The sequence below is a fragment of the Flavobacterium sp. GQ95 genome, from assembly GCF_059758655.1.
The window spans coordinates 1-115,343 of sequence record NZ_JCAXEB010000001.1 but is presented as its reverse complement, the minus strand read 5'-3'; the positions used below and the strand labels follow the sequence as shown (position 1 = coordinate 115,343).

At 34.0% G+C, this 115,343-nt stretch carries 90 protein-coding genes and 4 tRNA genes (1 of these 94 running past the window's edge); 54 read left to right on the top strand and 40 right to left on the bottom strand.

What is annotated here, in order from left to right:
- The 3 genes from AC6CH4_RS00470 to AC6CH4_RS00460 form a co-directional block, all read left to right on the top strand.
- Window positions 1–619: the 3' end of a translocation/assembly module TamB domain-containing protein gene (locus tag AC6CH4_RS00470; protein WP_498099194.1), read on the top strand. Its footprint begins 4,472 nt before the window's first position; the window shows 619 of its 5,091 coding nt (coding positions 4,473–5,091); its start codon lies beyond the left edge, outside the window; its stop codon occupies window positions 617–619.
- Window positions 603–2,921: a translocation and assembly module lipoprotein TamL gene (gene tamL / locus AC6CH4_RS00465; RefSeq protein ID WP_498099192.1), complete on the top strand. Its 2,319-nt coding sequence runs from the start codon at window positions 603–605 to the stop codon at window positions 2,919–2,921. Before AC6CH4_RS00470 ends, tamL begins: the two co-directional genes overlap by 17 nt.
- Before the next feature lie 149 nt (window positions 2,922–3,070).
- Window positions 3,071–3,700 (top strand): DUF4230 domain-containing protein, encoded by a 630-nt coding sequence (locus AC6CH4_RS00460; protein ID WP_498099190.1) that lies wholly within the window; start codon window positions 3,071–3,073, stop codon window positions 3,698–3,700.
- Window positions 3,701–3,917: 217 nt separating this feature from the next.
- Here AC6CH4_RS00460 and AC6CH4_RS00455 read toward each other — a convergent pair whose 3' ends face one another.
- The 3 genes from AC6CH4_RS00455 to AC6CH4_RS00445 all read right to left on the bottom strand — a co-directional run bounded on the left by AC6CH4_RS00455 (window position 3,918) and on the right by AC6CH4_RS00445 (window position 6,832).
- Window positions 3,918–5,675 carry an aromatic amino acid hydroxylase gene (locus AC6CH4_RS00455; RefSeq protein WP_498099188.1) on the bottom strand — a complete coding sequence of 586 codons (1,758 nt, stop codon included), beginning with the start codon at window positions 5,673–5,675 and terminating at the stop codon, window positions 3,918–3,920.
- 268 nt (window positions 5,676–5,943) lie between these two features.
- Entirely contained in the window at window positions 5,944–6,384 is a 441-nt protein-coding gene (locus tag AC6CH4_RS00450) for a hypothetical protein (RefSeq protein WP_498099186.1), read from the bottom strand.
- Between the two features lie 61 nt (window positions 6,385–6,445).
- Window positions 6,446–6,832: a group III truncated hemoglobin gene (locus AC6CH4_RS00445; protein ID WP_498099184.1), complete on the bottom strand. Its 387-nt coding sequence runs from the start codon at window positions 6,830–6,832 to the stop codon at window positions 6,446–6,448.
- 395 nt (window positions 6,833–7,227) lie between these two features.
- Here AC6CH4_RS00445 and AC6CH4_RS00440 point away from each other — a divergent pair, with 395 nt between their 5' ends.
- Complete coding sequence (locus AC6CH4_RS00440; protein WP_498099182.1) at window positions 7,228–9,375, top strand: RICIN domain-containing protein; 2,148 nt, start codon at window positions 7,228–7,230, stop codon at window positions 9,373–9,375.
- A 79-nt stretch (window positions 9,376–9,454) separates the two neighbouring features.
- Here AC6CH4_RS00440 and ilvA read toward each other — a convergent pair whose 3' ends face one another.
- The 4 genes from ilvA to AC6CH4_RS00420 all read right to left on the bottom strand — a co-directional run bounded on the left by ilvA (window position 9,455) and on the right by AC6CH4_RS00420 (window position 14,000).
- Entirely contained in the window at window positions 9,455–10,699 is a 1,245-nt protein-coding gene (ilvA, locus tag AC6CH4_RS00435; RefSeq protein ID WP_498099181.1) for a threonine ammonia-lyase IlvA, read from the bottom strand.
- A gap of 327 nt (window positions 10,700–11,026) precedes the next feature.
- Window positions 11,027–11,566 (bottom strand): DUF4136 domain-containing protein, encoded by a 540-nt coding sequence (locus AC6CH4_RS00430; RefSeq protein ID WP_498099179.1) that lies wholly within the window; start codon window positions 11,564–11,566, stop codon window positions 11,027–11,029.
- Window positions 11,567–11,611: 45 nt separating this feature from the next.
- Window positions 11,612–13,588, bottom strand: coding sequence for a urocanate hydratase (gene hutU, locus AC6CH4_RS00425; protein ID WP_498099177.1), 1,977 nt, complete (start codon window positions 13,586–13,588; stop codon window positions 11,612–11,614).
- A 229-nt stretch (window positions 13,589–13,817) separates the two neighbouring features.
- A complete protein-coding gene (locus AC6CH4_RS00420; protein WP_074659918.1) occupies window positions 13,818–14,000 on the bottom strand; it encodes a C1orf53 family protein in 183 nt (60 codons plus the stop codon).
- Between the two features lie 114 nt (window positions 14,001–14,114).
- Here AC6CH4_RS00420 and AC6CH4_RS00415 point away from each other — a divergent pair, with 114 nt between their 5' ends.
- The 6 genes from AC6CH4_RS00415 (at window position 14,115) to AC6CH4_RS00390 (ending at window position 20,493) form a co-directional block, all read left to right on the top strand.
- Window positions 14,115–14,450: a hypothetical protein gene (locus AC6CH4_RS00415; RefSeq protein ID WP_498099175.1), complete on the top strand. Its 336-nt coding sequence runs from the start codon at window positions 14,115–14,117 to the stop codon at window positions 14,448–14,450.
- An 8-nt stretch (window positions 14,451–14,458) separates the two neighbouring features.
- Window positions 14,459–15,355 carry a 1-aminocyclopropane-1-carboxylate deaminase/D-cysteine desulfhydrase gene (locus tag AC6CH4_RS00410; RefSeq protein ID WP_498099173.1) on the top strand — a complete coding sequence of 299 codons (897 nt, stop codon included), beginning with the start codon at window positions 14,459–14,461 and terminating at the stop codon, window positions 15,353–15,355.
- On the top strand, window positions 15,348–16,250 hold the full coding sequence (locus AC6CH4_RS00405) for a glucosaminidase domain-containing protein (protein WP_498099171.1): 903 nt from the start codon (window positions 15,348–15,350) through the stop codon (window positions 16,248–16,250). Before AC6CH4_RS00410 ends, AC6CH4_RS00405 begins: the two co-directional genes overlap by 8 nt.
- 34 nt (window positions 16,251–16,284) lie before the next feature.
- Entirely contained in the window at window positions 16,285–16,536 is a 252-nt protein-coding gene (locus AC6CH4_RS00400; RefSeq protein ID WP_498099169.1) for a hypothetical protein, read from the top strand.
- Between the two features lie 35 nt (window positions 16,537–16,571).
- Window positions 16,572–17,858, top strand: a complete 1,287-nt coding sequence (gene hemL / locus AC6CH4_RS00395) for a glutamate-1-semialdehyde 2,1-aminomutase (RefSeq protein WP_498099167.1) — start codon at window positions 16,572–16,574, stop codon at window positions 17,856–17,858.
- A gap of 157 nt (window positions 17,859–18,015) precedes the next feature.
- On the top strand, window positions 18,016–20,493 hold the full coding sequence (locus tag AC6CH4_RS00390; protein ID WP_498099165.1) for a zinc-dependent metalloprotease: 2,478 nt from the start codon (window positions 18,016–18,018) through the stop codon (window positions 20,491–20,493).
- 57 nt (window positions 20,494–20,550) lie between these two features.
- On the opposite strand, the gene AC6CH4_RS00385 is transcribed toward AC6CH4_RS00390, so the two are convergent.
- Window positions 20,551–21,000, bottom strand: a complete 450-nt coding sequence (locus AC6CH4_RS00385; RefSeq protein WP_498099163.1) for a DUF4890 domain-containing protein — start codon at window positions 20,998–21,000, stop codon at window positions 20,551–20,553.
- Between the two features lie 193 nt (window positions 21,001–21,193).
- Between AC6CH4_RS00385 and AC6CH4_RS00380 the strand changes: the two genes are divergently transcribed.
- Complete coding sequence (locus AC6CH4_RS00380; protein ID WP_498099161.1) at window positions 21,194–22,219, top strand: 2-hydroxyacid dehydrogenase; 1,026 nt, start codon at window positions 21,194–21,196, stop codon at window positions 22,217–22,219.
- A 30-nt stretch (window positions 22,220–22,249) separates the two neighbouring features.
- Window positions 22,250–22,852 carry a hypothetical protein gene (locus AC6CH4_RS00375; RefSeq protein ID WP_498099159.1) on the top strand — a complete coding sequence of 201 codons (603 nt, stop codon included), beginning with the start codon at window positions 22,250–22,252 and terminating at the stop codon, window positions 22,850–22,852.
- 100 nt (window positions 22,853–22,952) lie between these two features.
- On the opposite strand, the gene lysS is transcribed toward AC6CH4_RS00375, so the two are convergent.
- The gene (gene lysS, locus AC6CH4_RS00370) at window positions 22,953–24,656 is read right to left on the bottom strand and encodes a lysine--tRNA ligase (protein WP_498099157.1); all 1,704 of its coding nucleotides are present in this window, start codon (window positions 24,654–24,656) and stop codon (window positions 22,953–22,955) included.
- Between the two features lie 439 nt (window positions 24,657–25,095).
- Here lysS and AC6CH4_RS00365 point away from each other — a divergent pair, with 439 nt between their 5' ends.
- The 6 genes from AC6CH4_RS00365 (at window position 25,096) to AC6CH4_RS00340 (ending at window position 29,944) form a co-directional block, all read left to right on the top strand.
- On the top strand, window positions 25,096–25,821 hold the full coding sequence (locus AC6CH4_RS00365; RefSeq protein WP_498099155.1) for a hypothetical protein: 726 nt from the start codon (window positions 25,096–25,098) through the stop codon (window positions 25,819–25,821).
- Between the two features lie 118 nt (window positions 25,822–25,939).
- Window positions 25,940–26,695, top strand: a complete 756-nt coding sequence (locus AC6CH4_RS00360; RefSeq protein WP_498099153.1) for a hypothetical protein — start codon at window positions 25,940–25,942, stop codon at window positions 26,693–26,695.
- Between the two features lie 5 nt (window positions 26,696–26,700).
- A complete protein-coding gene (gene lipB, locus AC6CH4_RS00355; protein ID WP_498099151.1) occupies window positions 26,701–27,399 on the top strand; it encodes a lipoyl(octanoyl) transferase LipB in 699 nt (232 codons plus the stop codon).
- Between the two features lie 26 nt (window positions 27,400–27,425).
- The gene (locus AC6CH4_RS00350) at window positions 27,426–28,244 is read left to right on the top strand and encodes an AraC family transcriptional regulator (RefSeq protein WP_498099149.1); all 819 of its coding nucleotides are present in this window, start codon (window positions 27,426–27,428) and stop codon (window positions 28,242–28,244) included.
- A gap of 78 nt (window positions 28,245–28,322) precedes the next feature.
- Window positions 28,323–28,922: an NAD(P)H-dependent oxidoreductase gene (locus AC6CH4_RS00345; protein WP_498099147.1), complete on the top strand. Its 600-nt coding sequence runs from the start codon at window positions 28,323–28,325 to the stop codon at window positions 28,920–28,922.
- A gap of 170 nt (window positions 28,923–29,092) precedes the next feature.
- Window positions 29,093–29,944 (top strand): nuclear transport factor 2 family protein, encoded by an 852-nt coding sequence (locus tag AC6CH4_RS00340; RefSeq protein WP_498099145.1) that lies wholly within the window; start codon window positions 29,093–29,095, stop codon window positions 29,942–29,944.
- A 50-nt stretch (window positions 29,945–29,994) separates the two neighbouring features.
- On the opposite strand, the gene rnhB is transcribed toward AC6CH4_RS00340, so the two are convergent.
- The gene (gene rnhB, locus AC6CH4_RS00335) at window positions 29,995–30,663 is read right to left on the bottom strand and encodes a ribonuclease HII (RefSeq protein WP_498099143.1); all 669 of its coding nucleotides are present in this window, start codon (window positions 30,661–30,663) and stop codon (window positions 29,995–29,997) included.
- 560 nt (window positions 30,664–31,223) lie between these two features.
- Here rnhB and AC6CH4_RS00330 point away from each other — a divergent pair.
- The 7 genes from AC6CH4_RS00330 (at window position 31,224) to AC6CH4_RS00300 (ending at window position 41,722) form a co-directional block, all read left to right on the top strand.
- Window positions 31,224–34,346: a SusC/RagA family TonB-linked outer membrane protein gene (locus AC6CH4_RS00330; RefSeq protein WP_498099141.1), complete on the top strand. Its 3,123-nt coding sequence runs from the start codon at window positions 31,224–31,226 to the stop codon at window positions 34,344–34,346.
- A gap of 9 nt (window positions 34,347–34,355) precedes the next feature.
- A complete protein-coding gene (locus AC6CH4_RS00325; RefSeq protein ID WP_498099139.1) occupies window positions 34,356–35,930 on the top strand; it encodes a RagB/SusD family nutrient uptake outer membrane protein in 1,575 nt (524 codons plus the stop codon).
- 173 nt (window positions 35,931–36,103) lie between these two features.
- Window positions 36,104–38,086 carry a putative porin gene (locus AC6CH4_RS00320; RefSeq protein WP_498099137.1) on the top strand — a complete coding sequence of 661 codons (1,983 nt, stop codon included), beginning with the start codon at window positions 36,104–36,106 and terminating at the stop codon, window positions 38,084–38,086.
- A 48-nt stretch (window positions 38,087–38,134) separates the two neighbouring features.
- Window positions 38,135–39,496, top strand: a complete 1,362-nt coding sequence (locus AC6CH4_RS00315; RefSeq protein ID WP_192185711.1) for a pyridoxal-phosphate dependent enzyme — start codon at window positions 38,135–38,137, stop codon at window positions 39,494–39,496.
- A gap of 85 nt (window positions 39,497–39,581) precedes the next feature.
- Complete coding sequence (locus AC6CH4_RS00310) at window positions 39,582–40,064, top strand: 3'-5' exonuclease (RefSeq protein WP_498099135.1); 483 nt, start codon at window positions 39,582–39,584, stop codon at window positions 40,062–40,064.
- Window positions 40,065–40,135: 71 nt separating this feature from the next.
- Window positions 40,136–41,407: a DUF2851 family protein gene (locus AC6CH4_RS00305; RefSeq protein WP_498099133.1), complete on the top strand. Its 1,272-nt coding sequence runs from the start codon at window positions 40,136–40,138 to the stop codon at window positions 41,405–41,407.
- A gap of 87 nt (window positions 41,408–41,494) precedes the next feature.
- The gene (locus AC6CH4_RS00300) at window positions 41,495–41,722 is read left to right on the top strand and encodes a PspC family transcriptional regulator (RefSeq protein ID WP_026985787.1); all 228 of its coding nucleotides are present in this window, start codon (window positions 41,495–41,497) and stop codon (window positions 41,720–41,722) included.
- A 75-nt stretch (window positions 41,723–41,797) separates the two neighbouring features.
- Here the strand turns inward: AC6CH4_RS00300 and AC6CH4_RS00295 are convergent, their stop codons facing one another.
- Entirely contained in the window at window positions 41,798–43,285 is a 1,488-nt protein-coding gene (locus AC6CH4_RS00295; RefSeq protein WP_192185708.1) for an amino acid permease, read from the bottom strand.
- A 272-nt stretch (window positions 43,286–43,557) separates the two neighbouring features.
- Between AC6CH4_RS00295 and AC6CH4_RS00290 the strand changes: the two genes are divergently transcribed.
- From AC6CH4_RS00290 to AC6CH4_RS00200, 19 genes are all read left to right on the top strand, one after another.
- Entirely contained in the window at window positions 43,558–44,445 is an 888-nt protein-coding gene (locus AC6CH4_RS00290) for a ComEA family DNA-binding protein (protein ID WP_498099131.1), read from the top strand.
- A gap of 15 nt (window positions 44,446–44,460) precedes the next feature.
- The gene (locus tag AC6CH4_RS00285) at window positions 44,461–45,603 is read left to right on the top strand and encodes an acyl-CoA dehydrogenase family protein (RefSeq protein WP_498099129.1); all 1,143 of its coding nucleotides are present in this window, start codon (window positions 44,461–44,463) and stop codon (window positions 45,601–45,603) included.
- A 200-nt stretch (window positions 45,604–45,803) separates the two neighbouring features.
- A complete protein-coding gene (gene rpsU / locus AC6CH4_RS00280; protein ID WP_026985791.1) occupies window positions 45,804–45,998 on the top strand; it encodes a 30S ribosomal protein S21 in 195 nt (64 codons plus the stop codon).
- Between the two features lie 117 nt (window positions 45,999–46,115).
- The gene (locus AC6CH4_RS00275) at window positions 46,116–47,009 is read left to right on the top strand and encodes a tyrosine-type recombinase/integrase (protein WP_498099127.1); all 894 of its coding nucleotides are present in this window, start codon (window positions 46,116–46,118) and stop codon (window positions 47,007–47,009) included.
- 34 nt (window positions 47,010–47,043) lie between these two features.
- Window positions 47,044–47,346, top strand: a complete 303-nt coding sequence (gene hpf / locus AC6CH4_RS00270; protein WP_017496722.1) for a ribosome hibernation-promoting factor, HPF/YfiA family — start codon at window positions 47,044–47,046, stop codon at window positions 47,344–47,346.
- A 91-nt stretch (window positions 47,347–47,437) separates the two neighbouring features.
- Window positions 47,438–47,511, top strand: a tRNA-Thr gene (locus tag AC6CH4_RS00265).
- Window positions 47,512–47,564: 53 nt separating this feature from the next.
- Window positions 47,565–47,645: transfer RNA gene (locus AC6CH4_RS00260), tRNA-Tyr, on the top strand.
- A gap of 120 nt (window positions 47,646–47,765) precedes the next feature.
- Window positions 47,766–47,837, top strand: a tRNA-Thr gene (locus AC6CH4_RS00255).
- Window positions 47,838–47,892: 55 nt separating this feature from the next.
- On the top strand, window positions 47,893–49,080 hold the full coding sequence (tuf, locus tag AC6CH4_RS00250) for an elongation factor Tu (RefSeq protein ID WP_056195151.1): 1,188 nt from the start codon (window positions 47,893–47,895) through the stop codon (window positions 49,078–49,080).
- A gap of 62 nt (window positions 49,081–49,142) precedes the next feature.
- Window positions 49,143–49,213 (top strand) — tRNA-Trp (locus AC6CH4_RS00245).
- Between the two features lie 18 nt (window positions 49,214–49,231).
- Window positions 49,232–49,429, top strand: coding sequence for a preprotein translocase subunit SecE (gene secE, locus AC6CH4_RS00240; protein ID WP_008466927.1), 198 nt, complete (start codon window positions 49,232–49,234; stop codon window positions 49,427–49,429).
- Window positions 49,430–49,439: 10 nt separating this feature from the next.
- The gene (nusG, locus tag AC6CH4_RS00235; protein WP_029273444.1) at window positions 49,440–49,991 is read left to right on the top strand and encodes a transcription termination/antitermination protein NusG; all 552 of its coding nucleotides are present in this window, start codon (window positions 49,440–49,442) and stop codon (window positions 49,989–49,991) included.
- Window positions 49,992–50,058: 67 nt separating this feature from the next.
- Entirely contained in the window at window positions 50,059–50,496 is a 438-nt protein-coding gene (rplK, locus tag AC6CH4_RS00230) for a 50S ribosomal protein L11 (protein WP_007807442.1), read from the top strand.
- A 13-nt stretch (window positions 50,497–50,509) separates the two neighbouring features.
- The gene (gene rplA / locus AC6CH4_RS00225; RefSeq protein WP_007807440.1) at window positions 50,510–51,199 is read left to right on the top strand and encodes a 50S ribosomal protein L1; all 690 of its coding nucleotides are present in this window, start codon (window positions 50,510–50,512) and stop codon (window positions 51,197–51,199) included.
- Between the two features lie 22 nt (window positions 51,200–51,221).
- On the top strand, window positions 51,222–51,725 hold the full coding sequence (rplJ, locus tag AC6CH4_RS00220; RefSeq protein ID WP_056195154.1) for a 50S ribosomal protein L10: 504 nt from the start codon (window positions 51,222–51,224) through the stop codon (window positions 51,723–51,725).
- A 91-nt stretch (window positions 51,726–51,816) separates the two neighbouring features.
- A complete protein-coding gene (rplL, locus tag AC6CH4_RS00215) occupies window positions 51,817–52,188 on the top strand; it encodes a 50S ribosomal protein L7/L12 (protein WP_007807437.1) in 372 nt (123 codons plus the stop codon).
- A gap of 265 nt (window positions 52,189–52,453) precedes the next feature.
- Complete coding sequence (rpoB, locus tag AC6CH4_RS00210; RefSeq protein ID WP_192185704.1) at window positions 52,454–56,266, top strand: DNA-directed RNA polymerase subunit beta; 3,813 nt, start codon at window positions 52,454–52,456, stop codon at window positions 56,264–56,266.
- A gap of 262 nt (window positions 56,267–56,528) precedes the next feature.
- A complete protein-coding gene (gene rpoC, locus AC6CH4_RS00205) occupies window positions 56,529–60,839 on the top strand; it encodes a DNA-directed RNA polymerase subunit beta' (protein WP_056195160.1) in 4,311 nt (1,436 codons plus the stop codon).
- 10 nt (window positions 60,840–60,849) lie between these two features.
- Complete coding sequence (locus tag AC6CH4_RS00200) at window positions 60,850–61,161, top strand: DUF3467 domain-containing protein (protein ID WP_026985797.1); 312 nt, start codon at window positions 60,850–60,852, stop codon at window positions 61,159–61,161.
- 252 nt (window positions 61,162–61,413) lie between these two features.
- Here AC6CH4_RS00200 and AC6CH4_RS00195 read toward each other — a convergent pair whose 3' ends face one another.
- Both AC6CH4_RS00195 and AC6CH4_RS00190 read right to left on the bottom strand, forming a co-directional pair.
- Window positions 61,414–63,003 carry a peptide chain release factor 3 gene (locus tag AC6CH4_RS00195; RefSeq protein ID WP_056190737.1) on the bottom strand — a complete coding sequence of 530 codons (1,590 nt, stop codon included), beginning with the start codon at window positions 63,001–63,003 and terminating at the stop codon, window positions 61,414–61,416.
- A gap of 157 nt (window positions 63,004–63,160) precedes the next feature.
- Window positions 63,161–64,600 carry an alpha-amylase gene (locus AC6CH4_RS00190; RefSeq protein ID WP_498099123.1) on the bottom strand — a complete coding sequence of 480 codons (1,440 nt, stop codon included), beginning with the start codon at window positions 64,598–64,600 and terminating at the stop codon, window positions 63,161–63,163.
- Window positions 64,601–65,101: 501 nt separating this feature from the next.
- On the opposite strand from AC6CH4_RS00190, the gene AC6CH4_RS00185 reads away from it, so the two are divergent.
- Complete coding sequence (locus AC6CH4_RS00185) at window positions 65,102–66,532, top strand: peptidylprolyl isomerase (RefSeq protein ID WP_498099121.1); 1,431 nt, start codon at window positions 65,102–65,104, stop codon at window positions 66,530–66,532.
- Window positions 66,533–66,610: 78 nt separating this feature from the next.
- The gene (locus AC6CH4_RS00180; RefSeq protein WP_498099119.1) at window positions 66,611–67,564 is read left to right on the top strand and encodes an AAA family ATPase; all 954 of its coding nucleotides are present in this window, start codon (window positions 66,611–66,613) and stop codon (window positions 67,562–67,564) included.
- Between the two features lie 55 nt (window positions 67,565–67,619).
- Here the strand turns inward: AC6CH4_RS00180 and xrtN are convergent, their stop codons facing one another.
- Window positions 67,620–68,849, bottom strand: a complete 1,230-nt coding sequence (gene xrtN, locus AC6CH4_RS00175; protein ID WP_498099117.1) for an exosortase N — start codon at window positions 68,847–68,849, stop codon at window positions 67,620–67,622.
- The gene (locus tag AC6CH4_RS00170) at window positions 68,850–71,348 is read right to left on the bottom strand and encodes an XrtN-dependent VIT domain-containing protein (protein ID WP_498099115.1); all 2,499 of its coding nucleotides are present in this window, start codon (window positions 71,346–71,348) and stop codon (window positions 68,850–68,852) included. It abuts the gene before it with no gap.
- Window positions 71,349–71,781: 433 nt separating this feature from the next.
- On the opposite strand from AC6CH4_RS00170, the gene AC6CH4_RS00165 reads away from it, so the two are divergent.
- The 3 genes from AC6CH4_RS00165 (at window position 71,782) to AC6CH4_RS00155 (ending at window position 78,433) form a co-directional block, all read left to right on the top strand.
- Window positions 71,782–74,553, top strand: coding sequence for a bifunctional aconitate hydratase 2/2-methylisocitrate dehydratase (locus tag AC6CH4_RS00165; RefSeq protein ID WP_498099113.1), 2,772 nt, complete (start codon window positions 71,782–71,784; stop codon window positions 74,551–74,553).
- Between the two features lie 122 nt (window positions 74,554–74,675).
- Window positions 74,676–76,940: an aconitate hydratase gene (locus AC6CH4_RS00160; RefSeq protein WP_498099111.1), complete on the top strand. Its 2,265-nt coding sequence runs from the start codon at window positions 74,676–74,678 to the stop codon at window positions 76,938–76,940.
- A gap of 350 nt (window positions 76,941–77,290) precedes the next feature.
- Window positions 77,291–78,433, top strand: a complete 1,143-nt coding sequence (locus tag AC6CH4_RS00155; protein ID WP_498099109.1) for a C40 family peptidase — start codon at window positions 77,291–77,293, stop codon at window positions 78,431–78,433.
- Here AC6CH4_RS00155 and AC6CH4_RS00150 read toward each other — a convergent pair.
- The 6 genes from AC6CH4_RS00150 to AC6CH4_RS00125 all read right to left on the bottom strand — a co-directional run bounded on the left by AC6CH4_RS00150 (window position 78,430) and on the right by AC6CH4_RS00125 (window position 82,705).
- On the bottom strand, window positions 78,430–78,825 hold the full coding sequence (locus AC6CH4_RS00150; protein WP_498099107.1) for a response regulator: 396 nt from the start codon (window positions 78,823–78,825) through the stop codon (window positions 78,430–78,432). The two genes, AC6CH4_RS00155 and AC6CH4_RS00150, sit on opposite strands and share 4 nt — an antisense overlap.
- Window positions 78,815–80,239, bottom strand: coding sequence for a sensor histidine kinase (locus AC6CH4_RS00145; RefSeq protein ID WP_498099105.1), 1,425 nt, complete (start codon window positions 80,237–80,239; stop codon window positions 78,815–78,817). Before AC6CH4_RS00145 ends, AC6CH4_RS00150 begins: the two co-directional genes overlap by 11 nt.
- Window positions 80,240–80,731: 492 nt before the next feature.
- The gene (locus AC6CH4_RS00140; RefSeq protein ID WP_498099103.1) at window positions 80,732–81,256 is read right to left on the bottom strand and encodes a hypothetical protein; all 525 of its coding nucleotides are present in this window, start codon (window positions 81,254–81,256) and stop codon (window positions 80,732–80,734) included.
- Between the two features lie 82 nt (window positions 81,257–81,338).
- The gene (locus tag AC6CH4_RS00135) at window positions 81,339–81,677 is read right to left on the bottom strand and encodes a hypothetical protein (RefSeq protein ID WP_498099101.1); all 339 of its coding nucleotides are present in this window, start codon (window positions 81,675–81,677) and stop codon (window positions 81,339–81,341) included.
- A gap of 358 nt (window positions 81,678–82,035) precedes the next feature.
- Window positions 82,036–82,428, bottom strand: a complete 393-nt coding sequence (locus AC6CH4_RS00130; protein WP_498099099.1) for a DUF5958 family protein — start codon at window positions 82,426–82,428, stop codon at window positions 82,036–82,038.
- 49 nt (window positions 82,429–82,477) lie between these two features.
- Complete coding sequence (locus AC6CH4_RS00125) at window positions 82,478–82,705, bottom strand: hypothetical protein (protein WP_498099097.1); 228 nt, start codon at window positions 82,703–82,705, stop codon at window positions 82,478–82,480.
- A gap of 327 nt (window positions 82,706–83,032) precedes the next feature.
- Between AC6CH4_RS00125 and AC6CH4_RS00120 the strand changes: the two genes are divergently transcribed.
- On the top strand, window positions 83,033–84,451 hold the full coding sequence (locus AC6CH4_RS00120; RefSeq protein WP_498099095.1) for an APC family permease: 1,419 nt from the start codon (window positions 83,033–83,035) through the stop codon (window positions 84,449–84,451).
- A gap of 295 nt (window positions 84,452–84,746) precedes the next feature.
- On the opposite strand, the gene AC6CH4_RS00115 is transcribed toward AC6CH4_RS00120, so the two are convergent.
- The 7 genes from AC6CH4_RS00115 to dinB all read right to left on the bottom strand — a co-directional run bounded on the left by AC6CH4_RS00115 (window position 84,747) and on the right by dinB (window position 93,187).
- Window positions 84,747–85,151 carry an MFS transporter gene (locus AC6CH4_RS00115; RefSeq protein ID WP_498099093.1) on the bottom strand — a complete coding sequence of 135 codons (405 nt, stop codon included), beginning with the start codon at window positions 85,149–85,151 and terminating at the stop codon, window positions 84,747–84,749.
- A gap of 269 nt (window positions 85,152–85,420) precedes the next feature.
- Complete coding sequence (locus tag AC6CH4_RS00110; protein WP_498099091.1) at window positions 85,421–85,882, bottom strand: DUF1810 domain-containing protein; 462 nt, start codon at window positions 85,880–85,882, stop codon at window positions 85,421–85,423.
- A gap of 145 nt (window positions 85,883–86,027) precedes the next feature.
- Window positions 86,028–86,654: an alpha-ketoglutarate-dependent dioxygenase AlkB family protein gene (locus AC6CH4_RS00105; RefSeq protein WP_498099089.1), complete on the bottom strand. Its 627-nt coding sequence runs from the start codon at window positions 86,652–86,654 to the stop codon at window positions 86,028–86,030.
- A gap of 10 nt (window positions 86,655–86,664) precedes the next feature.
- On the bottom strand, window positions 86,665–87,441 hold the full coding sequence (gene xth, locus AC6CH4_RS00100) for an exodeoxyribonuclease III (protein WP_498099087.1): 777 nt from the start codon (window positions 87,439–87,441) through the stop codon (window positions 86,665–86,667).
- A gap of 71 nt (window positions 87,442–87,512) precedes the next feature.
- A complete protein-coding gene (locus AC6CH4_RS00095; protein ID WP_498100587.1) occupies window positions 87,513–88,892 on the bottom strand; it encodes an exonuclease domain-containing protein in 1,380 nt (459 codons plus the stop codon).
- Window positions 88,893–88,943: 51 nt separating this feature from the next.
- On the bottom strand, window positions 88,944–92,003 hold the full coding sequence (locus AC6CH4_RS00090) for a DNA polymerase III subunit alpha (protein WP_498099085.1): 3,060 nt from the start codon (window positions 92,001–92,003) through the stop codon (window positions 88,944–88,946).
- Window positions 92,004–92,005: 2 nt separating this feature from the next.
- Window positions 92,006–93,187 carry a DNA polymerase IV gene (dinB, locus tag AC6CH4_RS00085; RefSeq protein WP_498099083.1) on the bottom strand — a complete coding sequence of 394 codons (1,182 nt, stop codon included), beginning with the start codon at window positions 93,185–93,187 and terminating at the stop codon, window positions 92,006–92,008.
- 84 nt (window positions 93,188–93,271) lie between these two features.
- Here dinB and AC6CH4_RS00080 point away from each other — a divergent pair, with 84 nt between their 5' ends.
- Window positions 93,272–94,045 carry an XRE family transcriptional regulator gene (locus AC6CH4_RS00080; protein ID WP_498099081.1) on the top strand — a complete coding sequence of 258 codons (774 nt, stop codon included), beginning with the start codon at window positions 93,272–93,274 and terminating at the stop codon, window positions 94,043–94,045.
- A 246-nt stretch (window positions 94,046–94,291) separates the two neighbouring features.
- Here AC6CH4_RS00080 and AC6CH4_RS00075 read toward each other — a convergent pair whose 3' ends face one another.
- The 11 genes from AC6CH4_RS00075 to AC6CH4_RS00025 form a co-directional block, all read right to left on the bottom strand.
- Window positions 94,292–95,053 carry a phosphatase PAP2 family protein gene (locus AC6CH4_RS00075; protein ID WP_498099079.1) on the bottom strand — a complete coding sequence of 254 codons (762 nt, stop codon included), beginning with the start codon at window positions 95,051–95,053 and terminating at the stop codon, window positions 94,292–94,294.
- A 429-nt stretch (window positions 95,054–95,482) separates the two neighbouring features.
- A complete protein-coding gene (locus AC6CH4_RS00070) occupies window positions 95,483–97,201 on the bottom strand; it encodes an ATP-binding protein (RefSeq protein WP_498099077.1) in 1,719 nt (572 codons plus the stop codon).
- Window positions 97,202–97,398: 197 nt separating this feature from the next.
- The gene (locus AC6CH4_RS00065; RefSeq protein ID WP_498099075.1) at window positions 97,399–98,523 is read right to left on the bottom strand and encodes a sensor protein KdpD; all 1,125 of its coding nucleotides are present in this window, start codon (window positions 98,521–98,523) and stop codon (window positions 97,399–97,401) included.
- Between the two features lie 84 nt (window positions 98,524–98,607).
- Complete coding sequence (locus tag AC6CH4_RS00060) at window positions 98,608–99,684, bottom strand: porin (protein ID WP_498099073.1); 1,077 nt, start codon at window positions 99,682–99,684, stop codon at window positions 98,608–98,610.
- A 388-nt stretch (window positions 99,685–100,072) separates the two neighbouring features.
- Complete coding sequence (locus AC6CH4_RS00055) at window positions 100,073–100,627, bottom strand: K(+)-transporting ATPase subunit C (protein WP_498099071.1); 555 nt, start codon at window positions 100,625–100,627, stop codon at window positions 100,073–100,075.
- Window positions 100,628–100,800: 173 nt separating this feature from the next.
- Window positions 100,801–102,834 carry a potassium-transporting ATPase subunit KdpB gene (gene kdpB / locus AC6CH4_RS00050; protein WP_498099069.1) on the bottom strand — a complete coding sequence of 678 codons (2,034 nt, stop codon included), beginning with the start codon at window positions 102,832–102,834 and terminating at the stop codon, window positions 100,801–100,803.
- A 205-nt stretch (window positions 102,835–103,039) separates the two neighbouring features.
- A complete protein-coding gene (kdpA, locus tag AC6CH4_RS00045; RefSeq protein WP_498099067.1) occupies window positions 103,040–104,761 on the bottom strand; it encodes a potassium-transporting ATPase subunit KdpA in 1,722 nt (573 codons plus the stop codon).
- A 131-nt stretch (window positions 104,762–104,892) separates the two neighbouring features.
- The gene (gene kdpF / locus AC6CH4_RS00040; RefSeq protein ID WP_072975519.1) at window positions 104,893–104,970 is read right to left on the bottom strand and encodes a K(+)-transporting ATPase subunit F; all 78 of its coding nucleotides are present in this window, start codon (window positions 104,968–104,970) and stop codon (window positions 104,893–104,895) included.
- A 179-nt stretch (window positions 104,971–105,149) separates the two neighbouring features.
- Window positions 105,150–105,431 (bottom strand): DUF7674 family protein, encoded by a 282-nt coding sequence (locus AC6CH4_RS00035; RefSeq protein ID WP_026730398.1) that lies wholly within the window; start codon window positions 105,429–105,431, stop codon window positions 105,150–105,152.
- 369 nt (window positions 105,432–105,800) lie between these two features.
- Entirely contained in the window at window positions 105,801–107,144 is a 1,344-nt protein-coding gene (locus AC6CH4_RS00030; protein WP_498099065.1) for a sigma-54-dependent transcriptional regulator, read from the bottom strand.
- Window positions 107,145–107,195: 51 nt separating this feature from the next.
- The gene (locus tag AC6CH4_RS00025) at window positions 107,196–109,634 is read right to left on the bottom strand and encodes a histidine kinase dimerization/phosphoacceptor domain -containing protein (RefSeq protein WP_498099063.1); all 2,439 of its coding nucleotides are present in this window, start codon (window positions 109,632–109,634) and stop codon (window positions 107,196–107,198) included.
- 208 nt (window positions 109,635–109,842) lie between these two features.
- On the opposite strand from AC6CH4_RS00025, the gene AC6CH4_RS00020 reads away from it, so the two are divergent.
- A complete protein-coding gene (locus AC6CH4_RS00020; RefSeq protein WP_498099061.1) occupies window positions 109,843–111,816 on the top strand; it encodes a sigma 54-interacting transcriptional regulator in 1,974 nt (657 codons plus the stop codon).
- On the opposite strand, the gene AC6CH4_RS00015 is transcribed toward AC6CH4_RS00020, so the two are convergent.
- Window positions 111,813–112,598 carry an alpha/beta hydrolase gene (locus AC6CH4_RS00015; protein ID WP_498099059.1) on the bottom strand — a complete coding sequence of 262 codons (786 nt, stop codon included), beginning with the start codon at window positions 112,596–112,598 and terminating at the stop codon, window positions 111,813–111,815. The two genes, AC6CH4_RS00020 and AC6CH4_RS00015, sit on opposite strands and share 4 nt — an antisense overlap.
- Before the next feature lie 220 nt (window positions 112,599–112,818).
- Here AC6CH4_RS00015 and AC6CH4_RS00010 point away from each other — a divergent pair, with 220 nt between their 5' ends.
- Window positions 112,819–114,054, top strand: a complete 1,236-nt coding sequence (locus tag AC6CH4_RS00010; RefSeq protein WP_498099057.1) for a polysaccharide deacetylase family protein — start codon at window positions 112,819–112,821, stop codon at window positions 114,052–114,054.
- A gap of 96 nt (window positions 114,055–114,150) precedes the next feature.
- Window positions 114,151–115,152, top strand: coding sequence for an LLM class flavin-dependent oxidoreductase (locus tag AC6CH4_RS00005; protein WP_498099055.1), 1,002 nt, complete (start codon window positions 114,151–114,153; stop codon window positions 115,150–115,152).
- Window positions 115,153–115,343: the final 191 nt, after the last annotated feature.

Sequence of the window (115,343 nt, the reverse complement as noted above, 5' to 3'; positions counted from 1 at the left end):
CGCTCTTTTATTATTGAACAGATTTATTGGTGAAAATCCGTTTGCGAGCGAAGCTGGGGGAACAAGTGCAGAATCATTGGCCAGACAAAGTGTGAGCAAAATTCTGTCTCAACAATTAAATGATTTAGCCGGAGAATTGATCTCCGGAGTTCAATTAGAATTTGATCTGGAATCTACGGATGATTATACTTCAGGAACCAGAGAAGATAGAACTGATTTAAATGTTGGGATTTCTAAAAAGCTTTTGGACGATAGATTAAAAGTGACTGTTGGAAGCAGTTTTGCAGTCGAGGGCCAAGAGCGAGCGAATGAAGAAAGTACCAATATTGCCGGCGACGTGGCATTGGATTATCAATTAACCAAAGACGGTCGTTATATGCTTCGCGCTTATCGAAAAAATGAATATCAGGTTGCGGTTGAAGGTCAGGTTATTGAAACGGGAGTTGCTTTTATTATTACAATGAGTTATAATAAATTTAGAGAGCTTTTCCATAGAAGTTTAGCAGAAAAAGAAATGATTAAAGAAGAAAAACTACGCAAGGAAAAGAAAAAACTTAAAGATAAAGAGAATAAAGAAAAAGGCGAAAATCAATTAGAAGGAGATGAACAAAAAACATAGCAATATAAAAACGGAATATATCAGGTATTTTATTGCGCTGTCCTTATTTTTTGTTTTTGGATGCAGTAATACGAAATACCTGCCAGAAGGCGAATTATTGTACACAGGAGGTTCTGTGACAGTAAAAGATTCTGTTATTAAAAAGAAAGAAAGAAAAGAACTGGAGAAGGAACTGGAAGATTTGTTACGTCCTAAACCTAACAAACAGTTTTTAGGATTACGTCCTAAATTATGGATTTATAATATCGCAGGCGAACCTAAAAAAGAAAAAGGAATCAGATATTGGTTACGTACAAAAGTAGGCGAGCCGCCTGTTCTTTTTGGTAAAGTCGATTTAGATTACAATGCATCCGTTTTGAGAAGTTTTACTGAAAACCGCGGTTATTTTAAAGCACGTGTCAGTGCCGATTCCACAGCTAAGAATAAAAGAGCTACAGCGGAATATACCGTTATACCGAAAAAGCAATATATCATTAAAAGTGTGACTTTTCCGGATGATTCTCTGGCAATGTCAAGAATAATTGGAAGATCAAGCCGAAGAAGTTTATTGAAAGTAGGAAAACCGTATGATTTGGATATCATTAAAGCAGAAAGAGAAAGGATAGATGCAAGGCTGAAAGAACGAGGTTATTTTTATTTTAATCCGGATTACATTTTAGCTCAGGTCGACAGCAGTAAAGGCGATCATGAAGTAAAAATCAAACTGGTAATAAAAGCCGATGCACCGCCAAAAGCACTTACAGCCTATAAAATTAATAAGATCATAGTATATCCAAATTTCGCTATTTCAAAAGATAGCCTGAAATACAAACCGGAAGATGTTGTTCAGTACAAAGATTTTACCATTATCGACACGGCAAATACTTTTAATCCACGGGTTTTTGATCGTACAATTTACTTTAAAAAGGGAGATTTGTACAATCGAAAAGACCACAATTTAACGCTGAATCGTTTTGTGAATCTGGGAACTTTCAGTTTTGTGAAAAATGAATTCAAACCTTCAGACAGTTTGCCGAAGACTTTAGATTCGTATTATTACTTAACGTTGCTTCCGAAGAAATTTATTCGTGTTGAAGTTTTGGGAAAAACCAATTCGGCGAGTTATACTGGTACAGAACTGAATGTCAATTGGAATAATAGAAACTTGTTTAAAGGAGCCGAATTACTTACCGTTTCTGTTTTTGGCGGAGCCGATTTTCAGCTTTCCGGCACTAATAACGGTAAAAATATTTATAAAGTGGGAACAGAAACCAGTTTAACCTGGCCGAGATTTATTGTTCCGTTTTTTCATGTTGAAGGTTCGAGCGAATATGTGCCAAGAACTAAAGCAACAGTGAGGTATGAATATCAAAACAGGACACAATTGTATTCCTTGAATTCATTCAAAGCGTCTTATGGTTATATGTGGAAAGAGAATGTTAGAAAAGAACATCAACTGAATATAATGGATATTACTTATGTAAGTCCAAATAATGTAACACAAGAATATTTGGATGATATTCAACAAGATGAATCGTTGGGAAAAGTAATCGAAAAACAATTGATTTTTGGCCCGACTTATACATACACGTATACCAATACGATGCAGAAACGTAAAAAGAATACATTCTATTTTAGTGGAGAAGCAGATTTGGCTGGAAATATCACGGGACTGGTAACAGGAGCAAATGTTAAAGAGGGCAATCAGAAAAGTGTTTTTGATGTTCCTTTTAGCCAATATGCAAAATTCAGAGGTGACTTTAGGCATTATTTAAAATTAGGAAAGGAAAGTCAATTGGCCAGTAGAATTATTGTGGGAGCAGGTATTCCTTACGGAAATTCAAGTGCGTTGCCAACATCTAAACAGTTTGTAGTTGGTGGAACGAATAGTATTCGAGCTTTTAGAGCAAGATCAATTGGGCCTGGAAGTTATCTTAATATAGAGACAGAAAACAATTATCTGCCAGATCAATCAGGAGATTTAAAATTGGAGTTTAGTACCGAATACAGGGCAAAACTTTTTAGTATTGTAAAAGGCGCTGCATTTATCGATGCGGGAAATATTTGGCTTATGAATAAAGATCCGAATAAGCCAGGAGGTGAAATTTCTAAGGATTTTATGAAAGAAATCGCCGTTGGCGCCGGAGTCGGATTACGTTTTGATGTCTCTTTCTTTATTTTGAGAACTGATTTGGCTTTTCCATTAAGGAAGCCTTATTTGCCTGATGGCGAAAGATGGGTAATTAAAGATATCGATTTTGGAAGCGGCCCATGGAGAAAAGAAAATCTGATTTTGAATATTGCTATTGGATATCCATTTTAAAAAACAATCGCCACGAATTCACGAATTTTTTCTAATACAAGTTGATAAGCTAAGATCAAATTTTACAAATTTTAAATTCGTGAATTCGTGGCCATCTTTTGATTTGCCTTTTCAAAAAAAGAAGTAAATTGGTCTAATAAAATAAAGTAATGCAAAATACACTCAAAAGAATTTTAGTTTTAGCATCAGTCGTATTCTTAATAATCCTGGCCTTCAAATTTTGTCAGTTTAAAAAAGATGATGATAAGGATATTGAATACAATACCAATTTAATTCAACAGCAAATTCTAAATGTCGGAAAATTGGTTGTCACCGAAGGACATTTCTCAGAAGTGATCACCTATAAAAATCAGCAGAAATATTTTCTGGATATGGTTTCTTTTGAGAAGAAAGCATTAGTTGTCGTAAATGCAAATGTTACTGTTGCCTACGATTTGCATAAAATGAAATACGACATCGACGAAAAAAATAAAACCATTACGATTTTAAATATTCCAAAAGAAGAAATTACCATCAACCCGGATATTAAGTTTTATGATGTCGAGCAAAGTCAGTTGAATCCGTTTACGGGAGATGATTACAATAAAATCAATAAATCGGTTAAAGCAAATCTGGCCAAGAAAATTGAGAATTCATCCCTGAAAACAAACGCTCAAAACAGATTGATTAGTGAATTATCAAAGATTTTGATTTTGACGAATTCTATGGGGTGGAAATTACAATACAATGGTAAAACAATAGAATCTGATAAAGATTTTAATCAGGATTTGAAGTTGTAAAAGAAGGTTCAAAGGGGCAGAGATCCAAAGGTTCAAAGGTATTTTTGCAATTTTGTCATTTCGAGGAACGAGAAATCCTCGCGAGAAGCTCGACAAAGATTAGATCCTCGTTGCGGAGTTACTTGCGAGGATTTCTCGTTCCTCGAAATGACAAACAGTTCTGCTATTCAATTTTGTAAAAAAAATCTTAGCTTATTTACGCCTTCGTGGCAAAACTCTAAACGGCTTCCTTATCGAAAATCAAATCCAGTCCACCAGAAATTAAATGAGCTACTTCAGGACGTTTTTCTTTCAATTGATCCAGATAAACCAATACTTCTTGTAATAATTGTTTCTCTTCTGAATCCTTCAAAAGCTCTGCAATTTCAATAGAAAGCAACCAATCATTAGCATGATTATTTTTTAATTTTTCAAAAACAGTTTGTAGTTCTGATTTTGAATCTTTGTTTTCTCTTATGGAACGAACAGTCTGATAAAGAACTTCTAAATCATCGCGTTCATCTGTATGTTTTGCTTTAATAGTTTGAGAAGCCGGAACAATATTGATCAGATCAAAACTATTTACATCCGCTGGACCGGAAAAAGCAGAAACCACTTTTTTACCAATGGCCATATCGTAATTTCCCCAATCAGGCTGAAACAAAATCGTTTCACCATGCGTTACGGTGCAATTTTTAAAACTGATTAAAATGATTTCTCCGTGTAAGTTTCTGGAACCTGTAATGATTTCTCCTTCTACAATAATATTACCCTCGAATTCTAATTTAACGGTTTCATTTTCAACAATACTATAAGCCTGTAAATCCTTCGGACTCATATCTTCAATTGCTAAATTGAAGCCTTTTAGTTTCCCAATCGGACTACCAAATCCGTGTGGATGTGTCAAAGTTCCGTGACCGACTAATTCTTTTTCACGGTATGATAAAGCGGTTTTTCCGGTAGTCTGAATGTAAACTGGTTTTCCTTCCTCTTCCAGAACATTGGTAAAAACTCCTGAAATTTGTAAACCGGTACTCAATTCAATTGTACCCAAAGCATTCGAATGAATTAATTTCTGAATTCCTGAAAGACCTCCGGTTCTCAACGCCATTTTATTGGCAAATTCCTCCAAAATCAAACTCAAATAAGAAAAAGTAGGAGTTACGTAAAGTTGAGGTTGTAACTGCGTAATATCAAAATTCTGATTCGCAGCCGAAATATCATAAGGGATTTTTTTGACGTTATCCGTCATACACCAGGCGCTTTCTCCTATAGAAGAAAGTAATCCGGCGCCATAAATTTTTGGATCTTCAACAGTTCCAATCAAGCCATATTCTACTGTCCACCAATGTAAGTTACGAATTTGAGCCATTTCAGATAGTTCGCCCATATTGTTTTGCAAATCGGCAACAGCTTTCTCAGCTTTGTCAATTTTTTCCTGTGGTGTATCTTCCGCTTCTTTCAAAATCGAAAGCAAACGAATCGCTTCGTACATTTGATAATCTTTATGAGATGAAATCGCTTTACAGCCAATTTCCCCAAAACGTCTCAAGTATTCTGCGTATTCAGGATTCGCAATAATAGGGGCGTGGCCGGCACCTTCGTGAATAATGTCTGGTGCAGGTGTATATTCAATATGTTCTAATTGTCTGATATCTGAAGCAATAACCAAAACGTTATAAGCCTGGAATTCCATAAATGCATTTGGCGGAATAAAACCATCAACAGCAACGGCAGCCCAGCCAATTTCAGTCAGGATACGGTTCATTCCATACATACTCGGAATAGAATCAACTTCGATTCCCGTTTTCTTCAAACCATCCAAATACGAATGATGAGCAACTTTTGATAAATAATCTACATTCTTGCGCATCACATAACGCCAAACTGCCTGATTAATTGGCGTATAATCGCTATAATCCTGAGGTTTAATAAATTGCTTTAAATGTTTAGGCAAGCGCTCTAATAACGGGTTTGTCTCAATATTTGGATTCATTTCGAAAACGTTGTAGATTAAGAATGTAAAATTACGAATTTAAGGCACTAATTTTTGCTATTCATCACAATTTTTTTGTTCGAAAGTGTTTTTTATTGAGGTTTTAATAGAAATTTTGTTTTGAGAAGTATTATGGTTTTTAGGAGCTATTTCCCGCTGTCCTTCCAAATCTTTTGTGCCGAACCCCGGCACAAAAGGATTTTCCCTCCCATCGGGGCTAGGGGATTCGTTTTCAAAAGAATATTTTCGAATTTAGAAATGCCAGTTACTAGCAGTCATTATTTTCATAATTAACTTTTTCCATTTTGGCTTCGTAAGATTCCGTTTCTTTTTTAGTCATTTTGGCTTCTTTCAGTTCTACTTTCAATTGTTTTTTACTGTCAGAACTTATCCATAAACCACTAAAAGTAGTTTCTTCTTTTTTCAAAATCATAATACCGGTAAATCCATGTTCTACTAACGCAAACTGATTTTCGTTTTTGGTATTTTGAGTAATATCCAATTGAATCCAGCTTCCTGATTTATCATAACGATACATTGCAGTATATTGTAAATCGGCTGTGCAGGGGTTTTCTTCTGTCTTGATAAAAAAAGTAACGGCTATTTTTCCATCAATTGTGCCTTTATATAAATTGCTTTTGGAGGCTTGAGCATTTGCAGCAATACTGATAAAGAGGCAAAATAGAATGGAGAGTAATGCTTTTTTCATGTTTTAATAAAAATTGTTTCAGCCAAATTTAGTTATTTCGGAATGTGATTTGAATTAATTTTTATTGATTCTCTAAATTTCTGAAATAATCAATTTTATGGTTGAACATATACGCCATATTTTCAGCTCTCATTTTGGCTTCTTCAGTAAGAGTTCCCACAAAAAGCCCATCGATTGAAGAATTAAAAAGAAAAACCCAACGGTCAAAATGAGTTTTATCTACAGGTAATTGTTTGTGTGGTGGAAAAGGGGTTCCTGAATAAGCACGAACATCGAATAAAATGGTTTGCCAAAAGCCGTACATTTTTTGTAAATGCATAGGCCAACGGTCTTGTAGTTTATCATTAAAAATTGGACCAAGAAGATCGTCCTTTCGAACTTTATTATAAAATGTGTCGACCATTAATTTTATGTCTTCTATGTTTGAAATATCTTTAAAAGCAGCCATGTTTTTGATATAAAAATTGAATTGCAAAAATACGATTAAACTTTATCTCCTTTATTGATATTTGTCATTTTTACTCCTAATTTATTCTACAAAAATGATTAAAATAACAAGTATTTTTTAGTAAAGCCGTCTTGTTAAATTGTTGTTGTTTAGATATTTGTAAATGGGATATTTTTAAAAGTAAGATTTTTTGCTCTTTTGTTTTGTAAATTGTTTAAAATCAATTGTTTAAAAAGTAATTAGATAAGTTTTTGTTAAGCTAATTTTTAGATTTGATGTGTATTTGTAAAGCTGTTGTTTTGTTAAATTGATGAAATTTAACATAATATTGTTTCGTATTAATAAAATTAATCTTAAAAAATAAGAAAAATTTAATTTTTAAAAACTCAAAAACTATGCGTAAAACTACCCAAAAACGTACAAAAAAGACCAATTTAATTATAATGATGCAAGTCCTTATAATGCTGTTGTTTATTACAACGGTAAAAGCACAAACGGTAACTCCATGGATAACCAGTGGAGATCAAACCAAATTACTACAACAGCAAGCAACTGTTAGTTTCGGAACTAATTCAGGGACTAATCCTTCTACTGTTACCGTAAATACCGGAACAACTTACCAAACTATGGATGGCTTTGGTTATACATTGACCGAAGGGAGTTGTGAAGTAATCAGTGGCATGGCTGCAACTCAGCAAAACCAATTATTAAATGACTTGTATAATCCTACGACAGGTTTAAACGCAAGTGTCATTCGTATTAGTATTGGAGCTTCAGATTTAAGCAGCTCTTCTTATAGTTATAATGAAACTTCGGGAGATACAAATATGAATAATTTTAGTCTTAACGGACCAGATTTGACCTATTTAATTCCAATTATCAAAAAGATAAAAATTATCAATCCAAACATTAAAATATTAGCAACTCCATGGTCAGCTCCACGTTGGATGAAAACTAATAATTCATGGGTTGGAGGAAGTTTGCAAACACAGTATTATGCAGCTTATGCCAAGTATTTTGTAAAATATTTTGATGCTATGGCAGCGCAAGGCATTTCAATTTGGGGAATCACACCTCAAAACGAACCTGAAAATCCAAATAATGAACCAAGTATGCTGATGAATTCAACTGAGCAAAAAAACTTTATTAATAACCAGCTTGGTCCACAAATGGCAGCAGCCGGATATGGTGGAATTAAAATTATCGCTTTTGATCATAATTGTGATAATACAGCTTATCCTATTGATGTTTTGAATAACAGTAGTTATGTGGATGGGGCAGCATTTCATTTGTATTTAGGAAATATTTCAGCGATGTCAACAGTACGAAATGCGACAAATAAAAACGTTTATTTTACAGAACAATATACAGGATCGGGAGGAAGTTTCAGTGGAGATTTTGGCTGGCACATGCAAAATGTAGTTATTGGAAGTACAAATAACTGGTCAAAAACGGTTTTGGAATGGAATGCAGCAAATAATTCAAACTTAGGCCCACGTACGCCCGGCGGATGTAATACCTGCTTAGGCGCTATTACAGTGAACAATAGTACAAGTTATACAAAAAATGTAGCGTATTATATTATTGGTCAAATCTCGAAATTTGTAAAGCCAGGGGCTTTAAGAATTTCTTCTTCAAGTTCTAGTGGAAGTATTTTTTCAGCTGGATTTAAAAACCCTGACGGCTCGATTGCACTTGTGGTTTATAATTCCGGGTCGGCTAATACAATCAAAGTTGTTTCAGGATCATCAGCATTTAATTATTCTGTTCCCGCTTCATCGGCAGTTACTTTTAATTGGGGCGCAGGAACGCCACCTGTTACAGGTCTGCCGGGATACTATAATGTTATTTCAAGAAACAGTAATAAAGGTTTGGATGTAGCGGATAACGCGACAACAAGCGGAAGCCGTATTCAGCAATATGACATTACAAATGGAGGAGGAAATAACCAGCGCTGGAAATTTGTTTCTGACGGAAGTGGTAATTACTACATTATTGTAAAATCAACCGGAATGTATTTAGCGACTGAAAATAACGGTATTGGCGATGGATTAAAAGTACAGCAAAAGACATTTTCAGCCTCTAACGAATTTAAATGGACCGTAACAAGTCTTGGTGGAGGTTACTATAAAATTATAAATGTAAATAGCGGAAAATCATTAGACGTTGAAAATGTTTCAACTGCAAATGGTGCCAATATTCAGGTTTGGACCTATACTGGAGGTTTGAATCAGCAATGGCAATTGGTACAGGTTGAATCTACGGCCAAAAAAGCTTTGACAATCACAGAAAATGAAAGTCCGAATGATATGGCAATTTTTATTAATTCTACAAATGATTATTTAAAAATTGATACCAATCATGAAGGAAACGGAGATGTAGAAGTATTCTCAATCGCAGGACAAAGTATTTTAAAGAAAACAGTGAGTTTTGTAAAAGGGAGTCAACCTGAAATTGAAATTTCGAGACTACCAAAAGGCGTTTATGTTGTAAGAGTGAACGACAGCCAAGGATCTTATTCTAAAAAAGTGCTGAAACAATAATTACAAATTTAGGATTCAATTAGTAATTTTATATTTGATTTGAAGGCTGTCTGATTTATTATCAGGCAGCCTTTTATTTTTAACCAATTAATTGCGTAAATAAATCCTGATTATCATTTAAATATTGAAACTCAAAACCATTTTTGGTCATGTTCAATTTAATATTCATAATATCTTTTTTGTTTTTCAATTCTAATCCAACGACTACAGATCCCACTTCGCGATTGTTTTTTTTGTGAAATTGAAAATAAGTGATGTCATCATCAGGACCTAAAATATTATTTACGAATTCTTTTAAGGCGCCGGGACGTTGCGGGAACTGAATCATAAAATAATGCATTAAACCTTCGTATAGTAAAGAGCGCTCTTTTATTTCGGCCGTCCTTTCAATATCATTATTACTTCCGCTGACAACACACACAACAGTTTTACCTTTGATCTTATCCTTATAAAAATCCAAAGCGGCAATAGTCAATGCTCCGGCTGGTTCTACAACCATTGCTTCTTCGTTGTACAAACGTAAAATAGTGGTGCAGACTTTTCCTTCCGGAACCAGAATTATATCTTCTAAATTATCCTTACAGATTTCAAAAGTCATATCACCAACTTGTTTTACAGCGGCACCGTCAACAAATTTGTCAATTGTTTTTAAGGCTGTATTTTTGTTTTCTGTAATCGAAGTTTTCATGGAAGGAGCACCTTTTGGCTCAACACCAATGATTTTTGTATTTGGACTTAAATGCTTAAAAACCTCGGATAAGCCAGAAGCTAGTCCGCCGCCGCCAATCGGAACAAAAACATAATCGATTGGTTCTTTGTAACTGTCGAGAATTTCTAAACCAACAGTTCCTTGTCCTGCAATCACTTTTTCATCATCAAATGGATGAATGAATATTTTGTGATTTTTGATGGCATCAGCAGTAGCTGAAGCATAAGCGTCATCAAAAGTATCGCCTGTCAGCACAATTTCAACAAATGATTTTCCGAATAATTGAACCTGTTTTACTTTTTGTTTTGGAGTTGTTTTAGGCATGTAAATTTTGCCTTTTATCTGTAAAAGATGACAGGAATAAGCAACGCCTTGCGCGTGGTTTCCGGCACTGGCGCATACAATTCCAGTTGCTTTTTCAGCTTCATTCAACGAAGAAATTTTGTTGTAAGCTCCTCTAATTTTATACGACCGAACAATTTGCAAATCTTCTCTTTTTAATAAAATAGTCGATTTAAATTCTTCTGAAAGATTTAAATTCTGTGTAAGTGGAGTAGCAGCAACTACATTTTCAAGCTGTTTTTTAGCAGCAAGTACTTCGTTAAATAGATTCATATTTTTTGTTTTTGCCACGAATTGCACGAATTAGCACTAATTTTTATTTTCTAAAATTGAAAAACAATTTGTGGAAATTTGTGTAATTTGTGGTTATTAAATAAAAAAACCTCCCGGTTTGGGAGGTTTAATAAATTGTATTTTGATTACTTAATTTATATAACACCTCGCCATTATTGCTGAATTGCAATAATGTTGATAACGATAATAATGTTATTTAAGTTTGTCATTTCTTGTTCTTTGAAAAACAAATGTATTAATTATTTTAAGAAGAATTCAATAACTGTTTTTAGTTTTTTGTGAAAAACTGAAAACTGTCACTCAAAACTATTTTTTAACCGGCGGATATTGTGCTAAAACTTTGTTTACGATTTCAGCCACTTTTGCATCTTTTTTATCGACGTTTTTAGTTAAGGTTGCAACACCTTCGCCCTGCCAGATCATTTCTTTCTTTTTGGCATCAATCAGGTCGATAAATAAAGTTCCTTCTGTAGAAGACGAAACGGTAGTTTGTCCTCCATACATCATATAAGGATTCCATCCCCAACCCCAACCATAGCCCCAACCTGCGCTAAATTGGTTTACACTTACTTGTTCTCTTGATTTAGTAAAAATATTTACTAATAAATCAGGATTTTCACTTTTAGTAAAACCTTTGGCTTGCATTTCTGTATCTATGGCATGTAAAATTCTTCTTTTATCCAAATCAGAAATTTCGACTTTATCAATTCCGGGCTTAAAGAAAGCATACGTTTTATAAGGCGCAAAATCTACGTTTTTATCATAATCAGAATAAACACTTACACTGCTGCAAGAGGCTAGTAGTATTAAAAGCAGAAAAACGGGTACTAATTTGAATGTTTTCATATTTATAAAAATTTATTGTTCTCTATTCTGATAAATAACTTTTAACTAAAATAGCGTTTCGTCAACTATATTAGGCAAAGTTACTTTTAGTAAAGGCTGAACTTCCATTGCTCTTTTTATGGCAAAAATAGCTTCGTCATTTCGGGCCCAGCTTCTTCTTGAAATTCCGTTGTTAACATCCCAAAAAAGCATTGATGCTAAACGTTTTGAAGCTTCTTTAGAACCATCAAGAACCATACCAAATCCACCGTTTATAACCTCTCCCCAGCCAACGCCTCCGCCATTGTGAATAGATACCCAGGTTGCTCCTCTAAAGCTGTCGCCAATTACATTTTGAATCGCCATATCTGCTGTAAAACGAGATCCGTCGTATATATTTGAAGTCTCTCTGTAAGGAGAATCCGTTCCGGAAACGTCATGGTGATCGCGTCCTAAAACTACAGTTCCAATTTTGCCTTTTGCAATTGCCTGATTAAATGCTTCGGCAATTTTAATTCGACCTTCAGCATCTGCATATAAGATTCGGGCTTGTGAACCAACAACTAATTTATTTTCCTGTGCACCTTTGATCCATTTGATATTGTCCTGCATTTGTTGCTGAATTTCATTTGGAGCTGTTTTCGCCATTTCTTCTAAAATCTGACTTGCGATAGTATCTGTTTTTTGTAAATCTTCTGGTTTTCCTGAAGTACAAACCCATCTGAAAGGTCCAAATCCGTAATCAAAACACATTGGTCCCATGATATCCTGAACATAACTCGGATATTTAAAATCGATATTATTTTCAGCCATAACATCGGCTCCGGCGCGTGACGCTTCTAATAAAAAAGCATTTCCGTAATCGAAAAAGTAAGTTCCTTTTGCCGTATGTTTATTGATCGCTTTTGCTTGTCTGCGTAAAGATTCCTGTACTTTTTCTTTGAATAGTTCAGGATTATTGGCCATCATTTCGTTAGCGTCTTCAAAAGAAATTCCGGCAGGATAATAACCGCCGGCCCATGGATTATGGAGAGAAGTCTGATCAGATCCCAAATCAATTTTGATATTTTCCTTGTCGAAACATTCCCAAACATCAACAACATTTCCTAAATAAGCAATCGAAACCACTTCTTTATTGGCTTTCGCCGAATTGACTCTTTTAACCAGTTCATCTGTCGAAGTTACAATTTCATTAATCCATCCTTGCTCATGACGAATTTTTGTGATTTTTGGATTTACTTCGGCGCAGACCGTAATACAACCTGCAATATTTCCAGCTTTTGGCTGAGCACCCGACATTCCGCCAAGACCAGAAGTAACAAATAAATTGCCTTCAGGATTTAGTTTTATTTTTCTGAAACCATTCAAAACCGTAATCGTAGTTCCGTGTACAATCCCTTGTGGGCCAATGTACATATAGCTTCCTGCCGTCATTTGTCCGTATTGCGAAACACCTAAAGCGTTCATTTTTTCCCAATCGTCCGGTTTAGAATAATTCGGGATTACCATTCCATTTGTAACGACAACTCTTGGAGCTTCAGAATGTGAAGGAAATAATCCCATAGGATGTCCGGAATACATGGTTAAAGTCTGCTCGTCTGTCATTTCAGACAAATATTGCATCGTCAATAAATATTGTGCCCAGTTCTGAAAAACAGCTCCATTTCCGCCGTAAGTAATCAATTCATGCGGATGTTGCGCAACAGCATAATCCAGATTGTTCTGAATCATGTGCATAATCGCTTTAGCCTGCAAAGATTTCCCAGGATATTCATCAATAGGTCGTGCATACATTCTATAATCTGGACGCAAGCGGTACATATAAATACGACCGTATTTTTCTAATTCTTCTGAAAATTCAAGAATTAATTCGGCGTGATGTTGAGACTCAAAATAACGCAGTGCATTTTTTAAGGCCAGTTTTTTTTCTTCAGCCGAAAGAATTTCTTTTCGTTTTGGTGCATGATTAATCGCTAAATCGTATTCTTTTTTTGGAGGCAATATAGAGGGGATTCCTTGTTGTATTTGTTCTTTGAAAGTCATTTTTTAAAGGTGCTAAGTTGCTAAGATTCTAAGTTGCTAAGGTTTTTATGGCAACTGATTAATTTTCTATTGGAAAAATGAACTAAGGATAACGAATATCCGACCTATGATAGGATTTGTGGATTGTAATCCTAAATTTTCGAAGCAGAATATCCATTTTATAATTTTAGAGTTTAGATTGTTGATTTTAGATTTTTTGAATTATCTAATTTTCTAATTGACACATTATCTAATTAGATTTCCTAATTCTACCAGTATTTTTATCAAACCCATACGGACAATGACGGCAACCGCTTTTACAGCAATAACCACGTTTTAAATGGTGTTTTTCAGTAAAGCATTTATAACCTTCTGGCGTATAGTAAAAATCTTCGCCTTCGATTAATTTATTTTCATTACTTTGCTCTTTCATAAATCTGCTTTCGGTCGTGTTTGGGTTCTTTAAAAAATCAAAAATAAATAATTGATTGTGATTTTAATGAAATCAAACAATTTTATGTCTACAAATTTATAAATTTTACAGCCAATGTTTCTGATTGTTGCTAAATATTTAATTCCGAAAGGATATCGCGGAATGGCTGTATTTCCGTTTGTTGTGGTTAAATATGGTTTTGATAAAACAAACGGGACTTTTGTCAACCATGAAAAAATACATTTAAGACAGCAGTTAGAAATGCTGATTCTGCCTTTTTTTATCTGGTATTTTTCGGAGTATCTGATTCGGTTGCTTCAATATAAAAACAAAGACTTGGCGTACCGAAATATTAGTTTTGAAAGAGAAGCCTATTCAAATGAAGCGGATCGCAATTATCTAAAAAACCGATCTTTTTTCCAATTTCTAAAATACATCACATTAAAATAAAACCGATTTTGAACCAACAAATTCATATCAATTTTCCGAACAATATTTCTTTGACAATAAAACGCGAAGACTTGATTCATCCGTTTGTTTCCGGGAATAAATTCAGAAAACTAAAATACAATTTACTTCAGGCGAAAGACGAAAAAAAACAAACGATATTGACTTTTGGAGGCGCTTTTTCCAATCATATTGCAGCAGTCGCCTACGCAGGAAAAGAACAAGGATTTAAAACGATTGGAATCATTAGAGGCGACGAACTTTTTGATAAAATTGAAGAGAATCCAACTTTGAAATTTGCTCAGGAAAACGGAATGGAATTTGAATTTGTTTCGAGAGAAGAGTATCGAAATAAAAACGAAAGTTATTTTTTAGAAAAGTTAAAAGAGCAGTTTGGAGACTTTTATTTAGTACCCGAAGGCGGAACAAATGAACTCGCTGTAAAAGGCTGTGAAGAGATTTTGACCGGGGAAGATGTTGTTTTTAATTATGTGTGTTGCGCGGTTGGAACGGGTGGCACGATTTCTGGTTTGATTAATAGTGCATTGCCAAATCAGAAAATTTTAGGGTTTCCGGCACTAAAAGGTGACTTTTTAAACGATGAAATTCGTATTTTTGCAAAAAAAGATAACTGGAATTTAATTTCTGACTATCATTTTGGAGGTTATGGCAAGATAAATTTAGAATTAATTGAATTTATTAATGCGTTTTTTGAAGAAAACAAAGTGCCCTTAGATCCAATTTATACAGGAAAGATGGTTTTTGGCGTTATAGATTTAATCAGCAAAAATTATTTTCCTGCTAATTCAAAAATTTTACTCATTCACACAGGCGGATTACAGGGAATTGATGGAATGAATATCAAATTGAAGCAGAAAAAATTACCAATACTCAAAAACAATGATTAAAAAGATCCTATTGTTCTGTATAGTTGCAGTTCTGGCAAGCTGTTCATCCAGCAAACCGGCTATCGCGACGACTAAAAAACAGGCAGCAGTTCAGAAGCCCCGGACGGTGGCAGCTAAAAAGCAAACTCCTGTTAAGCCAATCGGTAAAAATTATCCTTCTACAAATAATACGACAGAAGTTATTCAGTCGACTTCAAAAACTACCGTTACCAGTAGCTCAATCAACGATTATGTTTTGCAATACAAAGATATTGCGATGGGAAACATGCAGAAATATGGCATTCCTGCCAGTATAATATTGGCTCAGGGAATTTTGGAATCTGGTGCAGGAAAAGGAGATTTGGCCGTTTCTGCCAATAATCATTTCGGAATAAAATGCCATAAAGACTGGCTGGGACAAAGTGTTCGTCATGACGATGATTCTGCGCAGGAGTGCTTCAGGAAATATACAGAAGCAGCAGATTCATATCGCGATCATGCTTTGTTTTTAGTTGGCAAAAACAGATATGCGTCTTTATTCACTTATGAAAAAGACGATTATAAAGCCTGGGCAAAAGGATTAAGAGCTTGTGGTTATGCTACAGATCCTAATTATCCGGATAAATTAATCAGTTATATCGAGCGTTATAATCTGCATCAATATGATTGTCAGATTACGGGAAAAACGTATGTTGCAATTAATAAATCGGCTCCAACAAGAAAACCATCGTATGATGTGGCTTCGGATCCAAAGATAAATATGAACTCAAATGACCCGAATTTATATGAAGTTCAAAAAGGAGATACTTTGTATTCAATTTCGAAAAAATTCAACGTATTGGTTGATGACATAAAACAGAAAAACAATCTTACAGATAATGCACTTTCGATTGGACAGAAGTTGAAGGTTAAATAGTTATGAGTTTTGAATTATAAGTTATGAGTGATTGATGAAGAAGATAATCGCTACTGCAATTTTTATTTTTGCCATTGTTTTCACAATTAGACTTTTTTGCGGGATTTATATACATGATGAATTTGCAGAAAAGCATTTTTTTATAAAACATCGACCAAGTTTGAAATGGACATTTTATTCTCCTATTGGAATGTCAGATAATAAAATAGAGGAGCTTTCAGAAGAAAATCAAATTGAACAAAAATACTTTAATGAGTTTGTAAGAGATCAGGGTTTAAGTAGATAAATCTAAAATCTGAACTCAAAAATCTAAAATAAATAATGATCTATAAAAGAAGTAGTCAGCTTTTTGCTGAAGCAGAAAAAGTAATTCCGGGAGGAGTTAATTCGCCAGTTCGTGCTTTTAAAGCGGTAGGAGGAACTCCAATTTTTGTAAAAAGTGCCAAAGGTGCTTATTTGTATGACGAAGACGGAAATAAATTAATTGATTACATCAATTCATGGGGACCAATGGTTTTGGGTCACGCGTATCAGCCAGTGGTTGACGCTGTAATCGAAAAAGCAAAATTAGGAACTTCATTTGGAATGCCAACAGAATTGGAAACTCAAATCGCTGCGCTGGCTGTTTCTATGGTTCCGAATATCGATAAAATCAGATTTGTAAATTCAGGAACAGAAGCTTGCATGAGTGCCATTCGTTTGGCTCGCGGCTTTACAAAAAGAGATAAAATCATCAAATTTGCAGGTTGTTACCACGGACATTCAGATTCATTTTTGATTCAGGCTGGAAGTGGAGCGGTAACTTTTGGTTCGCCAAACAGTCCTGGCGTTACAGAAGGAACTGCAAAAGATACTTTACTGGCAAAATACAATGATATAGAGAATGTAAAGACTTTAATCGAAGCTAATAAAAACGAAATTGCGGCTATTATTATTGAACCGGTTGCCGGAAATATGGGATGTATTCCGCCTCAAGAAGGCTTCTTGCAAGGTTTAAGAGATTTATGTACCGCAAACGGAATCTTATTGATTTTTGATGAGGTCATGACAGGTTTCCGTTTGGCTCGCGGTGGAGTTCAGGAACTATACAGCGTAAATGCGGATATTGTTACTTTCGGAAAAGTAATTGGCGGCGGTTTACCAGTTGGTGCATTTGCAGCACGTGCAGAAATCATGAATTATTTGGCACCGCTCGGACCAGTTTATCAGGCAGGAACATTGTCTGGAAATCCGTTGGCAATGGCTGCGGGATTAGCAATGCTGCAATCCTTGGATAACGACCGCGCAATTTTTACTCGTTTAGAAGAAAAAACAGCTTATTTAGAAGCAGGAATTAATAAGGTTTTAAAAGCAAACAATGTTGTTTTTACTATTAATAGAGTAGGTTCAATGATATCAGTGCACTTTGATAAAAACCCGGTTGTTGATTTTCAAACTGCTGCAAAAGGAGATAACGAAACTTTTAAAAAGTTCTTCCACGGTTTGCTTAATGAAGGTGTTTATATTGCACCATCAGCGTATGAAACCTGGTTTATTACAGATGCATTAACATACGAAGATTTAGATTTTACTATTAATGCAATTGATAAAGTTTCGAAAACATTTTAGTTTTAAATCAAAACATAAATAATTTTAAGGTTCAGCTTTCTCGAAAAGTTGAACCTTTTTTTATTAGTTAATAAAAAGTTAATGAGAAGATGTTTTCTTGGATTATTGCAATCAAAAATTATTTTTGTTTGTCAAATAACCATTAAACCAAAAATAAATGAAGAAATTTTTCATTTTATCTACTATAGCAGCTTTGATGCTATTTCCTGTTAACCAATTTGCCCAATCCAAAAAGAAAAAGTCCAAAAAAGAAGAAACTGCGACTCCTCCGCCAGAAAAAAAACCAGAGTCAGCCATTAAAGAATACAGCAAAGTAATTACCAAAGATGCTGTTTCTGACGAAGGACTTTTTACAGTTCATAAAGTCGATAAAAAATACTATTTCGAAATCCCAAATAAATATTTAAACAAAGACATGCTGTTGGTAAGCAGATTGTCTAAACTTCCTTCTAATTTAGGTGGAGGTTACGTAAACGCAGGTTCTGAAACCAACGAACAATTGATTGTTTGGCAGCGTTTTCAGGATAAAATTCTCATCAAGTCTAAATCCTATAATGCTGTTGCAAACGATACTTTACCAATTAGTATTTCGGTAAAATCAAATAATTATGAACCAACTTTATTTGCTTTTGACATTGTAGCTTTCAGCAAAGATTCTGCAAATACCGTTATTGATGTGACTAAATTTTATAGCACAGATGTAAAGGCAATCAGCGGAATATCAGCAGAAATGCGAGAAGTATACAAAGTAAAAGCATTGGATGATACGAGAAGCTTTATCAATACAATCAAAAGTTTTCCGATGAATATTGAAGTGATTCAGGACATGACCTATAATGCTTCAAAACCATCCATGTTAGAAGATACTGAATCGATCAGTATTCAGATGAATCAATCTATGGTATTATTGCCAGAAGTTCCGATGAAACCAAGATTAGCAGATCCACGTGTGGGCTGGTTCACGGTTAGTCAATATGATTATGGAAGCAATGAATTAAAATCAGATCTTAAAACATATATACGTCGTTGGAGATTAGAACCAAAAGATCCTGAAGCTTATGCCAGAGGAGAATTGGTTGAACCAATAAAACCAATTGTTTACTATTTAGACCCTGCAACTCCTGAAAAATTGAGAAAATACATCAAACAGGGAATTGAAGAATGGCAAAAACCTTTTGAAACAGCCGGATTTAAAAATGCCATTATAGCAAAAGACGCACCAACAAAAGAACAAGATCCTGATTTTAGCCCGGAAGATGTACGTTACTCCGTAATTCGTTATGTTGCAAGTACAACCCGAAATGCAGTTGGACCAAGTGTTTCAGATCCACGTACTGGAGAGATTATCGAAAGTGATGTTATTTGGTATCATAATCATTTGCGTTCGTACAGAAACCGTTATTTGTTAGAAACCGGAGCTGCAAATCCAAAAGCAAGAACTTTGCAAACCAGCGATGAAGAAATGGGCGAAATGATGCGAATGGTAATTGCTCATGAAGTGGGTCACGCATTAGGTTTTCCTCATAATATGGGAGCCAGTTCTTCTTATGACTGCGAAAGTTACAGAAATGGAACTTTTACACAAGAAAACGGAATTTCAGCTAGTATAATGGATTATGCACGATACAATTATATTGCACAGCCGGGAGATCAAAACATTCGTTTTATTCGTAAAACGGGGGCCTATGACCATTATGCTTTGAATTGGGGATACAGAGTGATTCCGAATGCTAAATCTTCTCAGGATGAAAAAGCAACTTTAGACAAATGGATTTTAGATAAAGCCGGAAATCCAATTTATCATTTTGGAAAACAGAGCAGTGCTTTTGATCCTTCTTCTCAAACAGAGGATATCGGGAATAATTCTATGAAAGCTAGTACGTACGGAATGAAAAATCTGGAATATGTTGCTAATCATTTAAGCGAATGGACGAGTAATGTAACGAATGATTACGGAGATTTAGATGAATTGTACAAAGAAATGTTAGATGTTTGGAGTCGTTATGTTGGTCATGTAGTAACCAACGTTGGAGGAGTTTACGAAAATACTAAAAACCCAAATCAGGCAGGAAATGTTTATGAAGTAGTTCCGAAAGCAAAACAAATTGAAGCAATGAATTGGCTGCAGGCAAATGCTTTTGCATCTCCAACCTGGATTGTGAATGTAAATACCTTAAAAAACACCAATTTTGCAGGTTATACAGAAACATTTAGAAATCTACAGGTTAGACATTTGAATAATTTGTTGAGTCTTGGTCGTATTGGAAGATTAATGGATAATGAAATTCTGGGCGCTGATACGTATAAAGCACTGGATTTGTTTAAAGATACCCGAAAAGGAATTTGGAAAGAAGCTGGTACAGCAACGAATGTTACCATTTACCGTAGAAATCTGCAAAGAGCTTATATTGATAGAATGACCTATTTAATGACCGAAGAAATTAAGCCAACAGACAGATCAACAGTGTATTACAATGTGTCTCAGTCTGATTTAAGAGCTTTAGTGCGCGGTGAGTTAAATGTCCTGAAAAAATCGCTTACAGCAGCAAAAGCTTTAGGTGTAAATACAGAAACAAAATACCATTATGAAGATTGTATCAAAAGAATTGATTTGATATTAAATCCGATTAAATAGATTATAGAAATAAAAAAGAGGCTTTTAAAGCCTCTTTTTTTGTTTTGGGACAAAAAATTAGATTTTTTCTTTTTGATACTCTTTCATTTTTTCTTTAGCCTTGTCTTTGTTTTGCTCCTGAATGGTTTTCCATTTTGTGTATTGGTCCGCATTCAGAATAGCTTTCATTTTAGCATCGTTAGCGTCTTTTTCAGCCATCATTTCTTTTTTAAAAGCTTCTCTTTCAGCTGTTGTAGGTTTTGTGTCACTGTCTTTTGTCGCTTGACGGGCTTCTCTGAATTTTTGAGCTTTTGCACTTCTTTCGGCCAATAATTGTTTTACTTGTGCTTGTTGATTAGCATCCAAGCTTAATTCTGAAGTTAATTTTTTCAACTGCTTCTCATTACGCTGTTCGGGAGTCATTCTTTCTTTGTGCTCTTTATGATCCTGAGTTGGATTATTATCCGTGTCTTGTGCAAAGCTTGCTACTCCAACGAATAACAAAGCTGCGATAAATAATTTTTTCATGAGGTAAGTTTTTTAATTGTTTATATTCTTTAGACTTTATCAAATTCAATAGGTTTAATCTGATTCTCAGAATTGTATTTTATTTAACAAATTGAAAGTTAATTCATTAAAAACGTTTTCATAAGGATAAAATTACAGATTTAATTGCGTATTTTTAAGGTATCAACAAGTTACAAACTTAGAAGAGCTTATTATGAATTTAGAATCATCATCAAACAATAATAAAATTGCCTTTTTTTCGACGCAGCCTTACGATAAAACTTTCTTTAATAAATACAATAAAGATTTTGGTTTTGAGCTGGATTTCTTTGAAACGCAATTGAATCCTCAAACGGTAATTTTAATCGAAAATGCATCAATCGTTTGTGTTTTTGTAAATGATATTGTCAATGAATCTGTGATTAAGCAATTGGCAGAAAAGAACGTGAAAATTATTGCTTTACGCTGTGCCGGTTTTAATAATGTAGATTTAGAAGCAGCCAAAAAATACAATTTAAAAGTTTGCAGAGTTCCTGCTTATTCTCCTCAAGCTGTTGCAGAACATGCTATGGCAATGATTTTGACTTTAAACCGAAAAACACATAAAGCTTATAATAGAGTTCGTGAACAAAATTTCTCCCTTAACGGATTATTAGGTTTTGATTTATTCGGCAAAACAATCGGCATTATCGGAACCGGAAATATCGGAAAAGCTTTTGCTAAAATAGCTCTAGGTTTTGGCTGTAAAGTTTTAGCGTATGATATCGTAACGAATTCAGAAATGGAAAAGGATGGAGTTGAGTTTGTATCCTTAGAAACCATTTTTAAATCAAGCGATATTATTTCACTTCATTGTCCGTTAAACGAGCAAACGAAACATGTTATCAATAAAAAGTCTATAGATGAAATGAAAGACAGCGTCATGATCATCAATACCAGCCGAGGCGGATTAATTGAAACAGCCTGTGTTATTGAAGGTTTAAAAGAAGGTAAAATAGGTTATTTAGGAATCGATGTTTACGAGCAGGAAGAAAAATTGTTTTTCAGGGATCTTTCGGCAGATATTATTCAGGATGATGCCATTCAAAGATTAATGAGTTTTCCGAATGTTTTGGTAACGGCACATCAGGCGTTTTTTACCAATGAAGCCCTGACGCAAATTGCTTTGGTTACTTTTAATAATATCAAAGCATTAGTAACTCAAAATGATATTGAAAATAAGGCAGCTTTATTGGTTTAAAATAGATTTGAGAATTTAAAAACAGAAATTATGAGAAGTAAAATTTTAATTGCATTGACAATATTAGTATTATATTCTTGTCAGAACAAAGAAAAACCAGCATCAAAAAATATCATTAAAACAATTGCTCAGGACACATTATCAAAAACATTAGGAGGTACAGCCAATTTAAGTGACGTACCCGCTAAAGATGATAAAACGGTTGAGCTAATAAGAAAACAACTTATGGTTTTATTGAAAAAAGATTTGCCAGCGATGACAAAAGACGATCGATACTTTTATTATGAAGCTTTCGATTTAAATAACGATAAGAAAAACGAATATTTTGTTGGTTTCTCAAATTCCTATTTCTGTGGAAGCGGAGGTTGTTCGGGTTATATTTTAAATAATGATGGAAGTATAATCAACAAATTTACTGTAACCGATTTTCCGATTTTTATTGGAACAACTTCATCAGGAAATTTTAAAGATTTAATTTTTAAAAGCGGTAATACATTACATTCTCTAAAAATGAAAAACGGAAAATATCCTTCAAATCCATCCGTTCAGGAAAAATGGAAAGGAGATATTCCGAAAGATTCGCCTGTTGTTTTGGATATAAATTCTAAGAAATTGGAAAAGTATTCGTTTTAGTCAGTAGCATAAAAAACCCGACAGGTTTTTAAAACCTGTCGGGTTTGATTATAATATCAATTTTGGAATTTGGAATTTCTAAAATTGGAATTTTTTAAATCTACTCCACCAACTCCACAAATTTAAACTCACCTTCCACAGCAACCTTAGTCAAGCCATGTTTAGATAAGTTTTTCATAGACGCATCCCATTTTTTACCACTTAAATTCGCAGTAATTTTTAATTGCGTTAAATCCATTTTATTTTCATTTCCTTTTAATAGATCTACTATAAATTTTTCTTCATCAGACAATTCAACCTGAGCTTGTTTTTTCTCCGGACGCATTTGCGGGAACAATAAAACTTCCTGAATCGATGCATTATTAGTTAGATACATAATCAAACGATCCATACCAATTCCCATTCCAGATGTTGGAGGCATACCATATTCAAGAGCTCTTAAGAAATCTTCGTCGATAATTCCGTTCGCTTCATCATCACCTTTTTCAGACAAACGCATTTGATCTTCAAAACGCTCACGCTGATCAATCGGGTCATTCAATTCAGAATAAGCATTGGCAATTTCTTTACCACAAACCATCAATTCAAAACGCTCTGTAAGTTCAGGATTGTCGCGGTGTTCTTTACAAAGAGGCGACATTTCTTTAGGATAATCAGTAATGAAAGTAGGCTGAATATAATTTCCTTCACATTTAGCTCCAAAAATTTCATCAATTAGTTTTCCTTTACCCATTGTTTTATCAACGTCGATTCCCATTCCTCTTGCAGCTTCAAACAATTCGTCTTCGCTTTTTCCGGAAATATCAAAACCAGTAAAATGTTTGATAGAATCTGTCATGGTTACACGGGCATAAGGCGCTTTAAAGTTGATTTTATGTTCGCCAAAAGTAACTTCGCTAGTTCCGTTTACGGCAATCGCACAATGCTCAAGCAAACCTTCCGCAAATTCCATCATCCAGTTGTAGTCTTTGTAGGCTACATATATTTCCATAGCGGTAAATTCAGGATTATGCGTTCTGTCCATTCCTTCATTTCTAAAGTTTTTCGAGAACTCGTAAACACCTTCAAAACCACCAACAATTAATCTTTTCAAATACAATTCGTTCGCAATACGCATATAAAGCGGAATATCAAGCGAATTATGGTGTGTAGTAAACGGACGCGCCGCAGCACCACCCGGAATAGGCTGTAAAACCGGAGTTTCAACCTCAAGATAACCAGCATCGTTAAAATAACCACGCATAGCGCTAAACAACTTCGTACGTTTGATAAAAGTATCTTTAACGTGTTGATTCACAGTTAAATCCACATAACGCATTCTGTAACGCAATTCAGGATCGTTAAACGCATCGTGAACGTTTCCGTCTTCATCCGTTTTTGGCAAAGGAAGCGGACGTAAAGTTTTACTCAAGAAAGTAAATCCGTCAACGCGAATACATTGTGCACCCACTTTCGTAGTAAACAATTCTCCTTCAATTCCAATAAAATCTCCTAAATCGGTTAATTTTTTAAAAACCGTATTGTATAAAGTTTTATCATCACTTGTACACAAAACATCGCGATTCACGTACAATTGCAAACGTCCTTCGCTATCCTGCAATTCAGCAAAACAAGCTTTTCCCTGATCACGAACACTCATCAAACGTCCCGCAACGATTACCTTTTTACCTTCTTCAAACGATTCCTTCACTTGCTTTGAAGTATGATTTACTGGAAAAAGATTAGCCGGATAAGGATTGATTCCTAAGTTGCGTAAGTTTTGAAGTTTTTCTCTTCTAATGATTTCTTGTTCTGATAATGCCATTTTGTGCTCTTTTTTTAAGTGTGCAAAGATAAAGAAAAGAATGTAGATATCAGAATGCAGATTTTAGATTTTTTGAAGCAGAAGTTTATCGTATTTCAATCACGTTCAGTCCCGCTATCCACTTGTATCTTTTTTGTCTCGTTCTCCAAACGAGACAAAAAAGGATACCGCTGCTATCGGGGCTAGATTAGAAGTTATAGTTTTCAAAAGACGTTTTAGTTGGGGTGTTTAATCGGTTTGTGCGTTTTTTTGTCAGGCTGAGCGGAGTCGAAGCCCCGCAGGCAGTTCGACAAAGATTGGCGATTTTGATTGTAGAGTTTCTTGCGGGGATTCCTCGTCCCTCGGAATGACAAACTAAGCGATGAAAAACATTTCTGCAAGAAATTAAACAAAAAAACCTCAGTATCTTAGCAACTCAGAACCTTAGTATCTTAAAAAAATGAACTCCATAAAAGCCCTTTTACTCTTACTTCTAGTCTCAAGCTGTCAAATTACCGAAACCATAAAAATCAATCCGGACGGAAGCGGAAGTATTGAAGTTTTTCAATTACGAGACGAAAACAGTTATTTACAAGTAGGACGTCCCCATTCTGATTCTGAAAAATTTACAGATACACTATTTGTTTTTCAGGATTATATCACAAAGTATGCAGCAACGTTTGTGAAATTTAATAAAGCAGATCAGGCACTTTTTCAGGAACATTCCAATGTCAAAATGCATGTAAAACTAGATCCCATTCAAATGGAAAATTTTAATGTAATTTCTTCCGACTTTAAAAAAATAGAAGAATTACCAAATGTTTACGAAAGCCTTAGTTTGGCAAATTCTTTAAAAGAGAATTATCCGGTTTCAAAAGAATCTTTTAAAATAAAATATACTTTCGACGGATCTGTTTTTAAAAGGTATTTAGTAATTGTTGATCAGCAAAAATTTGATCAGGATAAAAAAATGCTTGAAGAAAGAAAAAAAACGTATGCTAAATATAAATTGGCGCAATCCTACACTTTAAAATATCATTTTCCAGGAAAAATAAAATCAGTTTCAAACGAAAAGGCAATTCTCAGTCCTGATAAAAAATCATTTACCTTAGAATTCCAGCTTTCAGATTGTTTACAAAATCCAGAAATAACGAATCTAGAAGTTGTTTTGGAACAAAGCAACTAAATAAAAGGATTAAAAAGAGATTTGAGGTCACTACAATAAAACTCAGCACCTTAGAATCTCAGTACCTTAGAACCTTTAAAAATAAAATAGAGTTCGTATCTTTGATAAAAAATTAACCATGATGAAATTATATAAATTACTTAGTTTTTCTTTTTTATTGGCAACACTTACAAGTTGCACTTTTACCGAAAACATGTATATTAATGATAACGGAACAGGAAAATTTTCTGTAGACATAGACGGCTCAGCTTTAATGGAAATGGCCGGCGATCAACTCGGAAATCAAATGGGAGCCGATGCAAAGAAAAATGTCGATTCTACTTTTACTTTCAAACAGTTAATTGCTGAAAAGCAGGATAGTATTTCAAAATTATCACCGGAAGCTCAAAAGGAAATTAAAAAATTAGAAAATTTTGTTTTCAATATCAAAATGAACGGAGAGCAAAAACAGTTTTTAATGAACATTTCAACTGATTTTAAAAGTGTAAATGAACTGCAGGATATTTTGCAATCGATGAGTTCTCTTCAAAAACTGGAAGGAGGAAATGCTCCTTCAACTCCGTTTGCAGGTTTGGGAGATAATAAAAGTAAATTGAGCTATACATACGACGGAAAGAAATTTACACGTAAAGCAATCATAGACAAACAAAAAATTACAGAGAAAGCCGCTGATTCTACAGCAGATATGTCTAAAATGATGTTTGCTTCGTCAAATTATATTATTAAATATCACTTTCCTAAACCGGTAAAAAAGGTGTCAAACCCAAATGCATTGTTTAGCGACGACAGAAAAACAATTACAATTCAATACCCTTTCACGGATTATATGGAGAATCCTGACAAACTCAACTTTGATGTAGAGTTTGAAAAATAATAAAAATGAATAAAAAAATTCAACTTCAGGATTTAGGAAGTAAAGATTATAAATCGACCTGGGAATATCAGGAGAAACTTTTTAAGGACATAGTCGACTTAAAAATCAAAAACAGAAGAGAAGAGCTCGAATTAGAGACACCCAATTATTTACTTTTTGTAGAACATCCACACGTTTATACGTTAGGAAAAAGCGGTGATTTCGAAAACCTATTATTAAACGAAAAACAGCTCGAAGCCAAAGGAGCAACCTTCTATAAAATTAATCGTGGCGGTGATATAACGTATCATGGTCCAGGGCAAATTGTAGGTTATCCAATTTTGGATTTAGAGAATTTCTTTACCGATATTCATAAATATTTACGTTTTCTGGAAGAGTCAATTATTCTGACTTTAGAAGAGTATGGTTTAAAATGCGGTAGAAGTGAAGGAGAAACCGGAGTTTGGCTAGATGTTGGAACTCCGTTTGCACGCAAAATTTGTGCGCTTGGCGTACGTGCTTCGCGCTGGGTGACCATGCACGGATTTGCTTTAAATGTAAATGTCGATCTAGGTTATTTTGATAATATAATTCCGTGTGGAATTCGCGGAAAAGGTGTTACTTCACTTCAGGTAGAACTTGGTGTTGAAAAAGTAGATGAAGACGAAGTAAAAGCCAAAATTGTAAAACATTTGACTCAATTGTTTGAAGCTGAATTTGTTTAGAAGATAGCTTTAAAAATATAAATAGTATGAAAAATGCTGAAGAAAATAACAATTATAGAATTGCTGTTCCTTCGGCATTTGAAACTGTATTTTCTCATTTTTACTTCGCAGAAAATAAAACCAATTTTCCTATCACAAAAACCTTGTTGCCAAGTTTTCAAACTATTTTAGTTTTTAATTTCGGAACAAAATCGGCTTTAAAATCAAATCAGAATACTATTCTGGAAGTCGAAAAATGCATTGTTTTAGGGCCTATAAAACAGGCTTTCGATTATACTCTGGAACCTAACTCAGAGATTTTAGTAGCTAATTTTAAAGAAGACGCTTTTTATAGATTTTTCGGGAATGCACTATTTGATGCTTTGCCAATTCATCCGGATGCTTTAATTCATGAAAATTGCTTTAGCCTTTTATGGGAAGCACTTCAAAAGATTCCTGATACTACGGAACGAGTAGATTATATTTTAGATTTCTGCAAACCCTATCTCAGTGAACAAAGCAAAATCACAACACTTTTAACCGATTTTAAAGAAGAAAATCTAAATCCGATAAAAGCAATTGCTTCAAAAGTAAATCAAACAGAAAGAAACATTCAGCTGAATCAGAAAAAGGTTTTTGGCTACACCATTAAAGAAGTTAATCGCTACGAAAGGTTTTTAAAAGCCGTTAATGAAATTGAAAGAAACGTACAAAATCAGTCCAAAACAGATTGGTTAAGTATAGTCGAAGAATGCGGTTATTATGATCAAAGTCAGCTCATTCATGACTTTAAATTTTACATGAATATTTCTCCAACGAAATTCTTAAAATTTCAAAACGATATCTGCAGATCAAAAGCAGAATAAGGAGTATTTCGTTTTCTTACAATTGTTACCAAAGCCTGCGTTTTACATTTGTCATGTTAAATCTTAAAAAATAGAAACATGAAAAATCTAATTATTTATGCGCATCCAAATCCAGCTAGTTTAAATCATTTCTTCAAAGAAACTGTTCTTGAAAGTTTAGAACAATCCGGAGAAGAAGTTATTCTTCGTGATTTAAATGAAATCAATTTTAATCCGGTTTTATCTCTGGAAGATATGCAGGGACAAAGAATGGGAAAAGTGGCTAGTGATGTCAAAACAGAACAGGATTTTATTATCTGGGCAGATCGAATTATCTTTATTTACCCGATTTGGTGGACAGGAATGCCTGCGATTATGAAGGGCTATATTGATCGTGTTTTCAGTTATGGATTCGCTTACAGATATGATCAGGGCATTCAAAAAGGATTGTTATCAGGCAAAAGTACTATCATTATCAATTCGCACGGGAAATCGAATGCAGAATATGCAGAAAGTGGGTTGGATAAGGCTTTAGCCTTAACTTCTGATACCGGAATTTTTAATTATTGCGGTTTAGAAATCAAACAGCATTTTTATTTCGATAAGGCAGACAGAGCTTCCGAAGAAAGTATTTCAGAATGGAAAAATCAGATTATAGCTGTTTTTAAATCCAGTAATGAGCCAGCTGCTTTTGAATAGAAGTTTATTATTAAAGAGAATATTGCAAAAAATGTAAAAATGTGTTGGTAAAAGCCAGGATTTTGAATTGATCGCAAATTATGAAAGGACGGTAATTTTCTAATGTTTTTTATGGTAAATTTGGATTAATACTTTTAGGGATAACCTTAACCAATCTAATTTTGCAGCTTATGAGAAAAATCTACTTTCTTTGTTTCCTTTTTATCTTAAACACTGTTTTTGCTCAAAAGAAGGATAAATTAAATCCCATTGCAGTTTATGAAAAAGTATGGCAGGAGCATAACAGCGATGCCCGACTAAAATTGATAAAAACAATTTGGTTAGACGATAGTACTTTTGAAGATCCTTCAGCGTCAATTAAAGGGGCAGTTGCGTTGAATAATGTGATCAATGAATTTTATAAAAAATTCCCGGACGCTATATTGATTTCAGGTTCAAAAGTAGTAAAAGACAATTATGTAACCTGGGATTGGAAAATTTTAGATTCAAAAAATAAACCTATAATGGCTGGTCGTGATTTTGCCCGATTAAACGGAAAAGGTCAGGTTAGCAAAATTATTGGTTTTTGGGATAGGGAAGTTACTTTGTCAGAGTCTGAAATTCTAAAAAACCTTGAAACGGATAATTTTAAAATTGTAGCAAAATACTATGAATGTCTTTTTAAAACAAGAGATTTTAATACAATGGCAACTATAATTGAAGAAGGCGCTATTTATAATCAGGCAGAGGGCTTGCCTTACGGTGGAACTTACGTCGGTTTTAATGAATGGACAAAAATGCATGCGAAATCAGCAGAGTTTTTTGATTTAGAAATAGAAAAAGAACCTGTTTACTTTAGCGATGCTACCAAAAATGAAGTGATTATTTATTTCACTATAAAATGCAAAGCAAAAAAATCAGGCAAAACACTTTCAATGCCAATTTCTGAGCATTTCGATTTAAAAAACGGAAAAATTACGGCAATCAGACCCTTTTATTTTGATACCAAACAATTTGCAGAATTTTTAAAAAGTAAAAAATAGGGAATATTTATTTTAGATTAATAAAGGCTTATCAAAATTGATAGGCCTTTTTATTGTTCAAAAAAATCAAGTTCTAATTGATCTGGCAAAAGCCTGAAACTCATTCTATGATATTTTGTAGTGCCATGTTCACGAATGGCGTCACGATGTTCTTTGGTTGGATAACCTTTGTTTTGTTTCCAGTTGTACATCGGGAACTCTTCATGAATTTGCTCCATATATAGATCACGATACGTTTTTGCTAATATAGAGGCGGCTGCAATGCTTAAAAATTTTGCATCACCTTTTATGATACTCTGATTCGGAATTGATTTTAGCAAATCTATTTCTTCAACAGAAAATTGTTTTCCAAAGGTATTTCTTAAACCTAATTTTGCATTCAGGGCCCGATTGCCATCTACTATAATAAAGTCTGGCTTTTGGTTTAATTTTAAGATACATTCCTGCATTCCTTTCATTGAAGCATTCAGAATATTTATTTCGTCAATTTCATCCGGAAATAAATGTGTCACAGAATAACAGACCGCATGTTGTTCTATGATTGGTTTTAAAAGAAATCTTTCTTTTTCAGACAATTGTTTACTGTCATTTAAAAATTGATTTTCAAAATCGACAGGCAAGATCACTGCAGCGGCAGTAACTGGTCCAGCCAGGCATCCACGGCCAGCTTCATCAGTTCCGGTTTCTAATATATGTCCTGAATAATTAAGTTGAAGCATGCTTTTATTTTGAATAGCAAATATAAATTTTTCTAAAAAAGGATTCTAAAAAATTCTCCCAAAATTTGAATAGAGAATTGTTTTAGAATTTCTCGTCTAATTATTCTTTAATATGTAGTAACTGATGTATAGTATTGTTGTGTTTTTTATTAAATTTTCTCTTATTATTTTTTGTTGATGCTGCTTTTTTTGAATTATTTTGAAAGAAATCATGACAATACCTTTAAATAAATTACATTATGATGTGAAAAAAGCTTGGAATTATCAAAACCTCAAAATTGATTGTAAAAATCACGATCTTAATAAAAGTTATTCATATTTTTTATGGGTTTAATATTTAAATTTTTCAAATGTTAAAATGTGTTAACTGTTTTTGACTCAAATCTTTAAAATTTTAATTGTTTTCATAGGAATTTATCTACTAAAATAGATATTTAGTTATATTTTTTAGGGAAATATTAGTGTATTGTTAATAATATTGAAAAAAATTAAATTGAATAGTTTGTTATTTTAAGAAATAATTAAGATGTTTGCGCCATACTAATTCAAAATAAATTAAAATGAAATTAAAATTACAATGGATTTGTACGCTTTTGATAGCGTTGTCTATGCAGTTTTCTTTTGCTCAGGAGAGAACTGTATCTGGAAAAGTTTCAGATAAGACAGGAGTAATTCCAGGAGTAAATGTTGCTGTAAAAGGTAGTAAAGCAAATACTCAAACTGACTTTGACGGAAGTTATTCTGTAAAAGCAAAAACAGGAGATGTATTAGTGTTTTCATATGTAGGTATGAATAACAAACAAGTTACTGTAGGAAGTTCAAATACAGTAAACGTTGAGATGGAATCAGAAGCACAACTTATGAATGAGGTTGTGGTTGTTGGTTACGGTGTTCAAAAGAGAAAAGAAGTAACCGGTTCTATTTCTAAAATTGCAGGAAAAGACATTGCTAACTTAGTTACTCCTTCTTTCGAGGGTGTTTTAGCTGGTAGAGCAACAGGGGTTCAGGTACTAACTAATAGTGGTATTATTGGAGGAGCTCCAAAAATTAGAATTAGAGGTGTTTCGTCTATTTCTGGAAGTACAGAACCATTAATCGTTGTAGACGGTGTGCCTATTTATTCTGGTGATATTGGTGGTGTTTCTGCTACAAACGGTTTAGCGGATATTAACCCGGAAGATATCGAATCTTTTGATGTATTAAAAGATGGTGCTGCAACCGCTATTTATGGTTCCAGAGCTGCTAACGGTGTAATCTTGATTACAACAAAAAGTGGAAAAAAAGGTTCTTTGAAAGTTAGTTACTCAAGTGTTTTTGGTGTTGCTAGTGCTGCAAAAACATATGATTTATTAGAAACTCCTGATTTCTTAGTTATTTCTAATGAAAAAAGAACAAACAGAGGACAAGCTCCATGGGCTGTTGGAAATACATATAATACAGACTGGCAAGGTGCAGTTTTAAGAAATGCTCCTCAAACTACACATAATCTTAATTTTAGTGGAGGTTCAGAAAAAACAAAGTATTATTTGTCTTTAGGATTAACAGATTTAGAGGGTATCAATTTAGCTAATGATATGAAAAAATATTCTGTTAGAGCTAATATTGATCAGGATATCAACAAATGGTTAAGTATTGGTACTAATGTAGCTGTAAGTAGAACAGAATACAATGGATTAAATATCAATGCAAATGGTTTGTCAGGTAATATTTTTAACACTACCAGACAGTTACCTAATACGCCAATTTACGATTCAGCTGACCCAACAGGTTATAATCTTTCGCCAAATGGTGCGAATGTTGGTCAATGGGATAATACAGACCCTGCAGGAGATAATATTACAAATATTCTTTATGTTCTTGATCATAATAAATATAAATCAACAACTACGAGAATTTTAGTAAGCGCATTTGCAAATGCAAAAATAACTTCTGACTTAAGTTATAAACTACAAGTAAGTGGGGATAATGCTTCAACAGATGGTTACCAATATTGGAACCCAGTACATGGAGACGGACGTGGAGTAAATGGATCATTATACCAGGATAATACCAATCTTTTAAGATGGAACTGGCAAAATATTTTGAATTACAAGCATACTTTTGCTGAAGATCATAATTTAGGTTTAACAGGTGTTGCTGAGTATCAAAAATCTCGTTCTAAAGTATTATGGGGATCAGGAACTGATATTTTAAGTGACTTCTATGATGAGAACCTAGTTACAGGTACTTATAGTACTAAAGACTCTGGTGGTGGTGTTTCTGAGAAAGGAATTATATCATACCTTGGACGTTTTACATACAACTATAAAGAGAAATATTTTGTACAGGCTTCTCTTAGACGTGATGGAATTTCTCAATTTGAGAAAGATGTTAGATACCACAACTTCCCTGGAGTTTCTGCAGGTTGGACAGTTTCTAAAGAAAGTTTTATGGAAGGAATTAGTAGTACTGTTTCTGATTTGAAATTTAGAGGTTCTTACTCTGAAGTAGGTAACGTTGAAGTATTAAATGGAGCAGCTTATCCTTCAAAAGGGTTAATGATTGGTTCTCCTTATGGTACTTCAAATGGTATTGGTTACTATCAATTTGGTAATGATCAATTACAATGGGAAACAAGTAACAAAATTGATTTTGGTGTAGATTTAGGATTATTCAATAATCGTTTGACTGTTGCATTTGATTATTATAAGAATGATATTGACGGTATAGTTTTAGCAGCTCCTGTGGCTCCTTCATTAGGTGTTCCTAATAGTATTATCAATTCTAACGTTGGTAAAATGTATAATGAAGGATATGAATTTGCTGTAAGTTTCAAAGCAATAAACAATGCTAACTTCACATGGGATGTTTCTTCTAATTTAACCCTTACTAAAAACGTAGTTACTGGTTTAGTTAATGGACAAGATATAGTAGGAGGTTCTTCATCTTTTGGTTCATCTCAGGATATCGTTAACATTGCACCAAATATTATTATTAGAGAAGGTGAATCTCTTAACTCTTTATACGGATTCAAGTATTGGGGTGTAAATAAAGCAAATGGTAACCCGGTTTACTATAAAGCAGATGGTAGTTTAGTACAAGGAAACTTGGCAACGTCTACTTATACTGTTTTTGATCCTGCTAATCCTGGAACAGCTGGAGCAGCTGCAACATTAGCTACTGCTGATAAAGCGATCTTAGGAAATACATTACCAACATATTATGGATCATTCACATCTACTATGAAATATAAAAATCTTGATCTTGGTTTCATGATTAGATTTAGTGGAGGAAATAAAATATTTAACTCTACAAGAAGAGAGTTGATGAACCAAAACCTTAACAACAACAGTACAGAGATTTTAGGAAGATGGCAAAGTGCTGATAATCCTGGAGACGGATGGACGCCAAGATTATGGGCTAGTTCAAATACTTTTACAAACCTTTCGGGAAGTGCTAGTACACGTTTTGTTGAAGATGGTGATTTTATCTCACTTGATAATATAAGCTTAGGTTATACATTGCCTAAAATGTTAATGGATAAAATTGGAGTAGATAACTTTAGAGTTTTTGCTCAGGCACAAAATATCTGGTTAATTTCAGATTACAAAGGTATTAACCCTGAAATGGAAACTAACGGAGTAGACATCAATGGTACTCCACGTTCTAAGGTAATATCAGTTGGAATTAATGTAAGTTTATAAAAAAAACATATGAAAAATATAATTAAAACAATTTTACTTTCTGTAGTTGTACTCGGGATGAGCTCATGTACAGAAGAAAAAATATTGGATTTAAATCCAATAAACAATATTTCGGACGCAGAAGCTTTTACAACTCCTGCTTATATCACTGCTTATATGAATGGTGTGTATAATGCTGCCGGAATTGGACAATATAATGCTGCATCAACTGCCCCGAATGGTGGTAGAGGTTATATCTGGGGAGCTGCATTTGTTGAACAAGGAGAAGCTAGAGGTGAAGATATTGTTAATATGGCTACATTTTATCAATTAACGTACCAAGCAGATTATGATCCAACTACAGCAAATAATGTGTATTACTGGATTGACGGTTATAGATTAATCAACAGATGTAACCTTATGATCGAGGGAACTACTGATGCAGTTGCTAAAGGTATTATAACAAAAGCAGTTGGTGATGATTATATCGGACAAGCTAAATTTTTAAGAGCGATTACTCATTTTGAAATTTTAACAAATTTTTCAAAACCATATAATTTTACAGCTGGTGCAACACATCCTGGAATTATATATAGAGAAGTAGGTGTAAATACTGCTGCTGAAGTAGCATCAGAACAACAAAAACCAAGAAATACTGTTGCCGAATGTTATACAAAAGTTTTGGCAGATTTAGATGATGCTGAAAAGTTGATTACTTCAAATGGTTTTGCTGGTGGTAGAGTAGTTTCTAAAGCAACAAAATCTGCTGCAATCGCATTCAAAACCAGAGTTTATCTTCAAAAAAGAGACTGGGCAAATGTAATTGCTGAAGGAACTAAATTAAATGGTCTTTATACTTTAACAACTGATCCTGCTGCTCCTTTTGTGTTGGCAAATAATTTAAGTAATACAGAGTCTATATTCTCTATTGCACATTCTGCTACATCTAATCCTCAGGTTAATGCTGCTTTAGCAAGTATATTAAAAAACAGAGCTTTAGTTGCAATTAGCCCAATTCTTTGGAGAGATCCACAATGGTTGGCTGATGATAAACGAAGAGAAGATGGAAAAATGATTTACACTGCAGGTGGTATAAAATATACTAACAAGTATACAGATGTTACCAACATGTCAGATGCTGCTCCGGTTATAAGATATGCTGAAGTAGTATTAAATATGGCAGAAGCTCAGGCTCGTCTATCTGCTGCAAACTTACCAACAGCTTTAACTTTATTAAATTCTATTAGAAATAGAGCGTTAGCTAGCCCTGCAACTCAGGCTTACACAATTGCAGGTCTTGGTACACAAAAGCTTATGGTTGATGCTATTCTTAAAGAAAGAAGAATTGAATTTTTGCAAGAAGGTCGTAGATGGGCTGATATTCACAGACTACAAGGTGATGATTTAGCTCCTATTGTTGGAATTCCTGCAAAATATGCTAATGCTACACCTGTTCCTGCTGCATATGTACTAGGAAACGGTTTTGCTGTTACAACTCCTATTGCAGCTATTCCATATACTGACCGTAGATTCTTATGGCCAATACCACAAACTGAAATGAATACTAACCCAGGTTTACAAGGACAAAATAATCCTGGTTGGTAAAAAAAAATATTTTGATTTTTTAAACCCTCAATCTTTTTTGATTGGGGGTTTTTTATTAAAGTTTAGTTCGATATAAAAACTTCTCAATCATAATGATTTGTTTTTTTATACGTTTTTATCTTTTACCTTTGCTTGACAAATTTTGCCGAAATAATTATATATAAAGCTATCAAATGAGAATACTCTTTTTTCTATATCTATTAATTGTACCCACATTATTGTTTTCTCAGGAAAAAACTGGTTCTAAAAACAGTTTAGATATGAATACAAAGTATTCCAGTATAACGGATACAGTAAAAAAGAAAAAGGCCTTAATAGCAAAGATTGATCAATATAAGATTTATACGTTAGAGCACGACACAATATATGCCGATACATCACTAACGTTAAAAAGTGCGTACAAGCAAAACTATTTAAGAAGGGATAATTTTGGACTTTTACCATTTTCTAACATAGGGCAAACATATAATACATTACAGTACAGTTTAACGGATTTTTCTCCTTATCCGGAAATTGGTTTTAAAGGCAAACATTTTGATTATATGGAAGTAAGTGATATTAGATATTTTTCTGTTGCCACACCATTAACCGAACTGTTTTTTAACACTACAATAAACAAAGGACAAAACTTAGATTCATTTATAACACTTAATACTTCAAAGAATCTAAATTTTTCTGCAGCATATAGAGGGTTACGTTCTGAAGGAGATTATATAAATCAGTTAGTAAGTGCCGGAAATTTTAGATTTACAGCAAGTTATTTTACAACCAATAAAAGATATGTTCTAAATTCCCATGTTACATTTCAGGATATTACAAATGAAGAAAATGGTGGAATTACAGCACCTGAAAGCTTCGAAAGCGATGATCCTGATTTTAAAAACCGTCAACGATTACAAGTATTTTTGACGGATGCACAATCATTATTAAAAGGAAGACGTTTCTTTTTTGATCATGCATTCAGAATAAATCCAAATGATGGCAGTAATAATTTGTATGTAACACATCAATTTAATTATGAGTACAAATATTTTCAGTATAAACAGCCAACTGTTCTTTCTACTGTAACGCCAACATCAGGACCAAGTCAACAGGTTGAACGTTTTGGAGAGTCTTATGCTAGTAGTAATATAAATGACGAGACTCGTTTTGAAAGATTATACAATAAAGTTGGACTTGCCTATGAAAATTCACTTCTTGGAAAGTTTAATTTTTTTGTAGACGATTACAGATCAAATTATAAATACGACAGGATTATTATAAATAGCGATAATACATCTATCCCGGATAATTTATTTTTGCAAATTAATAATGTTGGAGGACAATATGAATATCAGAAAAATAAATGGAATGGCCGTTTTTTATATACCAGATCAATTACAAAGCAGTCTCTGTCTGATTTAGATGCAAAATTAAGATATAACTTAAATGAGAAAATTCAATTCGATTTTAGATATAGAAATTTAAATAAGTTGCCTAATAATAACTATAATTTGTACCAAAGCAGTTATGTTGAATATAATTGGTCTAATAATTTTAAAAATGAAAAAATTAACCAACTTGGAGCTAATGTTTTTACGCCTTGGTTAAATGCTGAAGTTCAATATTCTGTTTTAAAAGATCACCTGTATTTTAGAGATGATACCAGCCCTGCAGAAGCTTTAGTATATACCCAAATCATAAAACCGGCGCAATATGGCAATGTAATCAACTATTTGTCAATAAAAGCTAGTAAGGAATTTAAGTTTGGTCCTTTTGGTTTAGATAATACGCTTTTATATCAAAAAGTAGATCAGTCAGATCTGATTTTAAATGTACCTGATTTTGTAACAAGAAATACATTTTATTATTCTAGTTACTTTTTCAAAAAAGCATTATATATGCAGACAGGGGTTGTGTTTAATTATTTTACCAAGTATTACGGCAATGATTATAATCCTGTTATCGGTGAGTTTTTCGTTCAGGATAACAAAAAAATTGGAGGATATCCACTGTTTGATGCTTTCTTAAATTTCAGAATTCGCCAGACTCGATTTTATTTTAAAGCAGAACATATAAATGCTTTATTCTCAAAAAGTGATTATTATTCGGCGCCTAATAATCCTTATCGCGATTTTGTTATCCGATTTGGTTTAGTTTGGAATTTCTTCCAATAGAATTAGGACTATTTAGATTTTTAGAACCACATATTAAATAAATATAAAATGGACTTTTCAAAAAATATTTTAGAAACAATTGGTAATACACCCTTAGTAAAACTCAACAAAATTGTTGCTGAAATCGATGCGTTAGTATTGGCAAAAGTCGAAACCTTTAATCCGGGAAATTCTGTAAAAGACAGAATGGCCGTAAAAATGATTGAAGACGCAGAGGCAGACGGCAGATTAAAACCGGGTGGAACTATTATCGAGGGAACTTCAGGAAATACCGGAATGGGATTGGCACTTGTAGCGATTATCAAAGGATATAAATTGATCTGTGTTATATCAGACAAGCAGTCTAAAGAAAAAATGGATATTTTGCGTGCTGTTGGTGCCAAAGTTGTAGTTTGTCCTACTGATGTTGAGCCAACAGATCCACGTTCTTATTACTCAGTTTCAAAACGTTTAGCAGAAGAAACACCAAATTCCTGGTATGTAAACCAATATGATAATTTATCAAATTCATTAGCACATTATGAGCAGACTGGTCCCGAAATCTGGAAACAGACTGATGGAAAGATTACACACTTTGTTGTTGGAGTAGGAACTGGAGGAACTATTTCTGGAGTTGGAAAATACTTAAAAGAGAAAAATCCGAATATTAAAATTTGGGGAATTGATACTTACGGTTCTGTTTTTAAAAAATACCACGAAACCGGAGTTTTTGATGAGAATGAAATTTATTCTTATATAACCGAAGGAATTGGAGAAGATATTTTGCCTAAAAATGTAGATTTTTCTTTAATCGATGGTTTTACAAAGGTAACAGATAAAGATGCTGCTGTTTATACAAGAAAAATTGCTATGGAAGAAGCGATTTTTGTTGGAAATTCTGCCGGTGCTTGTATTAAGGGACTTTTACAGCTAAAAGAACATTTCAAACCAGAAGATGTTGTTGTAGTTCTTTTTCATGATTCAGGAAGCCGCTATGTAGGTAAAATGTTTAATGATGACTGGATGCGTGAACGTGGATTTTTAGAAGAAAATGTAACGAAAGCAGAAGATGTAATTAAAGATCATATTGATAAAGAATTGATTGTTGTTCGTACCGAAGAATTGGTTTCGCACGCTATTGAACGTATGCGTAAATATAAAATTTCTCAAATTCCGGTAGTAGATATAAACGGATTTGTTGGTTCTGTTGATGAAACAGATTTGTTTAGAAGTTATGTTGCAGATAAAAATGTTGCAGAAAAACCAATTAAGGAAGTAATGGGGAAGCCTTTCCCAATTGTGAAATTAGGAACTACAATTGAAGAAGTTTCTAAGTTATTTACTAAAGAAAATGATGCTGTTTTAGTGGATCTGGGAAATGGAAAACATCATATTATTACAAAATATGACATTATTGGATCAATAAAATAAGACGTTTTTAATAAGATTATAAATCCATAAATCGGAGTTTTAATACCTTGATTTATGGATTTTTTTAGCTAACATATTTTAAAAGATGAACTTCACTGCTATAGATTTTGAAACCGCAACAGGACATCATCCTTGCTCAGTCGGAATAGTTACTGTCCAAAACGGAATTATTGTAGATGAGTTTGTTACTTTAATTAAACCTCCAAATAATATTTATAATCCTTTTACCATTCAGGTTCACGGTATTTATCCACATGATACAGTTAACGCAAAATCTTTTTATCAGGTATTTCCTGAAATTGAAAGAAGATTAAAAAATAGAGTTGTAGTCGCGCACAATGAAAGTTTTGATCGTAATGTGTTGATGAAATCAATGGCGCTTTGTGGTTTGCAGTATGAAGATTTAAATGTTGGACCACGTTGGGAATGTACAGTTAAAATTTACAAAGCAAAAGGGTTAAAGCCGACAAAACTAAGTGATTGCTGTCGTGAAATGAAAATTCAGTTAAATCATCATGAAGCTTTATCCGATGCTCGTGCATGTGCTAAATTATATATGTTAAAGTAAAATTATTTTGTAAGATTAATATTTCTTTTTTTGTTATTTTTAAGCTTTGTAATTTAAATAAAAGCTAAAAAATGAGAGAAGACTTTCTTCACTATATCTGGAAATTCAAGAAGTTTGAAACTCTGAATTTAAGAACAACTCAAAATGATCAAATTGTAATTATTAAAACAGGTGATTATTTAGAACTTTCAGGCCCTGATTTTTTCAACGCTCAGATTAAAATTGGAAATCAGAAATGGGCAGGAAATGTTGAAATCCATTTGAAATCATCGGATTGGTATGTGCATCATCATGAAAAAGACCCCGCTTACGAAAATGTAATTTTGCACGTCGTTTGGGAACACGATACAGAGATCTTCAGTAAAAATAATGCAGAAATTCCTGTTTTAGTCTTGAAAGAATATGTTCCATCAGAAGTAATAAATAATTATAATGCTTTATTGTCACCGAAATCCTGGATTTCATGTGAAAAACAAATTACTGAAATTGATGAGTTTGTTTTTAAAAATTGGCAGGAAAGATTGTTTTTTGATCGGCTTGAAAGAAAATCGAACTTTATTTATGATTTGTTAGAAGAAACAAATGGCGACTGGGAGTCTGTTCTATTCTCTTTGTTAGCAAAAAATTTTGGATTGAATACAAATGGAAATGCTTTTTTGCAAATTGCTAAATCTATTCCGTTTTCTATTATTCGAAAAGAAAGTTTTGAAATTGAAAATCTTGAAGCATTATTTTTTGGAACTTCAGGTTTATTAGATGCAGTAAAAGAGGATTTGTATTTTAATGATTTGAAAATTAGATACTTTTATCTTTTGCACAAATATCAACTAGATAAGGCTTATACAGATCCATTACAATTTTTCAAACATCGTCCTGATAATTTTCCAACAATAAGGCTATCTCAATTAGCTAGCTTATACAATAAACATCAGAATTTATTTTCTAAAGTGATTATGCTAAATTCTGCCAAGGATGCTTATGGGGTATTAAACGTTACAGCAAGTTTATATTGGGAAAATCATTATCAGTTTGATAAGGAAAGCCCCAAGAAGTCAAAACCTTTATCAAGATCATTCATAGATTTATTGATCGTAAATACTATTATTCCGTTACAATTTTCGTATTCAAATAGAATAGGAGAATCTAATATTGAAAACCTTATTGTATTTATGAACGAAGTGTCTCCGGAAAAAAATGCTGTAATTGATAAATTTGAGAGTTTTGGTCTTCTTCCAAAGAATGCATTTCATACTCAAACCTTACTAGAACTTAAAAATGAGTATTGTAATAATAAAGCCTGTCTAAGATGTGCAATTGGAGTCGAATTACTTAAGAGTAATTAGATAATTAGAAAATGGGGCAATTAGATATTTTTGTATTTTTACCTAAAATCTATCCCGATAAATATCGGGTAAAATCTAAAATAAGAAATGTCAGCTATTTTAAAACTTAAATTTTTCTTTGAAAAATATGGATTTCATGTTTCATCACGATTAGCTGATAAACTTGGAATGCGTGTTACAAGTGTACGATTATTTTTTATCTATATTTCCTTTGTAACTGCTGGTTTAGGTTTTGGAATCTATCTAACATTAGCATTCTGGATTCGTCTAAAAGATTTAATTCGGGCTAAACGAACTTCAGTGTTTGATTTGTAAAAATAATTTAGAGATAAAAAAAGGATCATAAAGTTTAAACTTATGATCCTTTTTTAGTTTTTATAATCGGAAATATTATTCCGGGTTGTTTAATTTACTATTTTTCTTGCCATAAGTAAAATAAAAAATTACTCCTAAGGCCATCCATGCAAAAAGTCTTAACCAGTTTGTCCAGCCTAGACCGTACATCATAGCGCAACAAACAAGAACTCCTAAAATAGGTACTAAAGGAACAAATGGTGTTTTGAATTCGCGAACCATATTTGGTTCTTTTTTTCTTAAAATAATAACTGAAATACATACCAGGACGAAAGCGAATAATGTTCCGATACTAGTCATGTCTCCTACAATGTCACCAGGAATAAAAGCGGCAAATGCACCAACAATTACTAAAATAGCAAGATTTGCTTTGTATGGAGTTTTGTATTTTGGATGAACATCGCTAAAAGCTTTTGGTAACAAACCATCTTTACCCATAGCATAAAATACTCTGGATTGTCCTAATAACATCACTAAAATTACAGAAGAAAAACCTGCAAGGATAGCAACAGTTACTAATTGACCAAGCCACTCGTATCCTATCATATATTTATTGATTGCAAAGGCTACAGAAGCTTCTTTACCACCTGTTCTAAAATCTTCAACAGTTGCAACACCTGTTAATACGTGTGCAAAAAGAATGTATAAAAGGGTACATACAGCTAATGAACCTAAGATACCAATTGGCATTGCTTTCTTAGGATTTTTTGTTTCCTGAGCAGCTGTACTTACAGCGTCGAAACCAATAAAAGCAAAGAAAACAGTTCCTGCAGCTCCTAAAATACCCATAATACCACCGTAGCTATGTCCAACTCCATGCTCATCTGTAAAAATTGAGGATGGCGGGATATATGGGGTATGATTTGCTGGATTTACAAAGTTCCATCCAATTACAATGATTAAAATTACAATGGCAACCTTAACGATTACAATAATTCCATTAACGAAAGCAGATTCTTGTATACCTTTAATCAATAATAAACTAATAACACTAACAATAAATAATGCCGGTAAATTGATAATACCGTGAGTTACTTCATTTGTTGCTGGATCAATTATTTTTTGAAAAGGAGAATGCGAATATTCAAACGGAATGGGACTGACGTGAAAGACATTGACCAGAAGATTATTTAGGTATTCGCTCCATGCAATTCCTACTGTTGCAGCACCTACAGCGTATTCTAGTATTAAATCCCAGCCAATTATCCAGGCTAAAAATTCACCCATTGTAGCATAAGTATAAGTATAAGCGCTACCTGAAATTGGAATTGACGATGAAAGCTCTGCATAGCATAAACCAGCTAATGCGCAGCCAATTGCTGCTATAATAAAAGCAATAGTTACAGATGGACCAGCATTTTGTGCGGCAGCGGTAGCAGTTCTAACAAATAATCCTGCACCAATGATGGCGCCAATACCTAAAGCTACTAACGACCAAGCGGTTAAAGTTCTTTTTAATCCTTTTTCAGAATCTGCAGCTTCTGCTAAAAGCTGTGCTAATGGTTTTCTTTTCCAAATTGACATATAATTATATTGGTTTATTGTTATTAAGCTCCAAATGTATCGTTTTTTGTAAAAAATAAAAACAATTATCTTCTTTTAAGTTATAAAATATTTAAATAATTACTAAAACCACCAATAAACCTCTGTAAAGCACCGTTATTCATAAAATAATTCCTATTTAATAATAGAATAGACATTATACAAGGCTGATAAAATTGTATTATTTTTCTTAATAAATTAATATATTTTCTTTTAATTTATATTTTCAAATAAAATTAAAAATGTATTGAATAATGAATTTTAAAGAGATTGCAGTATTTTTTAAATTTACAAATCAGCAACGTACCGGGATTTTTTTACTTTTTGTAATTATTATAATATTGCAATTGGTTTATTTTTATGCTGATTTTAATCCGCCTGAAAAAACGTTTCCTGGAAAAGATGAATGGATGTCTTTGCAGACTGAAATAGATTCTCTTAAATTGATTAAATATAATGAGAAACCAAAGGTTCATCTTTATAATCCAAATTTTATTTCGGACTATAAAGGATATAAACTCGGAATGTCTACACAGGAAATCGATCGATTGCTGGCATTTCGAAAAGAAAATAAATATGTGAATTCTGCTGAAGAATTTCAAAAGGTTACAAAAATTTCAGATTCCTTACTAAAAATTATTTCTCCATTCTTTAAATTTCCGGACTGGATTCAAAAAAAGAATAATTTTAAAACAGAGAAAAAAGAATTTGCTCAAAAAGACTATTTAAAAAAGGAAAAGATTGTAATTTTAAATATTAATGAGGCAACTCACGAAGATTTGATTAAAATATATGGTATCGGTGAAGCTTTGTCTTTACGAATATTAAAACAGAGAGAAGTATTGGGAAGTTTTGTCTCTATGGATCAAATGAATGACATTTGGGGGCTTTCACCTGAAGTTATTGCAGAATTAAATTCTCATTTTAAAGTGATATTGTCTGGAAATTTTAAAAAAATAGCAATAAATGACGCGTCTCTAAAGGAACTATCTCAGTTTTCATATTTCAGATATGCATTAGCTAAACAAATAGTAACGTATAGAAGTATGAATGGGAATTTCAAAAATATTGAGGATTTGTCAAAAATTAAAGGTTTTCCTGTTGAAAAAGCAAAAATAATTAGTTTATATTTGGAGTTCTAAAAAAAACAGCCAACAATGAATTTTGATTATAACGAAACGCAGTCCATGATTGCGCAATCTATTAAAGATTTTGCAGAGAAAAACATTAGACCTAATATAATGGAGTGGGATGAAGCACAGATTTTTCCAATTCCTCTTTTTAAAAAATTGGGAGAAATGGGATTTATGGGGGTTTTAGTGCCTGAGGAATACGGTGGATCTGGTTTAGGATACCATGAATATATTACTGTTGTTGAAGAAATTTCAAAAGTGGATCCTTCAATTGGTTTGTCAGTTGCGGCACATAATTCATTATGTACAAATCATATTTTGACTTTTGGCAACGAAGAGCAAAAGAAAAAATGGTTACCTAAATTAGCGACAGCTGAATATATTGGTGCATGGGGATTAACAGAGCATAATACAGGTTCTGATGCAGGAGGTATGAATACGACTGCAGTTAAAGATGGTGATTTTTGGATTGTAAATGGTGCTAAAAACTTTATTACGCATGCAATTTCTGGTGATATCGCTGTTGTTATAGTTCGTACAGGAGAGAAAGGTGATTCAAAAGGAATGACAACATTTGTTTTTGAAAAAGGGATGCCAGGATTTACTTCAGGAAAAAAAGAAAATAAATTAGGAATGCGTGCCAGTGAAACTGCTGAATTGGTTTTTGATAATTGCCGGGTACCTGATGCAAATAGATTAGGAGAAGTTGGTCAGGGATTTGTTCAGGCAATGAAAATATTAGATGGTGGGCGAATTTCTATTGGAGCTTTATCTTTAGGAATTGCAAAAGGCGCCTATGAAGCGGCTTTAAAATATTCTAAAGAAAGATATCAGTTTGGGCAGCCAATTAGTAGTTTTCAGGGGATATCTTTTAAACTCGCTGATATGGCAACAGAAATAGAAGCTTCAGAATTGTTGCTTCATAAAGCAGCTTTCTTGAAACAACAGCACAAACCAGTGACAACGCTTGGTGCAATGGCAAAAATGTATGCGTCAGAAGCCTGCGTGAAAATTGCTAATGAAGCAGTTCAGATTCATGGTGGCTATGGATATACAAAAGATTTTCCTGTAGAGAAATTCTATAGAGATTCTAAATTATGTACAATTGGAGAAGGAACGACGGAAATTCAGAAATTAGTTATATCTAGAAATTTATTGAAAGAATAAAGAATAAAGAATAAAGAATAAAGAATAAAGAATAAAGAATAAAGAATAAAGAATAAAGAATAAAGAATAAAGAATTTAGGCTAAAATCTATTCTCTTTAATCTAAGTTCTTTTTTCTTTTAAAATAATTCAGAATTCATAACTCATAATTCAAAATTAATATATACTTTTGCAGCCTTAACGAGAGGAGGTGTCTATATTATGTTAATTATACCAATTAAAGACGGAGAAAATATCGATAGAGCATTAAAGCGCTATAAAAGAAAATTTGATAAAACAGGAACTGTTCGTCAATTAAGAGCACGTACTGCTTTTATTAAGCCTTCTGTTATCAAAAGAGCTCAAATTCAAAAAGCGGCTTACATTCAGAACATGAGAGATGGTTTAGAAAGTTAGTATTAGCTTTTCGCAAATAATTACCGTTAGTTATCAAAATTTTGATGCTAACGGTTTTTTTATGCTTAATTTTGAGATAATATATATAGGTATAATCTTGGAGTAAAAAATATTGTAATGAAGTCGAATAAAGATGCATTTCGTGATTATCTTCAGTTAGAAAAAAAATATTCAGCACATACAGTCAATGCTTATTTGAATGATATTGTCTTTTTTGAAGTTTTTAATAAAGAGCATTTTGAACAGGATAATATTGAGAAAGTAAATTACAGTCAAATTAGAAGTTGGATTGTTTCATTGGTGGATCAAAATATTTCAAATGTTTCTGTGAATAGAAAAATGGCTTCGTTGAAAGCTTTTTTTAAGTTTCTTATGAAAACAAAACAAATAGAGTTGAATCCTATGTTGAAGCATAAGGCTTTGAAGACTCCAAAAATTATTCAGATTCCATTTTCTGAAAAAGAACTTTCTGATTTAATGAATCAGGTGGGTAGTCCTGTTGGTTTTGAAGAAATTCGTGACAAGCTTATTGTGGATATGTTTTATACAACTGGAATGAGGCGTGCGGAATTAATACATTTGATGGTGTATAATGTTGACTTGGTGTCAAATGTAATAAAGGTTCTGGGTAAGCGCAATAAGGAGCGTATTATTCCGATTTTGCCTATTGTTGCTGATCAGTTTAAGGCTTATCTTGATGAGCGTGATTCTGTTGAAAATATCACAGATGGTGATTATTTTTTTATTTCAAAAAAAGGGTTAAAATTGAACGAATCTTTTGTGTATCGATTAATAAATTCTTACTTTAGTAGGGTCTCTGAAAAGGTGAAAAAGAGTCCGCATGTGCTTCGTCATACTTTTGCGACTCATTTGCTGAATAATGGGGCAGATTTAAATTCAGTTAAGGAGTTATTAGGACATTCTAGTTTGGCATCTACGCAAGTTTATACTCATAATAGTTTAGCGGAGCTTAAAAAGGTATACGGGGATGCTCATCCGAGGAATAAATAATACTTCTGAAATGTTTAACCCTAAAATTAATATTATGAAGGTAGATGTTCATGCAGTTAACTTTACTGTTGACCGAAAATTGGTAGATTTTATTCAAGAGAGAATGGATAAGTTGGAAAAATATTACGATCGAGTTGTCTCGGCTGATGTTTTTTTAAAAGTTGAAAGAACAAGTGATAAGGAGAATAAAGCTGTTGAGATAAAGATTAATGTTCCGGGAGATGATTTTTTGGTTAAAAAACAGTGTAAGACATTTGAGGAAGCGGTCGAACTTTCGGCAGAATCTTTAGAACGTTTGCTGGTAAAAAGGAAAGAAAAAATAAGAGCACACATATAATTGAAAAATTTTTTCAAAAAATGTTTTGATACAAAGATAAAATAGCTACATTTGCAGTCCGTTAGAAATAGCGGACTTTTTTATTGATATTGCCAGCGTAGCTCAGTTGGCTAGAGCAGCTGATTTGTAATCAGCAGGTCGTGGGTTCGAGTCCCTCCGCCGGCTCTAAATATTTCAAATGCGATTTGAAATTGTTCATGCAATTATTGATAAAAATAGGGGAGATACTCAAGCGGCCAACGAGGGCAGACTGTAAATCTGCTGTGTGAACTTCGCAGGTTCGAATCCTGCTCTCCCCACAATTTTGATTTCGGATTTAATGATTTCAGAATTTAGATTTGTGAAAATAAAGACTTGAATTTGATTCGGCTTTTTTTTAATCTAAAATGAGGAATCTAAAAATTTAAAATTAGGACTCTGCCGGTGTAGCTCAGGGGTAGAGTGCTTCCTTGGTAAGGAAGAGGTCTCGGGTTCAATTCCCGACATTGGCTCAAGTAAGTAGGAAATTGAAAATTAATATATAACTAAGATTAAAAATTAAGTAAAATGGCAAAGGAGAATTTTAATCGTTCCAAACCGCACTTAAACATAGGTACAATTGGACACGTGGATCACGGAAAAACTACATTAACTGCAGCAATTACAAAAGTATTGTCTGATGCTGGTTACTGTCAAGCAAAATCGTTTGATCAAATCGATAACGCTCCAGAGGAGAAAGAAAGAGGTATTACTATTAATACATCACACGTAGAGTATGAAACAGCTAACCGTCACTACGCTCACGTTGACTGTCCAGGTCACGCGGATTACGTAAAGAACATGGTTACTGGTGCTGCTCAAATGGACGGAGCTATCTTAGTAGTTGCTGCTACAGATGGTCCAATGCCACAAACTCGTGAGCACATCCTTTTAGGTCGCCAGGTTGGTATTCCTAGAATGGTAGTTTTCATGAACAAAGTAGATATGGTTGATGACGCTGAGTTGTTAGAGCTTGTTGAAATGGAAATTAGAGATTTATTATCTTTCTACGAATATGATGGAGATAATGGTCCTGTAGTTCAAGGTTCTGCTTTAGGAGGATTGAATAATGATCCTGCTTGGGTTCCTAAAATTATTGAATTGATGGAAGCTGTAGATTCTTGGATCGAAGAGCCAATTCGTGATACTGCAAAACCATTCTTGATGCCAGTTGAGGATGTATTTACAATTACTGGTCGTGGAACTGTTGCGACAGGTCGTATCGAAACTGGTATTGCTAATACAGGTGATGCTGTTGAAATCATTGGTATGGGAGCTGATAAATTAACTTCTACTATTACAGGAGTTGAGATGTTCCGTAAAATCCTTGACAGAGGAGAAGCTGGAGATAACGTAGGTTTATTGTTAAGAGGTGTTGATAAAGAATCTATCAAAAGAGGAATGGTTATCATTAAGCCAGGATCAGTAAAACCACACGCTACTTTCAAAGCTGAGGTTTATATCTTGAAAAAAGAAGAAGGTGGACGTCATACTCCATTCCATAATAACTACCGTCCACAGTTCTACGTACGTACAACTGACGTAACAGGAGTTATTACTTTACCAGAAGGAGTAGAGATGGTAATGCCAGGAGATAACTTAACTATCAATGTTTCTTTGTTAAGCCCAATCGCAATGAGCGTAGGTTTACGTTTCGCTATCCGTGAAGGTGGTAGAACAGTAGGAGCGGGTCAGGTTACTGAAATCGTAGGATAATCCTATAAATATTATAAAAAAAGCCAGTTGATTTTCTTAACTGAAATCACTGGCTTTTAATTACGGGCGTAGTTCAAGGGTAGAATAGCGGTCTCCAAAACCGTTGATGGGGGTTCGAATCCCTCCGCCCGTGCAATATAAAATATATCAAATGACAAAAGTTACTAATTATTTATCAGAGGCTTTCGAGGAGTTAAAGTCAAATGTTACTTGGCCTGCTTGGGCTGAGGTTCAAAAATTGACAATTGTTGTGGCTGTATTTTCGATTCTATTTGCTTTGGCAACTTGGGGAGTAGACGAATTTTTTGCAAAAGCTTTGGCTGGATTTTTTAACTGGTTAAAAGGATAATTTTTTTGTGATGGCAGATAATAATGTGAAAAAATGGTATGTGGTTAGAGCTGTAAGCGGACAAGAAAATAAAGTCAAAGCTTATATCGAAACCGAGATTGCCAGACTAGGTATGGGTGATTATGTTTCCCAAGTTTTAGTACCTACTGAAAAAGTGGTTACTGTAAAAGAAGGAAAGAAAATGTCTAAGGATAAAGTTTACTTCCCTGGATATGTTATGATCGAAGCCAATTTAGTTGGTGAGATACCTCATATTATTAAGTCTATTACAAGTGTAATTGGATTTTTAGGTGAGATTAAAGGAGGAGAACCTGTTCCTTTAAGACTTTCTGAAGTAAATAGAATGTTAGGTAAAGTAGATGAGTTAGCTGTGAATACAGATACTCGTGCTATTCCTTTCAACTTAGGAGAAACTGTTAAAGTGATCGATGGTCCTTTTAATGGATTTAACGGAACGGTTGAAAAAATCAATGAAGAAAAGCGTAAACTTGAAGTAATGGTTAAGATTTTCGGAAGAAAAACACCATTGGAATTAAGTTTTATGCAAGTTGAAAAAGTATAATTTTTGTTACATCTATAATAACCACTACAATTGCTTCCAATAATTGTGGTGTTAAATTTTTTAAAAAATGGCTAAAGAAATTAGTAAGGTAGTTAAACTACAAGTTAAGGGAGGTGCTGCGAATCCGTCGCCACCGGTTGGACCTGCTTTAGGAGCTGCTGGGGTTAATATCATGGAGTTCTGTAAGCAGTTCAATGCTAGAACACAAGATAAACCTGGCAAAATATGCCCAGTACAAATTACTGTGTATAAAGACAAATCATTTGATTTTGTTGTTAAGACTCCTCCAGCTGCTGTCCAATTATTGGAAGCTGCAAAGCTAAAGTCTGGATCAGGTGAACCAAATCGTAAAAAAGTAGCTAGTGTTACTTGGGACGTTATCAAAGCAATTGCTGAAGATAAAATGGTAGATTTAAATGCATTCACAATCGAATCTGCAATGAGCATGATCGCTGGAACTGCTAGATCTATGGGTATAACTGTATCAGGAGATGCTCCTTTTTAATTAAGAGAAAGAAATGGCAAAATTAACAAAAAAGCAAAAAGAGGCTGCTTCAAAAATTGAAAAGAACAAACTATACTCTTTAAAAGATGCAGCTGCATTAATTAAAGTTATAGCTTCTGCAAAATTTGATGAGTCTGTTGATATCGCAGTTCGTTTGGGTGTAGATCCAAGAAAAGCGAATCAAATGGTTAGAGGTGTGGTTACATTACCTCACGGAACAGGTAAAGACGTTAAAGTATTAGCATTGGTAACTCCAGATAAAGAAGCGGAAGCTAAAGAAGCTGGAGCAGACTATGTAGGTCTTGATGATTATTTACAAAAAATTAAAGATGGTTGGACAGATGTTGATGTTATCATCACAATGCCAGCTGTTATGGGTAAATTAGGTCCATTAGGTCGTATTTTAGGACCTAGAGGTTTAATGCCTAACCCTAAAACAGGTACAGTAACTATGGATGTTGCTAAAGCTGTCGCAGAGGTTAAAGCTGGTAAAATCGATTTTAAAGTTGATAAAACTGGTATCGTACATGCAGGAATTGGTAAAGTTTCTTTTGGAGCTGAGCAAATTTATGACAATGCACACGAAATTATTCAAACATTAATCAAACTTAAACCAACTGCTGCTAAAGGTACCTATATTAAAGGTATTCACCTTACAAGCACTATGAGTCCTGCTATTGCATTGGACCCTAAAGCAGTATAATTGGTAGTTAATAATTTTTAGTATGACTAGAGAAGAAAAATCAATCGCGATTGAAGATTTAACTGCACAGTTAGCTGGTACAAATATTATTTATGTATCTGATATTTCTGGATTAAATGCAGAAACTACTTCAAGCTTGAGAAGAGCTTGCTTTAAAGCAGGTATAAAATTAGAGGTTGTAAAAAATACTTTGCTTGCAAAAGCAATGGAAGCTTCTGCTAATGACTATGGTGACTTACCTTCAGTATTGACTGGTAATAGTGCTATATTTATTTCAGATGTTGCAAATGCACCTGGAAAAATAATTAAAGATTTCAGAAAAAAATCAGCAAAACCTGTATTAAAAGGAGCTTATATTAATTCTGAAATTTATATTGGAGATGATCAATTAGATGCATTAGCAACTATTAAATCTAAAGAAGAACTTCTTGGAGAACTTATTGGATTATTGCAATCACCAGCACAAAGAATTATTTCTGCTTTACAAAACAAATTCGCTGGTAGCGAAGAAGAAGCTGAAGCATAATAATTCATGCAAGGAATTCTATTTCCTTGTAGCTTAATTAGCGCACAATAAATAAATTATATTTTACAAATCATTTTAAACGATAGAAAAAATGGCAGATTTGAAACAATTCGCAGAACAATTAGTTAACTTAACAGTTAAAGAAGTTAACGAATTAGCAACAATATTAAAAGACGAGTATGGTATCGAGCCTGCTGCTGCAGCTGTAGTAGTTGCTGCTGGTGGTGGAGAAGGTGCTGCTGAAGAAGCACAAACTGAATTTACAGTTGTATTAAAAGAAGCTGGTGCTTCTAAATTAGCAGTTGTAAAATTAGTTAAAGAACTTACAGGTTTAGGTCTTAAAGAAGCTAAAGATGTAGTTGACGGTGCTCCAAGTAACGTTAAAGAAGGTGTTTCTAAAGAAGAGGCTGAAGGTCTTAAAAAATCATTAGAAGAAGCTGGAGCTGTAGTTGAACTTAAATAAGTTTACTAGGTTTTAAGAACTAGGTTTAGGTCTTGAGTGAACGCTCAATGGCCTAAACCATTTTTCGTATAATAAAATATATCCAATTTTATTATCAAATAGTTTAAAATACGAAAAAGTTTTTGATCAATACGAAGAAAAAAGATTGAGCTGAATTTTACCAGTTTATTTTTAAAGATGTATTGATTATAATAAGAAAGTATAGATTAAACAGTGTGTGTTTACACAAAAAATTACTTTTTTTTAATCAAAATTTTGTCCATTGATGATAACAAATCAGACTGAAAGATTGAATTTTGCCTCTACAAAAAATATCCCTGACTATCCGGATTTCCTAGATGTTCAGGTTAAATCTTTTAAAGATTTCTTTCAATTAGAAACGAAATCTGACGAAAGAGGCAACGAAGGATTGTACAACACCTTCATGGAAAACTTTCCAATCACAGATACAAGAAATAACTTTGTATTGGAATTCCTTGATTATTTTGTAGATCCGCCACGTTATACAATTCAAGAATGTATAGAGAGAGGTCTTACTTATAGTGTGCCTTTAAAAGCCAGGCTAAAACTATATTGTACAGATCCAGAACACGAAGATTTTGAAACTATTGTACAAGATGTTTACCTTGGAACAATACCTTATATGACTCCAAGCGGTACTTTTGTAATCAATGGTGCTGAGCGTGTGGTAGTATCTCAACTACACCGTTCTCCTGGGGTTTTCTTTGGTCAATCATTCCACGCAAATGGAACAAAACTTTATTCTGCCAGAGTAATTCCTTTTAAAGGTTCCTGGATAGAATTTTCTACAGATATCAATAGCGTTATGTATGCTTATATCGATAGAAAGAAAAAATTACCGGTTACAACTTTATTCCGTGCAATTGGGTTCGAAAGAGACAAGGATATCCTTGAGATTTTTGACTTAGCTGAAGAAATTAAAGTTTCTAAAACAGGTATTAAAAAATATATTGGAAGAAGACTTGCTGCACGTGTATTGAACACTTGGCACGAGGATTTCGTTGATGAAGATACCGGAGAGGTAGTTTCTATCGAACGTAACGAAATCATCCTTGATAGAGATACTATTATCGATAAAGATAATGTTGAAGAAATCATCGATTCTAACGTTAAATCTATTTTGTTACATAAAGAGGATAACAATCAGGCAGATTATGCTATTATCCACAACACGTTACAAAAAGATCCAACCAACTCTGAAAAAGAAGCTGTAGAGCATATTTACCGTCAGTTGCGTAACGCTGAACCGCCTGATGAGGAAACTGCTCGAGGTATTATAGATAAATTGTTCTTCTCTGATCAACGTTATAACTTAGGTGAAGTTGGTCGTTACAGAATGAACAAAAAACTTGGTTTAGATATCCCAATGGAAAAGCAAGTGCTTACCAAAGAAGATATCATTACCATTGTAAAATATTTGATCGAATTAATCAACTCTAAAGCTGAGATTGATGATATTGATCACTTATCAAACCGTCGTGTTAGAACAGTTGGAGAACAATTGTCTCAACAATTCGGTGTTGGTTTAGCACGTATGGCCAGAACTATTCGTGAGAGAATGAACGTTAGAGATAACGAGGTGTTTACACCAATTGATTTGATTAATGCTAAAACATTATCATCAGTTATCAACTCTTTCTTTGGTACTAACCAGTTATCTCAATTTATGGATCAAACGAATCCATTAGCGGAGATTACACACAAAAGAAGATTATCTGCACTTGGACCTGGTGGACTTTCGAGAGAGAGAGCTGGTTTCGAGGTTCGTGACGTTCACTATACTCACTATGGTCGTTTATGTCCGATTGAAACTCCTGAGGGACCAAACATTGGTTTGATTTCATCTCTTGGTGTTTATGCAAAAGTAAACGGAATGGGTTTCATCGAAACTCCTTACCGTAAAGTAACTAATGGTGTAGTTGATTTAGAAAGTACTCCAATTTACTTAAGTGCTGAAGAAGAAGAAGGAAAAATGATTGCTCAGGCAAACATTGAAATGGATGCTTCAGGTAAAATTACAGCTAGCAATGTTATTGCTCGTGAGGAAGGTGACTTCCCAGTTGTTGAACCATCTGCAGTACATTATACAGACGTTGCTCCTAACCAGATTGCTTCGATTTCGGCTTCATTGATTCCTTTCCTGGAGCATGATGATGCGAATAGAGCCTTGATGGGATCTAACATGATGCGTCAGGCGGTTCCTTTGATCCGTCCGGAAGCGCCGATTGTTGGTACAGGTTTAGAGCGTCAAGTGGCTTCAGATTCAAGAGTATTGATTAATGCTGAGGGAGATGGAACTGTAGAATACGTTGATGCTAATATCATTACTATCAAATACGACCGTACTGAAGACGAAAGAATGGTAAGTTTTGATACTGATGAAAAAACATACAACTTAATTAAATTTAGAAAAACCAATCAAGGTACAAGTATCAACTTGAAACCAATCGTAAGAAAAGGTGACAGAGTTGTTCTTGGTCAGGTATTATCAGAAGGTTATGCTACTCAAAATGGAGAATTAGCTTTAGGTAGAAACTTAAAAGTTGCGTTCATGCCATGGAAAGGATATAACTTCGAGGATGCGATTGTAATTTCTGAAAAAGTAGTTCGTGATGATATTTTTACTTCTATCCACGTTGATGATTATTCATTAGAGGTTAGAGATACTAAGTTAGGAAATGAGGAGTTAACAAACGATATTCCTAACGTTTCTGAAGAAGCTACTAAAGATTTAGATGAAAACGGTATGATCAGAATTGGAGCAGAGGTTAAACCTGGCGACATTTTGATAGGAAAAATTACACCAAAAGGAGAATCAGATCCTACTCCGGAAGAGAAATTGCTTCGTGCAATCTTTGGAGATAAAGCAGGTGATGTAAAAGATGCTTCATTAAAAGCTTCTCCATCTTTACATGGTGTAGTTCTTGACAAAAAATTATTTGCAAGAGCCGTAAAAGATAAACGTAAACGTACTCAGGATAAAGATGCTTTAGGCGCTTTAGAAATGGAATTTGAAACTAAATTTGTTGAATTAAAAGACAGATTGGTAGAAAAATTATTCCTGATCGTGAACGGAAAAACATCTCAGGGTGTAATGAATGATTTGGGCGAAGAAGTTTTACCAAAAGGTAAAAAATATACTCAAAAAATGCTTTACGCAGTAGAAGATTTTGCTCACTTAAGCAAAGGTCAATGGGTTGCTGATGATGCTACAAATAAAATGGTTAATGATTTAATTCATAACTATAAAATTAAGCTGAACGACTTACAAGGATCTTTAAGAAGAGAAAAATTCACTATTACAGTTGGGGATGAATTACCATCTGGAATCTTGAAATTAGCGAAAATTTATATCGCTAAAAAACGTAAACTGAAAGTAGGGGATAAAATGGCAGGACGTCACGGTAACAAAGGTATTGTTGCAAGAATCGTTCGTCATGAAGACATGCCTTTCCTTGAAGACGGAACACCTGTAGATATCGTATTGAATCCACTTGGGGTACCTTCACGTATGAACATTGGTCAGATTTATGAAACTGTTCTTGGATGGGCTGGACAAAATTTAGGTAGAAAATTTGCTACTCCAATTTTTGATGGTGCTTCTTTGGATCAAATTAATGAATTAACTGATGAGGCTGGAGTACCACGTTTTGGACATACCTATCTTTATGATGGTGGTACTGGAGAGCGTTTCCACCAAGCAGCGACTGTGGGTGTAATTTACATGCTTAAATTAGGACACATGGTTGATGATAAGATGCACGCACGTTCTATCGGACCATACTCGTTGATCACTCAACAACCACTTGGAGGTAAAGCTCAATTTGGAGGTCAGCGTTTTGGAGAGATGGAGGTTTGGGCACTTGAGGCTTATGGAGCATCTAGTACACTTCGTGAAATCTTGACAGTTAAATCGGATGACGTTATTGGTAGAGCTAAAACTTACGAAGCTATCGTTAAGGGTGAGTCTATGCCAGAACCAGGATTACCAGAATCATTCAATGTATTAATGCATGAATTAAAAGGTCTTGGACTTGACATTCGTTTAGAAGAATAATAAGTTTTAAGCAGTTTTCAGTCCCGATTTTTATCGGGCTGATTACTCATTTATAGAAGTTTTTAGGATTTATACCCGTAACCCGTTCCGATTTTTTATATAAGCTCTAAGAGTTTTATAATTAGCACTTCAAAATAATTAGGTTTGAAGTTTAGAGAAGTAACCCGAGGTAGTAGTTTACTGAGTAATTTTCGCTTAAAGCGGAAAAAATCAGAAATCTAAAATCAATTTTTTAATTGCAAATAAATCAATAGTAAAAACTATGATGAATAATAGAAATAATAATAAGGATAAAAATCCAGTTAAAAGATTTAATAAAATCTCAATTGGATTGGCTTCACCAGAATCTATCTTGAAAGAATCAAGAGGAGAGGTGTTGAAACCAGAAACTATCAACTACAGAACTCACAAACCAGAGCGTGACGGACTTTTCTGCGAAAGAATCTTCGGACCTGTTAAGGATTTTGAGTGTGCTTGTGGTAAATATAAAAGAATTCGTTACAAAGGTATTATCTGTGACCGTTGTGGTGTTGAAGTTACTGAGAAAAAAGTACGTCGTGACAGAGTAGGACACATCAATCTTGTTGTGCCTATTGCTCACATTTGGTATTTCCGTTCTCTTCCAAACAAAATTGGTTATATCCTTGGTCTTCCATCTAAGAAATTAGATATGATCATTTACTACGAAAGATACGTAGTAATCCAAGCTGGTATTGCTAAAAATGCAGATGGAGAATCATTACAAAGATTAGATTTCTTAACTGAAGAAGAATATTTGAATATTTTAGATACTCTTCCGCAAGAAAACCAATATTTAGATGATATGGATCCTAATAAATTTGTTGCCAAAATGGGAGCAGAATGTATTATGGATTTATTGGCTCGTATTGACTTAGATGCTTTATCTTATGAATTAAGACACAGCGCTAACAACGAGACATCTAAACAACGTAAAACTGAAGCTTTAAAAAGATTACAAGTTGTTGAGTCTTTCCGTGAGTCTAACTTAAACCGTGAAAATCGTCCTGAGTGGATGATTATGAAAGTGGTTCCTGTTATTCCACCAGAATTACGTCCGCTTGTACCACTTGATGGAGGTCGTTTTGCAACTTCAGATTTAAATGATTTATACCGTCGTGTAATCATCCGTAACAACCGTTTAAAAAGATTAATGGAGATTAAAGCTCCAGAAGTTATCTTAAGAAACGAAAAACGTATGTTACAGGAATCTGTAGATTCATTATTTGATAACACTCGTAAAGCTTCTGCTGTTAAAACAGAATCTAACAGACCATTAAAATCATTATCGGATTCATTAAAAGGTAAACAAGGGCGTTTCCGTCAAAACTTACTTGGAAAACGTGTGGATTATTCTGCTCGTTCGGTAATTGTTGTTGGTCCTGAATTAAAATTATTCGAATGCGGTTTGCCAAAAGATATGGCTTCTGAATTATACAAACCTTTCGTAATCCGTAAATTGATTGAAAGAGGTATTGTTAAAACAGTAAAATCTGCTAAGAAAATAATCGACAAAAAAGAGCCTGTAGTTTGGGATATTCTTGAAAATGTAATTAAAGGACATCCAGTATTACTTAACCGTGCTCCTACATTACACAGACTTGGTATTCAAGCTTTCCAGCCAAAATTAATTGAAGGAAAAGCGATCCAATTGCACCCATTAGTATGTACGGCTTTTAACGCCGATTTTGATGGAGATCAGATGGCAGTTCACTTGCCATTAGGACCAGAGGCTATTTTAGAGGCACAATTATTAATGTTGGCTTCTCATAATATCCTGAATCCTGCAAATGGAGCTCCAATTACTGTACCTTCTCAGGATATGGTCTTGGGTCTATACTATATGACCAAAGAACGTATTTCAACACCAGAACATGTAATTTTAGGTCAAGACTTAACTTTTTATTCTGCTGAAGAAGTAAACATTGCATTAAACGAAGGAAGATTAGAATTGAATGCTCGTGTAAGAATTAGAGCTAAAGATTTTAATGAAGCTGGAGAATTAGTGTTCAAAATTATTCAAACAACAGCAGGACGTGTATTATTTAATGAAGTAGTACCTGAAAAAGCTGGATATATCAATGATGTATTGACTAAGAAAAACCTTAGAGATATTATCGGGCACATTTTAAGTGTGACTGATGTACCTACTACTGCGGCTTTCTTGGATAATATGAAAGATATGGGGTATAAATTTGCATTTAGAGGAGGTTTATCTTTCTCTCTTGGAGATATTAGAATTCCAGAACAAAAAACAAAATTAATTGCAGATGCCAGAGAGCAAGTTGAAGGTATTTCTGTGAATTATAATATGGGTCTTATTACGAATAACGAACGTTACAACCAAGTTATTGACGTATGGACTTCAGCAAATGCTCAGTTGACAGAATTAGCAATGAAAAATATTAGAGAAGACCAACAAGGTTTCAACTCTGTATATATGATGCTTGACTCTGGAGCGAGGGGTTCTAAGGAACAGATTCGTCAGTTAACTGGTATGCGTGGTTTGATGGCTAAGCCTAAAAAATCTACTGCTGGTGGTGGTGAGATTATTGAAAACCCGATTCTTTCTAACTTTAAGGAAGGTCTTTCGATCCTTGAGTACTTTATTTCTACTCACGGTGCTCGTAAAGGTCTTGCGGATACGGCTCTTAAAACTGCCGATGCCGGATACTTGACAAGAAGACTTCATGATGTTTCGCAAGATGTTATTGTTAACATCGAAGATTGTGGAACTTTAAGAGGTGTTGAAGTTTCTGCTTTGAAGAAAAATGAGGAAATCGTTGAATCGTTAGGAGAAAGAATTTTAGGACGTGTTGCATTGCAAGATGTTATAAATCCTCTTACTAATGAAGTAATGGTTCAATCTGGACACCAAATTACTGAAGCAATTATGAGAACTATCGAAGCTTCTCCAATTGAAAAAGTAGAGGTTAGATCTCCATTAACTTGTGAGGCTTTAAAAGGTATTTGTGCTAAATGTTACGGTAGAAACTTAGCTACTGGAAAAATGACACAAAGAGGTGAAGCTGTCGGAGTTATTGCAGCTCAGTCTATTGGAGAACCAGGTACACAGTTGACACTTCGTACGTTCCACGTTGGAGGGGTTGCCGGAGGTATTTCTGAAGAATCTAGTATTGTTACAAGATTCAACGGTAGACTTGAGATTGAAGATTTAAAAACTGTAAAAGGTGAAGACAGTGAAGGTAATGCGACTGATATCGTAGTATCACGTTCAACTGAATTAAAATTAGTTGATGAGAAAACTGGAATCGTTTTAAATACACACAATATTCCTTACGGATCTAGTATTTTTGTTAAGGATGGTGAAGTAGTTACTAAAGGATCTGTGATCTGTAAGTGGGATCCATATAATGGTGTAATTGTTTCTGAATTTACTGGTAAGATTGCTTATGAGGATTTAGAGCAAGGACAATCGTTCATGGTTGAAATCGATGAGCAAACAGGTTTCCAGGAAAAAGTAATTTCTGAAGCCAGAAATAAAAAATTAATTCCAACTTTATTGGTTTACGGTAAAGAAGGTGAATTGATTCGTTCGTATAACTTACCAGTAGGAGCTCACCTTATGGTTGAGAACGGTGAGAAAATTAAAGCAGGTAAAGTATTAGTTAAAATTCCACGTCGTTCTTCTAAAGCGGGCGATATCACAGGAGGTTTACCTAGAATTACTGAGTTGCTTGAGGCTCGTAACCCTTCAAACCCAGCGGTTGTTTCTGAAATTGACGGTGTTGTTTCTTTTGGAAAAATCAAAAGAGGTAACCGTGAAATTGTTATCGAATCTAAATTTGGTGAGATTAAAAAGTATTTAGTTAAACTTTCTAGCCAAATCTTAGTACAAGAAAATGACTTCGTAAGAGCAGGAGTACCATTGTCTGACGGTGCAATTACACCAGATGATATTTTAAGAATTCAAGGACCGGCTGCTGTTCAACAGTATTTGGTAAATGAAATTCAAGAGGTGTACCGTTTACAAGGGGTAAAAATCAATGACAAGCACTTTGAGGTAGTTATTCGTCAAATGATGCGTAAAGTAAGAGTTCAGGATCCAGGGGATACATTATTCCTGGAAGATCAATTAATTCATACTAAAGATTTTATCGTTCAAAATGATAAATTATATGGTATGAAAGTAGTTGAAGATGCTGGAGATTCTGCTGTATTGAAACCAGGTCAGATTATTTCTCCTCGTGATCTACGTGATGAAAACTCATTGCTTAAACGAAATGATAAGAATCTAGTTGTAGCCAGAGATGTAATTACTGCAACTGCAACACCAGTTTTGCAAGGTATTACAAGAGCTTCGTTACAAACTAAATCATTCATCTCTGCTGCTTCTTTCCAGGAAACAACAAAAGTACTTAACGAAGCTGCAGTAGCTGGTAAAGTAGATGATTTAGAAGGATTAAAAGAAAATGTAATTGTTGGTCACAGAATTCCTGCAGGAACTGGTATGAGAGAATATGACAATACTATCGTAGGTTCTAAAGACGATTACAATGAAATGATGGCTAATAAAGAAGAATATATTTATTAATTAGGAAACTATGAGTAATCCGAAACAACAACAAGAGCAAATTAATATCGAGTTGGATGAAACTATTGCAGAAGGAATTTATTCTAATCTTGCAATTATCAACCACTCATCATCAGAGTTTGTTTTAGATTTTGTGAGCATTATGCCAGGTATTCCTAAAGCCAAGGTAAAGTCAAGAATTGTCCTGACACCACAACATGCTAAAAGATTATTAAAAGCAATTGGTGAAAATATTCATCGTTTTGAAGTCGCTCATGGCGAGATCAAAGACACTGAACAAGCACCAATTCCGCTTAATTTTGGTCCGGCAGGACAAGCATAAATTTTAAAGCCCCAGTAATGGGGCTTTTTTTTTACTTGAAATCTAAAATTACATGCACTTTAACCGATTTAAATTTACTTTCGTCGACTAAATTTCCATCTTAAACAGTATTATTTTAACTTGCTCTCTCCTAATGAAGAGATTTAATTTTTTGGAATATAATAACTTAGTAAAGGTTGATTAATTCAAATTAAAAAAAAGCGCTAATTATATAATTAGCGCTTTTTTTATATGTTCTTCAAAAAGAAGAATTTAATCAAATTCAGAAGTGAAAAATAATTTAACACTCGGATATTTGCTTTGAGTCATTTGGATTGTAAAATCAGAATCAGCTAAGAATACCAATTGGCCATACTTATCATGAGCTAAGAACTTTTGTTTAATACGCTTGAATTCTTTAAATTCATCATTTTTTGCATCATCTGGTTTTACCCAACAAGCTTTATGAACAGGGAAGTTTTCATAAGTACATTTTGCTCCGTACTCATGTTCTAAACGGTATTGAATTACTTCATATTGAAGTGCTCCAACGGTTCCAATTACTTTACGATTGTTCATTTCTAGTGTAAAAAGTTGTGCAACACCTTCATCCATTAGCTGATCTACACCTTTGTCCAATTGTTTGGCTTTCATTGGATCAGCATTGTTAATGTACCTAAAATGTTCTGGAGAGAAACTTGGAATTCCTTTGAAACTCATTATTTCTCCTTCTGTTAAAGTATCTCCAATTTTAAAGTTTCCTGTATCATGTAAACCCACAATGTCACCAGGATATGAAATATCTACAATCTCCTTTTTCTCAGCAAAGAATGCATTTGGACTAGAAAATTTTAGATTTTTCTTCTGACGAACATGGTAATAAGGTTTATTTCTTTCAAAAGTTCCGGAAACAATTTTGATAAAAGCTAAACGATCTCGGTGTTTTGGATCCATATTAGCATGGATTTTAAATACAAAACCGGTCATTTTTTCTTCTTTTGGATCAACTAAACGAGTTTCGGAATCTTTTGGTCTTGGAGAAGGAGCGATAGTTACAAAACAATCTAACAATTCACGAACTCCAAAATTATTTAAAGCTGAACCAAAAAATACAGGCTGAATTTTTCCGTCTAAATAATCCTGACGTTCAAATTTTGGATAAACTTCATCAATTAATTCTAATTCTTCACGTAATTTATCTGCAGGTTTTTGACCAATTATTTTTTCTAATTCCGGATTTTGAACGTCTGAAAAAGCAATAGTTTCTTCAATATTTTTACGGCTGTCACCGCTAAAAAGATTGATGTTTTGCTCCCATAAATTGTAAATTCCCTGAAAGTCATAACCCATTCCGATTGGGAAACTCAAAGGAGTAACTGTTAAACCTAATTTCTGTTCCACTTCATCCATTAAGTCAAAAGCATCTTTTCCTTCACGGTCTAATTTGTTGATGAAAACAATCATTGGAATGTTTCTCATTCTACAAACCGCAACCAATTTTTCAGTTTGTTCCTCGACTCCTTTTGCAACGTCAATAACAACAATAACACTGTCTACAGCAGTTAAAGTTCTAAATGTATCTTCGGCAAAATCCTTGTGTCCAGGTGTGTCAAGAATATTGATTTTTTTGTCTTTATAATTAAAAGCAAGTACGGATGTTGAAACCGAAATACCTCTTTGGCGTTCGATTTCCATGAAATCACTCGTTGCTCCTTTTTTTATTTTATTATTTTTTACAGCACCAGCTTCCTGAATTGCGCCTCCAAATAACAGTAATTTTTCAGTTAAAGTTGTTTTACCGGCATCGGGATGCGATATAATTCCGAATGTTCTTCTGCGTTGTATTTCTTTTAAAAAGCTCATATTTTGTATAAATAGGTTTGCAAAAGTACTATTAATTACGGCTTAATAAAAATATTCACTTCTATAATTTAGAAGTCATTACTTTATAAACAGAAACTTTAAAGCAAAAAAAAAGACCGTTTTTTTAGAACAGTCTTTTAATTGTTGTTTTTATGAATTATTGATTAATAGACCAAACCGAATATCCTTTTGGAGGACATTGAATTTTTACCCATTTATCTGCTTGTGTAGTTGGATACCATGTTGAATTCCCTGTAAAATCTTTAATTTGAGTATTAGCCCAATTTGTCTGAATCCATCTTTCCTGCCAAACAGTTGAGTTGTTAATGTAAACAACCAATCCGGGATTTCCATTGTAACCATTTCTTCTTGCTACATATTCGTCATTGTCAGAGTATAAAATAGATGTTGTTCCGGTTGCTTTGTTATTATGAATCCAAATTAGATTATTTAGTTTCGTTTTATCCAACCATTCTTCGTAATCTCTATAGAATATTGTTGGGTATCCTTCATGTGTTAAAATATAAGAATACGCCAATAATTTATTTGAAATCTCATCAGTATCATGATTTGCTACAAATGTTACTGCCTTGTACGGATTTCTTTTCCACATCATATCATCGTTTAAAAGAGCAAGATTATTTCCGTCAAAAGCATCATTCATTTTATAATAACAGGCAAAATCAAAAACAGAACTGTTGGCACTATTAGCCCAGTTATTTAATATGTCTACATTAGAATCCCATAATTCACCAACAGAAAATCCACCAACGTTTGCATTCCAATCGTATACAACCCAGGGAGCAAAACCTTTTACATAATCAAATCGCCATCCATCAAATTTCATCGTGTTTTTATAATATTTACCAACTCCATCAGCTCGTTTCCATAACCAATCCTGCACATAAGGATCTGCATGACATAAATCTGGAAAACCTCCAAAAGAACCTTCGTCGTTATTACCGTAGCTATTTTTATAGAAATTAACATAAGTACGTTTGAACTTTCCGGAAGCAATTCCATTAAAATTAGTCCAGGTATTAGTTCCTGTAAATGGGTTAGCTTCTGATTGTCCTCCGCTGTTATGATTAATTACGATATCGGCATATACTTTCATGTTTTCAGTATGTGCTTTTGTAATCAAACTTACCAATTCAGTTTTAGAACCAAATCTCGTTTCTGTAGTTCCGTTTTGATTGTAATCTCCAAAATCAAAGTAATCTGTTGGATCGTATCCCATTGAAAAGGGGCCATTTTGTGCTTTAGAAGCAGGTGGAAGCCAAATAGAACCAATTCCGGCATTTGACCACGCGGTCACTTTACCATTAACGGTATTCCACCAGGTTCCTCCGGCAGGAACGTCCCAATAAAAGGCTTGCATCATAACTCCGCCACCCGGATTATCAACATATTTTCCAGTTAGTGACGATTTAGCTCCTGTGCTAAAAGGCTTTCCGTCATGATGTGTCACATTAATAATTTCAAATTGCTGACTTTCAGCTCTTGAGTCAACTTCATTTGTTTCATTTGGCGAACACGAACAAAAAAATGCCGCGATTGCAGCGATTACATAAATTTTTGCATTGTGGTTTTTCATAATTAAGATTTGGTTAAAGAGGTTAATAAAGTTTTATAATTATTCTTTTTTAAGTGATAAAACGAGATATTCGTAATTTTACCACTAGAAAATTATTAATTACGCATCTAAAGTATGTGTTTTTTTAGTTGATACGTTTTTATAAGAAAATAGTTATACAACGAAAACGTTGTAGTGTTAAAAACTTTTTTTATTTTATTGAAATTTAGTCCTTTGTGATTACTATGTGTTTTCAATCAAGCTATCTCTGAAAATTTTAGAAGTGAGGTCTTCTTCTCATTTTAGCTAATAATCGTTAGGAAATGGGTTCTATTTATGAAATAGAAATGTTACCCATATAATTTTTTGTTAATAGTATGGCTGATAGTTGTATTATGTGATTGAATTGTTATTTTTGTTCGTTATAACTTAAAAAGAACTAGATCTTAATTATTTAGTGATTTTTACTTTAAAAACGAAGTACGAAGGCAAGATCTTTACATTCAAATTAAATTTAAAATAATGTTATTAAAAAAATTACAGCTAAAAACAATTGATTACAAACTAGTGTTGACAATGTGTTTTTTACTTTTTTTCAACTCAATTGTTTCGGCTCAGGAAATTATTCCAGATGTTGTGGCTCAAAAACCAGTTGAAGTTCCTACTGGACAGAAGCTAAAAGTTGACGGTATCATTGCTACTGTTGGAGATTATATTGTTTTAGATTCAGATATTGATAAAGGATTTTTAGAAATTACTGCTCAGGGAGGAAATGTAAAAGATATTACAAGATGTCAAATGCTTGGTAAACTTTTAGAAGATAAACTATATGCACACCAGGCGATTCAGGACAGTATTATAGTAAGTGATGCAGAAGTAAGAAGCATGATGGACGATCGACTGAATTATATGGTGAAACAAGTTGGTGATATCAATAAAGTAGTTGAGTATTATAAAAAAAGTTCTGTAGAAGAATTTAAAACTTATTTTGCAGATATTTTAAAAGAACAAAAATTATCTTCAGAAATGAGAGATAAAATTGTTGATGGTGTACAAATTACGCCCGAAGAAGTTCGTAATTTCTTTAAAAAAATACCTAAAGAAGAGCTACCAACTTTTGGAGCAGAGATGGAAGTGGCGCAGATTGTGGTAGAACCAAAAGTTTCAAAAGAAGATGAACAAAAAGTAATCGATAGATTAAATGCTATTAGAAAAGATGTTCTTGAGGGCTCAAGTTTTGCTACAAAAGCAGTTTTGTATTCACAAGATCCTGGATCTTCGTCTAACGGAGGTTATTATAAAATGACCAGAAAAACCCCTTTTGTAAAAGAATTTAAAGATGTAGCATTTAGTTTGCAGGAAGGCGAAATTTCAGAACCTTTCAAAACAAATTTCGGATATCATATTATTATGATAGATAAAATTAAAGGACAAGAAGTTGAGTTACGTCATATTTTAATCTCACCAACGGTTTCTGAGGATGCTTTAAAAGAAGCAAAAGAAAGAATTACCAACATTAGAAAAAAGATAGAATCTAAAGAGGTAACTTTTGCAGATGCTGCCAGAACAGAGTCTGACGAGAAAGAAACAAGAGCAAATGGAGGAGTCTTAATAAATCCTAATACACAAGACACCCGTTTTGAGTTGACTAAGATGGACCCGACATTATACGGCCAGGTTTCGAATTTAAAAGATACTGAAGTTTCTCAACCACTTTTAAGTACAGATGATAAAGGAAAAAAAACCTATAAATTAATTACTGTCACTAACAGAATTGATGAGCATGTAGCTGATTATGCTAAGGATTATACAAAAATTAAAGATTTAGCATTGAAAGAAAAACAAATTGAAGCGATTGGAAAATGGTTCGATACTAAGATTAAAGATACTTATATTAAAATTATTGGAGAATACAGAGATTGTGCTTTTGCGAACAATTGGTTGAAAAAATAATTTTTATTAAATAAATAAAAAGAGTTAGTTTTATGAATTCATAGAGCTAACTCTTTTTCAATTTAAAAACATACTTAAATGTCTGACGTAGCAGCAATTCATAATTTAGTTCAAAAACGAAACGAATTAAAATCAGAAATAGCAAAAATCATTGTAGGCCAGGATGCAGTTGTAGATCAAATTTTATTGTGTATATTTTCAGGAGGACACGCTCTTTTAATAGGTGTTCCGGGTTTGGCAAAAACTTTAATGATAAATACGTTGTCACAGGCTTTAGGTTTGGACTTTAAAAGAATTCAGTTTACGCCGGATTTGATGCCTTCAGATATTTTAGGAAGTGAGATTCTGGATGAAAACAGACAGTTTAAATTCATCAAAGGACCAATCTTTTCAAATATTATTTTGGCAGATGAGATCAACAGAACTCCACCAAAAACACAAGCAGCATTACTTGAGGCAATGCAAGAGCGTTCGGTAACTATTGCAGGACAGAATTACAAATTAGATTTACCATACTTTGTATTGGCAACTCAAAATCCAATTGAGCAGGAGGGAACTTATCCGTTACCGGAAGCGCAGTTAGATCGTTTCATGTTTGCCATAAAATTAGAGTATCCAACTTTTGAAGAAGAAGTTCAGGTTGTTAAACGTACAACATCGGATGCTAAAACAACCATTAATCCATTATTCACTTCACAGGAAATTATTGATTTTCAACATTTAATCCGTAGAATTCCTGTAGCTGATAATGTTATTGAGTATGCTGTGACTTTGGTAAGCAAAACTCGTCCGGACAATACTTTGTCTAATGCTTTTGTGAAAAATTATTTAGACTGGGGTGCCGGACCAAGGGCTTCTCAAAACTTGATTTTGGCAGCAAAAGCACATGCAGCTTTTAATGGTAAATTTTCACCAGATATTGAAGATGTAAAAGCAGTTGCAACCGGAATTTTACGCCACAGAATTATTAAAAATTATAAAGCAGATGCTGAGGGAATAACAGAAGATATCATTATTCAGAAGTTGCTTTAGAAATAGATAAAAATTATAGAAAGCCTGACAAAATTATTTGTCAGGCTTTCTTGTTTTAAGCTTTACTTGTCTCATTAATTAGGCGTACAGGTTTGTTGTCGAATAGTTTTATTAAAAGGACTTCAATAAGTGAGGTGTATTTTTTACCATTGCATTCGTACCACCAATAAGAGTAATATAGGATTTGATCTTTCTCTATTTTAACCTGCCAAAATTTTTCATTTCCTTTTTTAACTTCTTTTGATTCAATTATTTTATATCCGGCGCCTGTCCAGCAAACTAACGGGTTGTGATTAGAAGTTTTAATATAAATTAGTTTGTCTGGTGTGACAATTTTAAATACTTCTTTATTTACCCAAACTCCCTTTTGATTTTGATATTCCGGATTTAGATTTTCAAGTAAATTGTAATGTTGTTCTTTTTTAATTTCAAAGCTGGTTCCGAATACTATTAAAGTGCCAATTAATGTAAAAAGGACAGGATAAAGATTCTTCGTTATTTTAATTTCTTCTTTTTTCGGTTTAAAGAATCGGATCAAAAAAAGCATTGGTATAATTTGATAGAAAACAAAACAGAGTATTCCAATAGTATGATGTAGTACATTTTCTTCGGTACAATTAAATAAAACCAACGTGATAATTCTAAAATAATTTGAAATAATGTTCAGGACAATTAAGACACAGCAAAAAAGAAGAATTTGTATAATATTAAAATATTTTCGGTGTTTCTTCTCTTCCGATGTCAATAAAAGTGCTCCCGAAAGCAAGCCGGTTTTAAACATTGACAAACCCATACAAGCGGTATCGATAGTGATTTTGGCATTATTAATATAAAAATTAACACCTTCAATTTTATTTATTGGTATAAAGTTCTTCAATGTCAGATAGACATAATAACAAAGAGATTGTTTTATTTCGGTTGTCAGATATTCGAAAAAAGTGCTGAACAACGAAGAAAACAAAAGAATGCATATAAATGCAATGAATGAAAATTTTTGAGTTATGTTGTAATAGATAAGACAAACAAATAAAGCTAATGCTAAAAAATGTACAGATTTGGTATGAAGGCGGTAGCTTACAAATTCTAATATAAAAATCATTGTAAAAAGAGGGAAGTTTAGATTTGAAGTCGTTTTTCTTCCCCCAATAAAAAATAAGGCAATTGAAAATATAATTCCGAATAAATTACTGTCAAGTCCTGTTATTACAATCTTATAATTAATGATTAAAAGACAGAAAACAGTAAAGAGGCCGATTGCTTTTTTATAGGACAATAAGTGATTCATTTAGATAATTTGTTTTTTGTTCTTTCTGTAATAGAAATATAATGTAGAAATTCCGATAATAATTAATAACCATTCATGAGGCTCAGGAACTGAACCATCGTTGTTTATGGAAGCATTTCCTAATGTGTTGACATTTTTATCGATACCATTCTTTTTGTAATCTTCATCAGTTTCCAGAACGATTAATGAAGAAATTGGAGTTACTATATTAGCATCTTTTGCTAATTCAACATATTGATTACTTGCCAAAGTATCATTGTGAATTTTTACCTGTTCTTCCAGAACTTTTCCAAAGGCATACATTCTGTAAATATGATTTGGACCATTGCTTTTTGAAATGCTGTCCTGTGGTTTTTCCTGAATAGATATATTGGCAGGTTCAATATTTACCAGGTTTTTATCGGTTTTAAATTGTATAAATTGATGTTGTTCAATCATTTTTAAGCTATTCTTCAAACTTGTCTGAAAGTAATCGACATATTTTTGCTCTTTGACAGTCTGCCAAAACGGATTAATATCTGCAGAGATATTAATAACCTTGATGTTTCGTTGTTTCGTTTGAGTTTTAATTTTCTTTAGATAATTTGAGTCTTCCAATTCTTCAAAATTGGCTGAAAATGTTCCGGATTTTGTAATGATCAAACTGTTTTGGGCTAATTTATATAGAGGCAATAAAGAATAATGGAAGTCTTCAAAATCTAGCTGAATCGCTTTGAAATTCTCTTTATTAATTGCTGTTTTTTGACCATTTACAAAAACGTAAATGTTTTTTTTATTCCCGTTTACAAATGACTCAATTTGTTTGGTAGTCCAATTGGTATTTAAATCCAAAATAATTTCAGAAGGTGTAAATGGAATAATTGTTTTCTGAATTTCTTTAATTTCATACACTTTGTTTTTCCATGCAAATGAGTTAGAAAGTACTTTATTTAAAGACATATTTGCTTGCCAATCATCCAGTCCTTTTGATTCATTTATATAAAAACCATTTTTGAGTTCAAAGTCTTTACTGGTTTCAATTTTACTATTTCCCACTATTTGAATTCTTGAAATTGTTTCAGCATTTGAAATATTCGGTCCTTTTATAGAAAGACTTTGATATTTCATTTCATTATCTTCAACTTTTAAAGGGGTTGTAAAACCACATTTAAAGGTGCGTGGAGTTTTATAATTAATGGGAAAAACCCTGACAACAACTTTATTTCCCTCTTTCCACTGCATTAAAGAGGGGTCGCGGTATTCTACACCAACAATTTGATTGTATGCAGCCTTGGCTTTTTCTTTCGTAGTCAAAACTCCTTTTCTTTCAATTCCGTTTACCCATAATGATAATGATGTTGCAACAGAACCTTCCGGTAATTGAAACGAATAAATAGCCTCCTTGTTGTTTCTCCAGGATTCCTGATCGCAGGCAATTTTCATTGTAATTTCAGTATAAGCCAAACGTGTTTCCGGATAAATTTTCACATCTTCTTTAATGCTTTTGGTAAATAAATCGTCGCCACTCCATAATTGTTCCTCGGTTTCTAATCGTTTATCGAAATTCGATTTCAGGATGTTTATTTTATCATCGTTGCTCAGACCAGGATCTTTGCAAAATAAATAAGCAATACTAATAAAAGGGTTATGTGTTTTTCTTTCGTTGAATTGTTGATTGCTAAAAGAATTAAAATTGTCAAATGAAAAGAAATCATCCGGACCAACGTAAACAATATCCTTCTTTAATAGTATTTCGTTGAAAAAATTAGGCTTTAGGTTTTGTGAAACAGCTATGTAATTTGGTAAATCATCATTGTGGTTAAAAGATTTGACCATTGCAGTTTTTGCTATTTTATTGCTTTCGATACTTAATCCGATTGTAAAAACTATTAAGCTGATTATTACAGTTGAAAATCCGGCACTGAAAGAAATAAAATAAATTCGATTTCGTGTTAAATAACGAAGAACAGTAAGTGTATGGATAGTGATAACTAAGGCGGGAACCAGCCCATAAAACCCTAATCCCAATGCAATAATTCCGATAAAAGAATATGGCATAACGGGAATGAGGTAAATTGTGAAGTAGAGAATTATGGTAAAGGAAAAACCATTAATGAAAAAGTAGTAGAAAGTATTAGAGTTTCCTTCTGAGTTGCTATATATGAAAAAGTTTGATATGCAAAATGCAAAAGTTACTATATAAACCCAAACAGGCAAATCCTGAAAAATCGGAATTAAAGTATTAAGACTGAAACATCCAATAAACCAATTCAATATTAAAAATGAAGTTAGATGAATATAGGTTTTTTTATCTCTTAAGATTAAAAAAGAAAGAACGGTTCCGTAGACAAACTCAAATACCAAACTTGGTATAGCAATAGATTCATAGTCGTGAAAATGGAATTCTCTACTTACCAGAGAACTGATCAGGAATATAGTACTAAAGAGTGTGACAATTAAGCTAATTAAGACCCCTGGTTTTTGAGCATAATATTCTAAAATTTCTGTTTTGTATTTCATAGTTGTATTTATTTAAAAGTACTTTGAATTACAAAGTTATAAAAGAATTTGAATTAGAAGTTTTTTATTTCTTTTTTTTTAAAACAGTTTTTAAGTGATTTCTAGTTTGAGGAATTTGTATTTGAAAAGAAGGAAAAAACGCAACTATAACGTTATAATTCTCTATTTAGAAAGATTCTTACTTAAAAACGAGGTAAAATCTCACTTCGTTTATAACAACAAATTTCGACTTTGTTAAAGAAAAGATCTTAAAATACCAATAATTCATTTTTTTAATACAAAATTGATAAATTAACAAAAACAAGCGGTCAAAATCGTTTTTTAGCAATAATAATTTTTGAAAAGGCGAGTTCTATTATATTTTTTTTAATTCTCGGCTTTAATAGCTAAATTTGCGAACAAAAAATAAAAATACCAAGAAATACTTCTATTTATGAACATTTATAAGGATTACATTAAAGAGATTGAAGAACGAAAAGTTCAGGGACTTCATCCAAAACCAATTGATGGTGCTGAATTATTAAGTGACATCATTGAACAAATTAAAGATTTGAATAACGAGTACAGAGAAGATTCTCTAAACTTTTTTATTTATAATGTTGTACCTGGTACTACTAGTGCAGCTGGTCTTAAAGCTAAATTTTTAAAAGAAATTATTCTTGGTCAATTTGAGGTAAAAGAAATAACTCCTGCTTTTGCTTTTGAGTTATTATCACACATGAAAGGTGGACCTTCTATTGAAGTATTGTTGGACTTAGCGCTTGGTAATATTTTTGCTATTGCAAAAGAAGCAGCAAACGTTCTTAAGACACAAGTGTACCTTTATGAGGCAGACACTGATCGTTTAAAGGAGGCGTTTAAAAACGATAACGCAATCGCAAGAGAAATTCTTGAAAGTTATGCCAAAGCAGAATTTTTTACTACACTGCCAGAAGTTGTTGAAGAAATTAAAGTAGTTACTTTTATTGCTGGTGAAGGTGATATTTCGACAGATTTATTATCTCCGGGTAATCAGGCTCACTCCCGTTCTGACCGTGAACTTCATGGTAAATGTATGATTACTCCTCAGGCACAAGAAGAAATCCAGGCATTACAAGCAAAACATCCTGACGCAAGCGTTATGTTGATTGCTGAAAAAGGTACAATGGGTGTGGGGTCATCAAGAATGTCAGGAGTAAATAACGTGGCGCTTTGGACAGGTAAAAAAGCAAGTCCATATGTTCCATTTATCAATATTGCCCCAATTGTTGCAGGAACAAATGGTATTTCTCCAATTTTCCTAACAACTGTAGATGTTACAGGTGGTATTGGTTTGGATCTTAAAAACTGGGTAAAAAAATTAGATGCAGATGGTAATGTTATTCGTAATGAAAACAATGAGCCAATTCTGGAAGAAGCATATTCTGTTGCTACCGGAACTGTACTTACAATAAATACAAAAACAAAGAAACTTTATAACGGCGACCAAGAGCTTATTGATATTTCTAAGGCATTCACGCCTCAGAAAATGGAATTTATAAAAGCTGGCGGATCATACGCAATTGTATTTGGTAAAAAGCTTCAGACATTCGCGGCAAAAGTTTTAGACATCGAAGCTCCTCTTGTATTTGCTCCATCAAAAGAGATTTCTATTGAAGGACAAGGTCTTACAGCAGTAGAAAAAATCTTTAACAGAAATGCTGTTGGTATAACTCCGGGTAAAGTATTACACGCGGGTTCTGATGTTCGTGTAGAAGTTAATATCGTAGGCTCACAAGATACGACTGGTCTTATGACTGCTCAGGAATTGGAATCTATGGCTGCTACGGTAATTTCACCAATCGTTGACGGTGCATACCAATCTGGTTGTCATACAGCATCGGTATGGGACAAAAAAGCTCAGGCTAATATTCCAAAATTGATGAAATTTATGAACGATTTTGGTTTAATCACGGCTCGTGACCCGAAAGGCGTTTATCACTCGATGACCGATGTTATTCACAAAGTTCTAAATGATATTACAATAGACGAGTGGGCTATCATTATTGGTGGTGACTCTCACACAAGAATGTCTAAAGGTGTTGCTTTTGGTGCTGACTCAGGAACAGTTGCTCTTGCACTTGCTACTGGTGAAGCTTCAATGCCAATTCCGGAATCAGTTAAGGTGACGTTTGTAGGGGAAATGAGAGATTATATGGACTTCCGTGATGTGGTTCATGCTACACAATCTCAAATGCTTAAGAAGTTTGGTGGTGAGAACGTATTTCAAGGTCGAATTATTGAGGTTCATCTTGGAACTCTTACGGCTGACCAGGCATTTACTTTTACAGACTGGACTGCAGAAATGAAAGCAAAAGCTTCTATTTGTATTTCTGAGGATGATACTTTGATTGAGTCGCTAGAGATTGCAAAAGGCAGAATCCAGATTATGATCGACAAAGGAATGGATAATCATAAACAAGTTCTTCAGGGGTTGATTAATAAAGCAGATAAGAGAATTTCGGAGATTAAATCAGCTGAGAAACCGGCTTTAACTCCAGACTCAAATGCTAAATATTATGCTGAAGTTGTTGTAGATCTTGATCAGATTATTGAACCAATGATTGCTGATCCGGATGTAAATAATGTTGATGTTTCAAAAAGATATACACACGATACAATCAGACCTTTATCTTTTTATGGAGGAGTGAAAAAAGTAGATCTTGGATTTATTGGATCATGTATGGTTCACAAAGGAGATATGAAAATCCTTGCTCAAATGCTTAAAAATATAGAAAATCTGCACGGGAAGGTTGAGTTTAAAGCGCCGCTTGTAGTGGCGCCGCCAACATATAACATTGTGGATGAACTTAAAGCTGAAGGTGACTGGGAAGTTTTACAGAAATACTCAGGTTTCGAATTCGACGATAATGCTCCTAAAGGTGCTGCACGTACTGAATACGAGAAAATGTTGTATTTAGAGCGTCCAGGATGTAATCTTTGTATGGGGAACCAGGAAAAAGCTGCAAAAGGAGATACCGTAATGGCAACTTCTACTCGTCTTTTCCAAGGAAGAGTTGTAGAAGATACCGAAGGTAAAAAAGGAGAGTCATTGCTTTCTTCTACACCGGTTGTAGTTTTGTCTACAATCCTCGGTAGAACTCCTACTTTGGAGGAGTATACAGCTGCAGTAGATGGTATCAATTTGACCAGATTTGCACCTTCTCATAAATTATTGGTTATGTAATCGTAAGATTAGTTAATTATATGCAAAAGCCCGAGTTATTCTCGGGCTTTTTCTTTTCTGGCTGATCAATTATTTGTAACTTGTCATGTTCAAAAATAAAAAAAACAAAAACAATTATACTTATGGCTTTTGATATTGAAATGATTAAAAAAGTGTATGAGAACATGCCAGGCCGTGTTGACAAAGCACGCGAGATTGTTGGTCGTCCACTTACTTTAACGGAGAAAATTTTGTACAATCACCTTTGGGATGGAAATCCAACGAAGGCTTTTGGAAGAGGAGTTGATTATGTTGATTTTGCACCGGATCGTGTAGCGTGTCAGGATGCAACTGCTCAAATGGCATTATTACAATTTATGCACGCTGGAAAGAAAACAGTTGCTGTTCCGACCACAGTTCACTGTGATCACCTGATTCAGGCAAAAGTAGATGCTGCAACCGATTTGGCCCGTGCAAAAACGCAAAGTAACGAAGTTTTCGATTTCTTATCGTCAGTTTCTAATAAATATGGAATTGGTTTCTGGAAGCCAGGAGCTGGAATTATCCATCAGGTGGTACTTGAAAATTATGCATTTCCAGGCGGAATGATGATTGGTACTGATTCACACACTGTAAATGCAGGTGGTTTAGGAATGGTCGCTATTGGTGTTGGTGGGGCCGATGCCGTAGACGTTATGTCAGGTATGGCTTGGGAACTTAAATTCCCTAAATTAATTGGAGTAAAATTAACTGGTAAATTATCAGGATGGACAGCTCCTAAAGATGTTATCCTTAAAGTTGCTGGTATTCTTACTGTAAAAGGGGGTACGGGTGCAATCGTTGAATATTTTGGTGAAGGTGCAACTTCTATGTCTTGTACTGGTAAAGGAACTATTTGCAACATGGGGGCTGAAATTGGAGCTACAACTTCAACTTTTGGTTATGATGCTTCTATGGGGCGTTACCTGCGTTCTACAAACAGAGCTGATGTTGCTGATGCTGCAGACAAAGTAGCTTCTTATTTAACAGGAGATCCTGAAGTGTACGCTAACCCGGAACAATATTTTGATCAGGTTATCGAAATCAACTTAACTGAATTAGAACCACACTTAAACGGACCTTTTACACCAGATTTAGCTACTCCAATTTCTAAAATGAAAGAAGAAGCAATCAAAAATAACTGGCCATTACAAATTCAGGTAGGTTTAATAGGTTCTTGTACCAACTCTTCTTATGAAGATATTTCTCGTGCAGCTTCTTTAGCCAGACAAGTAAGCGCTAAAAATTTAAAAACTAAATCTCAGTTTACAATTACTCCAGGTTCAGAGGTTGTTCGTTATACAATTGAAAGAGACGGTTTTATAGATACTTTCGAAAAAATTGGTGCTACTGTTTTTGCTAATGCCTGCGGACCATGTATTGGTATGTGGGACAGAGATGGAGCAGAGAAAGAAGAAAGAAACACCATTGTTCACTCTTTTAACCGTAACTTCTCAAAACGTGCAGATGGTAATCCGAATACTTTAGCCTTCGTAGGTTCTCCGGAATTGGTAACCGCTATGGCAATTGCAGGTGATTTAGGGTTCAATCCCTTAACAGATACTTTGATCAACGAAGATGGAGAAGAAGTAAGGCTTGAGGCTCCAACAGGAGACGAATTGCCTCCAAAAGGATTCGATGTTAAAGATCCTGGTTTCCAGGTTCCGGCTGAAGATGGGTCAGGAGTTCAGGTTGTTGTTAGTCCAACATCTGAGCGCTTACAATTATTAGCTCCTTTTGATGCTTGGGATGGTAAAAATATAACAGGTGCTAAATTGCTAATCAAGGCATTCGGAAAATGTACTACAGACCACATTTCTATGGCTGGACCGTGGTTGCGTTTCCGCGGACATTTAGATAATATTTCTAACAACATGTTAATTGGTGCTGTAAATGCATTCAATCAAAAAACAAACTCTGTTAAAAATCAATTAACGGGTAGTTACGATGCGGTTCCTGCTGTAGCCCGTGCATACAAAGCGGCTGGAGTTCCATCTATAGTTGTGGGAGATCATAACTATGGTGAAGGTTCATCTCGTGAGCATGCTGCTATGGAACCTCGTTTCTTAGGAGTTAAAGCGGTATTAGTGAAATCTTTTGCCCGTATCCACGAAACAAACCTTAAAAAACAAGGTCTTTTAGGGTTGACTTTTGCAAAGGAAGCTGATTACGATAAAATTCAGGAGAATGACACTATTAATTTTACTGATTTAACTGAGTTTGCTCCAGGAAAACCATTAACATTAGAGTTTGTTCATGCAGATGGTACAAAAGATATTATTCTGGCAAACCATACTTACAACGCAGGTCAGATTGGCTGGTTCGTTGCCGGTTCAGCATTAAACTTAATTGCTGCTGGAAAAGCTTAATTTTTAAAATTCAATTATATCAAACGCCCTGTGAAACAGGGCGTTTTTTATTTGGAGTTAATCCTGTTATCTAAGTCTATTTCTTATCTCCAGCAGTGAAACAAAAGAATGTTCGTTCTTGCCGAGCAGGGGTATTCAAGTTTTAAATTGAATTCTGTAACTACTTGTAAAACATCGTGTTGTTGTTGAGTTGGTTTTTAATTTGACTATTTAATTGAAATTAGTTGTTAAAAAATGTGCTTTTTTTACTTTAAAAAGTTAAATTCGCCTACCCCCAAAACAAAATTCGTTTTTTTAAGTTTGAAATAAGAAGACTAAGCTTAAGAGAACGAAGATTAAATAGAATAAAAATGGTTTTTAGATTAATAATAGTATTGTTTTTTTTTAGTGTTGGTGCTTTTTCTCAGGAGAAATATATCAAGCATAAAATCTCAAAAGGAGAAAATCTAACTGTAATTGCTAAAAAATATGGAGTAAAAGCCAAGGATATTTCAGAGGCAAATCCAAATGCTCCTAAAATTTTAAAATTAAATTCAATTTTATTAATACCCAATAACAACCAGGCTTATGAAATTAAACTTCAGGAAACTGTTGCAAATACAACTCCGGGTTTACATGAAGTTCAGGCCAAAGAAACACTCTGGGGAATATCAAAAAAATACAATGTCTCGGTTGACGATTTAAAAAAAGCAAACCCTTCATTAGAAACAGAAGGATTGAAAATAGGTCAACAAATAAATATTCCTTCTAATTCCATAGCAGTCGCAGAAAAACCAATTGATGATCTTAAAATTGTAACCGATGTTGAAGTTGTAGTTGAGGTTCAGCCCAAAGAAACAAAATATGCCATTGCAAAAAGATACGGGTTAACAGTTGCAGAATTAGAGAAACAAAATCCATTTATTAAAGGAAAATTACCTGTTGGATATGTTTTAAAAATTCGTACTTCAAAAGAAAAGGCAGATGCTGCTCAGGCATTAGCTCAACCAATAAATACTGTAGTAAAAGATTCTTTGTCAACCCCTAATCAAAATGTTCAGATCGCCGAGAATTCGGAAATCAAAAAAGATTCTTCAACAATCATAAGAGTTAGTAATCATTCGGATTTAGTAAATCAGTTGGTGATGAATGCTACTGAAAATATTGGGGTCAGATATCGGTCTGGCGGAACTACAAAAGCTGGTTTTGATTGCTCTGGTTTAATGATTTGTACTTTTAGTAATTTTGATATTAGATTGCCAAGAAGTTCTATTGAGCAGTCACGAATTGGTGTAAAAATTAATTCAGATGAGGCACAAAAAGGTGATTTAATTTTCTTTAGAACAAACGGAAGACGACAAATTAATCATGTAGGGATGGTAATTGAAGCGGTCGATGGAGAAATTAAATTTGTTCACTCTTCAACTCATGGTGGTGTTATGATTTCCTCAACTAAAGAACCATACTATGAAAGAGCTTTTTCGCAAGTAAACCGCGTTTTAGAAAAGATTTAGGTATTCAGATAAATTTTATTTCTAAATTCTTCAATAGGGAAAGGTTTGCCTAGAAAATCGGTAACATACATACTTTCACTAATTTCTTTAATTTCATCACAATCTAACGTCGATGAAAGTACATAGATTTGATTATCTTTCTTTAGTTCGCTATCTAGTTTGGCGTAAGCATTCAAAAATTCAAAACCATTCATAACAGGCATTTGTACATCGAGAATAATAATAATTGATGGGTAAAGTTTGCCATTAGCCTGAAGCCACTCAATGCCTTCTTTGCCATTGTTGGTTATATGCACTTCGTCTATGCAAAGTACTTTTTTAAGTAACTGTTTGATCACAAGCTGATCTATAAGATTATCTTCAATTAATAGGAATACATTTTTAACTGGCATACGCGTATGGGATTGTTACTATGAATTTACTTCCAATATTACTTTGTGAACTTACTGAGATGTTTCCTTTAATATTTTCTACTGCCTCCTTGACTATATAAAGACCTAATCCCGATCCTTTGTTTTTGTTTGTTCCAAAATACATTTGAAAGATATTGTCTTTGTATTCATCACGAATGCCAATTCCGTTATCAGTCACTTCAATTTTATTAAAACCATCTATGAAATAGGTTTTAATTGAAATCTGCATTTCTTGTTTGTTACTATCAGCATATTTTATAGCATTTGAGATTAAATTAGAAATGATAATTTTTAATCGTAAGTTGTCACTCTGGATTTTATCTACTAATAATTCTTTAGTGAACGTAATTTGGTTTGCATTTTCAATATGCATGAGCTGTGAAATAGCCTCGTCAAATAATTCTTGTAGGCTTACGGCTTCCATAACTACCTCTTTCCGTTTATTTTTAGAATAATCGATAATGTCATTAATAAAGCTATCTTGTTTGGCAAGACTTTGATGCATTAAATTTAGATACCTTTTAATTTGATTTGGATCATCTTCCAGTTGTGTTATTTCTATAAGTCCTTTTAATGAAGTAATAGGAGATCGTAAATCATGCGATGCACTATAAACAAAGCGATCAAGTTCGTGATTAACAAGCATTAAGTTCTCATTTTTGGCTTCGATTTCCTTTTTAGAAACAATAAGACGTTTTACCATTATGGAATAATACAAGCAAACACTACAGACAATGATTAAGATGAAAAAGATATTCGTTATAATGAGTAAGCTTTTTATTTTGCGTGTTCCTTCGCCTAATGTATTCGAAAAATTACGTTCATTAATAGTCAATTTATCGCTAATTACACTTATGTCTTTTAGGAATTGTTCGCGATTATCAGAAGTCAATATGTTCTTTTTAATTTTGGCATTAATTTGTTGTCCGATAATAAATAACTGAAAAATTAATTTGTCACCTTGTTCCCATTCATGAATTGCTTTTTTTAAAAATGAAACTTCTTTAAAATTTTCAAATAGCCAAACAAGATCGTCTAAATCATCCTCATGATTCCGTCCTACAAGAAATCCTTTTCTTGCCACTTCATTGTCTCCTACTTTTAAAAGTGTTATTCTCGCAATTCCATCTCCTTGTGGAACTTTTAATTCTTCTAAATATAATTTCCACTGATTTATATCTTTGGTGTAGAGATACGTTATCAGATGCCTTGAAGCGTCTTTTTGACCTTTAGAATAATGCGATTCTCCATTTACATAAGCTCTGTTTGCAGATAAGGTTTTGATCGTGAAAAAATTGATGCATATTAATAGAGCACAGGAAATAAATACAATCAATAAAAGAATGAAAACATTCGCGAAGCATAATTTCTTAAAAAAATGGAATTTAAGCATAGTTTCGTGTTTATTGGTTAGTAATTCGGTTTACTGGATTCTGATGAACATTTCGAAAATTATTTATTTTGTAATAATTGATTGGGGTTCATTATTATGAAAAAAAATAAACAATTGTTAATGAAATATGCGCGATTTATAACTTTTTACATCTCTTTCAAATTTAATAAAAAAGAATTGATTTTGATTAAATAGTGCGAATTTTCTTTTTTCTTTAAATTTATTATTTTTAATTAGCTAAAAATAAGGTATTTATTGTTTTTGTTTTTATTGAATTTTTAAAAATATGATAATTGGAATACTGAGCCAAGAGCAATGTAAACAAAACAGAATACTAAAAAGCATTCTATTTTGTTTAACTATTGAATATATGAAATTGATAGAAGTAAAAGCAAAAAAAGATCGTTCTGTTTATAAAAGAACGATCTTTTGTGAAATGTGAAGTTGTTTAGATAATAAAATAAGTAACGTTTTATAGCTATACTTTTTTAATTATTTTGGCAAATATTGGCTGGTATCTTCGTTGTCAAATTTATTGGTTATAATTTCTTCTTTAACAAAACTTAATTTGCGCTCTGCATCATTTTTTTGAAATTGAGAATTCGAAATTGTCGAATTTTTAATCTTAAAAAGTGTAATGCTAAAATATACTAAACATGCAATTCCTATCAGAATCAAAAAGATATTCAGATAAAGTTCAGGTCCTTGTTTGTCTAAAGTTTGAGCTAACATAATAAGAGCAAATAAAGGAAATATGATTCCCCAATATTCCATATTAATCCAAAACAGACCATGATTACTTTTAAAATTGATTTCCTTACCAGTCTCTTTATCAATAAAAACCTTTAAAGTTTGATTCCATTTAATTCCGAAAATATAGCTGAAAATTGCAGCAATATAAAGCGGAATAACAAAACTTTGGGTTATATAGGTTTCTGGTAAAATAGGGATGAATAAAAAAATGGCGATAAATAAAATTAGAAGTGAGAGAAATCCTCTTCCTGACCAAACTATCATAATTGCTGAATTAAAATTGATTGCCTACTACTTTTAACGTCTATTTCGGCTTATTTTGACTGAGCTTTAGATTTGTTGAATTCTATGAATTAACATTGATCAGTCCTTTAAAAAACTGAATTCCACCAAATAAAATAGCACCCCAAAAGATGAAGCCAATATCAGCCAAAGTTAAAATGGTGCCGCCACAAAACCACAATGCACCATAAACCATATCTTTTCTGGCTTTTTCGTGTTTTGCTTCTTGTATTTCAATTTCTACGTTTTCTACTATCAGGCCTGCAATATCATTGCTTAATCCTTGTTCCACAAGTCGGGCTTTAGTTTCGTAAGCCGATTTGTTTTCGTTTAAAAGTAAATTTGCCGCATAACTGTAATGATGACTTGAAACGTCTTGCGATTCTACATTGGTGGTTTCCATAATGTGGTTGGTTTTTGGTTGGTTAAGTTTTTTATGTTTTTTTGATTTTCAAATATAAATAGTTGAAATTGTATAATCTTACGGGAAGACGTAAACTGTTAAAATTTTATTTTGAAGTTGATTTAACCTTTTGTTTAAGTAACTTTTGAATATAAAAAAAACTGCAAATTTTTAAATTTGCAGTTTTGTGTCAACTAGATTTTGTTTATTCTATTCTTTTGAATCCGCTACCGATACCGTCGAAATTATTCTCATCAATCGAAAGTTTATTTCTTTGATTAGTTTTAATGATGCCTTGTGTTACAAAATAGCCGCCTTTCAATTAATTGGTTGATTTTTTAAAGTTTTTTTTGGTATTTTAATAAAGCTCATGCCAAAAATGCCCGCAGCCATTTTTGCATTCCGTATTTCTTCTTTCAGTATCTGTTATTTTAAAAATCCAGAGTAATGCTGTTATTGTTTTTATATTTTCACTTTTGGGAAGGAGAGGAAGTTTATTAAATGCAATTTTAGTTGGATAGGTTTTTAAAATTACAATGGGAGTATAAGTTGGTTTTAAGGGAATTGTTGCTAAAGCATTTTGATAAGCTTCTGTATTATAATCTGTTTTATTTGGAATAGAATTGATTATATAATTATTTAGACTCACAAAAAGTTCCTCAAATTCATATTGTAATAATTGTTGAAGACCAATTTTAAAATCAATCTTGTCCTGCGCAATTTTGTTAATTAATTCTTCTGGTTGATTCATATTTGATAAAAGTGTAAATGCTTGAATTTGGGTATAATTTATGTAAAAACTAATCTATTTTCTTAGCATATCTCTTTTTAATAGTTGTACTAATGTAAGTACTTAATCCCTGTCCTTTAATTGCTAATTTTTTCATTCGCTCCACGTGTGATAAACCGGGAATTTGATAATTGTATAAGTAACTTCCATCGTTTATAAATTGGACAATAATAAAATCTGAACCTATTTCATAAGATTGAACTCCCGAATCACCATTCGTGTTTTTATATTCTTCCATGTTTGAATCAATGTTGAGGATTATTTTGTTGATTACGTGTAACTTATCGGAAATGTAATAATTTTATATAAAATATCAATTTGAATTAACAATATCGCCTCATAAAACCTGAATCCGCATGAGGGATAGAGGTGGTATCCTTTTACCAGCGAAGCAAAGTAAAAGATATAGCCGAAAGCCCGACCCGCCTTTTTCGGCGGGACATGCCCAAATTATTATAGTAAAGGTTCTTGTTTTTAATTGGAATTTGGAATTTTCAAAATTTGGAATTTGAAATTACGAGATTTCCAAAAAAAGTATATCTTTAACCAACCCAAAACCAATAAAATGCAAGAAAACGAACAAGACCAGGAACATTTTAAAAGAGAACTCGGATTACTAGACGGAACCATGCTTGTCGTGGGTTCTATGATTGGATCCGGGATATTTATAGTAAGTGCCGATATCGCCAGACAAGTAGGATCTGCGGGCTGGCTGACGCTAATTTGGCTTATCTCCGGATTAATTACTATTATTGCCGCCGTGAGTTATGGCGAGCTAAGCGCAATGTTTCCAAAAGCTGGAGGACAATACGTTTACCTGAAAGAAGCTTACAATAAACTAATTGCCTTTTTGTACGGCTGGAGCTTTTTTGCTGTAATTCAAACCGGAACAATCGCCGCCGTTGGTGTGGCTTTCTCAAAATTTGCTGCTTATATTTATGAACCGTTAAGCGACGAAAATATATTATTCGAATTGGGTTCTTTTAAACTCAATGCAGCACAATTAGTATCGATATTTACGATTATTTTATTAACGTATATTAATAGCCGTGGAGTAAAAAACGGAAAAATTCTGCAAACCGTTTTAACGATTATCAAAATTTTATCATTATTAGGTTTAATCGTTTTCGGATTAACGCTTGCTGCAAAAGCTTCAGTTTGGGATGCGAACTGGGCAGATGCCTGGACAACACGTTCCTATAATGCTGAAACTGGGTCATGGCTTCCAATTAGTGGAACAGCTTTGATTACCGGAATTTCGGCTGCGATGGTGGGATCCTTATTTTCAAGTGATGCCTGGAACGGAGTAACTTTTATTGCGGGAGAGATTAAAAATCCAAAGCGTAATGTGGGTTTCAGTTTGTTTTTAGGAACTTTTATTGTGACGATAATTTATGTTTTAACGAATTTGATGTATTTGGCTGTTATTCCACTTGATGAAATTGCAACAGCAAAATCAGATAGAGTAGCGGTTGTGGCCTCGCAATATATCTTTGGAAATATCGGAACATTGATTATAGCGATTATGATCATGATTTCGACTTTTGCCTGCAACAACGGATTAATTATGGCCGGAGCGAGAGTATATTATACAATGGCTAAAGATGGTTTGTTCTTCAAAAAAGCAGCTGTGTTAAACGAATCTAGCGTTCCTGCATGGGCTTTATGGGCGCAATGTATCTGGGCTTCGGCTTTATGTCTGACAGGAAAATACGGAGATTTATTAGACTTTGTAATCATCATCGTATTGATTTTCTATATTCTGACAATTTATGGAATCTTTATTTTACGTAAAAAAATGCCAGATGCAGAAAGACCGTACAAAGCTTTCGGATATCCATTTTTACCAATGTTGTATATCATTATTGCATCGGCAGTTTCTATTTCATTGTTATGGACTAAATTCTCAACTTGTGGTTGGGGAGTGTTGATTATGTTAGCAGGAATTCCGGTTTATTACCTAACAAAACCGAAGGAGGAGTAAAGTTGTTTCAGGTTTCAAGTTTGAAAAGTTTCAAGTTAGATTAACTTTGAAAATAAATTATAGAAAGCGTCTTGTTATTAGCAAGACGCTTTTTTTTATTGATCTGCTTAATCTGCGTGAGAAAATAATCTCGTAAAGTCGCGAAGCTGCAAAGTTTTTTTTAAGCCTTGTTTTTTTTTAAGCTTTGTTTTTTTGACTTGGCGACCTCGCGACTTTGCGAGCAAAAAAAGCTAGCGAACTTTGCGTAAAATTCTTGCGCCCTTTGCGGTTAAGTCTTCAGCACATTTCAAAAAAATTATACATTTTGAAAATCAGCATTAATCTTTTCTTCAGTTGGTCTTAAAAAAATAAGATAACCTATAACAATTAATCCAAATAGAGCTAAATCAGGTTTCAAAAATAAAATAACAAAAGCCACTCCTTCAAGAATTGCCCAACGAATAATCGATGCGGTTTGATACACAGGTAATTTTTCTTCGATTTTTAAATTTTGATCCGCTTGTTTTAATTGTGATTTAAATAGAAAGTTGCCAATAAAAATGGCTAGAAAAGGTAAGACTGCAAATACAATTGAAGAAGAATCAAGCACAGGAATTTTTAATGTTTTTATAGAGAATTCTCCAAGCATGATGTAAGTAATAATAACTCCTGCACAAATAGCAAGATGAATAGTTTTAAGAATTTTAATTTTTTCGGTCATTAGTTTTTTGATTTTATAAATACGAATATAGAATTATTCTTTTGAAAAAAATCAAAATTTGAACATGAACTAAAAACCAATCTGTGTGAGAAAATAATCTCGCAAAGTCGCGAAACCGCAAAGAAAAAATAAACTTTGTGTCTTTGCGTCTTCGTGGTAAAAAAACTAGCGCCCTTTATGGTTAATCTTCAACACATTTCAAAAAAAAAGACACTGCTTATTTCTAACAGTGTCTTTTGATTTAAATAATCCAGGAAACAATTTGGCTATTATACCATTTCAGTTTCCGTAGATGATTTTATAGTTGAATTAATAATATTCAAAGTAAGAGGATCTGTTTCTCCAGAGAAAAATGCATCTAATATTTCCTGAAATACAGGATTTGTGTTTTCTACCAAAGAAAAAAGTGTCATGGAAGAACGCAATTTACGGGCATCTAAATCACCTAAAATTCCATCAGCTGATTTTCTTTTAAAAGTCAAAAACAGTTCAGAAATTTCAATAAGATGTTTTCCTAAAATAGGATGTTCTAAAAATTCGGTAGCTTCTTTAATATCGGCAATCGCATAAAGATTTGCAGTATCACTACTCCCTAATCCTTTAATCTGCGGAAAAATGAACCACATCCAGTGTGTCTCTTTTTTTCCTTTTTTGATTTCAGAAAAAGCAGTAAGATAGAGTTTATTTTGCGCATCTAAGAAACGCGATAAATCATTGTTTGAGTAAGCCATTATGGTATTAATTATTAAAAAAGGGTTGCAAAAGTACTAAAAAAGATAAGGTCTGCCTAATAAAAGGTTCACGCAATGAGTAATTTAACTTTTCGTGGAAGAATTTTCCTCGCCGTTATGAAATGTCAAATAATCTCATTTTCAATCATAAACTGCGATGTGTTTGCCTAAAAGTTAAATTAATTCTAGGTAAAACATCACGTGCTGTTTTCGGAACCTGATGCTGCCAAAAACTATTTGTTGTTCCGGTCATTAACAAAAAAGAACCATGATGTAGCGGAATTTCGACTTGCGGAATTTCTTTACTGAATTTATGACGAAGTCTGAACATTCTGGTTTCTCCGAAAGTCACCGAAGCAATAACAGGGTTTGGCCCCGTATTGTGCTCTTTGTCGCTGTGCCAGCCCACGCCGTCATTTCCGTCTCGGTATAAATTAAGAAGTACAGTATTAAAATCAAGCTGCGTTTCTTTTTCTACACGACCTCTAATGGTGAGTAATTCATAATTCCAGTCGGGACCATTTTGATCTGCCCCGGGATTATCCTTGTCTTCGTACCAGGCAATCATTCTGGGAACGGTATAAACTTTATCATAAATTTCCATTTCATATTCTCTCCATTTGGTTTTACGAAGCAGTCGTTCATAAAAACGATCAGACTCTTCTTTTGTGAAGAAATTATCAATCAAAATCAATTCAGAATCAGGAATGTCAAATACTTTTTTTCCTGCCAAACCAGTTGCAAATAATTCGGTGTCGTTAAATAATGTCATTTTTTCTCCTTTATTTTTTGTCAATTTCAATCCATACAGGTGCATGATCACTTGTTTTTTCCCAGCTTCTCACATGACGATCAACTCCTCCGGATCGCAATGCCGTCGCTATTTCTGAACTCAGTAAAAAATGATCAATTCTCAAACCTGCATCTCTCTCATAAGCATTTCTAAAATAATCCCAAAACGTATAAATTTTCTCTTTGGGATACAGTGTACGGATCGCATCTGTCCATCCTTGAGAAACAATAGCTGCAAAAGCTTTTCTAACTTCAGGCAGGAAAAGGGCGTCTTTAACCCATTTTTCAGGTTTATAAACATCCAATTCCGTTGGCATCACATTGAAATCTCCAACCAATATTACAGGAGTATTTAAACTCAATAAGGTTTCAGCACGATGCGCCAGGCGATCAAACCATTTCAGCTTATATTCTAATTTAGGTCCCGGCGCAGGGTTTCCGTTTGGCAAATAAAGACAGGCGATCACGATTCCGTTTATCAAAGCTTCAACATAACGACTCTGAATATCTTCTTCATCTCCCGGAAGTGTGCGGGTTATTTCTTCAATTTCCATATTTCGGGCTAGAATAGCAACACCGTTCCATTGTTTTTGTCCGTGCCAAATAGCATTGTAGCCTGCGTCATTAATCGCTTTAATCGGAAAATTATCTTGTGGCGCTTTTAATTCCTGTAGACAGACAATATCTGGCTTAGCTTCTTCAAGCCAGCGTAGTAATACATTTAATCTTCCGTTAACTCCGTTTACATTATAAGTGGCTATTTTCATAGTAGATTTAATTAGTTGTGCTATTAAATTTACAGCTTTTTAAACATATATATTTACACAGTTTCCTATTCTTATTTCAGGAATTGTTTGTTAAAGAATACTTTACCCGGATATTTTTCTGCGTAAGCAAAAATTAATTGCACCATATATTGATTGCTTTTGTAAGGTGTAGCATAATTTTTTATTTCTAATGGATCAGTAATCGCAACATCTGACGGAATATAACCCATCCCATAAAAGTGCCCGTTTTCAATCCAGATACAGCTGCGTTCCTCTTTTGATCTTCCTTTATCTATAATGGCAAAAGTTGGTCTGTTTCGTAATAAAAAATCAATCGCATTGTCGACTTGTTCATTATGAAGCAAAACATCTGGCAGGCTTTTGACTTCATTATTTTGAAAAAATTCTCCTTCTTCAGGTCTGGAATATTTGCAGAATCTTTGGTCAATCTCAAATTGTTCAGCCAGACTTCTCAGCAAATCTATAGCGTTATACAAACTATTAAATTCATGAATGCAGGTCTGAAATTTGGTTAGTTTTCCAACGGCCAGATATTTGTACCCGTTTCTTGCTTCATATTGATAAATGCCGAATTTGGCTTCAAAACGTTTTAATGCTCTATTGTAAGTTGGCCAAAGCTGTTTTATTTCGGTACATTCTAATAGAAGTGCCATTAATTCGGTAGCACAAACTTCAAAGGAAATACTATAGATATCCCTTAAAAAATGTTGTCTTTGCGGATTGATTTTATGACCGCTAAAATGAGAAGCTACACGTTTTTTTAAGTTGATGGCTTTTCCAACATAAATCACCTTTTTTTGCTGATTATAAAAATAATAGACACCTGGTTTTTCGGGTAAATTATTAAAATCTTCAGGAGGCAAATTGGGAGGTAAACGCTGATCCTGTGAAGTCATCTTGACCATTTTTGCGATCTCGCCTTCAGCGTCCCATTCGAGTAATCGGGAAAATAATATTGCGGTAGCATCTGCATCCCCGCCAGCCCGATGCTGATTCTCTAAAGGTATGTCCAGCGAATAGCAAAGTTTTCCGAGGCTGTAAGATGACAGCCCTGGTTTAATTTTTCTTGCTGCGCGAACGGTGCAGAGTTTTCTTGCGGTCCATTTAAAACCCGCCTGTTCGAGTTGATGACGTACAAATGAATAATCGAAGTTGACGTTATGTGCGACAAAAATACGGTCGGTCAGCATTTCCAGTACTTTCTCTGAAATAGTATCGAAAATGGGCGCATTGGCGACCATTGCATTATTAATACCCGTTAGTCCAAAAATAGAAAGCGGAATTTCCCTTTCCGGATTAACAAGCGTTTCGAAGCGGTCGATTACCTTTTCGCCATCATGAATAATGATGGCAATTTCAGTAATACGGCTGCCACTGGCGTTCCCACCTGTGGTTTCGATATCTACTATGGCATATTCTTGCTTTTTCATCTCTTTACTATAACGCAAAACCTCTTTTTGTTCTTGTAAAATCATCGGTGGTTATTTTTGAAATTTCATTCGGTGTCTTGGTAAGTTGATTTCATGTCCCTGCGGATACGGTTCACGATGCGTGGGACTCACATCTTCTTTAATCTGTCGCTGTGTTTTAAACTGATCTTTGGCATCCATATAACGCGGATCCGGAATAAATGGCATTTTGGCCATTTTAATAATGGTGATTGTCGGGAAATGATAATCGACTTCGACATTTCCCAAAAGCAAATAACAGCCCCCGCCCTGAAAAGGATATTGTGCCAGACAATCAGGAAAATGCGCCGTATCAAAATAAGTACCTTCATGATCAATCCAGGTGCCGAAATACATATTTCCTTTTTTGGTCGGGACTTGTTTTCTGGAGATTAAATACGCCAGCATCCGAACCTGTTTTTTATGATGCGCCACTAAATCTTTGGCCATAATATCACCACGGTATTTAATCTGAAGCAAATCAAAAACAGTACATGAAACAGGAAAACTCAACAATTCAATTTCATCAAAAGCATCTTCAAAAACAGAACGTTCCAAAGTCGGAAGTTTGTATTCTTTAACGGGTTCCTGCAACAGCATCAAACTTCTGTTTTCGGGTTTGAAATTGTTTAAAAGCAAACTCGCAATCACCAAAAGCTGATTTTTTGTTTTTCCTGTAAACCGAAAAGCATCTATAAAAATCAAAATTTTAATGCTCTCAATTCCGATAGGAATACGATTGATGAAATCTTCTAAAGAAAGAAAAGCACCGTTTTTCTCCCGATCTGATTCAATTAACTGAACGATTTTCGATTCTAAACCCTGCAAGTGCATAAAACCCAAATAAATATCATTTCCATAAACCGTAGTTTGATATTCGCTTTTATTCACACACGGATTAAGAATGGTCCCGCCAGACATACGTGCTTCGTGTACATACACTTCGGTTCGGTAAAATCCGCCCTGATTGTTGATGACTGCCACCATAAACTCAACAGGATAATTAATTTTGAGGTACAAACTCTGATAACTTTCAACAGCATAAGAAGCCGAATGGGCCTTACAAAACGAAAATCCGGCAAACGATTCAATCTGGCGGTAAATTTCCTGACTTAACGCTTCAGGATGTCCTTTTCTGGCACAAGACGCAAAGAAATTATCTTTTACTTTTTGTAAAGCTTCCTTGGAACGTCCTTTTCCAGACATAGCTCTACGCAGGATATCGCCATCTGCAGCAGGAACACCTCCGTAATGCTGAGCAATTTTGATAACATCTTCCTGATAGACCATAATGCCATACGTTTCGCCAAGATGTTCTTTGAAGGCTTCATGAAAATATTCGAATTGGTCCGGATTATTATGCCGAAAAATATACTCTTTCATCATTCCGGATTGTGCTACGCCGGGACGAATGATCGAAGACGCGGCAACCAGAATTTTATAATTATCACAATTCAATCGACGTAATAAACCGCGCATGGCGGGGCTTTCGATATAGAAACAGCCAATAGTTTTGCCTTGCGCCAAATGAATATTGCATACTGCTTCATCTTTAGAAATGGAAGTGTTACGAATGTCCACTTTAATTCCTCTGTTTTTCTCGATCAGTTTTACGCTGTCGTCAATATGACCAATCCCACGCTGACTCAGAATGTCGAATTTTTCAAAACCAATTTCTTCGGCAATATGCATATCAAAAAGTACAATTGGAAAACCTTTCGGAGGCATTTCCAGAGGCGTATAATTAGTAATAGGTTCTTCAGAAATGATAATCCCACAAGCGTGCATACTACGCTGATTGGGATATTTTAAAATCATGTCGCCATATTCCTGAACGAATTTCACAATAGAATTGGTTTCGTGTAGCTGTTTCGGATTTTTGGCCAGCATATCTAATTCTTCTTTAGGAAGTCCGAAAACTTTTCCAACTTCCCTAAAAATAGAGCGGTGTTTGAATTCGACATTGGTTCCGCAGAAAGCAACATGATCACGACCATATTTATCAAAAATGTATTCTAAAATAATGTTGCGTTCCTTCCAGCTCCAATCGATATCAAAATCAGGTGGACTTTTTCGATTTAAATTTAAAAAACGTTCAAAATATAAATCCAGTTCCAGAGGACAGATATCTGTAATTCCCAAACAATAGGCAATAATACTGTTGGCACCACTTCCTCGTCCAATGTGCATAAATCCCTTACTGGTGCTGTATCGGGTAATATCCCAGGTAATTAAAAAATAACCGCTGAATTCTAATTCATCAATGACTTTGAGTTCTTTTTCGACACGCTTTTTTGCCAGTTCGTGATTCTCGCCATAACGCCAAATCAAGCCTTCATAGGCTAATTTGGTCAGCTTTTTTATATCGCTTTCGCGATTTTTAGTAAAAAACTTTTTGTTTTTTGGAGTTGTAAAATCATATTGGAAATCGCAAGAATCGATTATTTTTTTTGTGTTGGCAATAATTTCCGGGTAATTTTCATAAAAAGGCAATAGCGATTCTAAAGGCAACATTTTTTCAGAAGTTCTGCAATAATCTGATTCTGTAAGTTTCGAAAGAATAATATTAGTATCAATCGCACGCAGAATTTTATGCAGATTAAATTCCTTTTTAGTTTTAAAAGTGACCGGTTGAAGTACAACCATTTTGGACATTTTAGTTGCATGTTTGGATGTAAAAAGCTTTGAAACTTCATCTGACCGAATACCGATAAACTCATTTTCGCGTAGCGTTTTCGGAGCATTTTCTAAAGTATAAATCACAAAAACCGATTCGAATTCAGGAGCAATCAAAGGCAAAGCTTCTCCGCTGAAATTATGCTCTGTTAAGAACCGATTCATTTCGCCTAAACCTTCAGCATTTTTTGCCAAACCAATATATCGAAATTGATGATAGCAACGAAACTCCATTCCGACTAGAGGTTTGATTCCGACTTTTTTGCATTCTCTTATAAAATCATAAATTCCGGTAATGGTATTAATATCTGTCAACGCCATTGCTGTTACGCCACAAGAAACTGCTTCCCTGATAAGTTTATCAAGAGAAATCGTGCCGTAGCGCAATGAATGATAGGAATGACAGTTGAGATACATGATTATTTTTTACGGTTTAAAATTTCATCTTTATTATTCGGTTTAAAATGAGCTCCAGCACAGCGCATTACGGCATCAAAACCATAACGGCTTTTCATTTTATCCATCGCGGCATAGAGTGAAAGCATTTCCTCGGTATCTTCAAAAAGATCGATTTGATAGGTACCGCGAACCAATCCGCTAAAGCGAATACCAATCAGGCGTAATCGCATTCGACGTTGGTACACTTTTTCAAAAAGTTCCATTACATTTTTGGTCAGAATATGATCTGCCGAAGTGTACGCAATTTTATATTGTTTGGTTTCGGTATCAAAATTGGCGTAGCGTATTTTAACTGTAATAGTTGAGGTTAACCATTGTTCTGAACGCAATTGAAAAGCCAGTTTTTCGACCATTCCGATAAGTATTCTTTTGAGTTTTGCGATATCGATAGTATCCTGAGAAAAAGTATGTTCCGTAGAAATTGATTTTCTTTCGGTGTAAGGCTCTACGGGCGTGTGATCAATTCCATTGGCTTTTTTCCAAATATCCAATCCATTTTTGCCAATCATCTGCTGTAAAACTTCAGGAGGCATTTCAGATAAAGTTTGAATTTTACGGACTCCAATTCGGGATAAAAGTTGAAAAGTGACAGCTCCAACCATAGGAATTTTTTGAATCGACAGCGGATTCAAAAAGCCCTGTACCTCGTTTTCCGGAATTTGTAAATTCCCTACTGGTTTGCCTTCGCCGGTAGCAATTTTAGAAACGGTTTTATTAATGGATAATGAAAAACTAATCGGCAATCCGGTTTCTTTAATGACAGATTGCGCGAGTTCATTCGTCCACTTGTAACTTCCGTGAAATTTGTCCATTCCGGTAATATCAAGATAGAATTCGTCAATGCTGGCTTTCTCTAATATGGGTGCTTTTTCCTGAAGAACATGAGTAACATCATGCGATAATTTTGAATATAATTCCATATCGCCTTTCATAACTTTGGCTTGAGGGCAAAGTTTCATCGCCATATGAATAGGCATCGCAGAACGCACTCCAAATACTCGTGCTTCATATGAACAAGAGGCTACAACACCGCGATCGCCACCACCAATAATTAGAGGTTTGCCTCTTAATTCTGAGTTGGTTAGCCTTTCGCAGGATACAAAAAAGGTATCCAAATCCATGTGTACAATCGCCCTAGTCATTTCCTTTGTTTTTGTACAACAAAATTAGTACAGATAATAACATTTTTTCGTATATTTGATGTTCCAAATTATAACAAATTAATTATGTCCTTATTTTCAGACAATATCAGAGCATTGAGGGTTAAGCATAAAATATCACAAGAGAAATTAGCTGAAAACCTAAAGATTACCAGAGGTAGATACGTTAAATACGAAGACGGAACTTCAGAAGCACCGTATGATATTTTAAAGCAGATCGCTTTATATTTTCATATGAGTATTGATCTGATACTGTCTGTCGATATCCGTAAAATTGATGTAGAAAATTTAATAAAATTAGAAGGCAACCGACTCATTTTGCCCATACAAGTCGATCGATTCGGAGAAAATTATATAGAAATTGTAAGTCAAAAAGCAAAAGCCGGCTATCTAAACGGCTATGCCGATCCCGAATATATTGAAAGTTTACAGCAGGTTTCGCTTCCGTTTTTAGGCCCGGGGAAACACAGAGGTTTTCCTGTAGAAGGCGATTCAATGCCGCCACACGAAGACGGTTCCATTATAATTGGGCGTTATGTAGAAAGGCTGGGCGAGGTTATGGATGGAAAAACCTATATCCTGATTACCAAAAATGAAGGTATGGTGTACAAACGTCTCAATAAAAATAAAAAGAATGCCTTGGTTCTGGAATCAGATAATCGCTTTTATCCGAATTACGAAGTGAAAGCTTCAGATATTTTAGAGATTTGGGAATACGAATGTAATATTGGAAGAAGCGATAGACGTCATGAACAGACAGAATCACAAAGTATGAAGGACTTGCTTTTGGAAGTGAAAAGAGAGGTTATGGAGATTAAGAATAATACTTCTAATACGTAATTTTTCAATTTCAAATTTCAATTTCAATTGCAATATAAAGTAAGTCCCAGTGGGACGATATGTTTATAGAAAATTATTATCACATTTTAATAAACCCCATCGGGGTGACATGTTTATTATCACGATGAATGTCGCTCCGCTGGAGCTTTGTATAGGGAAATCATTAATTATCTATAAATATTACGCTCCGCTGGAGCTTTAGCTATAGAAAAAAAATCTTTTTAATCTGTACATCTGTGGCAAAATCTAAAAAACCTTCACAAACCCCAATCCATATTGCTGACCATTATAAAAAGGCATTATCATAGAAGTTAATTTATTTTCAGAAGACGATTTGAATAATTTTTTGGTAATATACGGATTCATCCAATAAGCGATTTTTGTACTCAAAATCCCGATTCCGGCTCCGGCAGCGACATCAGTTAACCAATGGCGGTTGTTGTAAATTCTAAAAAGCCCGGTTCCGGTTGCTACGGCATAACCTGCAATTCCGTACCAAATCGATTTATCCTTGTATTCCTGCCATAAAAATTCGGCTCCGGCAAAAGCAGTTGCAGTATGCCCGGAAGGAAAAGAGTTATTCGAACTTCCGTCAGGTCTTTCTTCATGTACAATCGATTTTAAACCCAAAACCGTTGTCGCCATAATTGCATAGGAGGTTACAAATATTACAGAACGGTCCCGCATATTGTTTTTGCCTTTTACGCCAAAAGCATTCAGAGCATAAACAGAGGCCGCAGGCGCGTATTGCGAGAAATCATCAATGGTAATTTTTTCATCAATATCTTCGGTAACTTCTGCTTTGATTTGCGAATTGAAACTTAAAAGCTGATCATTTCCAATTCCAATAACGCCGTAACCAATTAAAACACTCGGAATAATTAATTGTTTGTAGTTGAATTTTAAAGGATTTGAAGTGCTGTCAATTTTAGCAATAGAATCGTTTTGTTGTGCAGTTGCAGAAAAGAACCCAAATAGAAATACCAGAGAAATCGTTTTGTGAAACATCTTTCGTTATCATTATAAGTTGCAATGATAACGAATGTCTTAACTAACTATTTTTGACTTAATTGAACCTTAAGCGAATATTAATTAGTTGTGTTTGAATAGAGTAGTTGGGTTAAGATTGGCTAAATATTATAGAATCAAAATATCAATATCAAAATTTAAATCACAAGCAAATTAACAACATAGCCCCATCGGGACGCCATATTTATAGAAAAATTTCATTACATTTTAATAAACCCCATCGGGGTGGCATGTTTATAATCACGATGAATGTCGCTCCGCTGGAGCTTAATTGGAATCTATAAATTAACTATAAACATTATGCTCCGCTGGAGCTCTTTTTAATTTTTTTTTATCCCAATTTAACATACTTTACCTGAACTGGACTGAAGTCCAGCCCTACAATATAATTTGAGCCTATGGCTCTTTTTATACTTTTAATGAAAACCAAAATGTACTTCCCAATCCTAAATTACTCTCAACCCCAACATTTCCATTTTGAGCTTCAATAAATTCTTTGCTGATTGCCAAACCTAATCCGGTTCCTGATTTTTGGCTGCCGGGAACCTGGAAATATTTATCGAAAACTTTGTCTTTGTATCTTGCGTCAATTCCTTTTCCGGTGTCGATAACCTGAAATACGATTTGATTGTTTTCTTTTTTTAATTCGATAATAATGGTACTTTTTTCAGAAGAATAGCGTATGGCATTCGACAAATAATTAATTAAAACCCAGCCTGTTTTTTCGCTGTCGGCTTTTACGGCTGAAAGGTTTTCATCAGCATTAATAACCAATTTAATCTGCTTTTGATCGGCCTGAACTTTTACGGCTTCCACAGCATAATTTACAATTTCGTGTGGATTGCTTTTTTCGATATTCAGCTGAATATTTCCGGTTTCCAATTGGGATAAATTCAGTAATTCCCCTGTAATTTTTAATAGCCTTTGACTGTCATCTTTTATGCTTTCAACCAATTGTCTCTGATCGTCGTTCATGTCGCCGGTTTTTGCATTTTCAAGCAATTGCAAACTCAGTTTTATAGAGGCAATTGGGGTTTTTAATTCGTGCGAAACGGTTGCAATAAAATTGGTTTTGGCAAAATCGAGTTCTTTAAAAAGGGTAATATTTCGCAGAATAATAACATCACCAATATTAATTTCTTTTTCTTCTCCCGTTGGAATTATGGTAATATTTAGAATTTCTTTTTCGAAATAACTTTCCTTTCCGTGTGCGTAAATTTTAAGCGGTTGTTTTTTAGGAGAATCAATTTCTTCTTTTACAATCAAAGACCGAATTAAATCATTAGACAAGGCCAGAGTAGAGGCCGGCTTCCCTACAACATCTTCCCATTTTAAACCAATAATTTTCAACGCTTCATCATTCATAAATAAAACAATACCTTCATTATCCAAACCAATAATAGGATCATTCATATTATTGATAAGCGTTTCAAGTCGCTTTTTCTCAAAGAACAACTTATATAAATTACTGTCGTTGTATTCCTGAAGTTTCTGCGCCATCGTATTGAACGATTTTGCCAAATCTCCATATTCGCTGTGGCTGGTAAAATGCACACGCTCCGAATAGTTTTTATTCGCAATTTCCTTAATACTCTGGGTTAATTCCTTAATCGGATTTGCAATGTTATTCGGTAAATTAACCAATAAATTAAAAGCAATCAAAAAGCATAAACTTCCCACAATGGCAATCCATAAATTGGCATTTTCAGCAGTATGTTTGGCAATATCACTTTTCTGTTTTATGGCGTCCAGATTGAGTTTCATAATCGCAAAAATATCTTGTCTGATTTGCGTTTTTATTTTTTCATCGGAACTGTTTTTTTCTAAAAGCGAAAAATCATTTTCAAGTTTAGCCGTTGCTTCTTTTTCTCCGGGCTCGGTAACATTTTGCGTTTGTTTTTCAAGATATTCCTTGAAAACACGAATCTTACTATCGGGACTTTCTTTAATTTCATCCAAAGACAAAATCATATTTCGCGAATATTCCAGCGTATTATAATTCGCTTTCAGAATATTTTCTGTGTCTGCTTTTATCAAAAAAACAGAATAGCCGCTCACTAACGAAAGTATAATGATCATTAAAAATAATAATCCAACTCCCAGATTCAATTTGGTTTTAATTCTCATTTTATAAAACATTTAATTTTTTTTTCACCATATAAGTGATATAAGAAAATATAAAAATGCGCAATATTGACGCAAAGAATAGAAAATATAAGAAAGTTTGTGACCTTGCTACGAGCAAAACCTTAAATGAACTTTGCGGTTAAATTCAACGCCCCTAATTAAAATGAACTTATATGACTTATATGGTTAAAAACATTTCAAGACAGAATAACAAGATCCACATTCGATAAAGACAGGCGATTTAATAAACGTCTGAAAATAGTTGTAGACAAAATTACTTTAAATAAATTCAAATGTGGTTTTCCGATACAGACAGTTGTAATTTGTTTTTCTTCTACCGCAATCAAAATGGCATCGGCAATATTTTTATGTTCTATTTTAATTACTTCAGCGCCGAGTTGTACGGCCAGTTTAAAGTTATTAATTAAATGTCTTTGTTTGTCTAACGCAATTTTGGTACTGCTTTCTTTCGGTGTTTCCACATATAAAACATACCAGCTCCCGTTATAATAACTCGCCAATCGCGCCGCTTTTCTAATCACAATTTTTGCCGTTTTATCGTTACTGCTAATGCAGGCCAAAAGTTTTTCATGGCGTAAAGCGTGCAGTTGAGGTACTTCATTTTCGACTTTTCGAACGACCTGACTTGCGACTTCTTTTAGAGCTAATTCACGCAATTGTAAAATTTGTTCCGATTTAAAAAAGTTCGTCAAAGCGGTCTGAATTTTATCCGGCGTGTATATTTTTCCTTCTTTCAAACGCGCAATCAAATCTTCCGATGTTAAATCGATATTCACAACTTCATCAGCCAGACGCAAAACATTGTCCGGAATTCGTTCCTGAACATCAATATTGGTAATCCGTTTTACATCCTCATTCAAACTCTCTATATGCTGAATATTAACCGCCGAAATCACATTAATTCCCGCTTCTAAAATCTCTAAAACATCTTGCCAGCGTTTCTCATTTTTGCTTCCTTCAACGTTTGTGTGTGCCAGTTCATCGACAATCACAACTTCTGGTCTAAGGTTGATAATCGCCTGTACATCGAGTTCTTCGAGCTGTTTTCCTTTATAGAAAATGGTTCGCCTCGGAATCACAGGCAAACCAGCTAAAAGCTCATGCGTTTCCTTCCGCATATGTGTTTCAATGTAACCGATTTTTACATCAATTCCATTCTTCAACAACGAATGCGCTTCCTGAAGCATACGAAAAGTTTTCCCCACACCGGCGCTCATCCCAATGTAGACTTTAAACTTTCCTTTTCGTGATTTCTGAATTAAATCGAGAAAGTGCTGTGCGTTATTATTTTTTTGTTCCATAAAAATATGCTTTAAGCAATAAGCTTTAGGCTTTAGGCAGTATGACTTTTAAAAAGCTTACTGCTTAAAGCCTATAGCCTAAAGCTAAAATGAAATCGCAAGCGAAGTCGTTACAAACGTATTCGTATCCGTTGGAAGATTATCTTTTGTAAATATTTCATCCTTGCTCGAAAGATTTCTGGCTTCAATTGTAAACATCACATTATCAGTAACTAAGTAATCAAAGTTAGCTGAAAATCCGTAAGTTTTAAAACCATTTGGAGTTTCAGTTGCGATAATTACACCTTTTTCGTCACTGTAATATTCACCACGTGCCGCCAACTGAATTTTATCTGTCGGCTTATATTGCAGAATCAAAACAGGCGAAAACCACGTATCGTATTTGTCACTGTTTTTAGCAGCTTGTTGTGAACCAACGTCAAAACCAGCTGTAATATTTGTTTTGTCTGTTACTTTAAATTGTCCGTAAAAGTTGTTGAAATAACGCCATTTTTTGTCGATGTCCGGTTGTTCATTTCCAACATACGTGCTCCAGTTCAAAACCACTTTATCAGTTGGTTTATACGTAATTTGTGTTCCAAAAGCAGGCGTATGATTTCCGTCTACTTTCTGGATACGTTGCCAGCCATTCAAATACATTCCGGCCAAATACCATTCTCCGGATTCAGAGGTGTAACCAATTTTTACTCCAGCTTCATAATAAGGAGAGTTTTCAGCCAAAATACTTCGGGTCAACGTTTGGCAATCTTTTCCAATTGCACTTTCAAAACCAATATGTGCGGGCATAATTCCTGCATCAATCCATAAATTATGGCTTTGCGAAATCTTCACACCAACATTTGCTTCATAAACATTTTTCAGTAAATCCTGTTCAGCCGACATATTGTATTGTGCATAAGTTCCAGCCATCAAAGCAAAATTTCCACGAATATTATCTTTCGTATAATTCACTTTTGCCAAACCCAAATTTAGGTTCACTTCGTTGCTTCGATTATAATTGTAAAAAAATCCCGGACGTGTATGATTATCCGGTTTCCCAAAATCATAACTGTAATATGTTTCTACATAACCTGAAAATGTCAACGGACTTTTCGATTCTTCCTGTGCGTGTAAATTGCTAAAACCGAATGCGATTAAAGCAGTAAGTATTATTTTTTTCATTTTTGTTTTTATTATTTGGGGTAAAAAAGGCGTTTTAATTTTTATTAGTAGGTTTTTAAGGAGCTATTTCCTGCTGTTCCTTCCAATCTTTTGTGCCGAACCCCGGCACAAAAGGATTTTCCCTCCCATCAGGGCTAGGGCACTCAAGGTAAAAGAAGGTTTTGTTATCCTAACAGGTTTCCAAAACCTGTTAGGTATTATTTAGGTTTCAGTTTTCCGTTTCCGTTTGTCATTCCGAGGAACGAGGAATCCCCGCAAGAAACTCCTCAAAGAAACTCGCCAATCTTTGTCGAGCTACTTGCGGGGATTCCTCGTTCCTCGGAATGACATAAAAGGCGTTAAGAAAAAATCTTAGAACCTTAGCGACTCAGAACCTCAGAACCTTGTTTTAGCGAAGCGCATCAAGCGCCACATTCAACTCCAAAACATTCACAATTGATGTTCCCATAACGGTTGGTGTATTAATTTTAGATTCCACCAAAGCTTTAACTTTAGATTCATCCAGTTTTCTTTCTTTCGCAACACGTTTTACCTGAATCAAAGCACCTTCCGGAGAAATATTCGGGTCCAGTCCACTTCCCGATGCCGTAACCATATCAGATGGAATCTCCGATTTTTTTAAATAAGGATGAACGATTAAAAACGTATCAATTCTTTTTTGAACCAAAGCCAAATATTCGGCATTGCTTGGTCCTTTGTTGCTTCCGGCACTTCCTGCAGCATTGTAATCAACAGCCGAAGGTCTTCCCCAGAAATAATTCGACTTATCGAATTTCTGACCGATTTTTTGGTATCCAACCACTTTTCCGTTAACCGAAACAGTTTCTCCTTTTCCTTGATTCGGAGCAATTTGTGCAATTCCATAAATCGCTAAAGGATAAATAACTGCGAATAAGACTAAAGTAAGCAGTGTCAATTTTAATAGTGAGAATATATTTTTCATTCTTTTTGAGATTCTAAGGGACTAAGTTGCTAAGGTTCTAAGATTTTTTTCTTTAAAGCCTAAATCAAAGTCCGTGTTTTTAATTTGAGTTCTTTTTAAGGTTCTAAGGGGCTGAGGGACTAAGATTCTAAGGTTTTTTTCTTAGTACCTTAGAACCTTAGCATCTCAGAACCTTAGATAAATACAGCTACCAGTAAATCAATCAATTTAATTCCGATAAAAGGAACAATCAATCCGCCTAAACCGTAGATTAAAAGATTCCTTTTTAAGATGGCACTCGCACCAATTGGCTTGTAATCAACACCTCTCAATGCTAATGGAATCAATATCGGGATGATAATCGCATTAAAAATAACAGCCGATAAAATCGCACTTTCCGGACTGTGCAAACGCATAATATTCAAACCTTGTAGTGCTGGAATTGCGGTAATAAAAAGAGCAGGAACAATCGCAAAATATTTCGCAACGTCATTTGCAATAGAAAAAGTAGTTAAAGTTCCACGCGTCATTAAAAGCTGTTTTCCAATTTCGATAATCTCGATTAGTTTCGTCGGGTCATTGTCAAGATCTACCATATTTCCGGCTTCTTTAGCTGCCTGAGTACCACTGTTCATAGCAACACCCACATTGGCTTGCGCAAGGGCAGGAGCATCATTCGTTCCGTCTCCCATCATGGCAACCAATTTACCAAGATTTTGTTCATTTTTGATGTAATTCATTTTATCCTCTGGTTTCGCTTCTGCAATAAAATCATCAACTCCGGCAGCTTCTGCAATAAACTTAGCTGTAAGCGGATTATCTCCGGTAACCATTACCGTTTTTACACCCATTTTTCTCAATCGGTTAAAACGTTCTTTCATTCCGGGTTTAATAATATCCTGTAATTCAATAACACCCTGAACCTGATTGTTTTTAATCACCACCAATGGCGTTCCTCCGTTGGTAGAAATATCAATTACTTTTTGAGCAGTATCTTCCGGAAAATTATTTCCTGCCTGAACAGCAATATTTTTTGCAGCATCCTGAGCACCTTTTCGAATATTGGTTCCATCTTTTAAAACAACTCCGGAAGTTCTGGTTTCTGCAGTAAATTTGATTAAAGTAGCACCTTCAATTGATAATTTATTGGCAGTTTCGGCTCCTGCCAGTTCCACGATACTTTTTCCCTCCGGAGTGTCATCTGCCAGTGAACTTAACACAGCAGATTTAATAAAATCTTCTTCTAAAACGCCTTTTGTAGGATAAAAACTGGTCGCTTTTCTGTTTCCGATAGTGATTGTTCCGGTTTTATCTAGAAGCAATACGTCAATATCCCCTGCAGTTTCTACTGCTTTTCCAGATTTTGTAATTACGTTGGCACGCAACGCTCTGTCCATTCCGGCAATCCCAATCGCAGAAAGTAAACCTCCAATTGTCGTTGGAATCAAACAAACGAACAAAGCAATAAAAGCGGCAATCGTGATGGGTGCGTTTGCATAGTCGGCAAACGGTTTAAGCGTAACGCACACAATCACGAAGATTAGCGTAAAAGCAGCTAACAAAATAGTTAAAGCAATTTCGTTTGGCGTTTTCTGACGGCTTGCACCTTCAACCAAAGCAATCATTTTATCTAAAAAGCTTTCGCCAGGTTCAGAAGTTACGATTACTTTAATTTTATCAGATAACACTTTTGTTCCTCCCGTTACAGATGATTTATCGCCTCCGGCTTCTCGAATTACAGGAGCACTTTCTCCGGTAATCGCGCTTTCATCGATGGTTGCCAAGCCTTCAATAATTTCTCCGTCAGTTGCAATTAAATCGCCTGATTCACAAACGAAAACATCTCCTTTTTTTAATTCAGACGAACTGATGTTTTTGATTTCTCCGTTAGGTAAAATCTGTCTTGCCGGAGTTTCTTCACGTGTTTTTCTTAAACTGTCGGCTTGTGCTTTTCCTCTGGCTTCGGCAATAGCTTCGGCAAAATTGGCAAACAAAAGTGTTGCCAATAAAATGAAGAACACAATTAAATTATAAGTAAAACTACCCTGATCTGTAGCTCCCATTAAAATGGAAACACAAACAGCAAACATAATGGCAGTTCCAATTTCTACGGTAAACATTACCGGATTTTTGATCATCAATTTTGGATTCAGCTTGACAAAAGATTGTACTAAGGCTTCTTTTACCTGTTTGCTTTCAAACAATGATGCGGATTTATTAGTTGTCATTTTCTTGTAAAAAGTTAAATGTTATTTGTAAAATGTTATGCGGAATAAATTCGTAAATTGTAAACATAGCCAATGGTTTCAACCACTGGAACGCAACGTATATCACAATCTTTATTCCTCGAAATTCGTTTCCTGCGGTTGAAACCACGGGCTATGTTTGAAATATTTTACGTTTATTTTTATGTATTTAAAATATCCCGCATTTTTATTTTAGAGTAAAATACTCTGCTAACGGTCCAAGTGCCAAAGCTGGAAAGAATGATAAAGCAGCAATAATTGCGATTACGGCGAAAACCATTATTCCGAAAATCGTAGTATCAGTTTTTAAAGTTCCTGCACTTTCCGGAATGTATTTTTTGTTTGCCAATAATCCGGCAATTGCTAATGGCCCAATAATCGGAATGAAACGGCTTAACAGCAACACAATTCCTGTAGTGATATTCCAGAACGGGTTATTGTCTCCCAAACCTTCAAATCCAGAACCGTTGTTAGCAGCACTCGAAGTATATTCGTATAACATTTCCGAGAATCCGTGATTACCAGGATTATTTAGCCAGCCTGTTGCGTTTCCGCTAAACCAATAGCCCATAGCAGTATCATGTGCAGCAAAATAAGAAGCTATAGCTGTTCCTGCTAAAATCAATAAAGGGTGAAGAATCGCAATAAAAGCAGCAATTTTAACTTCGCGGGCTTCGATTTTCTTTCCTAAAAATTCAGGAGTTCGACCCACCATTAATCCGGAAATAAATACAGCCAGAATAATGAAAATATAAAAGTTCAGGATTCCAACACCACAACCTCCGTAAAAGGCATTTACCATCATAGCAAGCAATTGCATCGCTCCGGAAATCGGCATAGAACTATCGTGCATACTGTTTACAGATCCTGTAGAAATTACAGTTGTAGCAATACTCCAGAATCCTGAAATCGCTGGGCCAAACCGAACTTCTTTTCCTTCCATCGCTCCGGTTGCCTGAGCAATTCCCATTTTTTCTATGGCAGGATTTCCATTAAGTTCACTGATTACTGTCGGAATAACAAGAAGTAAGAAACCAATCGTCATTACTCCGAAAATCACATAAGACAGTTTTCTTTTCTTTAGATAAAAGCCTAAAGCAAAAATCATAGCAAACGGAATAATTAATTGTGCCCAAAGTTCAACTGCATTGGTAAAATAAGTAGGGTTTTCTAATGGATGTGCCGAATTGGCTCCAAAAAATCCACCACCATTGGTACCGATATGTTTGATAGCAATAAAAGCTGCGGCGGGACCGCGCGAAACTTGTACTGAATCACCTTGTAAAGTCGTAATGGTATCTTTTCCTTCAAACGTCATTGGAGTTCCGCTATATAATAGAGCAACTGCTACAATAGCTGAAAGTGGTAACAAAATACGAGTACAGCTTTTAATGAAATAATCATAGAAATTCCCCAGTTTATCTGTAGTTCTTTCTTTCATTGCTGTAAAAATCATTGCAGCAGCAGCCATTCCGACACCAGCAGAAACAAATTGCAGGAACATCAAAACCATTTGAGATAAATAAGAAAGTCCGGTTTCGCCTGAATAATGCTGTAGATTACAGTTTACTACAAATGAAATAGCAGTATTAAATGCCAAATCGGGTGTCATTGACGGATTGTTGTCGGGATTCAAGAATAATGATCCTTGAAAAAGCAAGACAAAAAAGCAAAGAAAGAACCAAATCATATTCACACTCAAAAGTGCTTTTAAATGCTGTTTCCAGTTCATTTCTTCTGTGGAATTGATTCCGCTGATTTTAAAAATAAATTTTTCAATTGGATTGAAAATCGGGTCAAAAAGGGTTTTATCTCCCAAATAAACTTTAGCAATATATTTTCCAATCGGAATGGCTAAAACTATTGAAATGATAAAAATACTGATGACACCAAATAACTCTGTGTTCATATTTTGTTTGTTAGAAATTAAATAAAATTTGGGCTTTTATAAAAACGCGATAAGCATTATAAAAGCTAATGTCCAAGCCACAAAAACATATAGTAGTAGCTTTTTTCCTGACTGTGACTTTTTCATTTTTTTTAGAACTTTTCAGGTTTAATTAATACATAAACCAAATAGCCAAAAACAGCGATGGAAATAATAAATAGTGCAGTCATGATTTAGATTTTTTCAAAAAATTCAACTGATTTAAAACAAATGGCAAAAAGCAAAACTGCCAATGCGAGTAAAAGAAAAGTGATCATAATATTATTTTAGATTTTATTCCCGAGGCTTCGGGATAGATTTCAGATTTTTGCGGGATTAACGAATTAAACAGTTAACCGATTAAACATTTTTACACGCCCGAAGCATTAACCTGCTTGATATATTCCGCTTTTAGTGTTTGAGGAAATAAGTGTGAAATGTTGCAGTGACGTACTTCCATAAAAGAAGAAACAGAGAAAACATACACATTAGAAATGGCATTTTTAGTTTCGATACTTCCTGTAATAAAGAGACGTTCAGCAAGTGCCAGACATTTTTTGGCACGAACGATATTTCCGGAAATAATTGATTTTTTGGTTATCTCGGCAAAGCGTTCAGCTTGTTTGTAGATTGAGGTTACTTGATTTTTCATGAGAATGAATTTTTATGTTCTTCCTCCTTATGCCAAAATATGTTCCGAAAAAGTTGAGGTGTAGCTAAAGTGCTGTGAATAAAAGGAATGTAGTTTTGTGCCAAAATTCAGGCATAAAAAAAGCCTATCATAATGATAAGCTTTTCTCGTTTTGATAAGAATTGAATATTCAATTCCAAGAATTTCAGTCCCAGCGGGACGTCATATTTATAGAAAAAATAGAGATTAATAGATACCCCATCGGGGTGATATATTTGCAACAGATATGTCGCTCCGATGGAGCTTCTTCAAAAAACGATTGCAAAATTCTATAAACATACTGCTCCGCTGGAGCTTTAAAATTGGTTATTGAATTTGATATCGTTATTGTTATTGAATTCCGTACTCTTCCAATTTTCGGTACAAAGTAGCTATGCCAATTTCGAGCAATCGCGCTGTTTCGGCTTTATTGCCTTTGGTATAATTTAAAACTTTCTGAATATGAAGTTTTTCAATACTCTGCATCGAAAAAGCCGACATCGATTTTGTTGCTTTTTCAGGTTGATGCTGCATTTCGTAAGGCAAAACATCCGAAGTCAAAGTATCGCCGTTACTCAAAATAACAGATCTTTCGATGATGTTTTTAAGTTCCCGAATATTTCCAGGCCAGGAATAATTTTCTAATTTCTGGAGAAAATCATCTGCAATATTTAAAGTTTTTTTATTCGTTTTTTCAGAAAACTGCTTCACGAAATAATGTGCTAACACTGAAATGTCTTTGATTCTTTCTCGTAAAGAAGGCAATTTAATTTCGAAAATATTCAATCGAAAATACAAATCAGATCGAAAACGGTGTTCATCACTTTCTGTTTTTAAATCCCTGTTTGTTGCAGCAATTAATCTGAAATTTGATTTTTTTGGCGTGGTATCGCCAACCGGAATATATTCGTTGGTTTCTAAAACACGTAATAATTTGGCTTGAAGTTCTATGGGCATTTCTCCAATTTCATCTAAGAATAAAGTGCCGCCGTTTGCTTCTTCAATAAAACCTTTTTTATCTTTTAAAGCCCCGGTAAAAGCGCCTTGTTTGTGACCGAAAAGTTCGCTTTCTAAAATTTCCTTGCTAAAAGTACTGCAGTTTAAAGCGACAAAAGATTTCCCAACACGATTACTGTTCTCATGAATGGCTTGAGCAAAAACCTCTTTTCCAGTTCCGGTTTCGCCAGTCAATAAAACAGTCGAATCAGTTTTGGCAACTTTTTGTGCCAAATCAATAACTTGTTCAATTCCTTTTGATTTCCCAATAATGGTATTGAAGGAGTATTTATCGCCAATTCGTTTTTCAAGCTGTTGTACCTTTTTTTGCAGCTGTACTTTTTCGACAGCTTTGTATAAAAGCGGAATAATTTTATCATTATCATCGCCCTTTACAATATAATCAAACGCACCATTTTTCATTGCCTGAACGCCGTCTGGAATATTTCCAAAAGCCGTCAGCAAAACAACTTCTACTAAAGGAAAACTTCCTTTTATATTTTGAAGAAAATCAACACCGTTTCCGTCAGGTAATTTTACATCACACAAAACGACATCAATTTCTGTTTGCTCTAATTTCTTAAAACCTGATTTTAAATCTTTAGCTTCAAAAACTTCAAATCCTTCGGATTTTATAATGCGCGCCAGCAGACTTCTCAGTTTTTCTTCGTCGTCTATAATTAAAATTTTGTGTGTCATTTGAAGGAAAGGCTAGAATCGAAATTTATTTTTGTGATACAAATTTAGGTTTTAATTCATTTGTCTTTTTTGATTTATCGGAAATTCTTGTGAAAATTCAATTTTTAAAATCGTCCCGTTATTATTTTCCATCGTAAATTTTGCTTCCAAATCATCACTTAATCCCTTTATTAAACTCATCCCGAATGAGTTTGCTTTTGTATCTGTAAAATCAGTTTCAGCGCCAATTCCGTTATCTGAAATGGTCAATAAATATCGATTTTCTGTAGTTGCCTCAAGTGTGATATAAATCATCCCAGTTTGATCATCCGGAAAAGCATATTTTATCGAATTGGTGATGGCTTCATTTAAAATAAGTCCGAGTGGTATAGCTTGCGCCACATCTAATTCTAAGGGAGCAACTTTTATTTCAAAACGAATTCTCTGTCCAAGCGAAAAAGAATCTTTTAAATATTCGACCAATTCTTTGATGTAATTCGGCATATTAATCGTCGAAATATTCTCAGAATTGTATAATTTTTGATGAATCAATGACATCGAATGAATTCGGTGCTGACTGTTTTTTATAGCTGATAAAGCCATATCATTATCCAGATAAGCCGATTGCGAATTCAGAAGGCTAATAACGGTCTGAAGATTGTTTTTTACACGATGGTGAATTTCCTTTAAAAGCCATTCTTTCTCATCTAATAAATGTCGTAAATTGATGTTTTTCTGATTGATTTCTCTTTCTTTGAGTTCCAATTTAACGTTATTTCTTTGTTTTAATCGGTATCTATTGTAAAGCAAACCAATAGTAATCAACAATAAAAGCAAACTCCAAATAGATAGGGTATTCAAGAGTTTCGATTTTTGAAGCTGATTTTCCTGCAGTTTCGACTGATCATTTAAAAGCGCAATTTTTTGTTCTTTATTTTTAGTTTCGTATTGAATTTTCAACTCTTCAATTTGTTTGTTTTTAGCGGTTCCGTAAATAGAATCACTTAATTTTTTATAATCTTGAAAATGCTTTAAGGACTCTTTATAATTCCCATCAATAGAATCTGTTTTATATAATAAAATCTGAAGAATTTGTGAGTTATAGGTTCTTTTATGAGCTTTGCAAAGAGCAAAAACTTTAGCGGTGTAAAATTTAGCTTTTTGAAGTCTGTTGGTATTCAGATAAAATAAAGCCATCTCAGTATATTGATGCACAACTTCTCTAAATGTTTCGGGAGCACTTAATTGTTGCGCATAATAGTCTACTTCTTTAAAATACTTTTCTGCCAGGACATTATCCTTAAGTGCTACATAACAATTCGCCTTAACATAGGCAACACTCATTTTATCAAAAGCATTTATTGGAGGATATTCTGCCGTTATTGAATTAATATAGTTAAGGGCTTCTTTATTTTTTCCTTTTAGAGATAAAGCGGCAACAGCCCCATAAAAACTTTTGTACCAGGTACCGCTGTCTATTGTTTGTTGTCCGATTTCAATACTTTTTTTAAACATTTCCAGAGCTTCCTCATAATGGCCGTACTGGTTATAGACATCACCCAGACGCATATAAAAAATGTCTCCGAGAGTAAAATCTTTTTCAGCTTCCATTCGTTTTACACTTTTTAGAGCATAGTATAAGGCATTTTTTATATTGTTCTGGCTTATTTCAACATAAGCAATTGTCGTTTCTGCAAATTGCTGATGTGTAAAACCAATTTTTCGCAAATCGACCAAATTTTGATAAAGTCTCTTTTTGGCTTCATTTATTTTTCCTCCCCAAAAATAAATGGTAGTTATCTTAGTGTAATTTTCGATTCTTTTTTCTTCTAAACCCAGAGTAGCATAAAGTGAAATGACTTCTTCAAGCAACTTTTCTTTTTCGGGATCAAGGTTGGATAAAAGAGTTGCCTGCGTGTCTAAAGCTTCAGCAAGACCAGCTTTATCGTTTTGTTTTCGACATTCATTTATCACCTGCGAGAAATATTTTTTACCTTCAATTTGGTTATTAGCCTGATAATAATATTTTCCCAGTAATAATAAACTTTGATGCTGCCATTTTTTTACTTTAAGCTGATTACTTTCTAAAACAGCTTTATCAATATACACTTTTGCTTGTTTAATATCTTCGGGTTTTGTTCCTGGTTTAAAAAGATAAAAACTTCCTAATTGCAGTAATAACTTAATTTGGTTTTCACCTTTAGATCTGTCAAGAATTTTTATTACAGCATTAATATTTCCCTTTTCAATCAAATCGTTTCCTATTAGATTGCCATCATTATAACCTTGATCATAAGTTAATGAAGCTGGTAATTTATAAGCTTTTGAGGCCAAAACAACAGAACTGTCAACATCTATAGCACCTTGATTTGCATTAAATAAATACACAGAACAGGCGTTTAATAATAATCTTTTTTTCGGAAGATCATATTTGGCCACTGAAGGTGAAAGCTGTGATAAGGCAATGTAAGGAATTAACAAAATCAAATAGAAAATAATGGTTTGTTTCATAATTTGGTATGAATTAGATTATTGTAGATATTCCTTTAACAAATATAGAAATAAACGTTTGTGCTATTTTAAAATTAATATCAGGAAAATTCACATAAAACATGTTTTTTATGATTTATATTTGATGAAATTGCCGTTTTACTTCTTATAATTAACTAATTTTATACCAATAGATTAGCTGTAATATAATACTAAAAATACCACAATTATGAAAACCGTGTCCAGCGATGCAAATATTCCCCTTAAATCTGTTACAAAAAAAAGAATTTTAATTGTTGAGGATCAATTTATTGAAGCTCATGATTTACAATTAATTCTTGAAAAGGCAAATTATGAAGTGGTTGGAATTGCACGTTCGGTTGATCAGGCTTTGGAACAAATTGAGATTGAAAAACCAGATTTGGTTTTTCTTGATATCATGTTAAAAGGAGATAGAAACGGAATAGATTTAGCTCAAATTCTCAAAGAAAATTATATCGGCTTTATATTTATATCAGCTAATTCGAGTAAAACAATTTTAGACCAGGCGAAAATTACACAACCCTATGGATTTATAGTGAAACCTTTTAGAGAACAAGATGTTTTAACTACTCTTGAAATCGCTTTTTACCGTCAGGAATACAGTTTAGAGTCGCAGTTGATGCAGCAAATGCAATTGCAAAATGATATAAATGATATTTTAAACTCAAATCTCAAATGGGAAAATGCACTAGTGGCGTTTGGAAGAATGATACAAAATTATATTTCGTTTGATTATTTAGAAGTAGGTTTTGCCAATACAACCCATTATGCCAATCTCGGAATCATGCGCAGAAATATTGATGACTATCAGTTGATCAGCCCTGAAAAATTTTCGAAAATTGCAGACATCACCAATAAGGAATTAGATGAGACATATAAAAAATCTAAAATAGATTTAGAACCTATTATATATAGTGAAGAAGCATTGATTAATAATTTTCAGGTAGCTCCTATAAAAAGTTTGATTTCCCATAATTTCGGAATTAAATCGTATTTGGTTTTTCCTGTTTCGATTGCAACAATACAAAGATTTTATTTCAACTTTTATAGTAGAAATTTTAATATTTATTCGGCAGAAACCTTAAAACTTTTGGCGAACCTAGAAAATACATTTGCGCAATTTGTCAATAAAATGTATCCAAAAACAAATGCTGATTCAGATCAAAAAGAAACTATCATTAAAGAGGTGAAACCATTAAATGAATCAGTTGGATTTGAGGGAATTATTGGCAATAGCCCGCAAATGATTACGGTATTTGATTATATCAGAAAAGTGGCTCCATCTGATACTTCTGTTTTAGTTTTAGGTGAAAGCGGAACTGGAAAAGAAAAAATAGCTCAAAGCATTCATGCCTTATCACCAAGAAAAGACAAACCTCTGATTATTATTAATTGTGGAGCGATTCCTGAAAATCTGGCTGAATCATTACTTTTTGGTCATGAAAAAGGTGCTTTTACCGGAGCATTGGATAAACGAATAGGAAAATTTGAATTGGCCGACGGCGGAACTATTTTTTTAGATGAAATAGGAGAAATGCCTTTAGAACTTCAGGTGAAATTATTACGTGTACTGCAAGAAAGAGAAATTGAACGAATTGGCGGAAGAACTTCCATAAAAATTGACGTAAGAATTATTGCAGCAACCAATAAAAATTTAGAAGAAGAAGTTGCAGCGGGAAGATTCAGAATGGATTTGTATTATCGTTTGCATGTTTTTCCAATTTTGGTTCCATCATTAAAAAAACGAAAAGAAGATATTCCGGACTTAGCGCACCATTTTATAAAAATTTACAGTGAGAAAATGGGACGAAAAGCACCAAATCTTTCTGATTTTGCTTTACAGCAGATTACAAATTACAGTTGGCCGGGAAATATAAGAGAACTTGAACACGTAATACAGCGTGCAATTTTGTTAACTGACGGAAATACGATTAAAGAAATTGAACTTTCTACATCTTCAAAAATGCATGCAGAACAGACAAGTGAATCATTTTCAATAAAAACAATTCTGGAGAACGAAAGAGACTATATATTGTATATTCTCAAAAAATGTAACGGAAAAATATCCGGAGCAGGAGGTGCTGCTGAGATTTTAGATATTCATCCTTCGACTTTAAATTCAAAAATTAAAAAACTGGAAATCAAAAGAGAATTAAATTAACCAATTTTCTCTAACCAATTTGCGATAAATACGGTTACTTCCGGCCAATTATGTTGTCCTAACACAAAATGATTTCGACCCGGAAATTCTTTATAACAGGTTATGGAATGTATGTTGGTATACTTTTTAAAGTTGGAATAATTGATAGACGATATTATAATAGTGTCAGTAGAACCAGATATAAACAATAAAGGTTCATGTTTTTTTCTGAAATTTATTTTTGCTGTTTTGGTTAGAACATCTCGCAAAGCTGATTTCGATTCCGGAATCAATAATCTTTCATAAGAATCTTTCTGTTCGGCAAATGACATTCCGTTTGTAAAGATGTCTTGCCATTCTGTAAAAGACAGTAAATATGTTTTTTTGGCAGAAGTAAAAAAGCCCATAGGTTTCCAAATTTCTTTATAAAAAGAAAATTTACCTGTAAGTATACCTTTCGGCGGAAAAGAATGGATACAAACTCCGGCGAAAGCTAATTCTTTTTGAACCAATAATTGGGTCAGCAAACCTCCATATGAATGTCCAAATAGTATAGGTTTTTCAGATAGTTTTTCGATAATTTCGGTGTAATACTCAATTAAACTGGATAAACGAAGTCCGGCTATTTTAGAATCGGGATGTTGATTTCGTAATACTTCAACTGATTCATTTTTATAAGGCCACGGCGGAGCAACCGTTTTATATCCTTTATCTTCAAAAAAAACAACCCATTCTTCCCAACAGGAATGGCTCACAAATGCTCCCGTTATAAACACAATGGTTTTTGTATTAGATAGGTACATAAAATACAGTTTGAGATTTTTGAATACTAAACGAGAATATTTTAAAACACAAAGGGCATGCCTGTTTGTAAAGTTCTGATATTGAATATTTTGTTGAGGTTTGATGATTCGATAATTATTATATTTCGTTAAAAAGTATTTTAGACTATTGAAATATCATTTTTTAAGACAGTTTTTTCTAAAGAGATGTATCTTTAAAACTCTAAATCAGACCTTTCAAATGAAAATACCACAATTAGGAATAAAAGCATTTTTGTTCACAATACTATTTACGATTGCGACCTCACTTTTTTGTTTTGCGAAGGATTCAAATTTTAAAATTGATTCTGTAAAGTCTAAAACTATTTCATTTAAAATAAAATTAAAGTCAGCAGAGAAAATTAAAATTACTCCGGCAGCTTTAAAATTCAACAAACATTTAGCCTATAGCTTCACTGTTGACGATGGTTATCGTTCCGCTTATTTAACCGCTTTCCCTTTATTTAATGGAGGGAAAATTAGTCCTCCAATGATCAACGAATGGAAAAAGGATCAGGGAGGAGATGGAACAACCTCAAAAGGGCTTTTTTATTCAGATGGATTGGGGAATAAAATTCCATTCAAATTAGGCTTGGCAATAAATGGTGGAGCAATCGGGGAGCAGCCAGAAAATCGTGGACATCTTTCCTGGCCAGAAGTAAAAGAAATGTATAATGCAGGTTGGGATATTTTGAATCACGGTTTTCATCACGCTACCAAACACGGAACTAATTTCCTGACAGAAGTAACAGAAAACACAACGTCGATACAACAAAACTTAGGCTTTACAATGTCGCATTTTGTCGTGCCTGGCGGAGAAAGCGATCCGGGTTATCATTTAGAATATGAAAAAGATGCCTTAACAAATCGCTCATTTTCTGTAGCATCTTATGCTGGTGACGGACCAGTTATTAAAGTTAATGATAAAGTAAATTTAGATAAAATGATTTACGCTAGAACCTTTGTTCAGAGCTCAAAAGATACAATCGGGTTTAAAACCATGGATCATTTTCTGGCAACTTTTGATTCGGTTGCAAAATTATCGGGTCCAATCTGGTACAATGAATTTACACATGGAGTTGGAAATTCAAATCTGTGGAACTTAAGTATGCGTTTCCCGGACTTTAAATATTATATGACAGCTATTGCGGATAAATATGGATCAAAAGGAAATGATTCCACTTGGATGGCACCCTGGCAGGAAGTTTACGAATATATATGGCTTCGTGATCGAATTAAAATTCATTTCGACCAAAATAATAAAGAGGGTATAGTAACAATTGAACTTCCTGAAATTCCGGAAACTTTTCGTTACAGAGATATTTCATTAGCGGTTGAAACTTCTTCTAAGTTTGAAATTGAATCAAATTCTAATAATGTTTCGATTTCTAGCGACGGAAAATCAACTCATAAATTGATTAATATTCGATTGGAATAGAGAACATTTGTAGTGACAAATATTATAATTCTATTAACATTAGAAAATATAACACATTGTATAAATGGAGTAATTTTGTAAAAAGCATTTATTTACATGAAAAATCCAATTTCAGTCTCTATACTAGAACTCGCTATCATAACACAAGGTAGCAATCCCACAGAAACATTTCAAAAAACAAAAGAAATAGCGCAACTCGCTGACCAATTAGATTATAAACGTTTTTGGCTGGCCGAACATCATAATATGGCGCATGTTGCAAGTACAGCAACAGTTGTTTTAATTGGTTACATCGCTAGTCAGACTCAAAACATTCGGGTAGGTTCTGGCGGAATCATGCTGCCGAATCATTCTCCTTTAATAGTAGCCGAGCAATTCGGTACATTAGAAACGCTTTATCCAAATCGAATCGATTTAGGTTTAGGAAGAGCACCGGGAACAGATCAGCCAACGGCCGAAGCCATTCGAAAAGACTTTTTTGAGCAGGCACAACGATTTCCGCAAAACGTAACTAAACTTCAGGATTATTTTTCTGCAGAAAATGCAACTGCAAAAGTTCGTGCCTTTCCTGCCGAAGGAACAAATATTCCTATCTGGATTCTTGGTTCAAGTATGGAAAGCGCCGCACTGGCAGCTGCATATGGTTTGCCCTACGCCTTTGCCGGACATTTTGCACCACGCCAAATGATACAGGCATTTGAATTCTATCGCGAAAATTTCCAGGCTTCAGCTGTTTTGGATAAACCAAAAACAATGGCTTGTGTGAATATCGTCGCTGCAGATACAAATGAAGAAGCCGAATTCCTTTCCACCAGTTTATATCAAATGTTTTTAAACTTAATACGCAACGATCGCAAAGGGTTACAGCCTCCTGTTCCTTCTTTAGATGAAATCATGGGCGAAGAAGAACGTTTCCATGTCAATCAAATGACAGCTTGCACTTTTACAGGAAACAAAGAGCAATTAGAAATTGATCTTAAAAAGTTTATAGAGTACGCCAGAATAGACGAACTGATGGTTACTAGTCCAATCTACGATCATCAGGCAAAACTAAAAAGCATCCAAATTACCAAAGAAGTAATCGACGCTTTAAACTAATTATCTATACATATATATAAGGTCAATTTTTGTATACTATATATTAAGAGTAAATTCACTCTATATAACCCGACAGTTTATAAAATTGTCGGGTTGTTTTTTATACATATATATAAGGAGAGAAATTGTACTATGTCTAAATAGAAATATCCAGTCATCGAAGCCGAAGCATTTTTAAATTTAGAATTTGG

Bases quoted from the DNA above. Each gene is read 5' to 3' on its own strand.
- AC6CH4_RS00105 (WP_498099089.1), bottom strand. From the start codon at position 86,654: ATGACATTATTTAACGACACCGAATTATTTGCAACTGGTTTGGCAGGA.
- AC6CH4_RS00350 (WP_498099149.1), top strand. From the start codon at position 27,426: ATGAAAAATGCTGAAGAAAATAACAATTATAGAATTGCTGTTCCTTCG.
- AC6CH4_RS00375 (WP_498099159.1), top strand. From the start codon at position 22,250: ATGAGAAGTAAAATTTTAATTGCATTGACAATATTAGTATTATATTCT.
- AC6CH4_RS00320 (WP_498099137.1), top strand. From the start codon at position 36,104: ATGAGAATACTCTTTTTTCTATATCTATTAATTGTACCCACATTATTG.
- rplA (WP_007807440.1), top strand. From the start codon at position 50,510: ATGGCAAAATTAACAAAAAAGCAAAAAGAGGCTGCTTCAAAAATTGAA.
- AC6CH4_RS00135 (WP_498099101.1), bottom strand. From the start codon at position 81,677: ATGGAAACCACCAATGTAGAATCGCAAGACGTTTCAAGTCATCATTAC.
- AC6CH4_RS00140 (WP_498099103.1), bottom strand. From the start codon at position 81,256: ATGATAGTTTGGTCAGGAAGAGGATTTCTCTCACTTCTAATTTTATTT.
- tuf (WP_056195151.1), top strand. From the start codon at position 47,893: ATGGCAAAGGAGAATTTTAATCGTTCCAAACCGCACTTAAACATAGGT.
- AC6CH4_RS00070 (WP_498099077.1), bottom strand. From the start codon at position 97,201: ATGAGAATTAAAACCAAATTGAATCTGGGAGTTGGATTATTATTTTTA.
- AC6CH4_RS00300 (WP_026985787.1), top strand. From the start codon at position 41,495: ATGTCAGCTATTTTAAAACTTAAATTTTTCTTTGAAAAATATGGATTT.
- AC6CH4_RS00200 (WP_026985797.1), top strand. From the start codon at position 60,850: ATGAGTAATCCGAAACAACAACAAGAGCAAATTAATATCGAGTTGGAT.
- AC6CH4_RS00460 (WP_498099190.1), top strand. From the start codon at position 3,071: ATGCAAAATACACTCAAAAGAATTTTAGTTTTAGCATCAGTCGTATTC.
- AC6CH4_RS00445 (WP_498099184.1), bottom strand. From the start codon at position 6,832: ATGGCTGCTTTTAAAGATATTTCAAACATAGAAGACATAAAATTAATG.
- AC6CH4_RS00455 (WP_498099188.1), bottom strand. From the start codon at position 5,675: ATGAATCCAAATATTGAGACAAACCCGTTATTAGAGCGCTTGCCTAAA.
- AC6CH4_RS00160 (WP_498099111.1), top strand. From the start codon at position 74,676: ATGGCTTTTGATATTGAAATGATTAAAAAAGTGTATGAGAACATGCCA.
- AC6CH4_RS00195 (WP_056190737.1), bottom strand. From the start codon at position 63,003: ATGAGCTTTTTAAAAGAAATACAACGCAGAAGAACATTCGGAATTATA.
- secE (WP_008466927.1), top strand. From the start codon at position 49,232: ATGACAAAAGTTACTAATTATTTATCAGAGGCTTTCGAGGAGTTAAAG.
- rplK (WP_007807442.1), top strand. From the start codon at position 50,059: ATGGCTAAAGAAATTAGTAAGGTAGTTAAACTACAAGTTAAGGGAGGT.
- kdpB (WP_498099069.1), bottom strand. From the start codon at position 102,834: ATGACAACTAATAAATCCGCATCATTGTTTGAAAGCAAACAGGTAAAA.
- AC6CH4_RS00010 (WP_498099057.1), top strand. From the start codon at position 112,819: ATGAAAATACCACAATTAGGAATAAAAGCATTTTTGTTCACAATACTA.
- AC6CH4_RS00385 (WP_498099163.1), bottom strand. From the start codon at position 21,000: ATGAAAAAATTATTTATCGCAGCTTTGTTATTCGTTGGAGTAGCAAGC.
- AC6CH4_RS00340 (WP_498099145.1), top strand. From the start codon at position 29,093: ATGAGAAAAATCTACTTTCTTTGTTTCCTTTTTATCTTAAACACTGTT.
- AC6CH4_RS00305 (WP_498099133.1), top strand. From the start codon at position 40,136: ATGAGAGAAGACTTTCTTCACTATATCTGGAAATTCAAGAAGTTTGAA.
- AC6CH4_RS00020 (WP_498099061.1), top strand. From the start codon at position 109,843: ATGAAAACCGTGTCCAGCGATGCAAATATTCCCCTTAAATCTGTTACA.
- AC6CH4_RS00055 (WP_498099071.1), bottom strand. From the start codon at position 100,627: ATGAAAAATATATTCTCACTATTAAAATTGACACTGCTTACTTTAGTC.
- AC6CH4_RS00155 (WP_498099109.1), top strand. From the start codon at position 77,291: ATGGTTTTTAGATTAATAATAGTATTGTTTTTTTTTAGTGTTGGTGCT.
- AC6CH4_RS00185 (WP_498099121.1), top strand. From the start codon at position 65,102: ATGTTATTAAAAAAATTACAGCTAAAAACAATTGATTACAAACTAGTG.
- AC6CH4_RS00360 (WP_498099153.1), top strand. From the start codon at position 25,940: ATGATGAAATTATATAAATTACTTAGTTTTTCTTTTTTATTGGCAACA.
- lipB (WP_498099151.1), top strand. From the start codon at position 26,701: ATGAATAAAAAAATTCAACTTCAGGATTTAGGAAGTAAAGATTATAAA.
- AC6CH4_RS00450 (WP_498099186.1), bottom strand. From the start codon at position 6,384: ATGAAAAAAGCATTACTCTCCATTCTATTTTGCCTCTTTATCAGTATT.
- AC6CH4_RS00285 (WP_498099129.1), top strand. From the start codon at position 44,461: ATGAATTTTGATTATAACGAAACGCAGTCCATGATTGCGCAATCTATT.
- AC6CH4_RS00015 (WP_498099059.1), bottom strand. From the start codon at position 112,598: ATGTACCTATCTAATACAAAAACCATTGTGTTTATAACGGGAGCATTT.
- AC6CH4_RS00420 (WP_074659918.1), bottom strand. From the start codon at position 14,000: ATGAAAGAGCAAAGTAATGAAAATAAATTAATCGAAGGCGAAGATTTT.
- hemL (WP_498099167.1), top strand. From the start codon at position 16,572: ATGATCTATAAAAGAAGTAGTCAGCTTTTTGCTGAAGCAGAAAAAGTA.
- AC6CH4_RS00150 (WP_498099107.1), bottom strand. From the start codon at position 78,825: ATGCCAGTTAAAAATGTATTCCTATTAATTGAAGATAATCTTATAGAT.
- AC6CH4_RS00035 (WP_026730398.1), bottom strand. From the start codon at position 105,431: ATGAAAAATCAAGTAACCTCAATCTACAAACAAGCTGAACGCTTTGCC.
- rplJ (WP_056195154.1), top strand. From the start codon at position 51,222: ATGACTAGAGAAGAAAAATCAATCGCGATTGAAGATTTAACTGCACAG.
- AC6CH4_RS00405 (WP_498099171.1), top strand. From the start codon at position 15,348: ATGATTAAAAAGATCCTATTGTTCTGTATAGTTGCAGTTCTGGCAAGC.
- AC6CH4_RS00170 (WP_498099115.1), bottom strand. From the start codon at position 71,348: ATGAAATACAAAACAGAAATTTTAGAATATTATGCTCAAAAACCAGGG.
- AC6CH4_RS00095 (WP_498100587.1), bottom strand. From the start codon at position 88,892: ATGAAAAAGCAAGAATATGCCATAGTAGATATCGAAACCACAGGTGGG.
- hpf (WP_017496722.1), top strand. From the start codon at position 47,044: ATGAAGGTAGATGTTCATGCAGTTAACTTTACTGTTGACCGAAAATTG.
- xrtN (WP_498099117.1), bottom strand. From the start codon at position 68,849: ATGAATCACTTATTGTCCTATAAAAAAGCAATCGGCCTCTTTACTGTT.
- AC6CH4_RS00145 (WP_498099105.1), bottom strand. From the start codon at position 80,239: ATGCTTAAATTCCATTTTTTTAAGAAATTATGCTTCGCGAATGTTTTC.
- rpoB (WP_192185704.1), top strand. From the start codon at position 52,454: ATGATAACAAATCAGACTGAAAGATTGAATTTTGCCTCTACAAAAAAT.
- AC6CH4_RS00315 (WP_192185711.1), top strand. From the start codon at position 38,135: ATGGACTTTTCAAAAAATATTTTAGAAACAATTGGTAATACACCCTTA.
- xth (WP_498099087.1), bottom strand. From the start codon at position 87,441: ATGAAAATAGCCACTTATAATGTAAACGGAGTTAACGGAAGATTAAAT.
- AC6CH4_RS00115 (WP_498099093.1), bottom strand. From the start codon at position 85,151: ATGACCGAAAAAATTAAAATTCTTAAAACTATTCATCTTGCTATTTGT.
- AC6CH4_RS00080 (WP_498099081.1), top strand. From the start codon at position 93,272: ATGTCCTTATTTTCAGACAATATCAGAGCATTGAGGGTTAAGCATAAA.
- AC6CH4_RS00125 (WP_498099097.1), bottom strand. From the start codon at position 82,705: ATGGAAGAATATAAAAACACGAATGGTGATTCGGGAGTTCAATCTTAT.
- tamL (WP_498099192.1), top strand. From the start codon at position 603: ATGAACAAAAAACATAGCAATATAAAAACGGAATATATCAGGTATTTT.
- kdpF (WP_072975519.1), bottom strand. From the start codon at position 104,970: ATGACTGCACTATTTATTATTTCCATCGCTGTTTTTGGCTATTTGGTT.
- AC6CH4_RS00165 (WP_498099113.1), top strand. From the start codon at position 71,782: ATGAACATTTATAAGGATTACATTAAAGAGATTGAAGAACGAAAAGTT.
- AC6CH4_RS00415 (WP_498099175.1), top strand. From the start codon at position 14,115: ATGTTTCTGATTGTTGCTAAATATTTAATTCCGAAAGGATATCGCGGA.
- AC6CH4_RS00005 (WP_498099055.1), top strand. From the start codon at position 114,151: ATGAAAAATCCAATTTCAGTCTCTATACTAGAACTCGCTATCATAACA.
- AC6CH4_RS00180 (WP_498099119.1), top strand. From the start codon at position 66,611: ATGTCTGACGTAGCAGCAATTCATAATTTAGTTCAAAAACGAAACGAA.
- AC6CH4_RS00065 (WP_498099075.1), bottom strand. From the start codon at position 98,523: ATGGAACAAAAAAATAATAACGCACAGCACTTTCTCGATTTAATTCAG.
- AC6CH4_RS00130 (WP_498099099.1), bottom strand. From the start codon at position 82,428: ATGAATCAACCAGAAGAATTAATTAACAAAATTGCGCAGGACAAGATT.
- AC6CH4_RS00310 (WP_498099135.1), top strand. From the start codon at position 39,582: ATGAACTTCACTGCTATAGATTTTGAAACCGCAACAGGACATCATCCT.
- lysS (WP_498099157.1), bottom strand. From the start codon at position 24,656: ATGGCATTATCAGAACAAGAAATCATTAGAAGAGAAAAACTTCAAAAC.
- kdpA (WP_498099067.1), bottom strand. From the start codon at position 104,761: ATGAACACAGAGTTATTTGGTGTCATCAGTATTTTTATCATTTCAATA.
- AC6CH4_RS00365 (WP_498099155.1), top strand. From the start codon at position 25,096: ATGAACTCCATAAAAGCCCTTTTACTCTTACTTCTAGTCTCAAGCTGT.
- AC6CH4_RS00120 (WP_498099095.1), top strand. From the start codon at position 83,033: ATGCAAGAAAACGAACAAGACCAGGAACATTTTAAAAGAGAACTCGGA.
- AC6CH4_RS00090 (WP_498099085.1), bottom strand. From the start codon at position 92,003: ATGTATCTCAACTGTCATTCCTATCATTCATTGCGCTACGGCACGATT.
- AC6CH4_RS00030 (WP_498099065.1), bottom strand. From the start codon at position 107,144: ATGACACACAAAATTTTAATTATAGACGACGAAGAAAAACTGAGAAGT.
- rpoC (WP_056195160.1), top strand. From the start codon at position 56,529: ATGATGAATAATAGAAATAATAATAAGGATAAAAATCCAGTTAAAAGA.
- AC6CH4_RS00345 (WP_498099147.1), top strand. From the start codon at position 28,323: ATGAAAAATCTAATTATTTATGCGCATCCAAATCCAGCTAGTTTAAAT.
- AC6CH4_RS00075 (WP_498099079.1), bottom strand. From the start codon at position 95,053: ATGTTTCACAAAACGATTTCTCTGGTATTTCTATTTGGGTTCTTTTCT.
- AC6CH4_RS00275 (WP_498099127.1), top strand. From the start codon at position 46,116: ATGAAGTCGAATAAAGATGCATTTCGTGATTATCTTCAGTTAGAAAAA.
- AC6CH4_RS00190 (WP_498099123.1), bottom strand. From the start codon at position 64,600: ATGAAAAACCACAATGCAAAAATTTATGTAATCGCTGCAATCGCGGCA.
- AC6CH4_RS00380 (WP_498099161.1), top strand. From the start codon at position 21,194: ATGAATTTAGAATCATCATCAAACAATAATAAAATTGCCTTTTTTTCG.
- AC6CH4_RS00440 (WP_498099182.1), top strand. From the start codon at position 7,228: ATGCGTAAAACTACCCAAAAACGTACAAAAAAGACCAATTTAATTATA.
- rnhB (WP_498099143.1), bottom strand. From the start codon at position 30,663: ATGCTTCAACTTAATTATTCAGGACATATATTAGAAACCGGAACTGAT.
- AC6CH4_RS00110 (WP_498099091.1), bottom strand. From the start codon at position 85,882: ATGGCTTACTCAAACAATGATTTATCGCGTTTCTTAGATGCGCAAAAT.
- nusG (WP_029273444.1), top strand. From the start codon at position 49,440: ATGGCAGATAATAATGTGAAAAAATGGTATGTGGTTAGAGCTGTAAGC.
- dinB (WP_498099083.1), bottom strand. From the start codon at position 93,187: ATGACTAGGGCGATTGTACACATGGATTTGGATACCTTTTTTGTATCC.
- AC6CH4_RS00400 (WP_498099169.1), top strand. From the start codon at position 16,285: ATGAAGAAGATAATCGCTACTGCAATTTTTATTTTTGCCATTGTTTTC.
- AC6CH4_RS00060 (WP_498099073.1), bottom strand. From the start codon at position 99,684: ATGAAAAAAATAATACTTACTGCTTTAATCGCATTCGGTTTTAGCAAT.
- AC6CH4_RS00295 (WP_192185708.1), bottom strand. From the start codon at position 43,285: ATGTCAATTTGGAAAAGAAAACCATTAGCACAGCTTTTAGCAGAAGCT.
- AC6CH4_RS00325 (WP_498099139.1), top strand. From the start codon at position 34,356: ATGAAAAATATAATTAAAACAATTTTACTTTCTGTAGTTGTACTCGGG.
- AC6CH4_RS00430 (WP_498099179.1), bottom strand. From the start codon at position 11,566: ATGAAAACATTCAAATTAGTACCCGTTTTTCTGCTTTTAATACTACTA.
- AC6CH4_RS00290 (WP_498099131.1), top strand. From the start codon at position 43,558: ATGAATTTTAAAGAGATTGCAGTATTTTTTAAATTTACAAATCAGCAA.
- rplL (WP_007807437.1), top strand. From the start codon at position 51,817: ATGGCAGATTTGAAACAATTCGCAGAACAATTAGTTAACTTAACAGTT.
- rpsU (WP_026985791.1), top strand. From the start codon at position 45,804: ATGTTAATTATACCAATTAAAGACGGAGAAAATATCGATAGAGCATTA.
- AC6CH4_RS00025 (WP_498099063.1), bottom strand. From the start codon at position 109,634: ATGAAACAAACCATTATTTTCTATTTGATTTTGTTAATTCCTTACATT.
- ilvA (WP_498099181.1), bottom strand. From the start codon at position 10,699: ATGAATCTATTTAACGAAGTACTTGCTGCTAAAAAACAGCTTGAAAAT.
- AC6CH4_RS00390 (WP_498099165.1), top strand. From the start codon at position 18,016: ATGAAGAAATTTTTCATTTTATCTACTATAGCAGCTTTGATGCTATTT.
- hutU (WP_498099177.1), bottom strand. From the start codon at position 13,588: ATGACTTTCAAAGAACAAATACAACAAGGAATCCCCTCTATATTGCCT.
- AC6CH4_RS00330 (WP_498099141.1), top strand. From the start codon at position 31,224: ATGAAATTAAAATTACAATGGATTTGTACGCTTTTGATAGCGTTGTCT.